Raw genomic sequence first — 83522 nt, 5'->3', positions numbered from 1 at the left:
CGGGAATGTCGCGGAAGATCGTGATCAGGGAAGGCATCCGAAAACTCCAAAATAGGAGCCATCCAAAGAATCCAGATCAAACCTCCACGCCAGTCCTATTTCTCAAATGCGATTCCCCTAGACCGCATTGCGGGGACCCTCGCGCCTTGCCCGGCGTGCGGGTTCGGGTAATGTCTGGCGCCGGGACCGTCGGCCGGCCTCCGCAGGCGGCCGTACGGACAGGAAGAAACCGGACGGGAAGAACCATGAAAAAGCTCGCCCTCGCCGCCATCCCGCTGCTGCTGCTGACGCTGGCCGCGCCGGCACAGGAGGGGATCAAGCGCACGCCGCTGCAGAAGACCGATTTTCCGGACGGATACACGACCGTGACCGGGCTGGCGGAAATCCAGCCGGGCGTCTCCGCCGGCCGTCACGTGCATCCGGGCATCGAGACCAGCTACGTGCTGGAAGGAGAGACGGTGCTCTCCGTCGACGGCCAGCCGGACCGGACGATGAAGGCCGGCGATTCCTTCACCATCCCGGCGGGGGTGCCGCATGATGCGCGGGTGGTCGGCGACAAGCCGGCCCGGGTGCTCGCCGTCTACGTCGTCGAGCGCGGCAAGCCGCTCGCGACGCCGGCGCCCTAGCCTCTGCCGGCGAAAATCGTCGGCGCGGGCGTGACAAACGGCGTGGAAGCGTGTATGTGCCCGCCCGAACCGGACCTTCATCGATCCGGACCCGTCAATAAAGTACGGTGAATTCGCCCCTGCCTTCTCCGGAGGGCATAGCCGAGCGGTCATGAACTGCAAGGCGAGCGTAGGGCGCTCTGGCTGTCGCAAGCAAGAAAAGGACAATGACGATGGACATCATCCGTCAGCTCGAGGCCGAACAGGCCGCCAAGATCGAAGAGAAGCGCAAGCTCCCCGCATTCCAGCCCGGCGACACGGTCCGCGTCCAGGTGCGCGTCACCGAAGGCACCCGCACCCGTCTGCAGGCCTACGAGGGCGTCTGCATCGCCCGCGCCGGCTCGGGCTTCCAGGAAAACTTCACCGTCCGCAAGATCTCCTACGGCGAAGGCGTCGAGCGCGTGTTCCCGGTCTATTCGCCGCTGGTCGAGGCCGTAGAGATCGTGCGCCGCGGCAAGGTCCGGCGCGCCAAGCTGTATTACCTGCGCGATCGCCGCGGCAAGTCGGCCCGCATCGTCGAGAACACCAGCGTGCGCGCCCGCAAGCTGAACGACGCCGAGCGCGAGGCCGCGCAGGCCGAGAAGGCCGCTGCCGAGGCCGAGAAGGTCGCTGCCGCCCAGGCGCTCGCCGCCGAGAAGGCTGCCGCGGAAGCAGCGAAGTAAGATTTTCCGCTCCTGGCGGAAGGTGAAAGGCGGCTTCGGCCGCCTTTTTTCGTGAACGAAGCCTGCGCGGTTTTCCCGCGGGCGCCGAAGGCATCCCGGCGGGATATTGGTCCAGGCGGAAAAAAGGCGCGCTTTCCGCGAAGTCATCGGCTAGAGAATGCGGCAGCGACAGGAGCCGCCGACGCTGCGCTCCGCGGCAACCGGCAGTCTCGACGCTCCCCATGATCCCATCCGACACGTCATCGACCATCGAGCGCTATGCGGCGTTCCGGCACGGGCCGTTCCTGCGCTACTGGCTGGCGCGGTTCCTGACGACCTTCACGACGCAGATCGTCTCCGTGGCGGTCGGCTGGCAGGTCTACGACCTGACGCGCGATCCCTTCGACCTCGGTCTCGTGGGCCTGATCCAGTTCACGCCGGCGCTGCTGCTGGTGCTGGTGACGGGCGCCATCGCCGACCGGTTCGGCCGGCGCCTGGTGATGGGTGTCTCGGTGCTGCTCGAAACCGGCTGCGCCGTCGCCCTGTTCGCCATGGCGCTCGGCGGCTTCGTGTCGACCGCCGGCATCTTCGCGACGCTCGCGGTGTTCGGCGTGGCACGCGCCTTCTTCGGTCCCGCCGCGGCCTCGCTGGTGGCGAACCTCGTCCCGGCCAAGGACTTCGCCAACGCCGTCGCGTGGAATTCCTCGGCCTGGCAGACCGCGACGATCGTCGGCCCGGTGGCGGGCGGCCTGATCTACGGCCTTTCGGCAGAGGCGGCCTACGGCACCGCTGCCGTGCTGATGTGCGTCGCGGCGGTGCTCATCTTCTCGATACCGAAGCCGGTGCAGAGGACCGAGACGGAAAAGCCCTCCCTGGAGACACTGTTCGCCGGCTTCCGCTACATCTGGAGCGAGAAGGTGGTGCTCGGCGCGATCTCGCTCGACCTGTTCGCGGTGCTGCTCTCGGGCGCGGTGGCGCTGCTGCCGGTCTATGCGCGCGACGTCCTCGATCTCGGCCCCTGGGGGCTGGGCCTGCTGCGCGCGGCGCCCGGCATCGGAGCCATCGGCGTCGCCGTCTGGCTGACCGGCCATCCGATCCGCGATCATGCCGGCATCGTGATGCTGTTCTTCGTCGCCATGTTCGGCGCGTTCACCATCGTGTTCGGCGTGTCGACCATCCCGTGGCTGTCGATCCTCGCGCTGGCGATGCTCGGCGCGACCGACATGGTCAGCGTCTACGTGCGCGAGACGCTGATCCAGCTGTGGACGCCGGACCGGGTGCGCGGGCGGGTCAACGCGGTCAACATGGTCTTCGTCGGGGCGTCGAACGAACTGGGCGAGTTCCGCGCCGGCACCATGGCCGCTTTCATCGGCGTCGTGCCGGCGGTGGTGTTCGGCGGCATCGGGGCGATCGGCATCGCCGGGCTGTGGGCCTGGCTGTTCCCGGCCCTGCGCAAGGCGCGGCACCTCGACGGGCGGACCTGACCGGCAGCTTCGGCCTTAGGCGCGGCCGGTCTCGTCCGGATGGCGTCTGGGCGTGTGGAAGACGAGGTCGAGGAAGTCGCCCAGCCAGCGCTTCAGGTGCATGTCCCAGATGAAGCGGCCGCCGAGATGATCTCGGCCCTGCTGGGCGCCCGGCAGGACGAAGCGGTGCGCGCCGCGCACGACCCAGCGCTGCATCATGGCGCGCGTCAGCTCGGCGTGGAACTGGATGCCCCAGGCATTGGCACCGTAGCGGAAGGCCTGGTTCGGATAGGCCTCCGCGCTGGCGAGGAGCGTGGCGCCGGAGGGCAGCGAAAAGCCCTCGCGGTGAAACTGGTAGACCATCTCCGGCCATTGGACGAGTTCGCGGCCGGCATCCGTCGGCTCGATCGGGTACCAGCCGATTTCGACCAGCCCGTCCTGGTGACCTTCCACCTTGCCGCCGAGGTGGTTCACCAGCATCTGGGCGCCGAGGCAGATGCCCAGAAACGGCTTGTCCTCCTTCAGCGGCACCGACAGCCAGTCGGTCTCGCGGCGGACGAATTCGTCGGTGTCGTTGGCGCTCATCGGACCGCCGAAGACGACCGCACCGGCATGCTGCGCCAGCGTTGAGGGCAGGGGATCGCCGAGGGGCGGGCGGCGGATGTCGAGATCGAAGCCGCCTTCGAGCAGGAGGTGACCGACGCGGCCGGGGCTCGAGAGCTCCTGGTGCAGGACGACGAGAATTTTCGGCTTGGCGGCCTTCGGCATGGAGTGTCGTTCAGAGCCCCGGTTCGTCGGTACGGTTGGGGTCGGCCTTCTGGCGCATGAGAACCCTGTCCCGGCGGTCGACGCCGATCAGTTCGGCGACGCGCCAGACGATATTGTCCTCAAGCTCGCTCACCTCGCCATCGGCGAATACGATTTCCCACATGATTCCGATGAACTCGATGCGGGCCTGCTCGTCGAGATGGCGCTTGAGCACGCTGGTGAAGGCATAGAGGTCGACGGACTGGTGAACCTCCTCCTCGGCCCGGGCGACGAAGGCGTCGAGTTCCCGCCCCGTCAGCCCGTAGGCGCGGGTCAGCGCTTCGCGCAGCGTCGCCCGCTCGGCATCCTCCTCGACGCCATCGGCTTCCATCACATGGACCATGAGCGCGGCGGCCGCCAGGCGGGGGTCGTCGCGGTCGTCCTGCGCACTGCCCGGGCCTGCCCCGGGCAGCTCCTTGAGAAAGGAGATGAATCTGTCGAACATCAGCGTCTCCGGCCGTCGGGGTTTCGCATGCGCCTCATCGTCCTCAGAACAGCCGGAAGCGCCTGGACTGCGTCTCGTCGCGGTCTGACGGATCGACACCCGGATCATCGGGCCTGGGCGCCACCGCGGCCTCCTCGTCCGAAACAGTGGCGCTGGAATCGTTGGCGGCGGTGGGCAGCACGGGTGCCGGGGCGGCGGCCGGAACCGCCGTTGCAGGCGCTTCCGGCTTCGTCTTCGGCTTGTCGGCAACCGGAGCCGAGGGGGTCTCTGCCTCCACCGGCGCCGAGACTTCTTCGGCGGGAGCCGCGCCCTTGTCGGCATCGACCAGCCGATCGACCGCAGGGCCGGCCATCGGCTCGACGATCACCGCCTCGTCGTCGGTCTCGGTGTCCAATACGGCCGTCGGCGCAGCCGGAGCCTGCGGAAGGAGGACCGGCCCCGCGCCCTGCAGAATGTCCCGATCGTGGTCGACGAGCTGCAGCGGCCGCTCGACCGGTGTCTTCCATTCGAAGGCGTCCAGCCTCCCCGTGACCGGGGATGTCGGCGCCCAGCGCTCGGAGACGATGCCGTCGGCGACCCAGACCGGATCACGCTGCGCGCGCACGGCGCGAGCCAGCCACTGGCGGATGCGACCCTGATCGCCGGTGTCTGCTTCCTCGATGTCGGCCATCATCAGGTAACCGGCTTCGCGGGGCTCGATGCGCAGCGCTTCTTCCGCCGAGGCCCTGGCCAGCGAGAGTTCGCCGGCCTCGAGCGCGACGCGCGCGACGGTGAGCGCCGATTCGGCATTGTTCTCGCGCTGCGACTTGAGCTTCTTCGCCCGCGCCAGCCGATCGAGGACGGAATCGCCGTGGCGGGCGTGGACATAGGCGTCGGCGATCTGGGGATGGGCGGTCTTGCGCCAGGCAGCCTCGAGAATCTTCGCGCCCTTGCGCAGGTCGCCCTGGCGGAAGAGCGCCTGGGCGGCGATGATGGCTGCGGGCACAAGGTCGGGCGCCAGCCGATTGGCCTCCGTCGCCGCGTTGCGGGCGGCAAGCGGGTCCCGCTCCAGGGTCTCCTTGGCCTTGGCCGTGAGTAGCACGGCGCGCAGCCGGTTGGCCTTGGCGGCGTCGACGAGCTTGGTCGCGCGCTGCGATTCCAGAAGGGCGAGTGCGCCGTCCCAGTTGCCTTCAGCGGTGCGGGCCTCCAGCGTCGCACCGGACGCCCAGCCGAGCTGCGGCGCGATCTCGGCGGCGCGCTCTGCGTAGTGCCGCGCCACGTCGCGGTCGCCGAGCCGCTGGGCCTCCAGATAGAGCCCGCGCAGGCCGAGCACGCGCATCTCCGGGTCTTCCAGCATGGCCTCGAATTTCTTGCGCGCGGCGGCGTGGTCGCCTTCCAGAAGCGATGCCTGCGCGTCGAGGAGATGGATCAGCGGCTCCTGGTCGGAACTGATCAGCTTCGAGGCCTGACGGTTCATCTGACGCGCCAGCGCGCCGTCACCCGCGCCTGCGGCGATCATGCCCGTCGACAGCGCCTGGTAGCCGCGGTCGCGGCGGCGCACGCGAAAGTAGCGCGAGACGGTGTAGGGGCTGTTCCAGATCGCCTTCAGCAGCCACCACGCGATCATGACCGCGGCGACGATGGCGGTGATCAGCACGGCCGCGACCATCAGCGTCAGCTCGTACTGGTAGCCGTTGAAGGTCAGGACGAGATCGCCGGGCCGCTCGGCGAGCCAGGAAAAGCCGATCCCGAGGGCGAAGACGAGGACGATGAACAGGAGGATGCGCAGCATGATCTTATCCCTCCTGCGGCCGCAGCGCGCCCGACAGCGCCCGTTCGACGAGTGCGTCGGCCGTCTGGCGCGCCTTCACGTCGGCTATGAAGTCGGCGCCCGCCTGTTGCGCGGGCTCGGGCAGGCTCTCGTATTCGCTGACTGCACGATCATAGTCGCCGGCGCGGACCGCTGCCTCCAAACGCGCGACGATGGCGCCGACGTCGTCGCCCTCGACGTCGCCGATCGGCCTGACCTTGACGACGGACTGCATGGAATCGAGCAGGCGGCCGAAGAAGCCCGTATCGTCCCCGGAGGGAGCGGCGGCCGCAATCATCCGGCTGGCGGCAGCGTTCACCTCCTGGGAGATCGCTGCGCGCGTGGGGACGCCGCTCGCGGCGAGGTCGCGCAGGTCGGCGATCTCCGGTGCGTCGGGCGCGATCGAGGCATAGGTCTCGAGTTCGGTCATGAACGGGTCGCCGCGGTCGATCGCCGCCTTCAGCCCGGCCGCGGCGATGGCAAGCGCGATGCGCGGGTTGGAAGCCTGTTCCTCCAGTTCCCCGGCCAGTTCGGTGACGCGGCCATCCAGCGCCGTCAGGCGTTCGTCGAGCGCGGCGATGCGATCGGGAAGGCCGGCACTCGCTTCGGATGCGGCCTCTGCCGCGCGGGAGACCTCGGCGATCCGGCTCTCGACGGCGCCGATCCGCTCGGTGAGCGGCGCGAGATCGACCGGATCGCCGCCGCCCTCGCCGGACGCCTGGCCAAGCGCGGCCACGGTGGATTCCAGCTCCGCCAAGCGCTGGTCAAGCGCCTGGAGACCGGCCGCATCGCCGCCTTCGCCCTGGGAGATGGCGGAGCGCAGATCGGCGATGTCGGCGCGCAACTGGTCGACGGTTCCGGCGACCTCGTCCAGCCGGGCGGCCTGCGCAGGGTCCGCCTGGCTGCCGGCGCCGCCGGCGGCGACCTGATCGCGCAGAGCGGCGAGTTCGGTCCGCAACTCGGCGAGGCCGGCCGGTTCGCCCGGTTCGGCGGAGGAATCGGGAGAAGGCAGGACGCCGGCATATTGCAGGGCACCGGCGCCGACGAGGACGACGAGGCCGCCGACGAGGCCGGCCGCAACCAGCGACAGGCTGCCGCGGCGAGGGGCCGGTGCGTCGGTCGCGCCCGAAGCGGCGGCCGGACCCGCGGCGGGGCGGGAGGGCGGCGGCGGCGTGGCGCCGGACGGACCGGTGGACGACGAGGCCGAACCGGAGGACGAGGAAGCCGAACCGGAGGACGAGCCTGCCGCGTCGCGGCCGAGAACCGGCTTCGTCCCGGACGTGGCGGTGCTCCGTGCCGGCGGCTCGGTGGGGCCGGAGGCCGCCGCGGAGGGCTTCGGCGCGTCGCTGCCGGGTTCGGCCGCAGGCTTTGCTGCCGTTGCAGAAGAGGCAGCCGCGCCGGCGTCCGGCGTCGCCTCGGAAGCACTCCGTGTCATCGCGGCCTCCTGCTGTGTCGGGGCAGGGTCGGGTGTCGCTGCAGTCGCGGCAGAACCAGCCTTCGTTTCGGTCTTCGAACCGGCCTGCCTCGTTCTGGCTCCGGCGCCGGCCGTCTCGGCCGCGTCCGCCCCGCGCTTCACGTCGGCGGGATCGAGATCGATCGTCACCGGATCGCGGCGGGCCTTCGAGTGGCGGATGTTGGGCGGTCTGACCATTCGCTGCTCCGATAAGGCTCCATCGAGGGGGCCGCTTCCTATCACGACATTCGCACGTGCAACACGCCGATGGGTAGCATTTTTGCGTCAGCCGGAGGGGAGGAGGGCGAGCAAGGCGTCTTCGGTGGGCTCCACAGCCACATAAGTCCGTGCACGGCCAACGGTTCCGAGCGCGGTGGCGACTTGCGCCGACAGGCAGAGAAACGACGCTCCGGCGAGGCGGGAGTCCGTGCCGGCCGCCGCCATGACGGTGGTCATCGCGCGGGCCGTCTCGGGCGAATAGAGGAGCACCGCGTCGATCGGCGGAAGCTCGGATCCGAGCGACATCGCCGCCCGTCCTGGCTCGATGAAGGCGGTGTCGTAGACCTCGACGGAATGGACGCCAAGGCCGGCCTGCGCCAGGGCGCGCTCGAATTCCGGACGACGGACGCGGCCGCACAGATAGAGAACCGTCGCGCCGTCGGGTTCGGCGGACGCGATCATCGCCGCCAGCGCAGCGCCGTCGCCGGCCGCCGCCCGGACATCGCCGAAGCCGGCGCGGCGGGCGGCGTCCGCCGTCCGGCTGCCGACGGCGTAGCAGGGCCTGGCCAGGAAGGGGCGGGGCACTGGCGGGAGAAGCCGCAGGGCGTTGGCGCTCGTCGCCGCCACGACGTCGACCGTGCCCGGCGGCGGCAGCGCGGGGGCAAGGGCGCGGACCTCGCTCAGCGGCAGGACGACGGGTTCGTGTCCTGCTGCGGCAAGCCGTCGCGCGGTCGCGGTCGCGCCGGGTTCCGGGCGGGTGACCAGGACCCGGGCCACGGCCTCAGGTCCAGTCGGAGAAGAAGTCGGGGCCTGCCTTCGCCCGGATGCGGGCGCCGGCGTCGCTGCCGATCGCCTCGGCCTCGGCCGCATCGCCCTCGCCGTCGATCTCGTGCGTCTCGCTGCCGTCGGGCTTCAGGATCATGCCGACGAAGCGCAGGCGTCCGCCCTCCACCACCGCGTGGGCGGCGATCGGCGTGCGGCAGGAGCCGTCCAGCGCGGCGAGGAAGGCGCGCTCGCAGGCGAGCGCCAACCCGGTGTCGCGGTGGTGAATCGGGGCGAGGATCGCCTCGATGCGCGCGTCGCCCTGACGGCACTCGATGCAGATCGCCCCCTGGCCGGGCGCAGGCAGGAAGTCGTCCGGCGGCAGCAGCGACGTGATGACGTGCTCGAGCCCGAGCCGGCGCAGGCCGGCATGGGCAAGGAGGGTGGCGTCGACCGCGCCTTCGGCGAGCTTCCGCAGCCGCGTCTGCACGTTGCCCCTATACATGACCACGTCGATGTCCGGGCGCAGCCTGCGGATCTGCGCCTGCCTGCGCAGCGAGGAGGAGCCGATGGTTGCGCCGTGCGGCAGGTCGGCGAGCGTCTTCGCCTCGCGGCCGATGAAGGCGTCGCGGACATCCTCGCGTTCGAGGAAGGTGGCGATGTGGAGGCCGGCAGGCAGCAGCGTCGGCATGTCCTTGGAGGAATGCACGGCGAGGTCGATGCGGCCGTCGAGCAGGGCCTCCTCGATCTCCTTGGTGAAAAGGCCCTTGCCGCCCGCTTCGGCCAGCGGACGGTCCTGGATGCGGTCGCCAGAGACCGAGATGACCTCGATGGCGAAAGCGTCTTCCGGCATGTCGTGCGCGGCCATCAGGCGCGCGCGGGTCTCGTGTGCCTGCGCCAGCGCCAGCGCGCTGCCGCGGGTTCCGATCCTGATCGGTCGTGTTTGCATCCTCACCGGTCCGTGTTAACCCGTCCCCATCCGGCGGGCCTCCCTCCGTCCTACCTACCGGCGAAAGGTGAAGCGGGCAATGATGCTCACCGCAAATGGCGAGATCAGGGTGCTCGGTATCGAGACGAGCTGCGACGAGACGGCCGCCTCGGTCGTTGCGTGGCAGGACGGAAGCCCGCCGCGCATCCTCTCCAACGTGGTGCTTTCCCAGCTGGAGGAGCACGCGGCCTTCGGCGGCGTGGTGCCGGAGATCGCCGCGCGCGCGCATGTCGAGGCGCTCGACGGGATCGTGGAAGCGGCTCTGGCCGAAGCAGGCACGGCGCTCGACGAAGTCGACGCGGTGGCGGCGACCGCCGGCCCCGGCCTGATCGGCGGGCTGCTGGTCGGGCTGATGACCGCCAAGGCGATCGCGGCGGCAACGGGCAAGCCGCTGATCGCCGTCAACCATCTCGAGGGCCATGCGCTGTCGGCCCGGCTGATCGGGGAGGTCGACTTCCCGTACCTGATCCTGCTCGTCTCGGGCGGACATACGCAGATCCTCTTGGTCGAAGGGCCGGGGCGCTACGAGCGCTGGGCCTCGACCATCGACGACGCCATCGGCGAGGCCTTCGACAAGACGGCCAAGCTGCTCGGCCTGCCTTATCCGGGCGGGCCGAACGTCGAGCGCGTCGCCAAGGGCGGCGATGCGCGGCGGTTCGACTTCCCGCACCCGCTGAAGGGCGAGGCGCGGCCGGACTTCTCCTTCTCCGGCCTGAAGACGGCCGTGCGCCAGGCGGCGACCGCGATCGCGCCCCTGTCGGACCGGGACGTCGCCGATATCGCGGCCTCCTTCCAGCGGGCGATCGTCGAGACGCTGGCCGACCGCGTCGCCCGCAGCCTGGAGCGGTTTCGCCTGGAGCATCCGAAATCGGACGCGCCGACGCTGGTGGTGGCCGGAGGCGTGGCCGCGAACGGACCGATCCGTGCGGCGCTGCTGGCGCTGTGCGAGCGGCACGGCTTCGCCTTCCTGGCACCGCCGGCGGCGCTCTGCACCGACAACGCGGCGATGATCGCCTGGGCCGGGATCGAGCGGCTGTGGGCCGGGCTTTCCGACGAAGGCGACCCGATGGAGATGGCGCCGCGTTCGCGCTGGCCGCTCGACGCAAAGGCCGCGCCGCTGGTCGGCGCCGGGAAGCGGGGGGCCAAGGCATGAGGCCCGCTCCGCAGATCGCGGTGCTGGGCGGCGGGGCCTGGGGCACCGCGCTGGCCCAGACGCTGACGGTGGCCGGCAACCGCGTCCGGCTCTGGGCACGTGACCTTGCGACGGTCGACGCCGTCAACGGCAACCATTCGAATCCGCGCTACCTGCCCGGGATGGCGCTGCATCCCGACCTCACCGCATGCGACGACCTTGCCGCGGCGATCGGCGGCGCCGAATGCGTGCTGTCGGTCGTGCCGGCGCAGACCACCGCCGCGGTGCTCCTGCAGGTGCGGAGCGTCATCGCTCCGGGGATACCGCTCGTGCTGTGCGCCAAGGGCATCGAGGCCGGCACAGGGCGCTTGATGTCGGAGATCGTGCAGGAGGTCCTGCCCGTGAACCCGCCGGCCGCCCTGTCGGGGCCGAGCTTCGCGTCCGACGTCGCGGCGGGGCTGCCGACGGCGGTGACGGTGGCCGCCTTCGACATCGAGACCGCGGCGAGGCTGGCCGTGTTCCTGTCGACGCCGACGCTGCGCTGCTATTCGAGCGACGATCTCGTCGGGGTCGAGGCCGGCGGCGCGCTGAAGAACGTGCTGGCGATCGCCGCCGGTGCGGTCGTCGGCGCCGGCCTCGGCGCCAGCGCGCAGGCGGCGCTGGTCACGCGCGGCTTCGTGGAACTGCGCCGCATCGGCGCCTCCTTCGGCGCGCGTCCCGAGACGCTGATGGGGCTGTCTGGCCTCGGCGACCTGATGCTGACCTGCGGCTCCGGCCAGTCGCGCAATTTCGCCTACGGGCGGGCGATCGGCCGCGGCGAACAGCTGGACGGGCTGCCGCTGGCCGAAGGCGTCGCCACGGCCGGCGTGGCCTGGCGGATCGCGCAGGAACGCGGGATCGACGCCCCGATCACCGAAAGCGTGGCGATGATCCTTGACCGGACGATCACGGTGCGCGAAGCCGTATCGAACCTCCTCGCACGGCCGCTGAAAAGCGAGAGCTGAGGCGGGCAGGCACGCTCAAGGGGGAATGACGACATGCTGTTCGCGGTGATCTGCAACGACAAGCCCGGCTGCCTCCAGCTGCGCATGGATACACGGCCGGAGCATCTGGTGTTCCTTGAAACGCTGAACGGAAAGGGTTCGCTGGCGCTGGCGGGGCCGTTCCTGGACAGCGAAGGCAAGCCGAACGGAAGCCTCGTGGTCATCGAGGCGCCGGACCAGAAGTCCGCCGAGCTGATCGCCGCAGAGGATCCCTATGCCAAGGCGGGCCTGTTCGCCTCCGTCGAGATCCGCCCGTGGAACTGGACCTTCAACAAACCGGAGACCGCGTGATGGCCTATTGGCTGTTCAAGTCGGAGCCCTTCAAGTGGTCCTGGGAGATGCAGAAGGCGAAGGGTGCGGCCGGACAGGAATGGGACGGGGTGCGCAACTACCTCGCCCGCAACAACATGCGCGCCATGCAGATCGGCGACAGGGGATTTTTCTACCACTCGAACGAGGGCAAGGAGATCGTCGGCATCGTCGAGGTCTGCGGGCTCGTGCATCCGGATTCGACGAGCGCGGATCCGCGCTGGGAATGCGTCGACGTCCGCGCCGTGCAGGACATGCCGAAACCGGTGTCGCTTGAGGCGGTGAAGGCCAATCCGAAGCTTGCCGAGATGGCGCTGGTGAAGTCGATGCGGCTTTCGGTCCAGCCCGTGCGGGACGAGGAATGGGACGAGGTCTGCCGCATGGGCGGGCTGTCCTGAGCCGGATGGCATCATGACCATCCTGACGCCCGACCGGGCGGACGGCTTCATCCGCGCCAACACGGCGCTGCGTGCGCCGCCGCACGTGCCGGAGATCCTGCTGCATCTCGCCGACGAGGCGCACGATCTGTGGCACCGGACGGAGGAGGAACTGCAGGAGATGGGGCTGCAGCCGCCCTACTGGGCCTTTGCCTGGGCGGGCGGACAGGGGCTCGCCCGCTATGTGCTCGACCATCCCGAAACCGTGGCAGGCAGGCGCGTGCTCGACTTCGCCACCGGATCGGGGCTGGTGGCGATCGCCGCGGCGAAGGCCGGCGCCGTCGGCGTGCTCGCCGCCGACATCGACCGGTTCTGCCGCGGCGCGGTTATGCTCAACGCGGCGGCGAACGGCGTGTCCGTCCCTTTCACCGATGCGGATCTGACGGGTGCCGAAGGTGACTGGGACGTCGTGCTGGCCGGCGACGTGTTCTACGACCGCGCGATGACCGCCTGTCTGCTGGGCTGGTTCGATGGGCTGGCAGCAGCCGGCGCGCTCGTGCTCGTCGGCGACCCGGGCCGCTCCTACCTGCCGCGCGACCGGCTGACGTTCCTGGCCGAATACCAGGTGCCGGTGACGCGGGCGCTCGAGGATGCCGAGGTCAAGCGCACGACGGTCTGGCGCTACGGTTGACGCGGGCGACGCCTACCGTTCCACCCGCACCACCGTTCCGGCCCCGATTCGCGGCAGAAGCCGGCGCATGGTGCCGGGCGAGACCGCGATGCAGCCTTCGGTCGGGGTGTATCCCGGCCGGGCGATGTGCAGGAAGATGGCGCTGCCGCGGCCGCGGATGGCCGGCCGCATGTTCCAGTCGAGCACCAGCACGACGTCGTAGAGCCGGTCAGCGCGCTGCATCGTTTCGCTGCTCGCCGGGTAGGGCAGGCGGACGGGGCGGTTGTAGTTGCGGTCGCCCGGCGCGTCGCACCAGCCGAGCGTCGGCGCGGCGGGCAGCATGGGCAGCCGGGTCGGCGGCGGAAACCCGCGGCCCGGACGGCGATAGCCCCACAGCGCCGTCATGGGGCCGAGCGGGGTGCCGCCGTCGCCTTCGCGCTTGAAGGCGGTGATGCCGCCGCGTCCGAGTGCGCAGGGAAACACCGTGCGATCGACTACCAGCAGGCCCTGGCTCGGCCGCCCCGGGCGCGGGCGGACCACGATCGGCCTGCGAATTCCACCGATTTCGCGGGAAGGCATCTTGTGTTCACGCTTTCTGGGGTAAGATACCATTTGAAAACAAATCACGGTGAACGGCTTCCACAGTTTCGGCGCGTTTTCTAGAAGAATGGTCTTCGGACGGGCTGTCGACATAAAAAACTGGATCCAACGATGACGTCACGCACAATCCTGATCGTCGATGACGACGACGACCTCCGGACCACGCTCGTCGAGCAGCTTTCGCTCTACGAGGAATTCCGCGTCATCCAGGAGGCGAACGCGACGAAGGGCGTGGCCACCGCGCGCGCCGGGCTGATCGATCTGCTGATCATGGATGTCGGGCTGCCGGACATGGATGGCCGCGAGGCGGTGAAGCTTTTGCGCAAGGGCGGCTTCAAGTCGCCGATCATCATGCTGACGGGGCAGGACACGGATTCGGACACGATCCTAGGACTCGAAGCGGGTGCCAACGACTATGTCACCAAGCCCTTCCGCTTCGCCGTTCTCCTGGCGCGCATCCGCGCCCAGCTTCGCCAGCACGAGCAGAGCGAGGACGCCACCTTCGTCGTCGGTCCCTATACCTTCAAGCCGAGCCAGAAGCTGCTTCTGGACCAGCGCGGCGGCAAGGTGCGGCTGACCGAGAAGGAGGCTTCGATCATCAAATATCTCTACCGGGCCGGACAGAAGGTGATCACCCGCGACGTTCTGCTGGAGGAGGTCTGGGGCTACAACTCGGGCGTGACGACGCATACGCTCGAAACGCACGTGTACCGGCTGAGGCAGAAGATCGAGCGCGATCCTTCCAATGCTGAAATTCTTGTGACAGAAAGCGGCGGATACAAGCTCGTTCCCTGAGTCGGCGATCCATCCCGCCGGTCAGGGGGCCGGGTGGGGGGAAGCCCGGGACAGCTTCATGACGCTAGAAGACGATATCGGCATTCTGGCCGGCGTGGAGATTTTCGAGGACTTCACGCCCGAACAGATGCGCCTGCTCGCTTTCGGCACGGAGCGGCAGCGCTATTCCATCGGCCGGGAACTCTACGGCGAAGGCGACACGGCCGACAGCGCCTACGTCATCGTCTCCGGCGTCGTGGCGCTGGTGCGTGATACCGAGGCCGGGCGCGTGGTCGTGGCGCAGTGCGGACCGGGCTCGCTGCTGGGTGAAATGGCGCTGATCGTCGAGACGAAGCGCCTTACCGGCGCGGTGGCTGCGGGCGATGTCGAGGTCGTGAGGCTCAACCGCGCCCTCTTCCGCCGCATGCTGGAAGAATATCCGCAGATCGCCGCCATGCTGCATCGCCGGCTGACGCTGAGCCTGACGACGATGATCGCCAGGATCGAGAGCCTGGCGCCGAAGTTCCAGTAGCGCCGCCGGTCCTAGTCCAGGCCGAACCGGGCGATGACCGGAACGTGGTCCGACGGACGTTCCCAGCCGCGCGCTTCCTTCAGCACCTCGATGCCGGACAGGCTGTCGACGAGGTTCGGCGACGACCAGACGTGGTCGAGGCGACGGCCGCGGTCGGCCGCCTCCCAGTCGCGGGCCCGGTAGCTCCACCAGGTGTAGATCTTGTCCGGCGGCGGCGTGTGGATGCGCATCAGGTCGGCCCAGCCGCCCTGCCGGCGCATCGATTCCAGCCCCTCCGTTTCCACCGGGGTGTGGCTGACCACCTTCAGCAGCTGCTTGTGCGACCAGACGTCGTCCTCCAGCGGGGCGATGTTCAGGTCTCCCACCAGCACGGCGGCATTTGCGCCATCCTGTTTCGCCGCGATGCTGCGCATCTCCTCGATGAAGTCGAGCTTGTGGCGGAATTTCGGGTTGATCTCGGGGTCCGGCTCGTCGCCGCCGGCGGGAACGTAGAAATTGTGCAGCAGGATCGACCTGCCGCCGGCGTCGAACCGGGTCGATAGGTGGCGGCAGTCGTTATTGTCGCAGAAGCGGCGCTTCTCCACGACCGCCAGCGGCCGGCGGGAGATCGTCGCCACGCCGTGGTAGCCCTTCTGCCCGCTGATCGCGACGTGCTCGTAGCCGAGCTGGCGGAAGCCGTCGGCGGGGAAGAGCTCGTCGGGGCACTTCGTCTCCTGCAGGCACAGGACGTCGGGCTGGTACTCGCTCAGGAACTTCTCCACCAGCGGGAAACGCAGGCGAACCGAGTTGATGTTCCAGGTGGCGATCGTCAGCGGCATGGCGTCTTCCGGATGGGAGCATGAACGGGAGAGGGCCGCCGCGCGGCCGCGGCGACCCTCCTCGAACCGTTCCCATTCCGGCGCGCCGAAATCAAGCGTCCGGGCGCCCTCTCCGGCCGAAGACCGTCGGGAGCCGCCTACTTGCCGCGATTGGCGCCCTGGCCCTGCGATGCCTCGGTGACGCGGGCGTAGTCGATGGTGAAGACGCTCGGGTCGAAGGTGACGCCCTGCTGGACGTTGAAGATCATCACGGTCGTGTCCTTGCCCTGGGCATCGGTGATGGTCCACTGGCGCAGCTCGTAGCTCTTGGGATCGAACATCATGGTGATGGTCGAGTTGCCGAAGATCGACTTGTCCTGGAGCTGGATGCTGGTCAGGTCGTCGTCCTGACGGACGGAACGGACCTTGTCTCCCGAAAGGTCGATGCGGTTGTCGAGCAGCAGTTTCAGAGGCGTCTTCGACAGCGGATACAGATCCCAGGTGTTGAGCTTGGCATTGTTGATGACGACCGACTCACCGTCGGCGATCACCTTGAACCCCGACGGCTCCTCGTAGTTGAAGCGGATCTTGCCCGGGCGCTGGATGAAGAACTTGCCGCCGGTCTGCTCGCCCTTCGGTCCGAACTGGACGAACTCGCCGGTCATGGTCTGGACCCCGGCGAAGTGATCGGCGATCTTCTGGGCGTCAGCCATGGCCGCGCCCTGCGCGACGGCCTGGGTCGAGGGCAGCGTCGTGATCGCAGCGGCGGCTGCGAAGGCGAGGGCGGCGGCAGTGCGGCGCAAGCGGCCGGGCCGCGCGGCGGTTGATGCGGTCATGGGTCCGAATCTCCTGTTCATGCCGCAGGGCTAGGAAGCGACTGCGGCTTTAATTTGGCCCGGGCGGGCCGGCCGGATCAGAACGGATCCTCTTCCTCCGTCGGCACGAGGATCTCGCGCTTGCCGGCGTGGTTGGCCGGACCGACGATGCCTTCCTTCTCCATCTTCTCGATGATGGAGGCGGCGCGGTTGTAGCCGATGCCCAGCCGTCTCTGGATATAGCTGGTGGACGCCTTGCCGTCGCGCAAGACCACGGACACGGCCTGATCGTAGGGATCCTCCGAATCGTCGAAGTTTCCGCCGCCGGAACCGCCCGAGGCGCCACCGCCCTTGCCGGACGGCTCGTCGTCCTCGTCCTCGTCGTCCTCAGTGATGGCGTCGAGATATTCGGGAACGCCCTGCAGCTTGAGATGGCCGACGACCTTCTCGACCTCGTCGTCGGAGACGAAGGGGCCGTGGACGCGCTGGATGCGGCCGCCGCCGGCCATGTAGAGCATGTCGCCCATGCCGAGCAGCTGCTCGGCGCCCATCTCGCCCAGGATGGTGCGGCTGTCGATCTTCGACGTCACCTGGAAGGAGATGCGGGTGGGGAAGTTGGCCTTGATGGTGCCGGTGATGACATCGACCGAGGGGCGCTGCGTGGCCATGATGACGTGGATGCCGGCGGCGCGCGCCATCTGCGCGAGGCGCTGGACGGCGCCTTCGATGTCCTTGCCGGCGACCATCATCAGGTCGGCCATCTCGTCGATGATGACGACGATGTAGGGCAGCGGCTTGAGGTCCAGGGCCTCGGTTTCGTAGACGGCCTCGCCGGTATCGCGATCGAAACCTGTCTGGACGGTGCGCGAGATGGCCTCGCCCTTCTTCTCGGCCTGAAGGACGCGCTGGTTGAAGCCGTCGATGTTGCGCACGCCGACCTTCGACATCTTGCGATAGCGGTCCTCCATCTCGCGGACCGTCCATTTCAGCGCGACGACGGCCTTCTTCGGGTCCGTCACCACCGGCGTCAGGAGGTGCGGGATACCGTCGTAGACCGACAGTTCGAGCATCTTCGGGTCGATCATGATCAGCCGGCAGTCCTGCGGCTTCATGCGGTAGAGGATCGAGAGGATGAAGGTGTTGATGGCCACCGACTTGCCCGAGCCGGTCGTGCCGGCCACGAGCAGATGAGGGAACTTGGCGATGTCGGCGATCACCGCCTCGCCGTTGATGGTCTTGCCGAGCGCCAGCGCGAGCTTGGCCTTCGACTGTTCGAAATCGCGACTGGCCAGGAGTTCGCGCAGATAGACCGTCTCGCGCTTGGCGTTGGGCAGTTCGATGCCGATGGCGTTGCGGCCGGGCACGACGGCGACGCGGCAGGCGATGGCGCTCATCGAACGGGCGATGTCGTCGGCCAGCCCGATGACACGGCTCGACTTGATGCCGGGCGCCGGCTCCAGTTCGTAGAGGGTGACGACCGGGCCCGGACGGACGTGGATGATCTCGCCCTTGACGCCGAAATCCTCCAATACGCCCTCCAGCAGGCGGGCGTTCTGCTCCAGCGCGTCCTTCGACAGGCTGGGATCGCGCACGACGTTCTTGGCTTCCGACAGGAAGTGCAGCGACGGCATCTCGAAGGTGTCGGTACCGATGAAGCTCGTCTGCGCCTCGCGATCGAGGCGGGCGCCGGGCAGCGGCCGGGGCGCCGGCGCCTCGACGCGGGCCTGGCCCGGAGCGGAGCGGAAGTTGCGCACTCTCGCGTCGGCGCCCTGCGCCGCCCGCGGCTGCGGCTGTGCCTGCGGCTCGGCCCTCCGCTGCGCGGGAGCGTGAACGGGCATCGGCACGTCGTCGTCCTCGTCGTCGTCATTGTCGAAGTTGCCGGCGGGCAGGTCGAAGTCGGGCTCGGCTGCAAAGGCGGGCTCGACGCGCGTCCGCCGCAGCGGCTCGCCGGCGGAGGGCGCCAGGCGCTCGTCGCGCGAGACGACGAAGTCCAGCAGCGGGTCGTCGTCTTCGGCCGTCCCGTCGTCCTTGCGGCGGGAGGGACGGCGTGCGGCGCCGAGTGCGCGGCGGGCAAAGGCACTCAGGAACAGCCACCAGTGCACGACCGCGCCGAGGGCGGCAAAGCCGCGATCGTCGTCCATCTCCTCGTCGAGGTCGTCCGCCCCGGCGGTTTCTTCGGCGTCGATGTCGATCGCTTCGCGTCCGATGAGGCCGGTGGCGAAGAGCATCAGCCAGGTCGCCGGAACGGCAGCGGCGACGCCGCAGGCGACGGCCAGCCAGCCGCCCGGATAGCCGCCGGAAAAGAGGGCGGGAAGCTTGAGGACCATGTCTCCCGCAACGCCGCCGAGGCCGGTCGGCAGCGGCCATGTGGCCGGTGCAGCGATGCATCCGGCGAGGGCGGCCGACAGGACGGCCGCCGCAAACCAGGCCAGACCGCGGCGCGGCAGGCGGTCGACGCCGCGCGCGGCGACGAAGAACAGGCCCCAGGCGAAGGCCGGCAGCAGGCCGGCGACCGAGGCGAGGCCGAAGAACTGCATGGCAAGGTCGGACAGCACCGCTCCCGGATAGCCCATCGCATTGGTGACGGCGTTCGAGGTCGCGTGGCTGAAGCTCGGATCGGCAACGTTCCAGGTGGCCAGGCTCGCCACCGCGAAACCGCAGAAGGCCAGCAGGGCGAGCCCGACGACGCGCATCAGCTGGCGGCGCAGGAAGGTCTGGATGCCATATCCCAATCCGGACAGGGCAAAGGCGGCTGACGGGCCTTGACGCATACGATCGATCCTCTGGTCGCGTGCCGGGACCGCCCTCAGAGCGGTTCCGGAACGGGTCCAGACTAGGGGCGGGCGGTTAAAGCGCCATTAACCATGGCCGGCCCTCCGGCCTTCGCGGACAAAAAAAGGGGCCCGGCGATACCGGGCCCCAGTCTGGGAGGATGCGATCAAGTCCGCGATGTCCGCGCCACGTGGCGGCGCGGACCGCCGGATCAGGAATGATAGGCGACTTCGCCGTGCGAGTTGAGGTCGAGGCCCTGACGCTCGGCTTCTGCGGTGGGGCGCAGGCCGACGAGCAGGTCGACGAGCTTGTAGAGGATCGCCGAGGCAATGCCGCACCAGACGATGGTGATGAGGACGGCCACGACCTGCGAGTAGACCTGGCCGCCCATGGTGACGCCATCGGCATAACCGATGCCGCCGAGCGAGCTCGAGGCGAAGACGCCCGTGCCGATGGCGCCGACGATGCCGCCGATGCCATGGATGCCGAACACGTCGAGCGAGTCGTCGTAGCCGGCCTTGATCTTCACCACGGCCACGAAATAGTAGCAGATGACGCTGGCGATGGCGCCCAGCACGATCGCGCCGACCGGGCCGATGAGGCCGGCCGCCGGGGTGACGGCCACCAGACCGGCGACGACGCCGGACGCAGCGCCCAGCATCGACGCCTTGCCGCGCGACATGCCCTCGATGACCACCCAGGCGAGGATCGCGCCGGCGGTGGCGGTGAAGGTGTTGATCATGGCCAGGGCGGCGCCGCCATTGGCCTCGAGGTTGGAGCCGGCGTTGAAGCCGAACCAGCCGACGAAGAGGATCGAGGCGCCGACCATGGTGAGGGTCATGGAGTGCGGAGCCATGTTGTCCTTGCCGTAGCCGGCGCGCTTGCCGACCATCATGGCGCCGACGAGACCGGCGATGCCCGCATTGATGTGGACGACGGTGCCGCCGGCGAAGTCGAGCGCCGCGATGCCGCCGGCATGGGCGCCGGTGAAGATCAGGCCGTTCGCGTCCCAGACCATGTGCGCGATCGGGAAGTAGACGAAGGTGACCCAGAGTGCCACGAAGAGCATGACCGCGCGGAACTTGATGCGCTCGGCGAAGGCACCGACGATCAGCGCCGGCGTGATGCAGGCGAAAGTCATCTGGAAGCAGATGAAGACGAATTCCGGAATGACGTATTCGGCGGAGAAGGTGGCCGCCATGCTGTCGGCGTTCACGCCGGACAGGAAGAGCTTGCCGAAGCCGCCCCAGAACGCGCTGGTGGAGCCGCCGAAGGCGAAGGAATAGCCCCACAGGACCCAGATCACGATGACCAGGGCGGTGATGCCCGTGCACTGCATGAGGACAGAGAGCATGTTCTTGGCGCGCACGAGGCCGCCGTAGAAGAGGGCCAGGCCCGGCAGGATCATGAAGAGGACCAGCACGGTCGACATCATCATCCAGGCGGTGTCGCCCTTGTCCATGACGGGAGCTGCCGCCTCGGCCGCTTCAGTAGCCGCAGGTGCTGCCTCCTGGGCGAAGGCGATGACCGGCCCGAGGGCGGCGGCGGCGAGACCGCCGAGCGACGCCGTGCGCATCGCGATCTTCAAGTGGTTGGAAAGGCTCATTGTTGTCTCCTTGAAATCGAAATGGCTGTCAAAGCGCGTCGACGTCGGTTTCGCCGGTGCGGATGCGCACGGCCTGATCGATCCCGTAGACGAAGATCTTGCCGTCGCCGATCTGGCCGGTCTTGGCGGCGCTGCTGATCGCGTCAACGGCCTTGTCGACCATGTCGGAGCTCACCGCGAGCTCGATCTTGATCTTGGGCAGGAAGCTGACGGCGTATTCGGCGCCGCGATAGATTTCCGTGTGCCCCTTCTGGCGTCCGTAGCCCTTCACCTCGGTGACGGTCAGCCCCTGGATGCCCACGGCGGTCAGCGCTTCGCGCACCTCGTCGAGCTTGAACGGCTTTATGATAGCCATCACGATCTTCATCAGGTTTCACCCTTCGATTGTGCGGGTTCCCGCGTTTACAGACACTCCGGACCACCCTGCAGGGACCGGTGCGTGAGCATACAGATTCAAGCTCCGTGCCAACTCGGGCAAGGAGGCTTCAACCTTTTGAAATGAATGAAAAAACGGTTCGCCGGCGAAGTCCGGCCTACCGCGCTGCACAATCAGCGGGCTGTAATGTGGGCAAAATTGCGTTATTGCTGCTTTTTTAGGCGTTTGAGCGCAGCCTGATCAGTCCTTCCTGCGCCACGGAAGCGATCAGGAGCCCCTTGCGGTTGTAGATCGCACCGCGGGACAGCCCGCGCGAGCCCGACGAGGAGGGGCTGTCCTGGGTGTAGAGCAGCCAGTCGTCGAGCGGATCGTCGCGGTGGAACCACATCGCATGGTCGAGGCTCGCGACCTGCAGGTCGGGGTCGAAGATGGCGCGGCCGTGCGGGAAGGTGGCGGTGTCGAGCAGGGTCATGTCCGACAGGTAGGCGAGGATGGCGCTCTGGATCGGCCATTCTCCGGGCACGGGCCCGGTCGCCCGGATCCAGATGTTCTGCTGCGGCGGCAGCTTGTCGCGGCTGACATAGTGCTCGATGCTGACGGGCTTGATTTCGAGCGGGCGGTCGCGGGCCCAGAAGCGGCGGATGACCTCCGGCACGCCCTCCATCGTCTCGAGCAGTTCGCGCTGCGTCTTGAGGTCCTCCGGGCCCGGCACGTCGAGCGGCATGGCGACATGGTGGTCGAGGCCCTCCTCGACCAGCTGGAAGGAAGCCTCGAGCGAGAAGATCGCGTGGCCGTGCTGGATCGCGACGACGCGTCGCGTGTTGAAGGAAAGGCCGTCGCGGATGCGGTCGACCTCGTAGACGATCGGGACCTTGGTGTCGCCCGGCCGCATGAAGTAGCCGTGCAGCGAATGGACCCGCCGGCTGGCATCGACGGTGCGCTGGGCAGCGACGAGCGCCTGACCGATGGTCTGGCCGCCGAACACCCGCTGCCAGGCGGTCTGCGGGCTGCGACCACGAAACAGGTTGTGCTCCAGCCGTTCGAGGTCGAGAATGGACAGGAGTTCCTGCATGGCTGAAGACATCGTCTCTGGCTCCTTGCGCCGTCTCGCCGGCCTTGCTCGCGAGCCGGTTTCGGCCAGTTGGGCAGGACAAGTCAAGCTGCGGCCGCATCGCCACAAGGGAGTTCGATGATGACACATGAGGGATCAGAGCGCGCCGACATCGTGGTGGCGGGCGCGGGCTATGTCGGGCTGGCTGCCGCGGTTGCGATCGCGCAGTCGCGTCCCGGCCTGAGCATCACCATGGTCGACGCGGCGCCGGCCGGCGTTTGGCAGCGCGATGGCCGCGCTTCCGCCGTGGCGGCGGCGGCCCGACGGATGCTCGAGCAGCTCGGCTGCTGGGACGAGATCCTGCCGCAGGCGCAGCCGATCACCGAAATGATCGTGACGGATTCGCGCACCAGCGATCCGGTGCGGCCGGTGTTCCTGACCTTCGACGGCGAGGTGGCCGAAGGCGAGACCTTCGCCCACATGATCCCCAACCGGGCGATGAACGCGGCGCTGCGCCGGCGCGCGGCGGAGCTGGGCATCGCGATCCGCGAAGGCGTGGCGGTGGCGGGATTCGAGGTCGGCAGCGCCGCCGCGACGGTCAGGCTCGCTGACGGGACGTCCATCGCCGCTCGGCTGCTGGTGGCGGCCGACGGCGTGAAGTCGCGGCTGCGCGACATGGCTGGGATCAAGACCGTACACTGGGATTACGGCCAGTCGGGCATCGTCTGCACGGTCGCGCACGAGCGGCCGCACAATGGCCGGGCCGAGGAGCATTTCCTGCCTGCCGGCCCCTTTGCGATCCTGCCGCTCAAGCCGGACGAGAACGGCACGAACCGCTCTTCGATCGTGTGGACAGAGCGAACGGCCGAGGCCGACCGGCTGGTGGCGGAAGACGATATCGTGTTCGAGACGGAGCTCGAACTCCGCTTCGGCCTGAAGCTCGGCGACATCCGCGTGGACGGGCCGCGCAAGGCCTGGCCGCTGGGGCTGACGCTGGCGCGTGAATTCGTCGCGCCGCGCTTCGCGCTCGCCGGCGACGCCGCGCACGGCATCCATCCGATCGCCGGCCAGGGGCTCAATCTCGGTTTCAAGGACGCCGCCGCGCTGGCGCAGGTGGTGGTGGAGGCCGACCGTCTGGGCGAGGACATCGGCGCGGTCGACGTGCTGGAGCGCTATGCCCGCTGGCGCCGCTTCGACACGGTGCAGATGGGCGTGACCACCGACGTGCTGAACCGGATGTTCTCGAACGATTTCGGTCCGTTGCGGACGATCCGCGACATCGGCCTTGGCATGGTGGACCGGATGCCGGCGCTGAAGGATTTCTTCATCCGCCAGGCGGCGGGGCTGGCGGGTCCCGCGCCCAACCTGCTGCGCGGCGAGCCGATCTGAGGCTGGTGTCCGCGGCTTTCTCCGACGAGCAAGCTGCGACCGCCCGGGAGCGTCGCGGTGGTGTCCGCCGACTGCGCGTTGGGGCGGAGCAAGATCGCCATCGGGCGCGTGACGTGAACGGTCGCAGCCGTCGCGCGTTGTGATCCGCCCGCCGGGTAGCGTCGGGCAGCAACACCAGGGAGATTCTCATGGATCGTCATGCCACAGCCGTCTGGACAGGAGCGCTGAAGCAAGGGACCGGAACGCTGGAGGCGCAGAGCGGGGCGCTGAAAGGGCTGCCCTATTCCTTCAAGTCCCGGTTCGAGGACGAGACCGGTCAGGCCGGGACGAACCCCGAGGAACTGATCGCCGCCGCGCATGCCGGCTGCTTTGCAATGCAGCTGTCGCACTTCCTGGCCGAGAACGGCACGCCGGCCGAGAAGGTCGATGCCAAGGCAGTCGTGACGCTGGTGCCGGGAACCGGTATTACCAAGAGCGCGCTGCACGTGACCGGGACCGTGCCAGGAATCGACGAGGCGACGTTCGTGTCGCTGGCCGAGAAGGCGAAGGGCGACTGCCCCGTGTCGAAAGCGCTGGGAGCGATCGAGATCACGCTCGATGCGCGATTGGCCTGAACCGGATCGGCCAGATCCGCGCAGGCGACGTCATGCCTGCGCGACGGCCGGCCTGAGGCGCACCCCGGCGACCAGTTCCGGCTCCTGGCTGAGCAGGTAGGCCGAGAAGTCGGCGGCCGCCATGGGCCGGGCTATGTGGTAGCCCTGGATCTGGGTGCAGCCGAGATTGCGCACCCAGGCCAGTTCGCCCGGGTTCTCCACGCCTTCAGCGGTGGTGATCATGTTGAGCGATCGGGCGATGCCGACGATGGCGGAGATGATGGCGTTGCGCTCCTTGATGGCGGCGCCGCCGGACACGAAGGAACGGTCGATCTTCAGCTTGCCGACCGGAAAACGCGTGATGTAGCCGAGCGAGGAGTAGCCGGTACCGAAATCGTCCAGCGCGATGCGGACCCCAAGGCTGTCCATGTCGCGCATGAACTCTTCCGCCTGGGTGCCGTGCCGAACGAAGACTGCCTCCGTGATCTCCAGCTCGAGGCGGTGGACGGCGAGCCCGCTGGATGCGAGCGCGGCGCGGACGTTGGTCCCGGTGCCGTTCGTCACCAGCTGGGCGGGCGAGACATTGACGGCCACTCCGACATGATCGGGCCAGGCGGCGGCATCGCGGCATGCCTGCGACAGCACCCAGTTGCCGATGCGACCGATCTGGCCGGTCGCCTCGGCGATGCCGATGAAGGCGTCCGGCGACAGCAGGCCGCGTCTCGGGTGACGCCAGCGCAGCAAGGCTTCGGCGGCCACGACGCGCAAGGTGTTCGCGTCGACGATCGGCTGATAGTGCAGTTCCAGCTGGCGCTCGTCGACGGCGAGCTTGAGGTCGTCCGCAAGACCGCGCCGTTCATCGGCAGCTTTCTGCATCGCGTCGGAGAACAGCACGACCGAGCCGCGCTGCTGTTCCTTGGCGGCATAGAGCGCGGTGTCGGCGTTGCTCATCAGGCGGTCGATGTCCTCGTCCGCCGACCGCGCCAGGGCAAGTCCCGCGGTTCCGCCGACGGAGACGGTACTGTCGCCGATGGCGATGGGCGCCGATATGGCGACCACGATCTTCTCCAGCAGGCCTATCATCCGATCGCAGCCGGTCCCGCACTCGATCAGCACGCCGAACTCGTCGCCGCCGAGCCGGCCGATGGTGACGCCGTCACCGGCAAAGTCGTGCAGGCGCAAGGCGATCCGTGCAAGGAGCTGGTCGCCGGCAGCGTGCCCCAGCGTGTCGTTGACCTGCTTGAACCCGTCGAGATCGAGGCTGGCGAGGCCGACCTGGCGGCCGGCGGCCCGGCAGCGGTCGATGGCGCGATCGGCGCATTCGTGGAAATGCAGGCGGTTCGGCAGGCCGGTGAGCTGGTCGGTCGTGGCCATCCAGACGATCCGGTCCTTGGCGAGCTTCGCCTCGGTGACGTCCGAGCCGACGCCGCGCCAGCCGCAGACGCCGCCTTTGGCGTCGAACAGGGGACCTGCCGTCACCGACCACCAGCGGGTTCCGCTTCGGCTACCGGCCTCCACCACCACGTCGCGGAAGGCGCGGCCGCCCGACAGGGCAGCGAAGAAGGACTTCTGTCCGGCCGGGGCGAGCAGGTCACCGAAGCGCCGTCCGCGGAGATCGTGCGTCTCCTCTGCCAGGACGTCGAGGAAGCGCGGCGAACAGGATACGATGCGCAGATGCTCGTCGAGTTCGAACAGCCAGTCCGATCCATTCTCCTCGAACTCGTTGAGGAGCAGCTGGATGACCTCGCCATTGTGCTTCAGGGCGGTCTCGGCCTCGAAGTGTTCGACGAACAGCTTGCCGGTGCCGAAGACGGCGTAGGTAACGGTGATCGAATAGGCGATCAGCAGGATCGCGATCACCTCGACGTGAGGAATCTCGGCGCGCAACAGCCCGACGAGGCTGCCGGCGATCAAGGCCAGGACGTAGGCGGTTCCGGCGGAGGGGACGGTGGCGAGGGCGAAGGCGCCGCAGCAGATCATGCCGGTGACGAGCGTACCGACGAGAACCTGGCCCCACTGGTCGAGCTCAGGATACCAGACCGCCGGGAGGATGCCCCAGAGCAGCCCGAGTATCGCGGCCTGGCGCGTGGTGCGCCAGAGGCCGCGCGCCGACACCTTCTCCCGTGGCGGCCGGTTGCGGCTCGCATACCAGATCGCCGTCGCCTGAACCGCGAAGGCGCAGACCGCCACGCCCCACAGGATGAGCAGGAAAGGACTCTCGACATGATGCAGGACGCCGAACAGCACGCACAGCGCGTTGACGACGTTGGCGGCCATCATGATCGGCGTGTAGCGCAGCATGGAACGCATCTGGGCGGCGCGCACGCTGGCCACTTCCGGCGAATTGTCGGGCGCTAGGCCGCTCAGTCGATACCAGCGCTCGACCGGCGACTGCGCGACGAGCCTGCGGAGGGCATCTGCGGCGATGGCTGGAAGGCGGTTCAGGGCGGACACGGGCTACCGGCGAGTTGTCTCGATCTCCCGGGTTCCGTAGCACTGGTTGGCGCGCCAATCCGTTAATAAGACGGCTGTCGGCAGCAATGATCTGCGCGGCGCGCCAAGAAATGGCAAACAGCATTGAGAAATGTTAAACGGCAAAGCGCGTCAAGGGGAGCCCGCGGCCGGCTTCGCCTTGAGCGCGGCCGACGCGAGGGCGGCCGGTCCGCAAGCTGTTGCCCGGCTGTCCGCCCGCGCGGGAGCGATCAGTGGGCCGGAATTCCCTCGTAGGCGGCATTGCCCCACAGGGCCTCGACCCGGTCGTTGCGGCCGCAGGCGCCGCGGTAGTAGCGGTAGCGGATCGGGTTCTTCTTGTAGTAGTCCTGATGATAGTCTTCCGCCGCCCAGAAGGTGCCCGCCATCTCGATCGGAGTGACAATCGGCTTGCCGAGTTCGGCCTGTGCGGCAGCCTTGGCCTTCTCCGCCGCCTGCTTCTGCGCGTCGTCCGCCACGTAGATCGCCGTGGTGTAGGCATGGCCGCGATCGCAGAACTGTCCGCCGGCATCGGTCGGGTCGACGGAGCGGAAGAAGATGTCGGCCAGTTGCGCGAAGGAAACCTTCGACGGGTCGTAATCGACCTTCAGCACCTCGCGGTGCCCCTCGTGGTTCGGATAGGTGGGGTTCTGCAGCGTTCCGCCGGAATAGCCCGAGGTGGTGGCGGTGACGCCCGGCACCTTGTCCATGTCGGATTCGATGCACCAGAAGCAGCCGCCGGCGAAAACGGCGCTTTCCGACTGCTGCGCGGCGACAGGCGAAGCCGAAGCGGCGAAGGTGGCGAGCGTGGCGGCGATCAGCATGCGCAGCATGACGTCAATCTCCCTGTTGGCCAGACAGATAGCGTCCTTCCGCGGCGGTTCAAAATCAAGCGCCAACACGCTTGCGTGAGGTCATCCCGCCGCCAGCGCGTCGTAGGCGTCAAGCGCCTCGGCGCCGTAGATCATCGAAGGGCCGCCGCCCATGTAGACGGCCACACCGATCGTCTCCAGCACCTCGTCCCGGGTGGCGCCCAGCCTGATCGCGGCCTTGACGTGGAAGGCGAGGCAGCCGTCGCAGCGCGCCGCGATGCCGATGGCCAGCGCGATCAGCTCCTTGGTCTTCGAATCGAGCGCGCCGGGTGCGATGGCGGCCTTGGCGAGCTGGGCGAAGCCTGCGGCCACATCCGGCACACCGGCGCGCACCGCCGCCATGCGGCCGTTGGTCTGGCTGATGAGGTCGTTCCAGTTCGTGGTCGCCATTCGAAGGCAAGCTCCCTTTTCGTTGTCGGGAAGCGTGATAGCCGGACGGCGAGGCAGGCGGCTTGACGCGGATCAAGCGGCGGCGGGCGGCGGAGAAAAAGCCGTCAGCCGTTCCCGGTCAGGCTCTCGAGGAGGGACCGCAGGTCGGCCACCTCCGTTTCCAGCGCGGCGACGCGCGCCTCGAGGTCCGACGTGTCGGCAGCGGCGTAGGCACGCGCCGGGGCCGCAGAGCGCGGTGCGGCGGCGACCGGGCCGCAGAGCAGATGGGCGTAGCGGTCCTCGCGCTGGCCCGGACCGCGCTCGACGAGCTGGACGAGCGGCGTCTTGCGGCCGATCAACAGGTCGATGTCGGCGAGCAATTCCTCGACATTGGCATAGCGCGCCATCCGCTCCGAGCGCGCCATCAGCTCGTGCGCGGTCTGCGGCCCGCGCAGCATCATCAGGCCGATCAGCGAGGTCTGGCCACGGGTGAGCGAGAAGCGCTGCGACAGCTGGTGTTCGAAACGCTCGACGCGCGAGCCCGACACCTGGCGTACCAGCCCCTTGTCCATCAGCGACTTGAAGGAGCGGTGGATGTCGGCCGGTTCCAGGCTCATCACCGGCTCGCGGGCCGTCTTCTGGTTGGTGGCCGACTGCGTCGCGTTGAGCGACAGCGGGTAGATGTCGGGCGTCAGCTCCTTCTTCTCGATCAGCGAGCCCAGCACGCGGGCTTCGATGGCGTTGAGGAGAAGCAGGTCGGAGGCGGGAGTGTCCATGGGTATCTCAGGTGCGTCCTTCGAGGCTCGCTCCGCGCGCACCTCAGGATGAAGAGCGCCGGAGCGAGCGCCCTTTTAACCCGATGTGGGTCTGCGGGTGCAACAGATTCCGTCTTCCGAACGGCACCCTCGGACGGTGCCAGCCGACGGGCCATGCCGGATGGCGGCCGGTGCATTTTCGAGATGCCGCCGAACTCGTCGACGCCCCTGGTGCAGGTCAGCGTGTTTTGCGCTTTCGATGGGCATCGCGCGGGAGCCGCAGATGCCTTCGCTGCGGGAGCATCCCTTACCTCGCCGGGACTGAGGCTTTCAGGACTTGGAGAAAAAGTCGAACAGGCTGCGCTTCTGCACCACGCTCGGCCGGTTCGGGTCCAGGATGTCGGTCACTCCATGCGAGAGGAGTTTTTCCAACAGCGCATCGGAGCCCTTGTTGAGCTTGTAGGTCATTTCATCGCCGTAGACCGGAACGACCGTATGGAAAGCGATTGCGCCGCTATCGTCTAGTTCCATGACCTGATTCTCGGACAATGAACCCATCCCGAGGTACAAGACGGATCCGTTAAACCGCGTTGATGGATGATATGGCTCCGGCGGATCGAAATTCGGGATCGAATGCCCATCCCACAGCCAAGTGTCGAATTCATGCGGAAACCGAGCAAGGTGCTTCAGGAGACCAATCGGCCAGAATTTCGAGTCGTCACCCATCTGACTATCGATCGGCAATCCATTGTCTCCCGCGTCGAACCAATCGCGGGGAAGCGAAATCAGCAACTCGGAACGGGAAAACAAGGCCCGATCTTCTCCCAGTATCTCGGGCACTTTCATGGGCAAGTCGCTCATGCCGCTGGTGACGAACGTCCAACAATCGCGGCTTTCGGTCGGCGCATAAATCAGGATATCGATATGCACCTTGTCTGAAATGATCTCATGGTAAACACCGGCCTGAGGCCCAAGTGCCGCTTGCAGAAAGGTTTCCAGCTTTTCGAGATGAACGCCGGCATCAACCGGACCTCGGAATTCGTACTGATGGCCATCGTAACGATGGATGCTCGATCCGCCTGCAGTCAGCGGTTCATCTTCATCGGACATCGCGGCCCCGTTGAGCATCACAAATGCAAGGACTGCGAACATAGCAGGTGTCGGGCACAATTTTAAGACGTACCCGCTTCGTCACAGAAACCAAGTTTCTGCCCGTTCCCGATACCCGTCAAGGCGTAGATCGCCGGCCCTTTTTGCGTACGGGCGGAGCGTCTGCCGATGACGCCCAACACGCGGCTCCGCCGTAGCGGGCGCAAGGCGCGCCCGCTTCTTCGGCGACACCTTTCCGAGGTCGATGCCGCCATGAGATGCGGAACGACAGGGTCCATGCCGGTCGATTTCGGCGGGCTGGCCCCGTAGAACGGGCGTCCCTGCCTACACCGCCCGTTCCACCATCATCTTCTTGATCTCGGCGATAGCCTTGGCCGGGTTCAGGCCCTTGGGGCAGGTCTGGGCGCAGTTCATGATGGTGTGGCAGCGGTAGAGCCGGAACGGATCTTCAAGATCGTTCAGGCGCTCGCCGGTCGCCTCGTCGCGTGAGTCGATCAGCCAGCGGTAGGCCTGCAGCAGCACGGCGGGGCCGAGATAGCGGTCGCCGTTCCACCAGTAGGAGGGGCACGAGGTCTGGCAGCAGAAGCACAGGATGCACTCGTAGAGGCCGTCGAGCTTCTGCCGGTCCTCGTGGCTCTGCAGCCATTCCTTGGCGGGCTCGGGGGAGACCGTCTTCAGGTAGGGCTGGATCGAGGTGAGCTGCGCGTAGGGCACGGTGAGGTCGGGCACGAGGTCCTTGACCACCGGCATGTGCGGCAGGGGGTAGATCTTCACCGCGCCGCCGATCTCGTCGATGCCCTTGGTGCAGGCCAGCGTGTTGGCGCCGTCGATGTTCATGGCGCAGGAGCCGCAGATGCCCTCGCGGCAGGAGCGGCGGAAGGTCAGCGTCGGGTCGATCCTGTTCTTGATGTAGAGCAGCGCGTCGAGCACCATCGGCCCGCAATCGTCCATGTCGACGAAATAGGTGTCGATGCGCGGGTTCTGGTCGTCGTCGGGCGACCAGCGATAGACCTTGTACTCGCGCAGATTGGTCGCGCCCTGCGGCTTCGGCCAGGTCTTGCCCGGATTGATCTTCGAGTTCTTGGGGAGGGTGAGTTCGACCATGGGTGTCTCCGATTCAGATCGGCAGGGATTCGACGAGCGTTGCGTAGCGGGACTGCGCGGTGCGTCGCTTGAAGCGGGCGTCAGCGGTCACGACCTTCGTGTTTTCTCGTTCGGCGCAGGCGATGTACATGCAGTCATACACCGGGTGTTCCAGTTCGGCGGCGATATCCAGGGCGCGCCCGACGAGTTCGCGATCCGGCACCAGGGACGTCATGGCGGAAGCAACGAACCGAAAACCCGTCTGGGCGTGTGGGAGCGATATCTGCCCCTTCGACAGCTTGTTGCGCAGGACGTTCGCAACCTCCACCAGCAACAGGTCAGGCGCGGACCGCATTTCCCCATGGGAAAGCAGCGAATCCGCTGCCTCCTCGCGTTCTTCCGCGATGATCCACTTCACGGCCACCGAAGCGTCAACCACCCAGCGCACGGTCGCGCTCTTCGCGCATCGCGCGGATGATCTCGACCGAATCCGTCTGCTTCACGCCTGTCGGTGTCATCGCGCGAATCTGCCGAGCTCTCTCGATCAGGTCGGTCCGGTGACGATGATCCTCGACCGCGCGCTCCAGAACCGAACGGGCTTCCTCCTCGACCGGCCTGCCGTGGATCGAAGCCATTTCCTCAAGCGCCTCGATCACCGTCGCGTCGCTCAGCCTGATCGTGATCTCACCCATCGTCCGGACCTCCTTCAGGCCCAATCCTAATACACCCGCTTCTTCGGCGCGATCCTGGCGATGTCGATGCCGCCCTGCGCCACCGGCAGCATGGTCTCGGTGTGGACCGGGCGATACTTCAGCGAGACGTTGCCCGCGTCGTCGACCCAGGCCAGCGAATGCTTGCGCCAGTTGGCGTCGTCACGCTCGGAGAAGTCCTCGCGGGCATGCGCCCCGCGGCTCTCCTTGCGCGCCTCGGCGCCGTAGACGGTGGTGATGGCGCAGGCCATGAGGTTGTCGAGTTCCAGCGTCTCGACGAGGTCCGAGTTCCAGATCATCGACCGGTCGGTCACCTTGACGTCCGGCAGCTCGTTCCAGATCGCCGAGATGCGCTTGCAGCCGTTCTCCAGCGAGTCCTGCGTGCGGAACACGGCGGCGTCCTCCTGCATGGCGCGCTGCATCTTCTCGCGCAGCACGGCCGTGGGCGTGCCGCCATCGGCGTTCCGCAGGCGGTCGAAGCGGTCCATGATCTTCTCGACGGCGGCCTCGTTGATGGCGGGGATCGCCGCGGCGCGGTCGACCACCTCGCCGGCGCGGATGGCGGCGGCGCGGCCGAAGACAACGAGGTCGATCAGCGAGTTGGAGCCGAGCCGGTTGGCGCCGTGGACGGAGGCGCAACCCGCCTCGCCGACGGCCATCAGGCCGGGCTGGACGCGGTCCGGCTCGCCTTCGGTCGGGTTCAGTACCTCGCCCCAGTAGTTGGTCGGGATGCCGCCCATGTTGTAGTGCACGGTCGGCAGAACCGGGATGGGCTCCCTGGTGACGTCGACGCCGGCGAAGATCTTGGCCGATTCCGAGATGCCGGGCAGGCGCTCGTGCAGCACCGCCGGATCGAGATGGTCGAGATGCAGGAAGATGTGGTCCTTGGCCTTGCCGACGCCGCGGCCCTCGCGGATCTCCATCGTCATGCAGCGCGAGACGACGTCGCGCGAGGCGAGGTCCTTGGCCGAGGGGGCATAGCGCTCCATGAAGCGCTCGCCCTCGGAGTTGACGAGATAGCCGCCCTCGCCGCGGGCACCCTCGGTGATCAGGCAGCCGGCGCCGTAGATGCCGGTCGGGTGGAACTGCACGAACTCCATGTCCTGGAGCGGCAGGCCGGCGCGCGCCACCATGCCGTTGCCGTCGCCGGTGCAGGTGTGGGCCGACGTCGCCGAGAAATAGGCGCGGCCGTAGCCGCCGGTGGCCAGCACCACCATCTTGGCGGCGAAGCGGTGGATGGTGCCGTCGTCGAGGTTCCAGGCCACGACGCCGGTGCAGACGCCGTCGGTCATGATCAGGTCGAGCGCGAAATACTCGATGAAGAACTGGGCGTTGTTCTTGATCGACTGGCCGTAGAGCGTGTGCAGGATGGCATGGCCGGTGCGGTCGGCCGCCGCGCAGGTGCGCTGCACGGGCGGGCCGTCACCGAAGTTCTGCATGTGGCCGCCGAACGGGCGCTGGTAGATCTTGCCCTCCTCGGTGCGCGAGAACGGCACGCCGTAGTGCTCGAGCTCGTAGACGGCGGCGGGCGCCTCGCGGGCGAGGTATTCCATGGCATCGACGTCGCCAAGCCAGTCGGAGCCCTTGACGGTGTCGTAGAGGTGCCACTGCCAGTGGTCGGGCCCCATGTTCTGCAGCGAGGCGGCGATGCCGCCCTGGGCGGCGACGGTGTGCGAGCGAGTGGGGAAGACCTTGGTGATGCAGGCCGTCTTCAGCCCCTGCTCGGCCATGCCGAGCGTGGCGCGCAGCCCGGCGCCGCCGGCCCCCACCACGACGACGTCGAACTTGTGGTCGACGAAGGTATAGGCCTTGCCGTTGACCGATGATGCCTTGGCCATGTGCGGGTCAGCCTCCGAACGCGATCTTGAGCAGGGCGAACACGCAGGCCCCGCCGACGAGGATGGTGAAGAAGATGTTGAGCATCAGGAGGACCAGCTTCTGACCTTCGCTGTGGATGTAGTCAGCGATGATCTCGACCATGCCGAGGCGCATGTGGTCGAGGCTGATGAGGATGAAGAGCGCGAGCAGGATGGCCACGACCGGGTGGGAGAGCGTGGCGCGGGTCTCGGCGAAGCTCGAGCCGAGGCCCGAGACGACAAGCCAGACGGCGAAGATGCTGAGCGGGATGAGCGCGACCGAGGTGACACGGTTGCGCCAGAACTCGGCGGTGCCATGGCCGGCTGCGCCGAGGCCGCGAACCTTGCGGAGGGGGGTCTGCATGTCGGCCATGATCTCAGGCTCCCGCAAACAGGATGACGATCCAGGTGAGGATCGTGAGCAAGATCGATCCCGCCAGCGTGGCCAGGGAATAGGTCGTGGCGGTGTGCTTCTCGAGGCCGCGGCCGGTGTCCCAGACAAGGTGGCGAAGGCCGCCGAGCATGTGGTGGAAGAGCGCCCAGGTGAAGCCGAAGAGCACAAGCAGGCCGAACCACGACCCCATCACCGCGGCGGCGGTGGCGAAGGCGCTCTGCGACGTCGCGGCGGCGATCAGCCACCACGCGACGAGAAGCGTGCCGCCGTAGAGCGCGACGCCGGTGATGCGGTGCACGATCGACATCGCCATGGTCGGCGTGAAACGGTAGATCTGCAGGTGCGGCGAGAGCGGGCGTGGCTTCATGCCGGGACGGGTGGCTGTCGAGTTGCTCATGGCTCCCCCAGGACTAAGGCCGGAGAGGCATGCGTTCACCTGCTGCCCCATGGCCCATTGATGGCGCTTTCTAGTGCGCTTTTTGCAGCGCGTCAAAGCCGCAAAAGACCTTTGTGTCCTGCTATTTAGTGCGGTGGGGAATCCGGCAAGTGGTTCAATCGATTGAACCTCGCTCCGCTTCCTCCTGACGCACCCCGGGACGCGTTGGGGGGGGGCGTCCGCTGCCGGATGCCGAGGCGCTACTTGCTGTCGAAGCGGATGACGAAGCTCGTCCAGTCGGCAGGCGCGGCGATCTGCTCGTAGAGCTTGCGGCCGTCTTCGGGCTGGCGCGGGGCGTTCAGGATCAGCTTGGTCCAGCCGCGTTCCTCGGCCTGGTCGGCCAGCACGTCGACCATCGCCTTGGCGATGCCCTTGTTGCGGTGCTCGTGGTGCACATAGATGTGATCGCACACGCCGCAGCGCATGCCCGACACCGGCTCGGGCTGGTCGGTGAAGATGGTGAAGCCGACGAGCTTTCCGTCGATGCGTGCGCCGATGACCTCGGCCGTGCGGTCCTGCAGCAGGGTCTCGGCGTAGTACTGGTCGGGGCGACGCGGCGCGCCGCGCTTCAGCGCCTGGGCATAGGCAGCCAGCAGCGGGGCGAAGTCGAGCGCATCCTTCAGGCGAAGCTGGGCGATGTCGATGGCGGGCTGTTTGGGGGTCTCGTCTGTCATACAGTTCCTTTGAGGATATTAACCATGTCTGTCAATTGGCCCGCGCGAGGTGGCACGTCCCGACGTGACATGGGTTAAGAAAGCGTTAAGTTCGACGGCGAGGGGGCTCGACGCGAACGGAAGGGACGAGCCAATGACGACGCAGAGCAGTCTTTCAGCCATCGCAAAGCGAGTGGTCCGAACCGCGCTGGTGCTGTCAGCCATGAGTCTCGCCGGCCCGGCCGCGGCGGGCGGCTACCATGACCGCGTGCATGCGGACAGCTTCGGCAACCTGATCATCTACAGCCCTTCGGGCTACAAACGCATCGTGGTCGGGCAGGGACACCTGGCGCAGGATCTCGCCGACTACACGCGTGGCGGCGCGCCGGACGTGGTCTACCTCGATCCGTCCGATGGCGACCGGGTGGTGCGTCGTTGCCGCTCGCAGGGCGTGCTGCTGCACGGCCGTTCCTACATGTACGGGTTGCCCGACAACGTGGTGCCCGTGCTCGAGCACCCCTGCGCCAGGCCCTGATTTGGTCACCTTTGTCGCGCCTTCTGCGGCCGCGAAGGTTAACGAAACGTGAATGGAAGCATCGCAGCGCGCATGAGCGAAGCCGTCACCGCCCGCCGCCTGAAGGACCACGCCGCCTCGCTGGAGACGATGACGCGGTTCGTGCTGGCGACGCTCGCGCTGGCGTCCGGCGTCTACACCTATCTCGGCGTGCGCAGCCTGCTCGACGGCTCGGCGGCGATCGTGTTCTTCGCCGCGATCGTCTATTCGGCGGCCGTCTCGGTCGGGATGTACGGCTTCTGGAGCTACCTGATGCGGTTCCTGCCGGAGATGCGCGACGGCGCCTCCCGGCTGGCGATGTTTGCGGTCATGGCCGTCGGGTCGGTCATGATCGTGGCGATGTCGTCGTGGCTGAACGCTGCCGCGCTGGCCGGCTCGGCTGCGGTCGAACAGCATCTCGCCGAGACGCTGGAAGGTTATACCGGCGATCTCGAACAGGCGCATGGCAACGCGCTCGGTGCGCTGTCGCTGCTGCCCGACATCCAGCGGGCGGGCGAGCGCTTCGCGCGGCTGGCCGACGAGGAACGCAGTTCGGGCGCGCTGACGGGCACCTCGGGCGCGGGCAGCGTCGTCCAGTTGCTGACCCAGATGAGCGCCCAGATGCGCGAGCTCGAGGCCAACATCCGCGCCTCGCAGGAACTGGTCGGGACGCTCTTTCGCGAGGGCCAGGAACATCTCGCCTCCATGCGCGGGCTGGTTTCGGAACCGGGCGCGATCGCGCCACGGTCGGACCGCTTCGCCGAACAGGCGGTTGCGCTGGCCGGTGTCGTCTCCTCGCTCCAGCAGACCTCGATCGCTCCCTCGGTGGCGCGTGCGGCGGCGGACCTGTCCGGCGGGTTTATCGCGCCTGTGGCGGACGGCATGTCGCCGGATCTCGCGGGGCGGCAGGACCAGGTGATGGCGACCATCCGCACGTCGGTGGATTCGCAGTCGAAGGCGCTGTCCGACGCAGCTGCCGAGATCCTCGCGCAGCCGAAGGTGGCCGAGCGGCGCTACGTGCCGCTGTCATCGGCCGAGGCCGTGCTGCGCTATGCCGGCGATTTCGTCCCGAGCTGGGCCGGCGCGATCTCGATCGACCTCCTGCCCGGCGTGCTGATCGCGATCATGAGCATCGTGCAGGGGGTCATCCGGCGCGGCGACGAGCAGATGGCCGATGCGGACCGGATCACCGCGGCCGACATGTTCCGCTCGATCGAGCTGCACGACGCCCTGCTGGCGCTCCGGCAGCGGCAGCCTGCCGCAGGCCAGTCCGCCGACGCACCGACACCGGCGGGGAATGCCGTTCCTCCGGTGCCTCCGCGACCGGCAGCAGCCGAGAACGTCACGCCCATCGCCCTGTCCGAACGAAAGAGGCACGATCCATGAGCGCCGTGGAAGACATGCAGGAAGACCGGCCGGCGGACGCGCGCATGACGCGCAAACGCTCGCTGCTGTCGCGCTATTTCGGTCGGTTCGACGAGGGCGAGGTGATCCGCTGGGCCTTCGGCGGCCTGCTCGTCGGCACCTTCGGCGTGCTCGGCTTTGACATGCACGACCTGATCCACGCGCGGTCGGCGCCCTCGGTCATGCCCGGCCAGCACCTCGCCGCGCCCGCGATCCTGCCGCCGGCGGTACACGACCGGGGCAGCGGCGCTTCCTCGGGCACCACGGATCCGCGCGACCATGTCACCGCCGACGAGGAGGTGCTGCGGTCTCCCATTCAGTTCACGCTCGAGCCGGGCGGGGTGCTCTCGGCACGGGGCTACATCGACATGGGTGCCCGGGCGCGGTTCGAGGAGGAAATCCTGGCGCGTGGTGAGTATGTGCGGGTCGTTGCGCTGGATTCGCCTGGCGGTTCGCTCGACGACGCCATCGGCATGGCCCGGTTGATCCGCGAGAAGGGCATCGCCACCACGGTCGAGGACGGCGCGCTCTGCGCGTCCTCCTGTCCGCTCGTGCTGGCCGGCGGCATGGACCGGTCGATCGGTGCCAAGGCCGCGGTAGGGGTGCACCAGTTCTATTCGGTGAGCGACGAGCCTGCCGAAGCGGCGCAGGCGATGTCGGACGCGCAGGCCACCACCGCCCGGATTTCCCGGCACCTGTCCGACATGGGGGTGGATCCCGCGCTGTGGCTGCACGCGCTGGATACGCCGCCGCGCTCGCTCTATTATCTTTCGGCGCAGGAGATCCAGGGCTACCGGCTGTCGACCGGCGACACGAAGGTCGCAGCCCGGCAATAGGCCTGCCTCAGCCGTTCCGGCTCATCCTGCGGCTCGCGCCATCGACAGGACCGTCCTCTGTGGCGCCACCCGGACGCAGTCGCGTCCGTCGCCCTTCGCTCGATAGAGCGCATGGTCGGCGCGCTTCAGCATGCTCGACATGGTGTCTTCGATGCGCAGTTCGGCGACGCCGAAACTCGCTGTCGGGCGGACGCCCGTCGGCAGTCCCTCGATGGCGGCATCGGCGAGTGCTGCGCGGATCGCCTCGGCGAAGAGCCGGGCTGCTGCGGCGTTGGCGCCGGGAAGGATCACCGCGAATTCCTCTCCGCCGATGCGCCCGGCGACATGGTTGTCGCCGAGTGCCGCCGAAAGATGGGCTGCGAAAGCGGCGATGACCCTGTCTCCGGCGGCATGGCCGAAGGTGTCGTTGATGGCCTTGAAGTGATCGAGATCGCAGATGACGATCGATGTGGGAACGCCGGACCGGCCGACGAGCGGACCGGCGAGCCGCGCCCGCGCCTCGAAACCGCGCCGGTTCAGCAGTCCCGTCAGCGGATCCGTCTCCGACTTGGTCGTCGCGTCGGCCAGGATGTCGCTCACCAGGACGGCGAACATCATCAGGCCGAAGCCCACCATGATCATCGCGCCCATCGACTGGGAGATCACGCCGTAGATGGTGTGGATGTAATCCTGCGGCGTCGCGCCGCTGCCGAAGGTCCAGGCCAGGGCGGGCTTGGACAGGAAGTGCGCCGACGAGGCGACGAGCAGCCAGCCGAGCAGCGTGTCGATGCGTCTGCGCTCGCCGACCAGGAACACCTGGCGGGCGACCAGCGCCAGGATCAGGGCGTATGGCGCCTGATACAGGATCATCCGCAGCACCGACTGGCGCGGCATGTCGAAGATCGCCAGGTTGAGCGCAAAGCAGCACAACAAGACGGTGCCGAAGAGGCGGACCGGCAGCCGGTGACCGTACTGGCGCGCGATGCCGAGGCCGAGCAGGGCCAGTCCCGCCAGCGAGGTGGCGAAAGCGCCGAAGACGAGGAAGCGCGGCCGGTCGAACGCCGGCACAAGCCATTCGACGACGAAGCTGACGGAGCCGAGCAGATAGGCCGCGGCGATCCAGCGCGCGGCGGCCTGCGCTTTTGCGTAGGTCGCAAGCCAGGCGAATGCGCCGGCGAAGAGGCCAGCCACCACCAGGTTGATTGCCAGGATGTATCCAGTCACGCCCGCTTGTCCGGCCTCTTCCGATTGTCGATGCGGCTTACAGCATCGATGCGAAAAAGAGGTTAAGCCGGCGTCGGGAATCGTCTCTTCGGTCGGACTTTCCAGCCGGCTTTCTGGGAGAGGGGCAAGGCGCGGCGTCGGGTGGTCCCGACGCTGCGCCTTTGCGCTACTTCCACTCGCGGATGTCGACGAAGCGGCCTTCGATCGCGGCTGCCGCGGCCATCGCGGGGGAGACCAGATGGGTGCGGCCCTTGAAGCCCTGGCGGCCCTCGAAATTGCGGTTCGAGGTGGATGCGCAGCGTTCGCCGGGCTTCAGGCGGTCGTCGTTCATGGCCAGGCACATCGAGCAGCCCGGCTCGCGCCAGTCGAAGCCGGCCTCCTTGAAGATGCGGTCGAGGCCTTCCGCCTCGGCCTGCGCCTTCACGAGGCCCGAGCCCGGAACGATCATGGCGTCGACGCGCGGATGCACCTTGCGGCCTTCCGCCACCTTGGCGGCGGCGCGCAGGTCCTCGATGCGGCCGTTGGTGCAGGAGCCGATGAAGACGCGGTCGATCTCGACGTCCATCATCTTGGTGCCGGGCGTCAGGCCCATGTATTCGAGCGCGCGGCGCTTGGAGTTGCGCTTGTTCTCGTCGGCGATGTCGTCCGGGTTCGGCACGACGCCGGTGATGGAAACCACGTCCTCGGGCGAGGAGCCCCAGGTGACGATGGGCGGCAGCTTGGCGGCGTCGAGCACGATGACCTTGTCGAAATGCGCGCCCTCGTCCGATTTCAGCGTCTCCCAGTAGGCCATCGCCATGTCCCAGGCCTGGCCGGTCGGGGCCTTCGGGCGGCCCTTGATGTAGGCATAGGTGGTCTCGTCGGGCGCGATCAGGCCGGCGCGGGCGCCGCCCTCGATCGACATGTTGCAGATCGTCATGCGGCCTTCCATCGACAGCGCGCGGATCGCCTCGCCGGCATATTCGATGACGTAGCCGGTGCCCCCGGCGGTGCCGATCTCGCCGATGATGGCCAGGATGATATCCTTGGCGGTGACGCCTTCGGGCAACTGCCCGTCGACGCGCACCAGCATGTTCTTGGCCTTCTTCTGGATCAGCGTCTGGGTGGCGAGCACGTGCTCGACCTCCGACGTGCCGATGCCGTGCGCCAGCGCGCCGAAGGCGCCGTGGGTGGAGGTGTGGCTGTCGCCGCAGACGATCGTCATGCCGGGGAGCGTGAAGCCCTGCTCCGGGCCGATGATGTGGACGATGCCCTGCCTGAGGTCGGCGGCGTCGTAGTATTCGATGCCGAAATCGGCGGCGTTCTGCGCCAGCGCCTCGACCTGGATGCGGCTTTCCTCGTTCTTGATGCCGAGCTTGCGATCCGGCGAGGTCGGCACGTTGTGGTCGACAACGGCGAGCGTCTTCTCCGGATGGCGCACCTTGCGGGCGGCCATGCGCAGGCCCTCGAAGGCCTGCGGGCTCGTCACCTCGTGGACGAGGTGACGGTCGATGTAGAGCAGGCAGGTGCCGTCGTCTTGGCGGTCGACGACGTGGTCGTCGAAGATCTTGTCGTAGAGAGTACGGGGTGCGGTCATGGGTGTGGCTTCCGTTTGATGCGTAAAGGCTGGCGGGCCGCTGGCCCGGTGGCGCATCAGGCGCCGAGCCGTCCGTTCAGGGATCCGGAAATGCGCGCGAAAAAGCGCGCCGGCAGGCGCTTGCGATCCTGCAGGACGAACCGTTTGTAGGCCGGGTCGCCGAAAAGTGCTTCCATGGCCGGCTCAATAGCAAGGTTTCGCGAACCCGGCAATCGGGCTGTTTCGACGTTCAGGGCCGCGCGGGGCCATCGGCCGGCCCGGTCTCTCCTGCCCCTGCCAGCGCCTCGCGTTCCCGCTTCGCCTTCAGCGACAGCTTGCGCTCGACGATGCGCAGCAAGGACAGCACGATGACCGCCAGCACCGTGGCGAAGGCGGCGATGCCCCAGAAGCCGAGGCCGCAGGACAGGCCGATGGCGCCCGCCAGCCACATGCCGGCGCCGGTGGTGAGGCCGTGCACCTCGCCCCTGGCGAAGACGATCAGCCCGGCGGCAAGGAAGGCGATGCCGGAGGTGACCGCCTCGATGGCGCGGAGCGGATCGAGACGCATCCGGTCGCCCTCGAAATAGGAGACGTGGGCGATCTCGATGGTGAGGATCGCGACGAGCGCGGCGGCGAGGCAGACGAGAATGTGCGTCCGCAGACCGGCCGGACGCTGACGCCACTCGCGCTCGAAGCCCACCACCGCACCGAGCGTGGTCGCCAGCGCCAGCCGTCCGGCAATCACCGAAAACGGGATGTGCGTGTGATGCCCGATGTCCTCAAGCAATTGTTCCATGCGTCTCCCCGGAAACCATCGCGAGGAACGCCGGGATGCATCGCGGGTTCCGGCGCGGTCAGGCGGGCGGGAACGTCTCGCGGCCGATCACCACCTCGACGCCGTCGAGCAGGCCGTCGGTGGCCGCGAAGAAGCCCTTCGAGCCTGTGCCGGCATTGTGCGCTTCCATCGCGGTGCGATCGGCGAAGCGCTCGTGAGTGACGAAGACGCAACCATCCTCGCCCTCGGTGACGTAGAAGGAGATGGTGCCAGGCTCGTTTGCCGCAGCGAAGTCGCCGACCGCGGCAAGCGCGGCGCGGACGCGGTCCTCCGTTCCCGGCCTGCAGCGGATGATGGCAGTCAAGGTGATCATGGGTTCTCCCGCGGTCTCCGTTCCCCGTTCATCATGCACGCCGGCGGCGCCGGGGAAATCCCTCGCGTCCGACCCGATGCGAAATGCCTCCGGCAGGCGTCCCCGGCATCCTCCCGCGAATGCCCGGATCGCCGGCTAAAGCACCTCGAAGACGAAGCTCTGCACCAGCACCTCGGGTTCGGCGATGGCGAAGGCGCGGAACGGTGGGCTCTCCTCCACCGAACGCCAGCGGCCGGCTGCACGCAGCGCATCGAACGTGGCGCGGAAACCGGCAGTGTCGAGCAGGACGTCACGCACCGTGAACACCGCAAAGCCGCCCGGACGCGTGATGCGCACGAGTTCGTGCAGGCCGGCTGCGGGCGCGTGGCCCGCGGTGAACACGCCGGCCGAGACGAAGCCGGCAAAATGGTCGTCGGGCCACGGCAGCGGCCCGCCGAGCGTGCCGCGCTCCAGCACGCGATAGGCGTCGCGGCTCTGCGCGATGGCCAGCATGTCGGGCGACATGTCGAGGCCCTCGACGTCGTCGTAGCCGAGCGCCTTCAGGCATGGGCCGGTGAGGCCGGTGCCGCAGCCGGCATCGAGCACCGGGCCTGCGCCCGGCTTCAGGTGCCGCGCCAGCCAGCCGGGGATCAGGAAGGGCAGGCAGTAGCCGAGTTCGGCGGTCTCGCGGTCGTAGCCCGCAGCCCAGGCCGCGTAGGCATCGGCGAGTTCCTCGGGCGTGGTGGCCGCGTAGACGCGTTCGAGGGGGGGTAGCTCCGGCATGCCGTTTCCTTCAGGTCCGTGAGTTCCGCCGCATCCGCTGTTCCAGCGCCCGCAGGGCCAGAGACAGGCCGACGGTGAGGATCAGGTAGATGTAGGCGACGATGGAATAGGTCTCGAAGAAGCGGAAGGAGCCGGAGGCGTAGATCTTGCCCATCTGGGTGATGTCGGCGACGCCGAGGACCGAAACGAGCGACGAGTCCTTCACCATCGCCACGAAGTCGTTGCCGTAGGGCGGCAGGATGGTGCGGAACGCCTGCGGGCCGACCACGTGGCGGAAACGCCGGTAGCGGCTCAGTCCGAGCGCCTTCGCCGCTTCGATCTGGCCGATGTCGACCGACTGGAGGCCGGCACGGAAGATCTCGGCGATGAAGGCGGAATAGGCGATGGTCAGCGCGATGACGGCCCGCCAGAGCAGCGACAGGTCGCGCACCATGAGCGGCTCGCCGATGCCCGCGGCATGCAGCGGGGCGGCGACCACGTTCCAGGCCGCCACCAGCGCCGGCGCCCCGGCGAAGGCGATCCAGAACAGCAGCACCAGGATCGGAACGCCGCGGATGATCTCGACGTAGAAGCGCGCCGCCTGCCGGAGCACCCGCGATCCCGACAGCGCCATCAGCGCGATGCCGAGGCCCAGTGCGGAGGCCAGCGCGAAGGCGACCACGGTGACGGCAATCGTGATGCCGATGCCCCTGGCGACGATGCGCAGCACCTGCAGGTAGAGATCGCTCGACGCGATGCCGATGGCGGCGGCGGCAGCGATCAGCCCCGCGGCGACGAGCCACCAGGGGAAGTCGCCGCCGGAATCGCGGGTCGGCGCAGCGCTCATGTCCGGTGTCGCCCGGCCGGTGCCTTTGCCGAACCGGGCCGCGTCGCGGCCGTCACTGCCCCATCTTGTAGTCGAGGAACCATTTCTTGTTCAGCGTGTCGAGCGTGCCGTCGGCCTTCAGCGCCGCGATGCCGGCATTGATCGGCGCCACGAGGTCGGACCCCTTCGGGAAGATGAAGCCGAAATCCTCGGTGCCGAGCGCCTGGCCGACGAGCTTCAGGGCGCCGCCGGAGGCCTCGACATAGCCCATGCCCGCCGTGCCGTCGGTCAGCACCAGGTCGACGTCGCCGGCCCGCAGCGCCTGCACGGTGGCGCCGAAGGTCTCGAACAGCTTGATCTGCTCGTTGGCCTCGTTGCCGTCGAGCACGTCGTAGACGGCGACGTAGAAGGGCGTCGTCCCCGGCTGGGCGCCGATGAGGCCGCCTTCGAGCGCCTTGAATCCGGCCGGATCGGTGAAACGCGTCTCGTCGCCGCGCACCAGCATGAACATCTCGGAGCGCATGTAGGCGTCGGAGAAATCGACCTTCTCCTTGCGGTCGTCGCGGATGGTGATGCCGGTCATGCCGATGTCGTACTGGCCATCGGAGACGGCCTGGATCATCGCGTCCCAGGAGGTGTTCTGGTAGACCGGCTTGAAGTTGAGCCGCGATCCCAGTTCGTTCATGGCGTCGTATTCCCAGCCGATCTGCTCGCCGGTCTTCGGGTCGACGAACTGCAGCGGCGGGTAGGCGTTCTCGGTGACGACGACGACTTCGCGTCCGCCGAGGTCGGGCAGGGTCTGGGCCTGTGCGGCGAAGGCGGCGGCGACGGCGCCGAGCGCGGCGCACAGGAAGGTCTTGAAGCCGGTCATATTGCGTCTCCTGTCGGGATCGATCGCGGCGCCACGCCGCTCGAAAGCCGACTGTAGCGGGCGCGGCGGGGCTTGCAAGACGGGAGCGCGGGCGTCAGGGCGAGCCGGCTCGCTGACAAGGAAAAGGGCCGCCCGATGAAGGCGGCCCCCGTGTTTCCGTCCGTGGCGCGGCTCGTGGCGATGACGTCCGTCACCGGCCGCGCGTCATGCGCTTCGTCAGGAAGGCTGCTTCCCGAAAAGGCAATCCGCCGGAGCCATGCTCTGGAAAACGAAACCACTCGACATTGGATCACCTCCTTTCAGTTGGTTGGACACGGGAAGGAGTGTGGGGTGCGAAAGCGGTGATGGCAAGGGGCGGGACAGGTCTTTCGCCGCCGGGTTTCAGGCGCGATACATCTTTGGTAGAATTAGGCTATGATTATACAATCTGAAATTGTTCGACGTTCGCGAATTGTCATCGCCGCTGCGCTTATCGTGCCGCTCTGGTCGACCTCGGCCCTGGCACTTCCCGCGGCGAGCGGAGTTGATGACATGCAGCCGCTCTCGACGCCCGTTGCCGCGCGCAGCTGCAAGCAGGTGTCGACCTGCGAGGAGGCGGTGCGGCTCTGGTGCGGCGGCTACAGCCGTGCCGACGGCGATGGCGACGGTATTCCGTGCGAGAATGTCTGCCGGACGAAGCAGCAGGTGGACGCGATCCGCGCCGAGATCGGCTGCTGAGCGGTCGCTGGCAAGCGATCGCCTGCTGCTTCGGTCGCAAGGCCTTCGCGCTCCGTCGCGCCTCCTCTGGCCGGCAGTCCAGAGGGGCGCGACGTAGAGTGCAGGCGCTCGCTACAATCCGCAGATCGATGACGTGGATCGCCTGGCCTAAGCCGCTCGTCCCACGCGCTATTCCGCGGACACCCTCACCCCTTCTTCTTGTTCTGCCGCTTCTCGATCAGGTCGTCGACGACGCCCGGATCGGCCAGCGTCGAGGTGTCGCCCAGCGCGCCGAAATCGTCCTCGGCGATCTTGCGCAGGATGCGGCGCATGATCTTGCCGGAGCGGGTCTTGGGCAGGCCGGGCGAGAACTGGATCTTGTCGGGCGAGGCGATCGGGCCGATCTCGCGGCGGACATGGGCGACGAGTTCCTTGCGCAGGTCGTCGGACGGCTCGACGCCCGCCATCAGCGTCACGTAGCAGTAGATGCCCTGGCCCTTGAGGTCGTGCGGATAGCCGACGACGGCCGCTTCCGAGACCTTGTCGTGGCTGACGAGAGCCGACTCCACCTCGGCGGTGCCCATGCGGTGGCCGGAGACGTTGATGACGTCGTCGACGCGGCCGGTGATCCAGTAGTAGCCGTCGGTGTCGCGGCGACAGCCGTCGCCGGTGAAGTACTTGCCCTTGTAGGTCGAGAAATAGGTCTGGATGAAGCGCTCGTGGTCGCCGTAGACCGTGCGCATCTGGCCGGGCCAGCTGTCGGTGATGCAGAGATTGCCGTCGGCTGCCCCTTCCAGCACGTTCCCCTCGTTGTCGACCAGCTGCGGCTGGATGCCGAAGAAGGGGCGGGTGGCGGAGCCGGGCTTCAGGTTCGTGGCACCCGGCAGCGGCGTGATCAGGATGCCGCCGGTCTCGGTCTGCCACCAGGTGTCGACGATCGGGCAGCGCTTCTCGCCGACGACGTTGTAGTACCATTCCCAGGCTTCGGGGTTGATCGGCTCGCCGACCGAACCCAGCACGCGCAGCGACTTGCGCGAGGTCTTCGTCACCGCGGCGTCGCCGGCGCCCATCAGCGAGCGGATGGCGGTGGGGGCGGTGTAGAAGATGTTGACCTGGTGCTTGTCGACGACCTCCCAGAAACGCGAGACGCTCGGGAAGTTCGGCACGCCCTCGAACATCAGCGTTGTGGCGCCGTTCGCCAGCGGTCCGTAGACGATGTAGGAGTGGCCGGTCACCCAGCCGACGTCGGCCGTGCACCAGTAGATGTCCCCCTCGCGGTAGTCGAAGACGTATTGATGCGTCATCGAGGCATAGACGAGGTAGCCGGCGGTGGTGTGCAGAACGCCCTTCGGCTTGCCGGTGGACCCCGAGGTGTAGAGGATGAACAGCGGGTCTTCCGCCTTCATCTTCTCGGCCTTGCAGTCCGGCTTCGCGGCGGCGGTCGCCTCGTGGTACCAGATGTCGCGGCCGTCGAACCAGCTGATCTTCCCGGCGGTGCGGCGTACCACGACCACCTTCTTCACCACGACGCCGTCGCGCCCGGCGATCTGGATCGCCTTGTCGGTGTTTTCCTTCAACGGAATGGTCTTTCCGCCGCGCAGACCCTCGTCGGCCGTGATCACGAAGGTCGACTGGCAGTCGACGATGCGGCCGGCCAGCGCGTCGGGCGAGAAGCCGCCGAAGACGATCGAGTGGATCGCACCGATGCGCGCGCAGGCGAGCATGGCATAGGCCGCCTCCGGGATCATCGGCATGTAGATGGTGACGCGGTCGCCCTTCCTGACGCCGTTCGCCTTCATCACGTTGGCCAGCCGGCAGACGTGCTCGTAGAGCTGGCGGTACGTGATCTTCCTGTCGTCGTAGGGATTGTCGCCTTCCCAGATGATCGCCACCTGGTCGCCGCGCTTCTTCAGGTGACGGTCGATGCAGTTGGTGGAGACGTTGGTCTGGCCGTCCTCGTACCACTTGATCGAGACCTTGCCGTCGAACTTCGTGTTCTTGACCTTGGTGTAGGGCTTGAACCAGTCGATGCGCTTGCCGTGCCTGTCCCAGAATTTCTCCGGGTTCTTCACGCTCTCCTTGTACCACTTCTGGTAGGTGGCGTCGTCGATGAGCGCGTTCTTCTCCCAGGCCGGCTGGACCTTGTGGACGATCTCGGACATGCGTTCTCCCCTCCCGGCTGCGGAATGCCGGCCGGACCCGATGGGTGGCCGGTGCCGCTTCGAAGGCGGCGTGTCGCGCGCATTATTATCAATTCGCCCCGCGCGACAACATTAGACCTTGGATTGGTTGCATGCGGCGACGTGCGGGGCGGACGGCTCGTTTCGAGCGAGGATTGTCAGCAGCCGCCGGCTTTGCTGCTAACATATTGAATCCGCAGGCTTATCTATCTGTCGATCACGGAAACTTCAATAGACGATTAAGCATTGCGGCGCACAATTTCCCCGGTGAGGAGAGTTCGACAACGGAAGGATTGCCATGCGTGACGCTTCTGAAATGGAACTGATGCTGTCGGGCTACGGCCTGACGACGGCCCAGATCCTCTACCACATGCCCGATCACCCGCATCTGCTGCAGACCTACATCTGGCAGGACTACGACCTGGCGCCGAAGTTCCCGGCGCTGATCGGCTTCATCGAGTTCTGGCGGGAGAAGCTCGAGGGTCCGCTGCACTCGATCAGCTACACCCACCGCCGCCTGGTCGCGCCGAACGAGTGGCGCAACGTGAACGGGGAGTTCGTGCTGCATTGAGGGGCTAGACGCTCCAGGGATTGACGACCGGAACACCCGTATCCGCGAAGTCGGCGACATTGCGCGTAACGACCACCTTTTGGTGCACGTGAGCGGTCGCGGCGATCAGCCCGTCCGCCATGCTTCTCGTGCGGATGGCGTCGATACGCCCCCACTCCTCTGCAATTCGCTCGTCTACGTCGAGGATACGACTGGCGTAGCCGTGCCGCAGCCTCGTCAGCCATGCCGACAGGTGCTGGGCCGCGGCAGGGTCGCGGCGTTCCTTCCTCACGATCCCACTGGTGATCTCGCCGATGGTCACCACGCTCAGCCACAGTGAATGCCGCGCCTGATGAGCAATCCAGCGAGCTACGATAGGATCGTGCTTGCGCGCAGCCGAAACGACGTTGGTATCGAGGAGGAACACGGATCAGAGATCGATATCGCGTCGAGGAAGCGTGCTGCGTCGATTGACGTCTTCGACGAACGCATCGTCCCATGTCGGCCCGCTGAGCAGGAACTCTCCCAAAGATGGCGTTCTCGCGGCCAGCATCTCGAACTCTTCGATCGACAGTACGACGGCAGCACTCTTGCCGTTCACGCTGACCGTCTGCGGTCCCTCGTGAATGGCTTTTTCTATGAGTTCGGGAAGTTTGTCTTTCGCGTCCTGAAGATGCCAATTCACGACCGCCTCCTGGCTGGCTCGTCACTCTGGAGATGTAGCGAGTGGCACGGCGGCCGACAATACCGAGTCGATCGGCGCAAGCCTCACCGCCCCCCGAAGATCGCGCTGCCAACGCGCACGCTCGTCGCGCCGAAGGCGATGGCGATCTCGAAATCGCCGGACATGCCCATCGAGAGCTTCTCAACCCCCGCCTCGCGCGCCAGCTTTTCAAGCAGCGCGAAGTGGGGACCGGGATTCTCGTCGGCGGGCGGGATCGCCATCAGACCTTCGATCGCCAGACCGTGGACGGTTCGGCAGCGTTCCACGAAGGCCACCGCCTCGCGCGGGTCAATGCCGGCCTTCTGCTCCTCCAGCCCGGTGTTGACCTGCACGTAGAGCCGAGGCGCCTTGCCCTGTCGCGCCATCTCCTTGGCCAGTTCGGCGGCGATCTTCTCGCGGTCGACGGTCTCGATCACGTCGAACAGCGCCACCGCCTCCTTCGCCTTGTTCGACTGGAGCGGTCCGATGAGGTGCAGTTCGAGGTCGGGCCATTCGGCCTTCAGCGCCGGCCACTTGCCCTGCGCCTCCTGGACCCGATTCTCACCGAAGACGCGCTGGCCGGCCTCGATGACGGGGCGGATCTCGTCGGCGTCGAAGGTCTTCGACACCGCGACGAGCGTGACGGCTCCGGTTTCCCGCCCGGCCTCCGCCTCGGCGGCGGCGATGCGGCGCAGGACGTTTTCAAGATTGATCAGGATATCGGTCATCGGTCCATCTCCCGCGACGCCGCCATTCGCGAGCTTGTCCCGCGAATCCGCTGCGAGTGACGGGTCTGGAGCCGTACCGTCGTGTCGCGCCGGCGATCGTTCCGCAACACCGGCAGACCCTCGGGACAAGCCCGAGGATGACGGCTCTGGTGCGTTCGTGACCTGGCTTCCAAAGCCGAATGCTCCGCTGACTGGCTGTCTCTTGTTGATTCTGTGGGCGATCCGTGGTGAAGGTCCGCCCGACATTTTGCGCACCTTATCGAGCGAATTCACGGCCATGGCAACCGAACGATACAATGCCCGCGTGGCGGAGCCGCGCTGGCGGAAGGCCTGGGACGAAGCGGGGCTGTTCCGGACCAGGAACGACGATCCGCGGCCGAAATACTACGTGCTCGAGATGTTCCCCTATCCGTCGGGCCGCATTCACATGGGCCACGTGCGCAACTACACGATGGGCGACGTGGTGGCGCGCTACAAGCGGGCCATGGGCTGCAACGTGCTGCACCCGATGGGCTGGGACGCCTTCGGCCTGCCGGCGGAAAACGCCGCGCGCGACAACAAGGTCAACCCGCGCGACTGGACCTATGCCAACATCGAGACGATGAAGGGCCAGCTCAAGACCATGGGCCTGTCGCTCGACTGGGACCGCGAATTCGCGACCTGCGACCAGTCCTACTATCGCCACCAGCAGAAGATGTTCCTCGACTTCTGGCAGTCGGGTCTCGTCGAGCGCAAGTCGGCCAAGGTCAACTGGGATCCGGTCGACATGACCGTGCTCGCCAACGAGCAGGTGATCGATGGGCGCGGCTGGCGCTCCGGCGCGCCGGTCGAGCAGCGCGACCTGACGCAGTGGTTCTTCAAGATCACCTCGATGAGCCAGGACCTGCTCGACGGTCTGGATACGCTCGAGCGCTGGCCCGACAAGGTCAAGCTGATGCAGGCCAACTGGATCGGCCGATCCGAGGGCCTCTTGATCCGCTGGCCGCTGGCCGAAGCCACCGCGCCGGAAGGCGAGACCGAGCTCGAGGTCTACACGACCCGTCCCGACACACTGTTCGGCGCCTCGTTCATGGCGATCGCCGCCGACCACCCGCTGGCGAGGAAGGCGGCGGAGAAGAACCCGGCGCTGGCCGCCTTCGTCGAGGAGGTGCGCCACCGCGGCACCTCGGCCGCCGAACTGGAGACCGCCGAGAAGCGGGGCATGGACACCGGCATCCGCGTCGTCCACCCGTTCGACGAGAGCTGGACGCTGCCGGTCTACGTCGCCAACTTCGTCCTGATGGACTACGGCACGGGCGCCATCTTCGGCTGCCCGTCGGGAGACCAGCGCGACCTCGACTTCGCCAACAAGTACGGCCTGCCGGTCGTGCCGGTGGTGATGCCGGAGGATGCCGACGCCGCGACCTTCCAGATCATCGACGAGGCCTATGTCGACGACGGCGTGATGATCAACTCGCGCTTCCTCGACGGACTGAAGCCGAAGGCCGCTTTCGAGGACGTCGCTTCGCGGCTGGAGGCGATCACCATCGGCAACCGGCCGATGGCCGAGCGCAAGGTGCAGTTCCGCCTGCGCGACTGGCTGATCTCGCGCCAGCGCTACTGGGGCTGCCCGATTCCGGTCATCCACTGCGACGCCTGCGGCGCGGTGCCGGTGCCGGCCGGCCAGCTGCCGGTGGTGCTGCCCTCCGACGTCACCTTCGACAAGCCGGGCAACCCGCTCGACCATCACCCGACGTGGAAGCACGTCAAGTGCCCGTCCTGCGGCGGCGATGCCCGCCGCGACACCGACACGATGGACACCTTCGTCGATTCGTCCTGGTACTACGCCCGCTTCACCGATCCCTGGAACGAGCAGGCGCCGACGACGCTCGCCCATGTCGACGGGCCGAACGGCTGGCTGCCGGTCAACCAGTATATCGGCGGCATCGAGCACGCGATCCTGCACCTGCTCTACTCGCGCTTCTTCGCCCGGGCGATGAAGGCGACCGGCCATCTCAACGCCGTCGAGGAGCCTTTCGAGGGCCTGTTCACGCAGGGCATGGTCGTGCACGAGACCTACCGCCTCGGCAGCGGCGGCAACGGCACCTACGTCACCCCCGCCGAGGTCCGGCTGGAGGAGGCGGAGGGCAAGCGCCGCGCGCTGCTCCTCACGTCCGGCGAGGAGGTCGAGATCGGCCCGATCGAGAAGATGTCGAAGTCGAAGAAGAACGTGGTCGACCCCGACGACATCATCGCCTCATACGGCGCCGATACCGCGCGCTGGTTCATGCTGTCGGACTCCCCGCCCGACCGCGACGTGATCTGGACGGAGGCCGGCGTCGAGGGCTCGCACCGCTTCGTCCAGCGCATCTGGCGCCTTGTCGGCGAGGCGGCTCCGGAGCTCGCGGGCGTGGCACCCGCGACCGCCACCGAGGGCGAGGCCGGGGCCGTGTCGCGCGCGGCGCACCGCACGGTCATGCAGGTGGGCGAGAACATCGGCCGGCTCGGCTTCAACAACGCCGTCGCCCGCGTGCACAAGCTGGTCAACGAATTGCAGGCGCCGCTGACCGCGGTGGCCGAGGGCAAGGCCGACGCGGCGCTGAAGGGCGCCGTGCGCGAGGCGCTGGAAATGTTCGTCACCATCATTTCGCCGATGATGCCGCATCTGGCCGAGGAATGCTGGGCTGCGCTCGGCGGGTCCGGCATGGTAGCCGAGCGGTCCTGGCCGGCCTACGATCCCGCGCTCACGGTCGACAACGAGATCGTGCTGCCGGTCCAGATCAACGGAAAGAAGCGAGCGGATTTGACAATTGCCCGCGACGCGGACCAATCTGCCGTCGAAGCCGCCGCGCTTGCTCTGGACGTCGTCCAGAAGGCGCTGGAGGGGAAGGCCCCGCGCAAGGTGATCGTCGTGCCGCAGAGGATCGTCAATGTCGTCATCTGATCCGGTCGTCTCGACCTCGAGCATGTTCCGCAGGGTGGCGGCCGCACTTGCCGTGGCTTCCGCGCTGGCGGTGTCGGCCTGCACGGTACAGCCGCTCTACGGCGGCGCCACCGCTTCCATCGCGCCGGGGGAACCCTCGGCCCGGGTTGCTTCGATCGCCGTCAAGGAAGCCGTGCCGCGCACGGCCGCCGGCCTGGAAGTGGCGTTGCGCCCGGCCCAGGAAGTGCGCAACCACCTGATCTTCGGCTTCAACGGCGGTGCCGGCCAGCCCGCTTCGCCGCGCTACCTGATGGAGCTGGAGGTGCTGCAGAGAACCACCGAGACCGCGACCGTGCAGCGCAGCAACGACGACAACGAGCCCTCCGCCGGGGCGGTGCGCCTCACCGGAACCTACAGGCTCGTCGATCCGGTCACCACCGAGATCGTCGCCACCGGCACGCGCAGCGCGACCGCCACCTTCGATCGCCCCGTGCAACTGTTCGCCGAAGCGCGGGCGGAGCGCGATGCAGAGAACCGCGCCGCGCGCGAACTCGCCGCCTTCCTGCAACTCGCCGTGATGCAGGACCTGGCCCGACTCTGAAAGGATGTCGCTGTAGCGGAACGCGTTCGCTTTCGCGGCGTTGAATCGGCCGTCGTCATTCTTGCGTCACAGATTTAGTCAAGACAGGACGCGACCGGAGGGGATGTCACATGACTCTGCAAACGTCGCCGTCTTCGATTGCCAGGCTGCTCGGCGGCCGCGCCCTTCATGACGCTGCACGAACCGCCGAACTGCATATCGTGGATCAGCTGATCCACGAGCGATCGCTCAAGCTTTCCCGGCATCCGCTCTGGCCGCTGATGCGGCCGTTCCTGTTTCGCATCTTCAACTACCATGAGGCGGTGCGGATGGCGGATGCGATCGCCGGACTTCCCGGCCTCGAGGCGATGCAGTATCTGAGCAGCCTGCTCTCGCTGGACATGACGCTCGCAGGCACGGAAAATCTTCCGGCGCAGGGGAGCTTCATCCTCGCGCCGAATCACCCCACCGGCATCGCCGACGGCATCGCGGTGTTCGACGCGCTGAAGCACCACCGGGCCGACATGGCGATCTTCGCCAACCGGGATGCCCTGCGCGTTGCCCCCGGCTTCCGCGATCTCATCATCCCCGTCGAATGGCGCGCGGGCGAGAAGTCGCATGCCAAGAGCCGCGACACGCTGGCCATGACCGCTCGGGCCTTCGGCGACGGCAAGGCGGTGGTGCTCTTCCCGTCCGGCCGCATCGCCTACTGGAACGAGGGCACGCTGACGGAGCGGCCATGGCAGAGTTCGGCCGTGGCGCTGGCGCGGCGCTACGAGGTGCCGATCGTTCCGGCGCATATCACCGCGCGCAATTCAGGACTGTTCTACTTCCTCGCCAAGCACTCCACCGAGCTTCGCGACATGACCGTGTTCCACGAACTCCTCAACAAGAAGAAGTTCGGCTTCACGATCACCTTCGGCAAGCCGATCCCGCATGCGCGTCTCGTCGGGGACCCGGCCGACGTCACCGCGGCGCTGCAGGACCATACGGTGCAGCGACTGCGCAGCGACCCGCTCGCCGTGTTCGAAGCGGTGTCACCGATCCAGAGCTAGCCCGGCTGCGGCGGCATTGGACGCCGCTCCGGACGATGCAGCATCCGCCCGCACGCCTTTAAGGCATCGCATCGGGAACCCCTCGCCGGGGCGGGCATTGCTACAGGCATGTCGTGGAGGGACGAGCGATGAAAATCCTGTTGGTCATCCTGGGCGCGGTCGTCGCGACGCTCGCCCTCTACGGCAGCGGCTTCGTGACGGCCATGGCGTTCCTGAGCGCGGAGCCGACGCCCGTCTGGAAGCCGAGCCGGGACGCGGGCGGGGTGTGGACGCTCCAGCCCGTGACGGTGAGCGAGGCGGACCAGGACTTCGAACGGTTGCCGGCGCGGCATGCGGCCGAAGGGTCCTTCGTCGCGACCGCCGCGGCAGCCTCCGAAACCGGCGAGCACGAGACCGGCCGCGTTTTCGAGGCGTCGGTCGACGAAACGCGAACCGCCGCGATCGACGATGGCGAGACTGTCGGCGCCGACGTCGAGACCGGGGCGCGGCGCGCGGGCGGCCAGGCCATGAGCGTGGCGCATGTCCAGTGGTGCCTGAACCGCTACCGGTCGTACCGGGTCGAGGACAACAGCTACACGCCCTACAGCGGCGGCAGCCGCGCCTGCGTGTCGCCCTATTTCAATGGAACCGCAGAGGCTTCCCCGAGAGGGCGCGCCTATGCGCAGGCGCAGCCTCCGCTGCAACGCGGCAGCCAGCTATCGTCGCGGCACGTCCAGGCCTGCTTCGACCGCTATCGCTCGTACAGGCCGTCCGACAATTCCTACCAGCCCTATGGCGGCGGCCCGCGCCGCCAGTGCCGGTAACCGGAGGGCCACGCCCCCCGGCGGTCCCGTCAGTCGAAGGCCTTCATCTCCGTCAGCACCTCGTTCGCCGCCTTGAAGGCGTCGAGACCGGCCGGGATGCCGCAATAGACCGTGGCATGCAGGAGAACCTCCTTGATCTCCTCGACGCTGACGCCGTTGTTCACGGCGCCGCGGACGTGGAGCTTGATCTCGGCCGCACGGTTCAGCGCCGTCAGCATCGCCAGGTTGAGCATGCTGCGGGTCTTGAGATCCAGCGTGTCGCGGCCCCAGGCGTAGCCCCAGCACCATTCCGTCGTGATGTGCTGGAACGCCATCATGAAATCATTGGCGGAACTGATCGACCGGTCGACATATTCGTGGCCGAGCACCTGCCGGCGCAGCGCCAGGCCTTCTTCGAACAGGTCGCCGATGGTCTTTGACGGGTTGGTCATGGTGTTCCTCTTGTTCTTTGACATACGAAAATACAATATGGCGAGGGTCGGATTCGTGCCGGGTCTACGGCAGGGACTGCTGCGGACCCGCTGGGGACGGATCGAAACCGCGAAGAGGAGCGCGTGAATGGCACTGACGACCACGGGCGACGATCTGTCGATGAAGGTGCAGACCCTGCCGGGCCTGCGCGAGCAGGTCGCGGAGCGGCTTCGGATGGCCATTGCGACGGGCCGGTTCCCGGCCGGCGCGCGTCTCATCGAGCGCGAACTCTGCGAGATGATGGGCGTGTCGCGGACGTCGCTGCGGGAGGCGTTGCGCGAGCTCCAGGCGGACGGGCTGATAACGCTCCAGCCCAACAAGGGGCTGAGCGTCAGCGTCGTTTCCGAGGAGACCGCGCGCTCGATCTACGAAGTCCGCGCCATGCTGGAGGGGTTGGCGGCGCGCCTGTTTGCGCGTCACGCGACGGAGGAGCAGATGCGCGAACTGCGGCAGAGCGTCGACCGGCTCGCCGACGTGTACGACAACTTCTCGTCCGAAGCCTTCATTGCGGCGAAGACCCATTTCTACGACGTCCTGCTTGCGGGCGCCGGCAATCCCGTCGCGGCAGACATGCTCCGGCGCATCCACACCCGCGTCTCGCAGCTTCGCGTCGTGTCGCTGTCGAGCGCCACCCGGGCGCAGCAGTCGATCCGCGAATTGCGCGAGTTCCTCGACGCGCTCGAGAAGAGGGACGAGGAGCGCGCCTGGCAGGTCTGCGTGGCGCATGTCGAGGCGGCCGCCACCGCGGCGCTCAGGACGATCGGCGCCAAGACGTCCTAGGGCGCGCGGCGGGCGCATCGTAGCCATCATCCTGCCTACATCGACTTGACGGTAATGCCGCCATCCGCATGAAGCACCTCGCCGGTGACGAAGCTGGCGTCGGGGCCGATCAGGAAGGCGATGGCTGCAGCAATCTCGTCCTCTTCGCCCAGTCGGCCGAGCGGCGTCTGAGCGCGGCGTTTGGCATAGCCGGCTTCGTCGACGATGGCGCGGGCGCCCGGCGTCGGTACGGCTCCCGGTGCGACGGCGTTCACACGCACCCCCTTCGGTCCGAGTTCCACCGCAAGCTGACGCGTGAGCGCGACGATGGCGCCCTTGACCGCGGTGTAGGACGCCGTGTTGGCGGTGCCGAGGTCGGCGACCGGCGACGCAAGATTGACCACCGAGGCCGGGTTGTCGCCGCGGTGGGCGAGCAGCGCCTGGACGCCCCAGAAGGCGCCCTTGATGCCGACCGCGAACATGCGGTCGAGGACGGCCTCCTCGATCTCCTCGACCGGGCCGTAGCGGATGAAGATGGCATCGTTGACGATGCCGGTCAGCGGGCCATACGCGGTCGCGAGCGCCGCTGCGGCATCGAACACCGCCTTGCGGTCGGATGCGTCCGCGACGAGCGCCAGCGCCTTGCCGCCGGCCGCGGTGATGGCATCGGCCGTGGCGCGGGCGAGTTCGGCGTCGATATCGAACGCGCCGACAGCCGCGCCGCGGGCGGCCAGCAGGCGTGCCGTGGCCGCGCCGATGCCGCGGCCGGCCCCGGTGACGAGCACGACCTGACGCTCAAGATTTTCCGACATGGCATTTCTCCTATGGGTCAGGTTCCGACCGGATCCGGCACGCCGCCGTAAAGGCTCCAAAGCTGCGTCGCCAGCGTGCCGGCATCGACGGGAAGTTCGATGCCGGTGATGGCGCCCGCCTCGTCGGACAGCAGGAAGGCGATCGCGTTCGCCACCTGCTCCGGCTTTACGAGGCGGCCCAGCGCCGTCTGGCGGATCATCGTGTCCGGGTTGCGTTCGCCGCGCGCATAGCTCGCCTCGACGGCGGGCGTGCGCGTCGGGCCGGGGCAGACGCAGTTGACGCGGATGCCGCGCCGGCCCCAGGCGACGGCGAAGTTGCGCGACATGTTGATGATCGCTGCCTTGGTCGGACCGTAGGCCTGCAGCGGGCTCGAATTGAAGGCGGTGATGGAGCCGACCGTGACGATCGAGCCTGCGCGCCGCTCCAGCATTCCGGCGCCAAAGGCCGTGAGCGTGCGGAACGTGCCCGTCAGGTTGACGCGCAGGATCGCGTCCCACTCGGCGTCGTCCTGATTCTCGGGCATATGCGGGTTCTCGAGATGGGCGGCGACCGCGGCCAGCGCCGAGCAGGGGCCGACCTCGCGCTCGACCCAGCGCGCCGCCTCGTCGATGCTCGACGTATCGGCCAGGTCGATCTCGCGGGCGACGGCGCCATGGCGGGCAGCGACCTCGCGGGCGAGGTCCATGTTGCGGTCGAGGACGACGACCTGCCAGCCCGTGGCGCGCAGCCGGGCGACGCAGGCTTCGCCGATTCCACCTGCGCCGCCCGTGACGGCCGCGACGCGTTCCTGGGAGGATGCGGCCATGATCAGAGTGCCTCGTAGAGAGCTTCGATGATGCGGCGGGCGCGGGGACCGTTGTCGCCCCGCGCATGCATCTTGTTGCAGCCGTAGGAAAACCCGATCTTCGCATCCGGATCGCCCATGCCGATCGAGCCGCCGAAGCCGTGATGTCCGAAGGCGCGGATGCTCGGTCCCATCCAGACGGAGACCGGCGTGTTGAGCAGGATGCCGCGACCCTGGTGGTAGGGGCGCTGCTGCATGCGCTCGAACTGGTTGTGCTGCTCGACGAGCATGTCCTCTAGGGTCTCCTTCGACATCAGCCGCACGCCGTCGAGTTCGCCGCCGCGGGCGACGGCGCCGTAAATGCGGGCGACCGCACGGGGCGTGCCGTGGCCGGAGGCGCTGGTGATCTCGGCGCGGCGCCACGCGGTGGAATTCAGCGTCACCGGCAGCGGCTCGTCGGGAAACTGGGTGAAGCCCTTCGCGACCAGCGTGTCCGGCTCGGAATCGCGCTTGGCCAGCAGCGTGCCTTCGACGGTCGGAACCAGCGTCGCGCAGCGGGCGAGATCGACATCGGAGAGGTTGCCGTACTGGTAGTCGGCACCGAGCGGCCCGGTCATCTCGTCGGCGATGAAACGCGGGAACCGCTTGCCGGTGACGCGGCGCGCGATCTCGCCGAGGAGGTTGCCCTGTGTGTGGATATGGTAGGCTGCGACGGTGCCCGGTTCCCACAGCGGCGCCTGCTTCTCCAGCGCGGCGACGATGGCGTCGCAGTCGAAGACGGCGCCCTTCCACAGGGGATGGAGCACGACCGGCAGCCCGGCTGTGTGGTCGAGCACATGCCGGACGAGCACGCCTTCCTTGCCGTTCTGCGCGAATTCGGGCCAGTAGCGCGCCACCGGCGCGTCGGGATCGACGAGGCCACGGTCGATCAGGATGTTGAACGCCATGCCGGCGATGCCCTTGGCCACCGACATCATGCAGAGGATCGTGTCCTGCTGCCAGGGTGCCGACGCGGCGGCATCGCGATAGCCGCCCCACAGGTCGACCACCTTGCGGCCATCGACATAGGCGGCGGTCGCTGCGCCGATCTCTTCCTCGACGGCGAAGTTCTCCGCGAAGGCCTCGGCGACCCGGGCGAAGGCCGGATCGCAGGTTCCTCGAAGGCGGAACTCTGATCCGCGCGCGCTTACCGACCGATCGAACTGCATGGGACCTCCCCGAAAAATCGCCCTAGCGGATATCAGTTTGTATGACAGTATGTCAACGCTACAGGCGTTTCAGCGCGGATCGAGGTCGAGTCGGACGATGTCGGGGAAACCGGGGATCAGTTCGGGCCAGCGTTCACGCACGTCCGGGTCGTGGCCCGCAACGAGCAGGTCCTCGCGTCCTTCCGCCAGTTCCTCGCAGCGGATGAAGCCGTCCAGCATTTCGCCGACGTGGTGGACGAGCGGGAAGGGCGCGCGGCGCCTGCGGTTTTCGGAGAAATGGAACGCGTCGGATGCAAGCACCAGCGGTCCGCGTCTGGTCGCCACCCGGACGACCTGGAGCCCGCCGGTATGGCCGCCGACCCGGTGCAGCGATATGCCGGGGAAGAGCTGCGTGTCGCCGTCGTGGAACTTCATCCGTCCGCCGTAGACCAGGCCGACGGCTTCGATCACGTCGCGCAGATTGAAGGGCGCCCGCAGGCAAGCGTGGCACATCGGCCTGCCGGTCGCGTAGCGCATCTCCTCGTCCTGCAGATGGAAGGTCGCGGCGGGAAAGTCCTGCAGCGATCCGGCGTGGTCGTAGTGGAGGTGGGTCAGCACCACGTCCTTCACGGTCGCGGCGTCGATGCCGGCCTTCGCCAGCAGCGCGGCGGGGGCGTGGATGAGCTCGCGGGCGCGTTCCTTCGCCGCCTCCTCGCCGAAGCCGGTGTCGACCGCGACGACGCGGCCGTGGCCCCGAATCACCCAGATGTAATAGTCCAGCGGCATGGGACCGTCGTGCAGGTCCATGCCCGGCATGAAGTTCTCGCGCCGCGGCCGGTCGGGCGCGGTGCGCGCGAACCTGAGCGCCAGCACCTCGTAGGTCGGTTCCAACGTTTCCTCCTCCTCGCCTGCTACCCTGCTTGCTTTATCATACCGTCATGTTGTATGACAGCCTGCCATTGCGGCAAGGACGCCGCAATCGTGATATCAGCCCTGCGCCACAGCGCAGTACGATCCGGGGAGGATTCCGATGAAAATTTCACGCCTTTTGGCGCCCGTCGTCGCTTTCTGCTCATTCGGCGCGGGTGCCGGATTTGCTCAGGACTATCCGGAGATGACGCTCCGCTACTCCTCCAACATCCCGGAGGTGGTGAACACGTCGAAGATCGACACCTACTTCTCCTCCGAGATCGAGAAGCGCAGCGGCGGCAAGATCAAGATCCGGCACTTCTGGGCCAATACGCTGGGCGGCGAGGCCGAAATGGTGGACCTGGTCGGGTCCGGCGCCGTCGACCTCGGCCTCATCGTCACCGGCAACCAGTTCTCGCGCATGCCGTTCACGGCCGTCACCAACGCCCTGCCGTTCACCTACACCGACGGACCGAAGCTGAACCGGCTGACCGCCGACATCTTCACCACGAACGCGACCATCAAGGCCGAGCTCGCCGCAGCGAACCTGCATCCGCTGCTCTATCGCTACCTGCCCGACTACCGCGTCTACTGCACCAAGCCGCTGAAGACGACGGCCGACCTGGAGAACACCAAGGTCCGGTCCTACGGCTCCTTCGTGCCGGTGATGTTCGATGCCATCGGCGCCGTCCCCGTGAACATCCCGCCGGTCGACATGATCCAGGCGATGCAGTCGGGCGCGATGGACTGCACCTACATGTTCAACTCGGCGGTCAAGGCATTCAAGATCGACCAGGTGGCGAAGTACGGCACCGACCTCTCCTTCGGCGTGATCAGCGCCCATACGCTGTTCATCTCCAAGACCAAGTGGGAGGGCTGGCCCGAGAACGTGCGCGCGCTGTTTACGGAGGTTGCGGCGGATGCCGAGACTTTCGGCAACGACCTGATCGCCTCCGACGAGGCGAAGGCCGTGGACGGGCTCAAGGAGGTCGGCATGGAGATCGTTCCCTTCGAGGAAGCGGACGCCCTGAAGGCCAAGGTTCCCGACATGCTCGACGTCTGGGCCAAGAAGATGGACGAGATGGGCAAGGGCGCCGAGGCGAAGGAGCTCGCCGACTACATCCGCGCCAACCGCTGATCCATACGTTCCGCGCCGGCCCTGCTGCGGCCGGCGCGGCCAACCTCCCGGTGATTTCATGGCCCTGTTCGCCTGGCTCGACCGTCTGCTGCGGCGGATATCCTATGTGGGCTTCCTCGCGGCCTCCGCGCTTCTGCTGATCGTCGGTCTGATGGGCGCGACCGACGTCGTGTCGACCAACATCTTCCTGAAGCCCATTCCCGGCATGGTCGAGCTCTCGGGCGCTCTGCTGGCGGTGATCGTCTTCCTGGGCCTGGCCGAGGCGCAGGCCCGCGGCTCCAACATCGTCATCGATGTCGCGACGCAGAACATGGGTCCGCGCATGAAGCGCCTCTCGGGCATCGTCTCGCTGGCGATCGCCGGCACCCTGATGGGGCTCGTGGCGTGGCAGACGACGAAGCTCGCGATCAATTCCTGGGCGATCAGGGAGGCCGCGCTCGGTGCGCTGGCCTTTCCGATGGCCCCCTTCAAGAGCCTGGCGGCCTTCGGCGCCTGGCTGGCTGCCGCCGAATTCCTGCGGCAGCTGCTGCGGCTGATCGCCGGACGCGAAGCCACCATCGAGACGAAGGTCGGCGACGATGCTTGATCCGTTGACCATCGGCTTCATCGCCATCGTCGCGATGCTGGCACTGTCGCTGATCGGCGTGCCGGTGGGCATCGCCATGGCCGGCGTCGCCGTCGTCGGCCTGTGGACGACCGGCGGATCGGCCTTCGCGCTCAACACGCTGATGAACCTGCCCTTCGCCATGGCGTCGGACTACAGTTTCGTGGTCATCCCGATGTTCATCCTGATGGGCGCGATCGCGTCGGCGTCGGGGATCACGCAGGAACTCTTCTCCTTCTCCAACCTGATCCTGCGCTCGACGCGCGGCGGCCTCTACCAGGCGACGATCCTCGCCTCGGCGGGCTTCGCGGCGATCTCCGGGTCGACGCTCGTCAATGCCGCGCTGTTTACCCGCATCGCGCTGACCGAGATGCTGCGGCTCGGCTACGATCGCGCCTTCTCGGCCGGATGCATCGCGGCGGCCGGCACGATCGCGGCGCTCATCCCGCCCTCGATCAGCTTCGTCATCTACGGCCTGCTGACCGGCGAATCGGTCGCCGAGCTTCTGATCGCGGGCGTCGTGCCCGGCGTGCTGACCGCCGCCGCCTACATGATCGGCACCGCCTTCCTGGTGCGGGCCAAGCCGGGCCTCGCGCCGCAGCCGCAGCCGCGGGCGAGTGCTGCCGAGATCGGCCGCAGCGCCATTGCGCTGTGGGCCACGTTCCTCCTGGCCGGTCTGGTCATCGGCGGCATCTATCTCGGCTTCACGACGCCGTCGGGCGCCGGCGCGATCGGCGCGATCGGCGCGCTGGTGATCGCGGTGGCGCGGCGGCGCCTGTCGACCGCCGACCTCGCGGACTGTCTCCGCTCGGCCGCCGGCGTGACGGCGGCGCTGTTCATCGTCATCATCGGCGGGCTGATGTTCACCCGCTTCTTCCTCGTCGCCGGGACGGTGACCTCGGCGACCGACCTGCTGCAGTCGCTCGACCTGTCGCCTATCGTCTTCATGTTGATCCTTGTGGCGGTCTTCATCGTGCTCGGCATGTTCATGGACCCGCTGGCCATGCAGGTGATGACGCTGCCCTTCGTCTATCCGATGGTCACCGCGCTCGGTTATGACGGCGTGTGGTTCGGGGTCATCATGGTCAAGCTGGTGGAACTGGCCGTGCTCAGTCCGCCGGTGGGCATGAACCTCTTTGCGGTGATCGGCGCGTCGGAAGGCAAGGTGAAGCTGCCCGACATCTATCGCGGCATTCTGCCCTTCATCGTGATCGAGGCGATCGTGCTGGCGCTGCTGCTCGCCTTCCCCGACCTGTCCCTCTGGCTGCCGCGCCAGATGTTCAACTGACCGACGAGGACCAGACATGAACGGCAATACCCGCATCGGCTTCATCGGCCTCGGCGCCATGGGCGAACCGATGGCCTCGCGTCTCGTGGCGGCCGGCTTCTCCGTCGTCGTCCACGATGCCGATTCCGGCCGCACCGACCGCATCGCGCAGGCGATCGGCGCCCGCGCGGCGGCGAGCCCGGCCGAAGCCGCGGCCGGCTGCGCCATCCTCGTCACGATGCTGCCGTCGAGCGCCGTCGTGGAGGCCGTGCTCGACGGCGACACCGGCGCGCGCGGGGGGCTTTCGCGCGGGGCTCTCGTCGTCGACATGACGAGCGGCGTGCCGGAGGCCACCCGTTCGATCGCCGCACGGCTGCAGGCCGACGGCATCGCCATGATCGACGCGCCCGTCTCCGGCGGGGTGTCGCGCGCGAAGACGGGCGAACTCGCCATCATGGCGGGCGGCGATGCGACCGACATTGACCGGGCGCAGCCGGTGCTCGAGGCCATGGGAAGCTCCGTCATCCGCACGGGCTCGATCGGCAGCGCCCATGCGATGAAGGCGCTCAACAACCTCGTCAGCGCCGGCGGCTTCCTGATCGGCATCGAGGCGCTGCTGATCGGCCAGCGCTTCGGCCTCGATCCGGCCCTGATGGTCGACGTGCTCAACGTCTCGACCGGCATGAACAACTCGACGCAGAAGAAATTCAAGCAGTTCGTGCTGTCGCGCCGGTTCGACGCCGGCTTCGGCCTCGACCTGATGGTCAAGGATCTCGGCATCGCACTCGGCGTCGCCAACGCCACCGCGACGCCCGCGCCCTTCTCGGGCCTGTGCAAGGACATCTGGGCCGGCGCGCAGAAGCATCTCGGGCCCGGCCAGGATCACACCGCGGTGGCGAAGTTCAGCGAACTCTTCGCCGGCTCGACGCTCGGCGGCGACGAGGACTGAACGTGGGCGCCCTTCCGCTCGCGGACCGGACGGTGGCGGTGTTCTGCGGGTCGTCGGGCATCGGCTTCGCCACGGCGCAGGCCGCCCATGCGCTCGGCGCGCGCGTGACCATCGTGTCGCGCAGCCGGGAGCGGCTGGCCGAGGCGGCCAGGGAGATCGGCAAGGTAGAAACGCAGGCCATCGACATCCGCGACGCGGCGGCGGTGGCGCGCTTCTTCGACGAATGCGCGCCATTCGACAACGTCGTCGTCTCCGCCGCCGACCTCTCGGTCGGCCCGCTGCGCCAGCGCAGCCTCGCCGACGAACGCGCCGCGATGGACAGCAAGTTCTGGGGCGCCGTCAACGTGGCACATGCCGCGCGGATCGTGGCCGGCGGCAGCCTGACGCTGGTCTCCGGCATGATCGGCACCCGCCCCAGCGGCGCGGCGACGATGCTGAGCGCGATCAATGCGGCGATCGACACGCTGGCGAAGGCGCTGGCGACCGAGATGGCGCCGGTGCGCGTCAACTGCGTCTCTCCGGGCCGCATCGAGACGCCGTGGTGGGACTACCTGCCGCAGGAGCAGCGGCTCGCCCTGTTCGAGAAAACGGCCGCGGCAACGCCGCTGAAGCGGGTCGGCAGGCCGGAGGAGGTCGCCGCGCAGATCGTCCACCTGATGCAGAACGGCTTCATGACCGGCAGCGTCGTGCTGGTCGACGGCGGCGGCAGCGTGGCCTAGCCGCGCCGCGCGATACGGGTTCGACCGAAGCGACGTCCATGGCGGCGGGCGCCATCGCCGGGCCGGCATCAATCGACAGGCCGGACGCCCGGACGCACCTCGGCCCTCCCGCCGCCCAGGGTCGGAATCGCTTGCCCTTGCATCGGCCAGTGGCTAGTTGAGGTCCAACGAAAGGGACCAACGTGACGATCGCGGTGCTCGGTGGTGGACTTCAGGGGTGCTGCATCGCCCTTGCGCTGGCCGATCGCGGGCAGCCCGTCGTCCTGTTCGATCGGCAGCCGGACGTTCTCACCCGGACCGCGGTCGCCAACGAAGGCAAGGTCCATCTCGGCTGGATGTATGCGGCTGATCCGTCGCTCGCCACCGCCCGCGTCATGATCGAAGGCGCGCTCGCCTTCGCCCCCTTTCTCGAACGTCATCTCGGTGTTTCGCCGGCGTCTCTCACGATCTCCGAGCCGGCCGCCTATGCCGTCCATCGCGAAAGCCAGCAGGACGTCGATCAGGTGAAAGCCTACTTCGCTGCGGTGCGGGGCCTGATCTCGGAGGCGTCGGCCGGGAGGCGGGACCATTATTTCGGCGCCGACCTCCTGCAGGCGCCGCGCCAGTGGAGCGACGCAGAGAGGCTCGCGGCATTCCACCCGTCCGACGTGCTGGCCGTCTTCGACACGCCGGAGGTGGCCATCGACCCGGTCGAGCTTGCAACCCGCCTGCGCGCCGCGGTTCTTGCCCATCCCCGCATCGAACTGCGGCTCGGGCACGAGGTCGAGGGTGCCTGCGAGGACCAGACCGGCGTGCGCGTGGCGACGCGGGTGGGCGCAACGATCGTGCGGGACCGGTTCGATCACGTCGTGAATGCCCTGTGGGACGGCCGGATCGCCCTCGACCGATCGATGGGGCTGGATCCCGGCCGCCCGTGGATCCACCGCCTGAAATACGGCGTGAGCTTCACCTGGCCGGCGAACCGGCCGAGACCGCCGAGCGTCACCTTCGTTTCGGGTCCTTTCGGCGAGGTGGTGAGCTACCCCGACATGACCACCTATCTGACGTGGTATCCGGCCTGCGTGCTCGACTATTCCCGCGCGGTCGTGCCACCGGCATGGGCGACCTATCCCGACGAGCCGCTTCGATCGAAGGTGATCGGCGATACGGTGCGCAGCCTCGGCGCCATCGTCAGGGCGCTGGGCACGATCACGCCCGACATGCTGCCCGATGTGCGCGTGAAGGGAGGCACCATCGTGGCATGGGGCAAGACCGACATCGACGACCCGCAGAGCGAGCTGCACAAGCGCTTCGAGATCGGCGTGCACAGCCGGAGACGCTACCACTCGGTCGATCCGGGCAAGCTGACCATGGCGCCCCATTTCGCGACGATCTGCGCCGATCGCATCGCGCCGGGCGGATAGGCGGAGGCGCGGCGACATGTCCAGGCACATCTCGGTCGGCGTTCCCGTCTACAAGGGCAAGGATCAGGTCGGCCGGGCGCTGCGGTCGTTGCAAGAGCAGACTTTCCGGGAGTTCGAGGCGATCATCTCGATCGACGGCGCCGACGCGGAAAGCGCGGATGCGTGCCTGCCTTTCCTGTCCGACAGCCGCTTCCGCATGGTGGTGCAGCCGCAGCGTCTGGACTGGTACGGAAATTTCAACTGGCTGCTCGGCCAGCCGATGGGGGACTTCTTCTGCTATCGCCAGCATGACGACTGGACGGAGCCGGATTTCTTCGAGCGGCTGCTGCTCCTGGCCGACCGGCATCCCGAGGCCGCCATCCTCTACACCGACTGCCGGTGGCACGGCGGACGCGACGATCTCGACGCGGCCCCTTCCATCGAGGGCGACACGCTGTCGCGCCTGCGCCGGTTCATCGAAGAGAAGCGGCCCGAGCCGGTGCGCGGCATCATCCGCGCGGCGGCGGTGGCCCAGGCGGGACCGGTCCGCGCCGACGAGTTCCGTGCGCTGTCGGAGGTGTTCGTCTGGCTGGCCAAGGTGCTGCGCTGGGGCAGCTTCGTGCGGCTGCCGGAACCGCTGTACCATCGGCTCGACCACAGCGACAATTATCACAAGCAGTGGTTCGACTGGCCGGTGGAGCGGAAGCGGGAATCCTGGTCCACGCTGTTCACCGGCCTGCTCGAGGCGGTGGAGCCTGCCTGCGGCACCATCGAGGAAAGGCTCTTCTTCCAGCACTTCATCCTCGACCGGATCGCCGTCCTGCGACCCGAACAGAGCTACCACCACCTGCCGCACAGCCCGCACGAGAGCGGAACGACGATCCGGACCTGTCTCGAGCGGCTGGCGAAGGAAGGGCATCCCGACCGATGGATCGAGCCCACCTCGCTCGCCACCCCCGCCCTCTCCGCCGCGCTGGCCGAGCGCGACCGGCTCCTCGAACGGGTCGATGCGCTCCAGTCGGCAAACAGGGCGCTCGCAGAGGAGAACCGCCACCGCCGCGCTTCGCGAGCGGGGAGGTTTTTCCGGCGATTGCTGGGACGCGGGGGCGGGTGAGGGGGGCGGGGATCTGCTGGAGGACGGGCGATGGCGCGTGTCGGCTGGTCGCGCGGTGGGGGGCGTCGGGTCTTGCTGCTGTGCCAAGAGACTCTGGAGTATGACGGCGTAGTGCGGACCGAAGCCGGAATCCGAGTTTACCGCGCCGCGCATCGGTGTCAGCGAGGGTGCCGCGGTAGGTATGGTGGCGTGGAACGGTCGGGCAATGGAGGGCACCGCCACGATGTCCAGTATGGCGCATTTGGGGGCGCGAAGCTGACTTCCGCGCCCGCGCGAGACACTATGCTTAGTTCGTGGTCCGCAAGTGCTGGCGGTGAACAGCTTGGACTGTTGTGGAGCACAAGGTGTGCTCCTCTTCAGAACGGGACTCGGATGCGGAACTGCCGGGCTTCGCCACGCGGCTGGAGGCAGGCACGGAACCGCGCGATGGACCAGCCGCCGTGCACCGCTGCATGTGCCGGCACCGGTTGGGCACGGCCGACATAAACGGTGATCTCACCGTTCACATGCGATCGAGAGCGGGAAAAAAATCCGTTGGTGGAGCTGAGGGGGATCGAACCCCTGACCTCGTCATTGCGAACGACGCGCTCTCCCAGCTGAGCTACAGCCCCGTCCAGCGGATGGCGGCTTTTACGGGCGCGGGGCGGGCGATGTCAAGCGAAACGCGCGGGGGTTTGGGCGGCACGGCGCGGGCGTCACGGAGCCGCGGGCAGGCTGTCGGAAGGGCGGGGTGGGGCGTGTGACTGCGAGGGTCGCCGAGGCGTGCATGGCGGACTTTCTGGCCGCCCCGGCGGAGGGGCGCACGCCGGGGCTTCAAGCGCGGGTGCGCGACGAGTGGGACCGCCAGCCGTGCCGGCCGACGGGGGGCTTCGCGCGCAGGTGCGCGACGAGCGGGAACGCGATCAGCGGGGGGCCGAGGTTCACGCGGGCAGTATCCGGCGAGAGGGCCGAAGGCGAGGGCCTTCCTCCAGGCCTGCCGGCGGAGCGCGCGCGAGGCTTTCCCTTGCCGCGGGGGCGGGCAATGGCTACATGTCGCGAAACGATCGGAGACCGGCATGGTTGCGCTTATCCAGACCCTTCTTCTGGCCTTGGACATCTTCTGGTGGCTCATCATAGCCTCGGCGATCTTCTCGTGGCTGTTCGCCTTCAACGTCATCAATTCGCGCAATCAGGTCGTGGCGACGATCGGCGACTTCCTCTACCGGGTGACCGAGCCGGCGCTGCGGCCGATCCGGCGCATCATGCCCGATCTCGGCGGCATCGACATCTCGCCGATCATCCTGCTGCTGATCCTGTTCTTCGTGCGTCAGCTGATCATCACCACCATCGCGCCCGCGCTGATCTGAGCCGGTGTTCTTCCGTCCGGCGAAGGACGGGCTCGACCTGTTCGTGCGGCTGACGCCGCGCGGCGGGGAGGATGCTATCGAGGGCGTGGAAGACACCGCCGACGGGCGCTCCCATCTCAAGGCGCGGGTGCGCGCGGCGCCGGAGAAGGGCGCGGCCAACGCAGCGCTGGAAAAGCTTCTCGCCGCGTCGCTCGGCCTGCCGCGACGGTCCGTCAGCGTCGTCGCGGGTGGTACGGCGCGGCTGAAGACGGTGCGGCTGTCAGGCGATGCGCAGGACCTGGCCGAACGGCTCGGCGCGCTGGCGATCCGGGGCTGACACCAGAGGCCCTTACTTTCGACCCCCGCGCTGCCCCTCATCTCCTGCCGGGACCTTCTCCCCGTGGAACGGGGAGAAGGAACGCCTTGATCGACGGCTTCGCCACTCTCGAAGGTGGGGGGATAGGGAGCTGCCTTCGCAACCGCGGCACCTTCTCCCGCTCGCGGGGAGAAAGTGCCGGCAGGCGGATGAAGGGGGAACGGCGCCATCGGTCGAGCGAAAGGACTGCCGGCAGGAGCCGGAGGTACCGGGCTGGAAGCCCGGCGCCGCGCACGGCTCCCTTTGATCCCGTGCCGGACCCGGCCGGGGCGCGGATCGCGCCGCTGCAGCGGGTGGTTCACAGGCGCGGGCAGGATGCGCTAGCATCGGGCCGGAAACGATGGCCGGAGGATGCGGGGATGTTCCAGGAAATCCAGTCGAAAGGCGCAACCGCGGCACTGGCGCTGGCGGCCGCGCTGCTTTCGACGCCGGCCGCGGCGCAGGAGGTGTCGAGCGCCTATACCGACCTCGTCGTCGAACAGCACTGCACGACCTATGCAGCGGCGGAGCCTGACGAGGGCGGCGACTGGGCGAACCTCGTCTGCAGCGGTTACCGCGGCTACCCGGTCTTCATCTTCTACGGCGATGCGCGCGAATCGCTGTTCTACGGCTTCCCGCACGCCGGCGACCTCGCCCCGGCGTGGGAGAGCTTCGATGCCTTCAACGCGACGGGTCCGAAGATCGAATGGCGGCTGGAGGCGCGCGGCGACGTGGCCGTTCCCTTCGCCACCATCCATCGCTGGTTCGTCAGCGATCCGGAGGACCCCGAGGAGCAGGTGCAGGTGCTGGTGGTCGAGAAGGTGGGCCAGCCGCACGAACGGGACGGCTGCGCGGTGGGCTATGTCGTGGCGCAGGGCAATGGCGACGCCAATGCGAAGGCACGTCGCATCGCCGACGCCGTGGCGCGCGATTTCGCCTGCGGGGCCGACCAGCCGACGATCGACCAGGGCGACGTGGCGCTGCCCTCCTTCACGCGCAACGAGAACTGAAAGCTGCGGCTCCGGGTCTTGCCTCGCCCTGCCTTTTCGGCTGGGGACCCATCGAGACGGCCCGGAATGACGACGGGGAGAGGGGGCGCCGTGCGAAAGCTAAGGCGATCCCGGCGCCGGTCGCCACACCTGCGTCATTCCGGACGCCTCCGCTGCGCTCGGCATCCGGTCCGGAATGACGCGGCACGGGTGGGGCGCGCTCGTATTGCGTTGCTTCCGGGCTGCTTCACCCTAGCGGCCTTTCACCTTCGTCATCCCGGGCGAAGCCGGAGCGCAGCGGAGGCGCAGACCCGGGATCCATGCCTCGGCAGTCGTCGAGAGGCTGGACGGCGCAGACCAGGCACCGGTCCTTCGCCATCGTTCCGACCGACGGGAACCGCGAGGCATGGATCCCGGATACGTCGTCCTTCGCTGCGCTCGGACGCCGTTCCGGGATGACGAAGGAGAGGGGGCGCCGTGCGAAAGCGTTGGCGGTTTCGGTGACGGCCGCCAGACCCGCGTCATTCCGGAAGACGAACCGCGCGGAGCGCGGAGCGTCTGTCCGGAATCCATTCCGCGACGCCGGGGGTGTGGTCGACCGTCCTGTGGACTTCGCGGAACGGATTCGGCGTGAGCGGCTGTTCGACGAACGTGGTGCGGGCTCGCGCCTCAGGATGAGGACCCCCGGTGGCCTGCGGGGAAGAACAGTCGCCGGAAGCGACCGGGCCCGGCCGATCAGCCTGCCTGCTTGCTCCGGGCGATCGCCTCGACGATCATCTGCTTGGCGTGGTCGGCGTCGCGCCAGGAGCCGATCTTGACCCACTTGCCGGATTCGAGATCCTTGTAGTGCTCGAAGAAGTGCTCGATCTGCATGAGCGAGATCTCCGGCAGGTCGGTGTAGTTGTGGACCTTCTCGTAGCGCCGGGTGAGGTGTGGGGAGGGAACCGCGATGACCTTCTCGTCCTGGCCGGCATTGTCTTCCATGATCAGGACGCCGATCGGGCGGACGTTGATCACGCAGCCGGGGATGAGCTGGCGGGTGTTGCACACCAGAACGTCGATGGGATCGCCGTCGCCCGACAGCGTGTGCGGCACGAAGCCGTAGTTTCCCGGATAGGTCATGGAGGTGTATAGGAAGCGGTCGACGACGAGGGTGCCGGCCTTCTTGTCCATCTCGTACTTGATCGGCTGGCCGCCGACCGGCACTTCGATGATCACGTTGACGTCGTCCGGCGGATTGTCGCCGATCTCGATCGCTTCGATGCGCATGGAATTCAACTCCTTCAGGGTCGAGCAGGCGCATAGCTTTTTGTGCAATGCAGCGCAAGCCTGCCGCACGGCAGCGCAAGGGCCTCCCGAAGGTGCGGCCGACGTCTCAGTCCCAGACGAAGGCGACCTTCTTCAACGCGCGCTGCTCGAACACTTCCACGCCCTCGGCGACGTCGCGGCCGCCGGCGCCGTGATAGAACGAAAGGGCGGTGGCATTGTCCTCGAGCGCCCAGACGACGAGACCCTTCAGTCCGTGCCGCGCAAGACGATCCCGCGCAGCGGAGAAGAGCCGGCTGCCCAGGCCGACGCCCTGGTATTCGGGTCGGATGTAGAGTTCGTAGATCTCGCCCTGATGCGGCAGTTCGCGGGCCCGGTTGCGGCCGAGGGTGGCGTAGCCGACGACGGCTTCGCCGACTTCGACGACCAGGATGGCCGAGGCGCGGCGAATCGCATTCTCCCACCAGGAGCGCCCGCGGCGGCCGATCATCTTGTTCAGTGCCTTGTGCGGAATGATGCCGGAATAGGCGCCGAGCCAGGATTCCATATGCACGTCCGCAATCGCCGAGGCGTCCTTCTCCTCGGCGCGGCGGATGTCTATGGTCAGGGCGGTCTTCATGATTTGTTAACCTTACCGCCGCCGACCGCAGGCTTGCAAGAGTCCGCGGATCAAATCCTCAGCTGCCGGCGCCTGGCGTTCCGCTGCCGGTTGCGGCGCGCTAAAGTGCTCCGCGACCTTTCCGTTTCGCTCCCCAGGCTCTAGCCTGTGGAAACGCATGTCTTCGATCCGAAACCGGTCCCCCCTTTCGGGACATGCCTTGGAAGCGACCGACGAAATGGAGACGCCGGATGAGCGGCAAGAAGCGGAACGAGGCCGAGGAATCGCGGCGGATCCTCGACCGGATCGCCAAGGAATCGGATCCCTCCGGCTCGCTGGCGGTGCGGACGGCGCGCCGCGTGGAGAAGCACATGCGCGCCGAGGACGCCGACCAGTCGGACCCGATCGAGGTCTGGGGCACGCGGATCGGGCGCGTCATCGGGATCGTCCTGCTCGTCGTGCTGGCGGGCTGGCTCCTGTCCTACCTTGCGGGCGCCTGAGGCCATGAGCCTTCAGGACATTCCGGCACCGCGCGCCGTGATCGTGATCTCGAGCCACGTCGCCCGCGGCTCGGTGGGCAACCGCGCCGCCGTCTTCGCGCTGGAGACGCTCGGACATCCGGTGTGGGCCGTGCCGACGGTCATCCTGCCATGGCATCCGGGGCACGGGCGGGCGACGCGCATCGTGCCCGACGACGCGGCGTTCTCGGCGCTGATCGACGATCTCGAGGGGGCGCCCTGGGCAGGCGAGGTGGGGGCCATCCTCTCGGGCTATCTCGGCTCTGCGGCGCAGGCCGAGAGCGTCGCGCGCCTCGTCTCGTCGCTGAAGGGCCGCAACCCCGCGCTCCGCTACGTCTGCGATCCGGTGATCGGCGACAGCGGCGGCCTCTACGTTCCCGCAGCCCTGGCGGCGGCCATCCGCGACCGGCTGCTGCCGCTTGCCGATATCGCCACGCCCAACCGGTTCGAACTGCAGTGGATCGTCCAGGCCCAGCTCGACACGCCGCGCGCGGTCATGGAGGCGGCGCTGATGGCGGGGCCGCCGATGATGCTGGTGACGTCTGCGCCGGCGATGATGGCGGGCGGCATCGGCAACCTCCTGGTGACGCCTTCGCATGCCTGGCTTGCCGAGCATCGCATGATCGAGCGGCCGCCGAACGGGCTCGGCGACCTGACGGCGGCGGTGTTCCTGGCGCGGCTCATGGCAGGCGAGAAGCCGGACAAGGCGCTGCAGACGACGACCGCCTCGGTTTTCGAGATCCTGGCGCGCACGGCCAAACGCGGCGGCGACGAGTTGCAGATCGAGACCGATGCCGGCAGCCTCTCCCACCCGATGGCGATGGTGCACATGCGCCACCTGACGCATCCGAGCCGGGACAGGCGCGCATGACGCCTCCGGCAGCGTCCGCGGCCACTGTCGCAGGGGTCGACGGGTGCAGGGCCGGGTGGATCGCCGTCATCCGCCGGCCCGGCGCCGCGCCGGAAGCGGCCATCTTCGCGCGCCTCGCGGATCTGGTCGATGCGCTGGATCCGCAGGCGGTGATCGCCGTGGACATGCCGATCGGCCTGCCGGAGCGCGTCGGCCACGGCGGGCGCGGGCCGGAAAGGCTGGTGCGGGAAAAGCTCGGTGCCCGGCAGTCGAGCGTCTTTTCCATTCCCTCGCGGGCGGCGGTGTTTGCCGAAGAGGCGGCGTTCACGACGGTCGAGGCGTGGTATGGCGCGCACCGCCGGGCGAGCGCTGTGGCGCGCGCCACCTCCGAGCCGCCGCGCGCCATCTCCATCCAGGCCTTCGGCATCTTCCCGAAGATCCGCGAACTGGATGGGCTGCTGCGCGAACGGCCGGGGCTCAGCGAGCGGGTGATCGAGTCGCATCCCGAAGCCGCCTTCTGGCGGCTGAACGGCGAGCGCGCCATGCAGACGCCGAAGAAGGTGAGGAGAAAGGTGAATCCAGAGGGCATGGAGGAGCGGAAGGCCCTGCTGGCCGGCTGCGGTCTTGCGCGCGCCTTTCTCGACGCCGTTCCGCCGCGCGGCGCGGGCGCGGACGACTATCTCGATGCGGCCGCGATGATGCTCGTCGCCGGGCGGCATGCGGCCGGCGAGGCGCTGCCCTTTCCCGATCCGCCGGGGCGGGATGGATGGGGACTGCCCGTCGCCATCTGGACCTGACGTCCCGGAAACCATTGACGCGCCTGTCCTTCTGCCGCAATGGGAAGACCATGGAGCACCTGCCGGACCACCTGCTTTCGGGCTATCGCAACTTCATGGGCGGTCGCTATTCGACCGAGACGCAGCGCTATCGGGACCTGGCCGCATCCGGCCAGAAGCCGATGACCATGGTGATCGCCTGCTGCGATTCCCGCGCCGCGCCCGAGACGATCTTCGATGCCGGGCCGGGCGAGCTGTTCGTCGTGCGCAACGTCGCCAACCTCGTGCCGCCCTACCAGCCCGACGGCGGACACCACTCCACCTCGGCCGCGCTGGAATTCGCGGTGCAGAGCCTGAAGGTCAAGCACATCGTCGTTCTCGGCCATGGCCGCTGCGGCGGCATCCGCGCCGCGCTCGATCCGGCCGCCGAGCCGCTGTCGCCGGGCGACTTCATCGGCAAGTGGATGAGCATGGTGGCGCCGGCGGCCGACGTCGTCAGCAACAACAGCATGATGACGCAAGGCGAGCGGCAGACCGCGCTGGAGCGGATCTCGATCCGCTTCTCCATCGCCAACCTGCGGACCTTTCCCTGCGTCAAGATCCTGGAGGACAAGGGCCGGTTGTCGCTGCACGGCGCCTGGTTCGACATCTCGACGGGGGAATTGTGGGCGATGAACCGTCAGTCCGGGGATTTCGAGCGGCCCGAACCCGCCTGAGGCTGGCGCGCCCGCGCGAAAATCAGCCCGCTCTCGCCAGCGCCGCCAGCCGCCCCACGGCGCTCTGCCGGTGATGGGCGTGGCAGATGGCGATCGCCAGTGCGTCGGCGGCGTCGTCGCTGTCGAAGGAGGCACGGGGCATCAGCACCTTCACCATCATGTGGATCTGCCGCTTGTCGCCGTGACCGACGCCGATGACGGTCTTCTTGACCGCGTTCGGCGCGTATTCGGAAACCGGCAGGCCGGCCAGCGCCGGCACCAGCATCGCCACGCCGCGGGCCTGGCCGAGTTTCAGCGTCGCGGTGGCGTCCTTGTTGACGAAGGTCTGCTCCACCGCGGCCTCGTCCGGCCTCTCGGCGTGGACGATGCCGGCGAGGCCGTCGTGCAACTGGCAGAGGCGCGAGGCGAGGTCGGCCTTGTCGTCGGAGCGGATCGTGCCGGCGCCGAGGAAGCGCAGGGAATTGCCGCAGGCCTCGACGATGCCCCAGCCGGTGCGCCTGAGGCCCGGATCGATGCCGATGATGCGAATCGTTTCTGCCATGGACCTACTCTATGCGGGTGGAGGACCATTGCCACGCCGAAGTGAACAAATGAGAAACATTTCCATCGTCGATGCCCGGGCGGCAGCCCGAAACCATCCAAGGACCGCGAAGCATCCACCGTGCCGACAGACCTGCCCGCTCCCGACGCGGCGCTTGCCGCGCTCCTGGCCACCGTGCTGCTCGCCGGCATCGCGCGCGGGCTCTCGGGCTTCGGCACGGGCATGATCGTCGCGCCCGTGGCCGGTGCGCTCTATGGTCCGCAGATGGCGATCGTCATCATCGTCATCATGGATTCGCTGCCGGTCCTGCCGGTGACGCTGCCGGCGCTCAGGCAGGCGCGGTGGCGCGATGTCCTTCCGGTGGCGGCGGGGCTGTTCGTGATGCTGCCGGTCGGTGTCATGCTGCTGACGTCGGGCGATCCGATGACGATGCGCTGGGCGATCTCGCTTGCCATCCTTGCCTGCGCGGCGGCGCTGTGGAGCGGCTGGACGTGGCGGGGGCCGCGCAATGGCGCGGTCGCTGCAGGGGTGGGCGGCGTGGCCGGCCTGCTCGGCGGCATGGCCTCGATTCCCGGGCCGCCGGTGATCCTCTACTGGCTCGCGTCGGGCCTGCCGGCCGCGCTGCTGCGGGCCAACCTGCTCACCCTGTTCTTCCTGGGCGAATTCCTGTCGATCGGCAATCTCTGGCTGGCCGGGCTGTTCGAACGCATGCCGGTGATGCTGGGGATCGCCGCCGCGCCCGCCTATTTCGCCGGGCTCTGGCTCGGCGCGCGGCTCTATGGCCTCGCAAGCGAGGAGACCTACCGGCGCGTGACCTTCGGGCTCATCGTCGCGGCTGCCGTGCTGGCGTTGCCGGCGACCGAATCGCTGGTGCGGTGGATGCTCGCGATGCCGCCCGCCTGACCGGCCCGCGCCGAATGGCGGGTCGGCCCGCGGGGGGGGGGCGCCGATCAGCCGCGGCCGAAGGCGGTGTTGAGCAGCGAGATCTGGTCGGAGACCGGGTTGGCGCGCGACGGCTGCGCCGGCATCGCACCGTTGCCGTAGATCTCGTCGTCCATGCGGCGGACCAGACCCTGCAGGCTCAGCGAGCGATCGACCAGCGCCTTGAAGGCCTGCGGCAGTTCATCCCAGCCGGCAACGTCGTTCTGGGCGGAAGCCGTGTCGAGCCGGACCTTGGCCTTCTCGGCCGCGACCTGATCGCGCGTCATCTCGCCGGAATTGGCGGCGCGCTGCAGGAGCAGCCAGGAAGCGATCTGCATCAGCCGCGTGGTCAGGCGCATGGATTCGGCGGCGTAGAGCGTGGCTGCGAGGCGCGACAGCGTCTTGGCGGCGGCGCGGCCTTCGCCGTCGAGATATTCGGCGGTCTGTTCCACGAGCCCCATGCCCTCGTTGTAGAGCGGCTTGAAGGAGGCGGAGAAGATGCGACGCTCGGCCAGCTTGATCGTCGTGGCATCGTGGCGGACAGGTTCACTCATGACATCACCCCTGAAAAAGCTCCCTGTCGCGGAACATCCCGAACGCCTCTACGCGCATGCCGTTCCGGCCTGAAGTCTGGTGCGCCGAAAATGCGCGTTCTCCCACGGCAAGGCAAGCCGATGTTTAACAGAAGGTTAACGGCGGCGCGTGGCGAAACGGCGGCGCGGGGCGCGGCGAAAAAAAAGAGCCGCGCGAGGCGGCTCTCAGGAGTTTTCAGGGAGGCGTCAAACCGGGCGACCCCAGCCGCTCGGTCAGAATCCAGAAGACTGGATATGCACAGTAAACGCCTATAAAGCTTAATGGTCGGTTAACGAACAGCAGAGAGCGACCTTCCTGCTGTCTCGCCGCAGTTCAATCCGAAGATCTACTTCGTCACGGCTGCTGCAGCGCCGAGGCTGGAATGCGGCGCTCGGGCTGGACCGCTCCGCGCCAGACCGCAGGCAGGGCGATCGCCGCGAAGAGCAGGACGCCGGCGAAGAAGCCGATCGACGCGATCGCGACCAGCGGCTCGACGCCGCCATTGCCGGCGAGCAGGAAGAAAAGCCCGACGATCAACGCCGAGCCCGAGGCACCCTGCAGCCAGAAGTGCACGGCGGCCAGCCGCGACCGGCCGGCTGCCGGGAACAGGTGATAGAAGAAGGCGAAGACCGCCGACATCAGCCAGCCCGCCACCATGGCATGGGCATGGACCGGCATCTGGCCGTGGTCATGGGTAATCGACATGTGGAGACCGAGCATCAACCCGCCGACCGCATAGAGGATGGCGAGGGTGAAGAAATTGCGTGCAGCGCCCTGCATTTCGTGTGCCTTTCGTCGTTTCAGCGTTTCGCCGCAAGTGCCTTTCGATTTTCCTCGAAGAGCATCCTTTCGGCGTCGACGTGCTGTCTGAATGAAAGGCGTGCCGGATACTGTTAGGTTTTTCGCTTAGCGCTAAAAAAGAAGAAGTGTCGGCGCGACTCTGTGCGCCGACAGGCTCGCTCGGGATATCGGGTCGGGTTCCGGAGCGGTGTGCTCAGGTGCCCTTCGCCATGTCGCGCAGCCGGAACTTCTGGATCTTGCCGGTGCTGGTCTTCGGGATCTCCGAGAAGACCACCTGCCTTGGAACCTTGAAGCGGGCGAGCAGCGTGCGGCAATGCACCAGGATTTCCTCTTCGGTGGCCGTCCTGCCGGGCTTCAGCTCGACATAGGCGATAGGCGTCTCGCCCCACTTCTCGTCGGGCTTGGCCACGACGGCGCAGGAGGCGACGGCCGGATGCTTGTAGAGCGCGTCCTCGACCTCGATGGAGGAGATGTTCTCGCCGCCGGAGATGATGATGTCCTTGGAGCGGTCCTTCAGCTGGATGTATCCGTCCGGGTGCATGACGCCGAGATCGCCCGAGTGGAACCAGCCGCCGGCAAGCGCCTCCTCGGTTGCCGGGCGGTTCTTCAGGTAGCCCTTCATGACGATGTTGCCGCGGAACATGACCTCGCCGATCGTCTCGCCGTCGGCGGGTGTCCTCGTCATCGTTTCGGGATCCATCACGGTCAGCCCGTCGAGGGCCGCGTAGCGGACGCCCTGGCGCGCCTTCTTCGCCGAGCGCGCGCCGCGGTCGAGCGCATCCCACTCGCCCTTCCACTCGTTCACCACCGCAGGCCCGTAGGTCTCGGTGAGGCCGTAGAGATGCGTGACCATGAAGCCCGCATCCGCCATGCCGGCCAGCACGGCCTCCGGCGGCGGGGCGGCCGCGGTGTTGAAGCAGACCGTCTGCGAGAAGGCGCGCTTGTCGGCCTCCGGCGCGTTGATCAGCGTCGACATGACGATCGGTGCGCCGCAGAGATGGGTCACGCCATGGTCGGCGATCGCGTCGTACATGGCCTTCGCCCGCACCCAGCGCAGGCAGACATGGGCGCCGGCCTGCACGGCGAGCGTCCAGGGGAAGCACCAGCCGTTGCAGTGGAACATCGGCAGGGTCCAGAGATAGACCGGGTGCCGTCCCATCCCGGCATGGATCGTGTTGGAATAGGCCATCAGCGCCGCGCCGCGGTGATGGTAGACGACGCCCTTCGGATTGCCGGTCGTGCCTGAGGTGTAGTTGAGCGAGATCGCGTCCCATTCGTCGTCGGGCATCGACCATTCGAAGGCCGGATCGCCCGAGGTCAGGAACGCCTCGTAGTCGAGCGTGCCGATGCGCTCGCCCTTGGGATAGGGCGCGTCGGCCGGATATTCGGGGTCGTCGTAGTCGATGACGAGCGGTCGCACTGTGGCGAGTTCCAGCGCCTGCCGCATGACGCCGGAAAATTCGCGGTCGACGATCAGCACCTTCGTCTCGGCATGGTCGAGCTGGAAGGCGATGATGGCCGCATCCAGGCGGGTGTTGAGCGAATGCAGCACCGCCTTCACCATCGGCACGCCGAAATGCGCCTCCAGCATGGCCGGCGTGTTGGAGAGCATCACCGTGACCGTGTCGCCCTTGCCGATACCCTTTCCGGCGAGTGCGGAGGCCAGCATGCGGCTGCGGTCGTAGAAGCTCCGGTAGGTGAGCTTGGCTTCGCCGTGGATGACCGCCACCTGGTCCGGAAACGTCCGCGCGGCGCGCTCCAGATAGGTCAGCGGCGTCAGCGGCTGGTGGTTGGCCGGGTTGCGGCCGAGCCCCTCATCGTAGATCCCTGCGGCGGCTCCCGCCGTTCCGGCGTGCGTGGCGTCCATGCGACCTCCCCTTCATTTCGTGGCGCCGATGGCCTATGGTGTGCGACGCGCCGGCGCAAGAGTGACCTGCTCCGAGCCCGGCCGCAAGCGCGGGGACTCGACGTGAAGCCGCAACGGTCAAAGAGCATGTTCGAAAGCCTGCCACGGGACACCAGCCGGCAGGCGGTGCTCAAGGCCCTGCTCGCCAGCAGGGATCCGATCCGGACGCGCGAGCTCGTCGGCCGGGCGCAGGCGATCGATCCCTCCGTGCAGCTCGACGCGAAGGCGGCGTCCGAGCTCGTCCAGAGCGCGATCCGCGAGGGACTGGTCGACATCGCCGGTCAGGGCGAGGATCTTCGAATCCAGCTCACGCCGTTCGGAAGCGACGTCGCGAAGAACATCGACTGAGGCGCTGGCACCTCGCGCGAACCGTCCCGTCAAGAGGACGTCGCGCTGCTCTCGGGTCTGGCCAGGGGCGAGGGGGAGTGGGGGACGATGGACTACCTCGCCGTTTTCGTGCTGGCCGCGCTGGTCGCGGTGTCCGAGCTCGTGGCGCGCTACAAGGACAATCCGTCGCGGGCGCTGACCTCGGGTCCCGGGATCGGCTACGTCGCGCTCAACGGCGCGATCGGGATCGCCGCGCTCTACCTGCTGAAGATCTTCGCGCCGGACATGTTCGGCCTGAGCGGCTGCGACGCCGACCCGCTGCCGGCCGGATGCGACAAGGCCTGGCTCGGCATGGTGCTCGCCGCCGCCTTCGGCTCGCTCGCGGTGATGCGCTCGGCTTTCGCGCGCGTCACCATCCAGGGCGAGGAGCTCGGCGTCGGACCCTCGGCGATCATCGAGATCCTGCAGCGGGCACTGGACAGGGAGGTCGACCGCCAGCGGGCGTTCCGGCGAATGGACGAACTGCCGTCCTCGCTGCGCGAGATGCCGCTCGACGTGATCAACACGGCGCTGCCGGCGCTCTGCGTCGAACTCATGCAGAACCTCTCGGCGGAAGAGAAGAAGGCCCTCGAGCAGCGCATCAAGCTCGTGCCTGAACTGAAGCTCCACGAGAAGATGCGGCCGCTGATCGTGGCGCTCATCCTTCAGGAATATGTCGGCCGGGACGTTTTGGCGCGGGCGGTCGAGAAGATCGCAACCGACTACAAGGATGTCCTCGACGAGATCGCGGCCGCACGGTCGAATGCGGCGGCACTGGCCGGGGAGGCGGCTTTCGGCTGAGATGGCGGCCAGGCCGGCAGCGGGGCCTGCTCCCGGCCGGCGACGGAGGGACGCGCCGCGGCCTGCTTCTCCAGCCGGCCGAGCCAATCCAGCCAGAAGGCCAGCGCGAACTGCAGGGCGATGCCGCCGACGATCAGGGCGGTGTCCAGGGCGAGGCTTTCGACATAGACCTGCTTGAGCACCTGGCTGGCCATCGCAAGCAGCGTCCCGGCGATGAAGACCGGCAATGCGTGCCGGCCGAGCATCGCCAGCGGGTTGCGCGGATCGGTGCGGGCGAGCGCGTTGAGCGGCGCGATGGCGACGATCAGGTAGGCGGCGGCCAGGACGTGCAGCAGGCGCGGCGCCGACAGGAATGTCTTGTCGAAGCCGGTCAGCACCGCCGGCAGGCCCATCGAGACGTCGATGCCCCAGAGCGGGATGCGGATCCAGGCGAAAGCGACGACGACATAGGCGAGTGCTGCGGCGGCCAGCCAGGGGACGAAGGGGATCGCGCCGCCGCGCCGGACGTGGACCGCACCGGCGAGACCGATGACGAAGAGGAACTGCCAGGACAGCGGGTTCAGGAACCACAGGCCTTCCTGCGGATAGCTGAGGGGGCCGACCCGCCACAGCCCCGCGCCGAGCCAGAGCGCAAAGGAGACGGCGAGGAGCGCTCCCAGGCCGAAGCGCATGAGCAGAAGAAATGCCGGCAGCATAAGCAGCACCACCGCGTACATCGACAGGATGTTGTTGTAGCCCAGCTGATGGCCGAGCGTGACCAGCCCGAGCAGGGCTTCCACCGGCGCCTCGACGATCGCCTGGATGTTGATGCTGTCCATCAGCGCGGGCTGCGCGAACCACAGGGTGCCCGCAGCGAAGATGCCGAGCGTGGCGATCGTCGTCATCATGTGCGCGACATACAGGACGCCCGCGCGCCGCCAGGCCCGCAGCGTCATCAGCAGCCGGCGGCCCGGCTGGAACTTGGTGCCGTAGGCGAAGCCTGCGGCTATGCCCGAGATCAGGACGAAGGCCTCGGCCGCATCGGAGAAGCCCACATTCTTGTGGGTGAGATTCTCGTAGATCGTGCCCGGCACATGGTTCACGTAGATCGTGACCAGCGCCAGCGCTCGAATGACGTCTAGGCGCGTGTCGCGCGTGGTGATGGGCATCTGGGACATGGCGTGGAGAAAGGCGGTGATTCGGGCGAAGTTCCGACGCGTCGAATCACAGTTCGTTACGCGGCTGCAGCATGAGAGGTCAGGTCATCCGAAAAGCGCCGAAACGCCGTCCCAGAGGAGCTTCAGCGCAACGACCATGACGGTCGCATAGGTGAGGCCGTAGAAGGCTTCCGCCTTCAGGCGGCGGACGATGAAGGCGCCGAGCAGGGTGGCGACCGGCGCGAGCGGCAGCAGGATCGCCGACGCCGTCAGATTGGTGGCGTCGAACTGACCGAGCGCGAAATAGGGAACGAGTTTCACCGCGTTGACGACGGCGAAATAGATCACGCTGGTCCCGACGTATAGCGCGGGCGCCAGCCGCTGCGGCAGGACGTAGACCTGGAAGGGCGGCCCGCCGGCATGCGCCACGAAGCTGGTGAAGCCGCTGACGAGACCCCAGAAGACGCCGAACAGAGGGCGCCGAGGCGCTGCGACGTCCGACCGGGCAAATTTCTGCCACAGCCAGCGCAGCACGAAGACGGTGGTGACGATGCCGAGGATCAGGCGCACGATGTCGGGCGTGACCACGGTCGCCGTGAGCCAGCCGAGCCCGATGCCGGCCATCGCGCCGGGCAGCAGCACGGCGAGCGTCGGGACGTGATAATTGCCGCGCCACGACCAGAGCGAAACCATGTCCATGACGACGAGGATCGGCAGCAGGATCGCCGCGGCCTGGATCGGCGAGATCGCCAGCGCCATCACCGGCACGCCGAGGAAGCCCATGGCACCGCCCAGCCCGCCCTTTGCGAGGCCGACGAGGATGACCGCAGGGATGGCGGCGGCATAGAAGAGGGGATCTGTGGGAAGGGCGTCCATGGCGGGATCATGTCGGAGGAGGCGCAGCGATAGACGCTCTCGCCGGCGATTGCGAGCCGAAACAGCCGCTGGACCGGCCAAACCGGAGCGCTGGCAATGCATCCTGCTCTCCTCTATGCCAAATTGAGACCACGATCCGGCTTCATAGCCCTGCCCGAGATGGACACCATGACCGACGACACCCCAATCCGCTGCCGCCTCGTGCTGATCGCGCCCGAGGGCGTCGACCCTGCCGCACTCGAGGCCGCTCTCTCGGGAGGAGACGTGGCGTCGGTGATCCTGCCGCAGTACGGCCTCGACGACGGGGCCTTCCAGAAGCTGGCGGAGAGCCTCGTGCCGGTGATCCAGGCCAGGGGCGCCGCGGCGATGATCGCGGGCGATACGCGCGTGGCGGCGCGGGTCAAGGCAGACGGCGTGCATGTCGAGGGTAAGCCGGACCTGCTGGCCGACGCGATCGATCGGCTGCAGGATAAGATGATGGTGGGCGCCGGCGGCGCCAAGACGCGCGACGATGCGCTCGCCCTCGGCGAGCACAGACCCGACTACGTCTTCTTCGGCCGTTTCGGCTACGACAACACGCCGGCACCGCACCATCGCAACCTGACGCTGGGTGCCTGGTGGGCGGAGATGATCGAGGTGCCCTGCATCGTCATGGGCGGCAGCGACATCGCGTCGGTCGGCGACGTCAGTCGGACGGGCGTCGAGTTCGTCGCCGTTTCGGCGGCCGTGTTCGGTGCCGAGGATCCGGCCGCGGCGGTGGCCGAGGCAAACCGCCTGCTCGATGAGGCGATCCCGACGCTCGAGGCCGAGACATGACATCCGGGCGTCTGGCCCTTGCCGCACTGTTCCTGACGGTGGCGTCAAGCCCGGCGCCGGCGCTGATCGACGAGGCCGCGCCGCCGGCGGTGGAAGTTCCCGGTAAAGAAGCGCCCGCCCTTGCTCCCGACGCGGTTCCGGTGACCCCGGCTCCCGCCGCTTCCGGCGAGGCGCCGTCCGCCCTGCTTTCGGCGCCCGCCATTCCCTCGCGGTTCGGCACGAAGGTGCCCGACGAGGCCTTCGGCGCATTCCAGCGCGGCCTCTACATCACGGCCTACAATCTGGCACTGCCGCGAGCCGAGAAGGGCGACGCGGCCGCGCAGACGCTGGTGGCGGAGATCCTGTCGAGGGGGCTCGGAGTGGCGCGCAAGCCCGTCGAAGCCGCCGAATGGTATCGCAAGGCGGCCGAAGCCGGCATTCCGGAAGCGAAGTTCCAGTATGCGTTGCTGATGATCGACGGGAAGTTCGCGGCGAAGGACGATGACCGCGCCTTCGATCTGATGAAGGAAGCCGCCGACTCCGGAAACCGGCTCGCCGCGTTCAACTACGCCCAGATGCTGGTGGATCGCGAACCCGGGCCGAAGGGGATGAACAAGGCCGTTCCCTATTACGAGAAGGCCGCCCGCGCGGGCCTGGCCGATGCGCAATATGCGATGGCGCAGATCTACACGACGGGCGTGCTCGGACCTCCCGACGACATCAAGGCGCGAAACTTCCTGGCGCTGGCGGCGATGCAGAACTTCGATTCCGCCCAACTGGACCTTGCGACGTGGCTGGTCGAGGGGCGGGGCGGCAGGATCGACTACGAGGCCGGCTTCGGCTGGATGCGGCGTGCCGCCGAGGCCGGAAACGTCGCCGCCCAGAACCGGCTCGCCAAGCTCTACGTCTACGCGCTCGGCACCGAGCCCGATCCGACCCTGGCGGCCGCCTGGTACATCAAGGCACGGCGCGCCGGCCTCCGCGACCTGGAGATGGAGGACTTCCTCCAGGGGCTGACGTCGGAGGAACAGAAGCAGGCGATCGAGCGCGCCAACCGGCTCTGACGAGCGGCGATGCAAGGCCCGGGGGTAGGGGAATCGCATTTGAGAAATAGGACTGGCGTGGAGGTTTGATCTGGATTCTTTGGATGGCTCCTATTTTGGAGTTTTCGGATGCCTTCCCTGATCACGATCTTCCGCGACATTCCC

90 protein-coding genes and 1 tRNA gene are annotated in these 83522 nt (G+C 67.7%); 41 read left to right on the top strand and 50 right to left on the bottom strand.

Going from position 1 to position 83522, the window contains the following annotated elements:
- The first annotated feature begins 245 nt into the window (after positions 1–245).
- From N1F91_RS21790 to N1F91_RS21780, 3 genes are all read left to right on the top strand, one after another.
- Positions 246–626, top strand: coding sequence for a cupin domain-containing protein (locus N1F91_RS21790; protein ID WP_289995397.1), 381 nt, complete (start codon positions 246–248; stop codon positions 624–626).
- 212 nt (positions 627–838) lie between these two features.
- Positions 839–1327, top strand: a complete 489-nt coding sequence (gene rplS / locus N1F91_RS21785; protein ID WP_289995402.1) for a 50S ribosomal protein L19 — start codon at positions 839–841, stop codon at positions 1325–1327.
- Positions 1328–1548: 221 nt separating this feature from the next.
- The gene (locus N1F91_RS21780) at positions 1549–2790 is read left to right on the top strand and encodes an MFS transporter (protein WP_289995396.1); all 1242 of its coding nucleotides are present in this window, start codon (positions 1549–1551) and stop codon (positions 2788–2790) included.
- A gap of 15 nt (positions 2791–2805) precedes the next feature.
- On the opposite strand, the gene N1F91_RS21775 is transcribed toward N1F91_RS21780, so the two are convergent.
- From N1F91_RS21775 to hemC, 6 genes are all read right to left on the bottom strand, one after another.
- A complete protein-coding gene (locus N1F91_RS21775) occupies positions 2806–3537 on the bottom strand; it encodes a glutamine amidotransferase (RefSeq protein ID WP_289995394.1) in 732 nt (243 codons plus the stop codon).
- A 10-nt stretch (positions 3538–3547) separates the two neighbouring features.
- The gene (locus N1F91_RS21770) at positions 3548–4021 is read right to left on the bottom strand and encodes a TerB family tellurite resistance protein (protein WP_289995393.1); all 474 of its coding nucleotides are present in this window, start codon (positions 4019–4021) and stop codon (positions 3548–3550) included.
- Between the two features lie 43 nt (positions 4022–4064).
- Positions 4065–5792: a heme biosynthesis protein HemY gene (locus tag N1F91_RS21765; RefSeq protein WP_289995391.1), complete on the bottom strand. Its 1728-nt coding sequence runs from the start codon at positions 5790–5792 to the stop codon at positions 4065–4067.
- 4 nt (positions 5793–5796) lie between these two features.
- On the bottom strand, positions 5797–7461 hold the full coding sequence (locus tag N1F91_RS21760) for a phage tail protein (RefSeq protein WP_289995389.1): 1665 nt from the start codon (positions 7459–7461) through the stop codon (positions 5797–5799).
- A gap of 87 nt (positions 7462–7548) precedes the next feature.
- Entirely contained in the window at positions 7549–8259 is a 711-nt protein-coding gene (locus N1F91_RS21755; RefSeq protein WP_289995387.1) for a uroporphyrinogen-III synthase, read from the bottom strand.
- 4 nt (positions 8260–8263) lie between these two features.
- Entirely contained in the window at positions 8264–9193 is a 930-nt protein-coding gene (gene hemC / locus N1F91_RS21750) for a hydroxymethylbilane synthase (protein WP_289995386.1), read from the bottom strand.
- Positions 9194–9275: 82 nt separating this feature from the next.
- On the opposite strand from hemC, the gene tsaD reads away from it, so the two are divergent.
- The 5 genes from tsaD to N1F91_RS21725 are packed head-to-tail and all read left to right on the top strand — an operon-like array spanning position 9276 to position 12784.
- Positions 9276–10385, top strand: coding sequence for a tRNA (adenosine(37)-N6)-threonylcarbamoyltransferase complex transferase subunit TsaD (gene tsaD, locus N1F91_RS21745; RefSeq protein WP_289995400.1), 1110 nt, complete (start codon positions 9276–9278; stop codon positions 10383–10385).
- Complete coding sequence (locus N1F91_RS21740; protein ID WP_289995384.1) at positions 10382–11368, top strand: NAD(P)H-dependent glycerol-3-phosphate dehydrogenase; 987 nt, start codon at positions 10382–10384, stop codon at positions 11366–11368. The genes tsaD and N1F91_RS21740 overlap by 4 nt, the downstream gene beginning before the upstream one ends.
- Positions 11369–11401: 33 nt before the next feature.
- Positions 11402–11698 (top strand): YciI-like protein, encoded by a 297-nt coding sequence (locus N1F91_RS21735; protein ID WP_289995383.1) that lies wholly within the window; start codon positions 11402–11404, stop codon positions 11696–11698.
- Positions 11698–12114: an EVE domain-containing protein gene (locus N1F91_RS21730; RefSeq protein WP_289995381.1), complete on the top strand. Its 417-nt coding sequence runs from the start codon at positions 11698–11700 to the stop codon at positions 12112–12114. Before N1F91_RS21735 ends, N1F91_RS21730 begins: the two co-directional genes overlap by 1 nt.
- Positions 12115–12127: 13 nt before the next feature.
- The gene (locus N1F91_RS21725) at positions 12128–12784 is read left to right on the top strand and encodes a methyltransferase (protein WP_289995378.1); all 657 of its coding nucleotides are present in this window, start codon (positions 12128–12130) and stop codon (positions 12782–12784) included.
- 12 nt (positions 12785–12796) lie between these two features.
- Here the strand turns inward: N1F91_RS21725 and N1F91_RS21720 are convergent, their stop codons facing one another.
- A complete protein-coding gene (locus tag N1F91_RS21720) occupies positions 12797–13342 on the bottom strand; it encodes a L,D-transpeptidase family protein (RefSeq protein ID WP_289995377.1) in 546 nt (181 codons plus the stop codon).
- A 132-nt stretch (positions 13343–13474) separates the two neighbouring features.
- Here N1F91_RS21720 and N1F91_RS21715 point away from each other — a divergent pair, with 132 nt between their 5' ends.
- Positions 13475–14158 carry a response regulator transcription factor gene (locus N1F91_RS21715; RefSeq protein ID WP_187968769.1) on the top strand — a complete coding sequence of 228 codons (684 nt, stop codon included), beginning with the start codon at positions 13475–13477 and terminating at the stop codon, positions 14156–14158.
- Positions 14159–14216: 58 nt separating this feature from the next.
- Positions 14217–14669 (top strand): cyclic nucleotide-binding domain-containing protein, encoded by a 453-nt coding sequence (locus tag N1F91_RS21710; protein WP_289995374.1) that lies wholly within the window; start codon positions 14217–14219, stop codon positions 14667–14669.
- An 11-nt stretch (positions 14670–14680) separates the two neighbouring features.
- Here N1F91_RS21710 and N1F91_RS21705 read toward each other — a convergent pair whose 3' ends face one another.
- The 6 genes from N1F91_RS21705 to N1F91_RS21680 form a co-directional block, all read right to left on the bottom strand.
- Entirely contained in the window at positions 14681–15487 is an 807-nt protein-coding gene (locus tag N1F91_RS21705) for an exodeoxyribonuclease III (protein WP_289995372.1), read from the bottom strand.
- A gap of 137 nt (positions 15488–15624) precedes the next feature.
- Positions 15625–16302 (bottom strand): outer membrane lipoprotein carrier protein LolA, encoded by a 678-nt coding sequence (locus N1F91_RS21700; protein WP_289995371.1) that lies wholly within the window; start codon positions 16300–16302, stop codon positions 15625–15627.
- A 77-nt stretch (positions 16303–16379) separates the two neighbouring features.
- Positions 16380–19052, bottom strand: coding sequence for a DNA translocase FtsK (locus tag N1F91_RS21695; RefSeq protein WP_289995370.1), 2673 nt, complete (start codon positions 19050–19052; stop codon positions 16380–16382).
- 212 nt (positions 19053–19264) lie between these two features.
- A complete protein-coding gene (locus tag N1F91_RS21690) occupies positions 19265–20659 on the bottom strand; it encodes an ammonium transporter (protein ID WP_289995368.1) in 1395 nt (464 codons plus the stop codon).
- Between the two features lie 28 nt (positions 20660–20687).
- Positions 20688–21026 carry a P-II family nitrogen regulator gene (locus N1F91_RS21685; RefSeq protein ID WP_289995367.1) on the bottom strand — a complete coding sequence of 113 codons (339 nt, stop codon included), beginning with the start codon at positions 21024–21026 and terminating at the stop codon, positions 20688–20690.
- 226 nt (positions 21027–21252) lie between these two features.
- A complete protein-coding gene (locus N1F91_RS21680) occupies positions 21253–22119 on the bottom strand; it encodes an acyl-CoA thioesterase II (protein ID WP_289995365.1) in 867 nt (288 codons plus the stop codon).
- Positions 22120–22227: 108 nt separating this feature from the next.
- On the opposite strand from N1F91_RS21680, the gene N1F91_RS21675 reads away from it, so the two are divergent.
- Together N1F91_RS21675 and N1F91_RS21670 are read left to right on the top strand one after the other, a co-directional pair.
- Positions 22228–23475 (top strand): ubiquinone biosynthesis hydroxylase, encoded by a 1248-nt coding sequence (locus N1F91_RS21675; protein WP_289995399.1) that lies wholly within the window; start codon positions 22228–22230, stop codon positions 23473–23475.
- Positions 23476–23663: 188 nt separating this feature from the next.
- Positions 23664–24089 carry an OsmC family protein gene (locus tag N1F91_RS21670; RefSeq protein WP_289995363.1) on the top strand — a complete coding sequence of 142 codons (426 nt, stop codon included), beginning with the start codon at positions 23664–23666 and terminating at the stop codon, positions 24087–24089.
- A gap of 30 nt (positions 24090–24119) precedes the next feature.
- Here N1F91_RS21670 and N1F91_RS21665 read toward each other — a convergent pair whose 3' ends face one another.
- The 12 genes from N1F91_RS21665 to N1F91_RS21610 all read right to left on the bottom strand — a co-directional run bounded on the left by N1F91_RS21665 (position 24120) and on the right by N1F91_RS21610 (position 34796).
- The gene (locus tag N1F91_RS21665; RefSeq protein ID WP_289995361.1) at positions 24120–26522 is read right to left on the bottom strand and encodes a GGDEF and EAL domain-containing protein; all 2403 of its coding nucleotides are present in this window, start codon (positions 26520–26522) and stop codon (positions 24120–24122) included.
- A gap of 248 nt (positions 26523–26770) precedes the next feature.
- Positions 26771–27361: a peptide-methionine (S)-S-oxide reductase MsrA gene (msrA, locus tag N1F91_RS21660; protein WP_289995398.1), complete on the bottom strand. Its 591-nt coding sequence runs from the start codon at positions 27359–27361 to the stop codon at positions 26771–26773.
- A gap of 90 nt (positions 27362–27451) precedes the next feature.
- Positions 27452–27799: a carboxymuconolactone decarboxylase family protein gene (locus N1F91_RS21655; RefSeq protein ID WP_289995359.1), complete on the bottom strand. Its 348-nt coding sequence runs from the start codon at positions 27797–27799 to the stop codon at positions 27452–27454.
- Between the two features lie 104 nt (positions 27800–27903).
- On the bottom strand, positions 27904–28554 hold the full coding sequence (locus N1F91_RS21650) for a DUF480 domain-containing protein (protein ID WP_289995357.1): 651 nt from the start codon (positions 28552–28554) through the stop codon (positions 27904–27906).
- Positions 28555–28863: 309 nt separating this feature from the next.
- A complete protein-coding gene (locus tag N1F91_RS21645) occupies positions 28864–29685 on the bottom strand; it encodes a suppressor of fused domain protein (RefSeq protein WP_289995356.1) in 822 nt (273 codons plus the stop codon).
- Positions 29686–29967: 282 nt separating this feature from the next.
- The gene (locus N1F91_RS21640; protein WP_289995355.1) at positions 29968–30747 is read right to left on the bottom strand and encodes a succinate dehydrogenase iron-sulfur subunit; all 780 of its coding nucleotides are present in this window, start codon (positions 30745–30747) and stop codon (positions 29968–29970) included.
- Between the two features lie 13 nt (positions 30748–30760).
- On the bottom strand, positions 30761–31174 hold the full coding sequence (locus N1F91_RS21635) for a type II toxin-antitoxin system VapC family toxin (protein WP_289995353.1): 414 nt from the start codon (positions 31172–31174) through the stop codon (positions 30761–30763).
- Complete coding sequence (locus N1F91_RS21630) at positions 31158–31418, bottom strand: hypothetical protein (RefSeq protein ID WP_289995351.1); 261 nt, start codon at positions 31416–31418, stop codon at positions 31158–31160. Before N1F91_RS21630 ends, N1F91_RS21635 begins: the two co-directional genes overlap by 17 nt.
- Before the next feature lie 26 nt (positions 31419–31444).
- The gene (gene sdhA / locus N1F91_RS21625; protein ID WP_289995350.1) at positions 31445–33274 is read right to left on the bottom strand and encodes a succinate dehydrogenase flavoprotein subunit; all 1830 of its coding nucleotides are present in this window, start codon (positions 33272–33274) and stop codon (positions 31445–31447) included.
- 7 nt (positions 33275–33281) lie between these two features.
- Positions 33282–33665: a succinate dehydrogenase, hydrophobic membrane anchor protein gene (sdhD, locus tag N1F91_RS21620; RefSeq protein WP_289995348.1), complete on the bottom strand. Its 384-nt coding sequence runs from the start codon at positions 33663–33665 to the stop codon at positions 33282–33284.
- A 4-nt stretch (positions 33666–33669) separates the two neighbouring features.
- A complete protein-coding gene (gene sdhC / locus N1F91_RS21615; protein ID WP_289995347.1) occupies positions 33670–34083 on the bottom strand; it encodes a succinate dehydrogenase, cytochrome b556 subunit in 414 nt (137 codons plus the stop codon).
- A 239-nt stretch (positions 34084–34322) separates the two neighbouring features.
- Positions 34323–34796 carry a GNAT family N-acetyltransferase gene (locus N1F91_RS21610; protein ID WP_289995346.1) on the bottom strand — a complete coding sequence of 158 codons (474 nt, stop codon included), beginning with the start codon at positions 34794–34796 and terminating at the stop codon, positions 34323–34325.
- Positions 34797–34929: 133 nt separating this feature from the next.
- On the opposite strand from N1F91_RS21610, the gene N1F91_RS21605 reads away from it, so the two are divergent.
- The 3 genes from N1F91_RS21605 (at position 34930) to N1F91_RS21595 (ending at position 37568) form a co-directional block, all read left to right on the top strand.
- Positions 34930–35310, top strand: coding sequence for a hypothetical protein (locus N1F91_RS21605; protein WP_289995345.1), 381 nt, complete (start codon positions 34930–34932; stop codon positions 35308–35310).
- A 72-nt stretch (positions 35311–35382) separates the two neighbouring features.
- The gene (locus N1F91_RS21600) at positions 35383–36714 is read left to right on the top strand and encodes a hypothetical protein (protein WP_289995344.1); all 1332 of its coding nucleotides are present in this window, start codon (positions 35383–35385) and stop codon (positions 36712–36714) included.
- Positions 36711–37568 carry a hypothetical protein gene (locus tag N1F91_RS21595; protein ID WP_289995343.1) on the top strand — a complete coding sequence of 286 codons (858 nt, stop codon included), beginning with the start codon at positions 36711–36713 and terminating at the stop codon, positions 37566–37568. The genes N1F91_RS21600 and N1F91_RS21595 overlap by 4 nt, the downstream gene beginning before the upstream one ends.
- A 21-nt stretch (positions 37569–37589) precedes the next feature.
- On the opposite strand, the gene N1F91_RS21590 is transcribed toward N1F91_RS21595, so the two are convergent.
- The 7 genes from N1F91_RS21590 to N1F91_RS21560 form a co-directional block, all read right to left on the bottom strand.
- Complete coding sequence (locus N1F91_RS21590) at positions 37590–38771, bottom strand: GGDEF domain-containing protein (RefSeq protein WP_289995342.1); 1182 nt, start codon at positions 38769–38771, stop codon at positions 37590–37592.
- A 166-nt stretch (positions 38772–38937) separates the two neighbouring features.
- Entirely contained in the window at positions 38938–40347 is a 1410-nt protein-coding gene (gene leuC / locus N1F91_RS21585; RefSeq protein WP_289995340.1) for a 3-isopropylmalate dehydratase large subunit, read from the bottom strand.
- Between the two features lie 229 nt (positions 40348–40576).
- Positions 40577–41122 carry an MgtC/SapB family protein gene (locus tag N1F91_RS21580; protein ID WP_289995339.1) on the bottom strand — a complete coding sequence of 182 codons (546 nt, stop codon included), beginning with the start codon at positions 41120–41122 and terminating at the stop codon, positions 40577–40579.
- A 58-nt stretch (positions 41123–41180) separates the two neighbouring features.
- A complete protein-coding gene (locus tag N1F91_RS21575) occupies positions 41181–41474 on the bottom strand; it encodes an antibiotic biosynthesis monooxygenase (protein ID WP_289995338.1) in 294 nt (97 codons plus the stop codon).
- Between the two features lie 135 nt (positions 41475–41609).
- A complete protein-coding gene (locus N1F91_RS21570) occupies positions 41610–42236 on the bottom strand; it encodes a class I SAM-dependent methyltransferase (RefSeq protein ID WP_289995337.1) in 627 nt (208 codons plus the stop codon).
- A gap of 10 nt (positions 42237–42246) precedes the next feature.
- Positions 42247–43062 (bottom strand): amino acid ABC transporter permease, encoded by an 816-nt coding sequence (locus N1F91_RS21565; protein WP_289995336.1) that lies wholly within the window; start codon positions 43060–43062, stop codon positions 42247–42249.
- A 52-nt stretch (positions 43063–43114) separates the two neighbouring features.
- Positions 43115–43912, bottom strand: coding sequence for a transporter substrate-binding domain-containing protein (locus tag N1F91_RS21560; RefSeq protein WP_289995335.1), 798 nt, complete (start codon positions 43910–43912; stop codon positions 43115–43117).
- Positions 43913–44443: 531 nt separating this feature from the next.
- On the opposite strand from N1F91_RS21560, the gene N1F91_RS21555 reads away from it, so the two are divergent.
- The gene (locus N1F91_RS21555) at positions 44444–44629 is read left to right on the top strand and encodes an excalibur calcium-binding domain-containing protein (RefSeq protein ID WP_289995334.1); all 186 of its coding nucleotides are present in this window, start codon (positions 44444–44446) and stop codon (positions 44627–44629) included.
- A 185-nt stretch (positions 44630–44814) separates the two neighbouring features.
- Here N1F91_RS21555 and acs read toward each other — a convergent pair whose 3' ends face one another.
- Positions 44815–46770 carry an acetate--CoA ligase gene (gene acs, locus N1F91_RS21550; protein WP_289995333.1) on the bottom strand — a complete coding sequence of 652 codons (1956 nt, stop codon included), beginning with the start codon at positions 46768–46770 and terminating at the stop codon, positions 44815–44817.
- A 316-nt stretch (positions 46771–47086) separates the two neighbouring features.
- On the opposite strand from acs, the gene N1F91_RS21545 reads away from it, so the two are divergent.
- Positions 47087–47359, top strand: a complete 273-nt coding sequence (locus N1F91_RS21545) for an usg protein (protein ID WP_289995331.1) — start codon at positions 47087–47089, stop codon at positions 47357–47359.
- Positions 47360–47363: 4 nt separating this feature from the next.
- Here the strand turns inward: N1F91_RS21545 and N1F91_RS21540 are convergent, their stop codons facing one another.
- From N1F91_RS21540 to N1F91_RS21530, 3 genes are all read right to left on the bottom strand, one after another.
- Positions 47364–47765 (bottom strand): type II toxin-antitoxin system VapC family toxin, encoded by a 402-nt coding sequence (locus N1F91_RS21540; RefSeq protein WP_289995329.1) that lies wholly within the window; start codon positions 47763–47765, stop codon positions 47364–47366.
- A 3-nt stretch (positions 47766–47768) separates the two neighbouring features.
- A complete protein-coding gene (locus N1F91_RS21535) occupies positions 47769–48023 on the bottom strand; it encodes a type II toxin-antitoxin system prevent-host-death family antitoxin (RefSeq protein WP_289995328.1) in 255 nt (84 codons plus the stop codon).
- A gap of 83 nt (positions 48024–48106) precedes the next feature.
- Positions 48107–48769: a YggS family pyridoxal phosphate-dependent enzyme gene (locus N1F91_RS21530; protein WP_289995327.1), complete on the bottom strand. Its 663-nt coding sequence runs from the start codon at positions 48767–48769 to the stop codon at positions 48107–48109.
- Between the two features lie 277 nt (positions 48770–49046).
- Between N1F91_RS21530 and leuS the strand changes: the two genes are divergently transcribed.
- The 4 genes from leuS to N1F91_RS21510 all read left to right on the top strand — a co-directional run bounded on the left by leuS (position 49047) and on the right by N1F91_RS21510 (position 54109).
- Positions 49047–51692, top strand: coding sequence for a leucine--tRNA ligase (gene leuS / locus N1F91_RS21525; protein WP_289995326.1), 2646 nt, complete (start codon positions 49047–49049; stop codon positions 51690–51692).
- Positions 51679–52272, top strand: a complete 594-nt coding sequence (lptE, locus tag N1F91_RS21520) for an LPS assembly lipoprotein LptE (protein WP_289995325.1) — start codon at positions 51679–51681, stop codon at positions 52270–52272. Before leuS ends, lptE begins: the two co-directional genes overlap by 14 nt.
- Before the next feature lie 110 nt (positions 52273–52382).
- Positions 52383–53306 (top strand): 1-acyl-sn-glycerol-3-phosphate acyltransferase, encoded by a 924-nt coding sequence (locus tag N1F91_RS21515; protein ID WP_289995324.1) that lies wholly within the window; start codon positions 52383–52385, stop codon positions 53304–53306.
- Positions 53307–53434: 128 nt separating this feature from the next.
- Positions 53435–54109, top strand: coding sequence for a BA14K family protein (locus N1F91_RS21510; RefSeq protein ID WP_289995323.1), 675 nt, complete (start codon positions 53435–53437; stop codon positions 54107–54109).
- Between the two features lie 29 nt (positions 54110–54138).
- Here N1F91_RS21510 and N1F91_RS21505 read toward each other — a convergent pair whose 3' ends face one another.
- Complete coding sequence (locus N1F91_RS21505) at positions 54139–54540, bottom strand: carboxymuconolactone decarboxylase family protein (protein WP_289995321.1); 402 nt, start codon at positions 54538–54540, stop codon at positions 54139–54141.
- 127 nt (positions 54541–54667) lie between these two features.
- Between N1F91_RS21505 and N1F91_RS21500 the strand changes: the two genes are divergently transcribed.
- Positions 54668–55360: a GntR family transcriptional regulator gene (locus tag N1F91_RS21500; RefSeq protein ID WP_289995320.1), complete on the top strand. Its 693-nt coding sequence runs from the start codon at positions 54668–54670 to the stop codon at positions 55358–55360.
- Positions 55361–55395: 35 nt separating this feature from the next.
- On the opposite strand, the gene N1F91_RS21495 is transcribed toward N1F91_RS21500, so the two are convergent.
- From N1F91_RS21495 to N1F91_RS21480, 4 genes are all read right to left on the bottom strand, one after another.
- On the bottom strand, positions 55396–56151 hold the full coding sequence (locus N1F91_RS21495) for an SDR family oxidoreductase (protein ID WP_289995318.1): 756 nt from the start codon (positions 56149–56151) through the stop codon (positions 55396–55398).
- A 17-nt stretch (positions 56152–56168) separates the two neighbouring features.
- Positions 56169–56957, bottom strand: a complete 789-nt coding sequence (locus tag N1F91_RS21490) for an SDR family oxidoreductase (protein WP_289995317.1) — start codon at positions 56955–56957, stop codon at positions 56169–56171.
- A gap of 2 nt (positions 56958–56959) precedes the next feature.
- The gene (locus N1F91_RS21485) at positions 56960–58144 is read right to left on the bottom strand and encodes a serine hydrolase domain-containing protein (RefSeq protein ID WP_289995314.1); all 1185 of its coding nucleotides are present in this window, start codon (positions 58142–58144) and stop codon (positions 56960–56962) included.
- A 69-nt stretch (positions 58145–58213) separates the two neighbouring features.
- The gene (locus tag N1F91_RS21480) at positions 58214–59014 is read right to left on the bottom strand and encodes an N-acyl homoserine lactonase family protein (RefSeq protein ID WP_289995313.1); all 801 of its coding nucleotides are present in this window, start codon (positions 59012–59014) and stop codon (positions 58214–58216) included.
- A gap of 139 nt (positions 59015–59153) precedes the next feature.
- Here N1F91_RS21480 and dctP point away from each other — a divergent pair, with 139 nt between their 5' ends.
- From dctP to N1F91_RS21445, 7 genes are all read left to right on the top strand, one after another.
- Entirely contained in the window at positions 59154–60170 is a 1017-nt protein-coding gene (gene dctP / locus N1F91_RS21475; RefSeq protein WP_289995312.1) for a TRAP transporter substrate-binding protein DctP, read from the top strand.
- A gap of 58 nt (positions 60171–60228) precedes the next feature.
- Complete coding sequence (locus N1F91_RS21470) at positions 60229–60756, top strand: TRAP transporter small permease (protein WP_289995310.1); 528 nt, start codon at positions 60229–60231, stop codon at positions 60754–60756.
- A complete protein-coding gene (locus N1F91_RS21465) occupies positions 60749–62062 on the top strand; it encodes a TRAP transporter large permease (RefSeq protein WP_289995309.1) in 1314 nt (437 codons plus the stop codon). The genes N1F91_RS21470 and N1F91_RS21465 overlap by 8 nt, the downstream gene beginning before the upstream one ends.
- A gap of 16 nt (positions 62063–62078) precedes the next feature.
- On the top strand, positions 62079–62990 hold the full coding sequence (locus tag N1F91_RS21460) for an NAD(P)-dependent oxidoreductase (protein WP_289995308.1): 912 nt from the start codon (positions 62079–62081) through the stop codon (positions 62988–62990).
- A 2-nt stretch (positions 62991–62992) separates the two neighbouring features.
- On the top strand, positions 62993–63709 hold the full coding sequence (locus N1F91_RS21455; protein WP_289995307.1) for an SDR family oxidoreductase: 717 nt from the start codon (positions 62993–62995) through the stop codon (positions 63707–63709).
- Positions 63710–63891: 182 nt separating this feature from the next.
- A complete protein-coding gene (locus N1F91_RS21450; RefSeq protein WP_289995306.1) occupies positions 63892–65112 on the top strand; it encodes an FAD-dependent oxidoreductase in 1221 nt (406 codons plus the stop codon).
- Between the two features lie 16 nt (positions 65113–65128).
- Positions 65129–66205 (top strand): glycosyltransferase family 2 protein, encoded by a 1077-nt coding sequence (locus N1F91_RS21445; RefSeq protein ID WP_289995305.1) that lies wholly within the window; start codon positions 65129–65131, stop codon positions 66203–66205.
- Positions 66206–66740: 535 nt separating this feature from the next.
- Here N1F91_RS21445 and N1F91_RS21440 read toward each other — a convergent pair.
- Positions 66741–66816, bottom strand: a tRNA-Ala gene (locus tag N1F91_RS21440).
- A 444-nt stretch (positions 66817–67260) separates the two neighbouring features.
- Here N1F91_RS21440 and N1F91_RS21435 point away from each other — a divergent pair.
- The 3 genes from N1F91_RS21435 (at position 67261) to N1F91_RS21425 (ending at position 68895) form a co-directional block, all read left to right on the top strand.
- Positions 67261–67551, top strand: a complete 291-nt coding sequence (locus tag N1F91_RS21435) for a YggT family protein (RefSeq protein ID WP_187968715.1) — start codon at positions 67261–67263, stop codon at positions 67549–67551.
- A gap of 4 nt (positions 67552–67555) precedes the next feature.
- Positions 67556–67867, top strand: coding sequence for a DUF167 family protein (locus N1F91_RS21430; RefSeq protein WP_289995304.1), 312 nt, complete (start codon positions 67556–67558; stop codon positions 67865–67867).
- A gap of 398 nt (positions 67868–68265) precedes the next feature.
- Positions 68266–68895: a hypothetical protein gene (locus N1F91_RS21425; RefSeq protein ID WP_289995303.1), complete on the top strand. Its 630-nt coding sequence runs from the start codon at positions 68266–68268 to the stop codon at positions 68893–68895.
- Between the two features lie 714 nt (positions 68896–69609).
- Here N1F91_RS21425 and ppa read toward each other — a convergent pair.
- Positions 69610–70143 (bottom strand): inorganic diphosphatase, encoded by a 534-nt coding sequence (gene ppa, locus N1F91_RS21420; protein WP_289995302.1) that lies wholly within the window; start codon positions 70141–70143, stop codon positions 69610–69612.
- A gap of 106 nt (positions 70144–70249) precedes the next feature.
- On the bottom strand, positions 70250–70759 hold the full coding sequence (locus tag N1F91_RS21415) for a GNAT family N-acetyltransferase (protein WP_289995301.1): 510 nt from the start codon (positions 70757–70759) through the stop codon (positions 70250–70252).
- A 230-nt stretch (positions 70760–70989) separates the two neighbouring features.
- Between N1F91_RS21415 and N1F91_RS21410 the strand changes: the two genes are divergently transcribed.
- The 4 genes from N1F91_RS21410 to N1F91_RS21395 are packed head-to-tail and all read left to right on the top strand — an operon-like array spanning position 70990 to position 73598.
- Complete coding sequence (locus N1F91_RS21410) at positions 70990–71238, top strand: hypothetical protein (RefSeq protein WP_289995300.1); 249 nt, start codon at positions 70990–70992, stop codon at positions 71236–71238.
- 4 nt (positions 71239–71242) lie between these two features.
- Entirely contained in the window at positions 71243–72127 is an 885-nt protein-coding gene (gene pdxY, locus N1F91_RS21405; RefSeq protein WP_289995299.1) for a pyridoxal kinase PdxY, read from the top strand.
- Positions 72124–72903: a DUF429 domain-containing protein gene (locus N1F91_RS21400; RefSeq protein ID WP_289995296.1), complete on the top strand. Its 780-nt coding sequence runs from the start codon at positions 72124–72126 to the stop codon at positions 72901–72903. The genes pdxY and N1F91_RS21400 overlap by 4 nt, the downstream gene beginning before the upstream one ends.
- 50 nt (positions 72904–72953) lie before the next feature.
- Positions 72954–73598 (top strand): carbonic anhydrase, encoded by a 645-nt coding sequence (locus tag N1F91_RS21395; protein WP_289995295.1) that lies wholly within the window; start codon positions 72954–72956, stop codon positions 73596–73598.
- Positions 73599–73620: 22 nt separating this feature from the next.
- Here N1F91_RS21395 and ruvC read toward each other — a convergent pair whose 3' ends face one another.
- On the bottom strand, positions 73621–74139 hold the full coding sequence (gene ruvC, locus N1F91_RS21390; RefSeq protein WP_289995293.1) for a crossover junction endodeoxyribonuclease RuvC: 519 nt from the start codon (positions 74137–74139) through the stop codon (positions 73621–73623).
- 120 nt (positions 74140–74259) lie between these two features.
- Here ruvC and N1F91_RS21385 point away from each other — a divergent pair, with 120 nt between their 5' ends.
- Complete coding sequence (locus N1F91_RS21385; RefSeq protein ID WP_289995292.1) at positions 74260–75042, top strand: sulfite exporter TauE/SafE family protein; 783 nt, start codon at positions 74260–74262, stop codon at positions 75040–75042.
- A 47-nt stretch (positions 75043–75089) separates the two neighbouring features.
- On the opposite strand, the gene N1F91_RS21380 is transcribed toward N1F91_RS21385, so the two are convergent.
- The 3 genes from N1F91_RS21380 to N1F91_RS21370 form a co-directional block, all read right to left on the bottom strand.
- Positions 75090–75614: a DUF1465 family protein gene (locus N1F91_RS21380; RefSeq protein ID WP_289995290.1), complete on the bottom strand. Its 525-nt coding sequence runs from the start codon at positions 75612–75614 to the stop codon at positions 75090–75092.
- Between the two features lie 373 nt (positions 75615–75987).
- Positions 75988–76413, bottom strand: a complete 426-nt coding sequence (locus N1F91_RS21375; RefSeq protein WP_289995288.1) for a hypothetical protein — start codon at positions 76411–76413, stop codon at positions 75988–75990.
- 214 nt (positions 76414–76627) lie between these two features.
- Positions 76628–78301, bottom strand: a complete 1674-nt coding sequence (locus N1F91_RS21370; protein WP_289995286.1) for an acyl-CoA synthetase — start codon at positions 78299–78301, stop codon at positions 76628–76630.
- A gap of 126 nt (positions 78302–78427) precedes the next feature.
- Between N1F91_RS21370 and N1F91_RS21365 the strand changes: the two genes are divergently transcribed.
- Together N1F91_RS21365 and N1F91_RS21360 are read left to right on the top strand one after the other, a co-directional pair.
- Positions 78428–78688, top strand: a complete 261-nt coding sequence (locus tag N1F91_RS21365) for a hypothetical protein (protein ID WP_289995283.1) — start codon at positions 78428–78430, stop codon at positions 78686–78688.
- Between the two features lie 87 nt (positions 78689–78775).
- Positions 78776–79507: a hypothetical protein gene (locus tag N1F91_RS21360; RefSeq protein ID WP_289995282.1), complete on the top strand. Its 732-nt coding sequence runs from the start codon at positions 78776–78778 to the stop codon at positions 79505–79507.
- Here N1F91_RS21360 and opgC read toward each other — a convergent pair.
- Both opgC and N1F91_RS21350 read right to left on the bottom strand, forming a co-directional pair.
- Complete coding sequence (gene opgC / locus N1F91_RS21355) at positions 79429–80655, bottom strand: OpgC domain-containing protein (protein ID WP_289995280.1); 1227 nt, start codon at positions 80653–80655, stop codon at positions 79429–79431. The genes N1F91_RS21360 and opgC overlap by 79 nt on opposite strands.
- A 93-nt stretch (positions 80656–80748) precedes the next feature.
- Positions 80749–81519: a sulfite exporter TauE/SafE family protein gene (locus N1F91_RS21350; protein WP_289995277.1), complete on the bottom strand. Its 771-nt coding sequence runs from the start codon at positions 81517–81519 to the stop codon at positions 80749–80751.
- A 168-nt stretch (positions 81520–81687) separates the two neighbouring features.
- Here N1F91_RS21350 and N1F91_RS21345 point away from each other — a divergent pair, with 168 nt between their 5' ends.
- Positions 81688–82335 (top strand): thiamine phosphate synthase, encoded by a 648-nt coding sequence (locus N1F91_RS21345; RefSeq protein ID WP_289995274.1) that lies wholly within the window; start codon positions 81688–81690, stop codon positions 82333–82335.
- A complete protein-coding gene (locus N1F91_RS21340; protein ID WP_289995272.1) occupies positions 82332–83378 on the top strand; it encodes a tetratricopeptide repeat protein in 1047 nt (348 codons plus the stop codon). The genes N1F91_RS21345 and N1F91_RS21340 overlap by 4 nt, the downstream gene beginning before the upstream one ends.
- Positions 83379–83522: the final 144 nt, after the last annotated feature.

It is taken from the genome of Aquibium sp. ELW1220, from assembly GCF_030398385.1.
Classification (GTDB): domain Bacteria; phylum Pseudomonadota; class Alphaproteobacteria; order Rhizobiales; family Rhizobiaceae; genus Aquibium.
Note: the sequence above shows the minus strand (reverse complement) of the source record. Positions and strands in the feature narration are given on the sequence as shown.

What these genes read in the sequence shown, in the direction of transcription:
- N1F91_RS21790 (WP_289995397.1), top strand. Translation starts at nt 246, where the DNA reads ATGAAAAAGCTCGCCCTCGCCGCCATCCCGCTGCTGCTGCTGACGCTG.
- rplS (WP_289995402.1), top strand. Translation starts at nt 839, where the DNA reads ATGGACATCATCCGTCAGCTCGAGGCCGAACAGGCCGCCAAGATCGAA.
- N1F91_RS21780 (WP_289995396.1), top strand. Translation starts at nt 1,549, where the DNA reads ATGATCCCATCCGACACGTCATCGACCATCGAGCGCTATGCGGCGTTC.
- N1F91_RS21775 (WP_289995394.1), bottom strand. Translation starts at nt 3,537, where the DNA reads ATGCCGAAGGCCGCCAAGCCGAAAATTCTCGTCGTCCTGCACCAGGAG.
- N1F91_RS21770 (WP_289995393.1), bottom strand. Translation starts at nt 4,021, where the DNA reads ATGTTCGACAGATTCATCTCCTTTCTCAAGGAGCTGCCCGGGGCAGGC.
- N1F91_RS21765 (WP_289995391.1), bottom strand. Translation starts at nt 5,792, where the DNA reads ATGCTGCGCATCCTCCTGTTCATCGTCCTCGTCTTCGCCCTCGGGATC.
- N1F91_RS21760 (WP_289995389.1), bottom strand. Translation starts at nt 7,461, where the DNA reads ATGGTCAGACCGCCCAACATCCGCCACTCGAAGGCCCGCCGCGATCCG.
- hemC (WP_289995386.1), bottom strand. Translation starts at nt 9,193, where the DNA reads ATGCAAACACGACCGATCAGGATCGGAACCCGCGGCAGCGCGCTGGCG.
- tsaD (WP_289995400.1), top strand. Translation starts at nt 9,276, where the DNA reads ATGCTCACCGCAAATGGCGAGATCAGGGTGCTCGGTATCGAGACGAGC.
- N1F91_RS21740 (WP_289995384.1), top strand. Translation starts at nt 10,382, where the DNA reads ATGAGGCCCGCTCCGCAGATCGCGGTGCTGGGCGGCGGGGCCTGGGGC.
- N1F91_RS21735 (WP_289995383.1), top strand. Translation starts at nt 11,402, where the DNA reads ATGCTGTTCGCGGTGATCTGCAACGACAAGCCCGGCTGCCTCCAGCTG.
- N1F91_RS21730 (WP_289995381.1), top strand. Translation starts at nt 11,698, where the DNA reads ATGGCCTATTGGCTGTTCAAGTCGGAGCCCTTCAAGTGGTCCTGGGAG.
- N1F91_RS21725 (WP_289995378.1), top strand. Translation starts at nt 12,128, where the DNA reads ATGACCATCCTGACGCCCGACCGGGCGGACGGCTTCATCCGCGCCAAC.
- N1F91_RS21720 (WP_289995377.1), bottom strand. Translation starts at nt 13,342, where the DNA reads ATGCCTTCCCGCGAAATCGGTGGAATTCGCAGGCCGATCGTGGTCCGC.
- N1F91_RS21715 (WP_187968769.1), top strand. Translation starts at nt 13,475, where the DNA reads ATGACGTCACGCACAATCCTGATCGTCGATGACGACGACGACCTCCGG.
- N1F91_RS21710 (WP_289995374.1), top strand. Translation starts at nt 14,217, where the DNA reads ATGACGCTAGAAGACGATATCGGCATTCTGGCCGGCGTGGAGATTTTC.
- N1F91_RS21705 (WP_289995372.1), bottom strand. Translation starts at nt 15,487, where the DNA reads ATGCCGCTGACGATCGCCACCTGGAACATCAACTCGGTTCGCCTGCGT.
- N1F91_RS21700 (WP_289995371.1), bottom strand. Translation starts at nt 16,302, where the DNA reads ATGACCGCATCAACCGCCGCGCGGCCCGGCCGCTTGCGCCGCACTGCC.
- N1F91_RS21695 (WP_289995370.1), bottom strand. Translation starts at nt 19,052, where the DNA reads ATGCGTCAAGGCCCGTCAGCCGCCTTTGCCCTGTCCGGATTGGGATAT.
- N1F91_RS21690 (WP_289995368.1), bottom strand. Translation starts at nt 20,659, where the DNA reads ATGAGCCTTTCCAACCACTTGAAGATCGCGATGCGCACGGCGTCGCTC.
- N1F91_RS21685 (WP_289995367.1), bottom strand. Translation starts at nt 21,026, where the DNA reads ATGAAGATCGTGATGGCTATCATAAAGCCGTTCAAGCTCGACGAGGTG.
- N1F91_RS21680 (WP_289995365.1), bottom strand. Translation starts at nt 22,119, where the DNA reads ATGTCTTCAGCCATGCAGGAACTCCTGTCCATTCTCGACCTCGAACGG.
- N1F91_RS21675 (WP_289995399.1), top strand. Translation starts at nt 22,228, where the DNA reads ATGACACATGAGGGATCAGAGCGCGCCGACATCGTGGTGGCGGGCGCG.
- N1F91_RS21670 (WP_289995363.1), top strand. Translation starts at nt 23,664, where the DNA reads ATGGATCGTCATGCCACAGCCGTCTGGACAGGAGCGCTGAAGCAAGGG.
- msrA (WP_289995398.1), bottom strand. Translation starts at nt 27,361, where the DNA reads ATGCTGATCGCCGCCACGCTCGCCACCTTCGCCGCTTCGGCTTCGCCT.
- N1F91_RS21655 (WP_289995359.1), bottom strand. Translation starts at nt 27,799, where the DNA reads ATGGCGACCACGAACTGGAACGACCTCATCAGCCAGACCAACGGCCGC.
- N1F91_RS21650 (WP_289995357.1), bottom strand. Translation starts at nt 28,554, where the DNA reads ATGGACACTCCCGCCTCCGACCTGCTTCTCCTCAACGCCATCGAAGCC.
- N1F91_RS21645 (WP_289995356.1), bottom strand. Translation starts at nt 29,685, where the DNA reads ATGTTCGCAGTCCTTGCATTTGTGATGCTCAACGGGGCCGCGATGTCC.
- N1F91_RS21640 (WP_289995355.1), bottom strand. Translation starts at nt 30,747, where the DNA reads ATGGTCGAACTCACCCTCCCCAAGAACTCGAAGATCAATCCGGGCAAG.
- N1F91_RS21630 (WP_289995351.1), bottom strand. Translation starts at nt 31,418, where the DNA reads ATGGGTGAGATCACGATCAGGCTGAGCGACGCGACGGTGATCGAGGCG.
- sdhA (WP_289995350.1), bottom strand. Translation starts at nt 33,274, where the DNA reads ATGGCCAAGGCATCATCGGTCAACGGCAAGGCCTATACCTTCGTCGAC.
- sdhD (WP_289995348.1), bottom strand. Translation starts at nt 33,665, where the DNA reads ATGGCCGACATGCAGACCCCCCTCCGCAAGGTTCGCGGCCTCGGCGCA.
- sdhC (WP_289995347.1), bottom strand. Translation starts at nt 34,083, where the DNA reads ATGAGCAACTCGACAGCCACCCGTCCCGGCATGAAGCCACGCCCGCTC.
- N1F91_RS21610 (WP_289995346.1), bottom strand. Translation starts at nt 34,796, where the DNA reads ATGACAGACGAGACCCCCAAACAGCCCGCCATCGACATCGCCCAGCTT.
- N1F91_RS21605 (WP_289995345.1), top strand. Translation starts at nt 34,930, where the DNA reads ATGACGACGCAGAGCAGTCTTTCAGCCATCGCAAAGCGAGTGGTCCGA.
- N1F91_RS21600 (WP_289995344.1), top strand. Translation starts at nt 35,383, where the DNA reads ATGAGCGAAGCCGTCACCGCCCGCCGCCTGAAGGACCACGCCGCCTCG.
- N1F91_RS21595 (WP_289995343.1), top strand. Translation starts at nt 36,711, where the DNA reads ATGAGCGCCGTGGAAGACATGCAGGAAGACCGGCCGGCGGACGCGCGC.
- leuC (WP_289995340.1), bottom strand. Translation starts at nt 40,347, where the DNA reads ATGACCGCACCCCGTACTCTCTACGACAAGATCTTCGACGACCACGTC.
- N1F91_RS21580 (WP_289995339.1), bottom strand. Translation starts at nt 41,122, where the DNA reads ATGGAACAATTGCTTGAGGACATCGGGCATCACACGCACATCCCGTTT.
- N1F91_RS21575 (WP_289995338.1), bottom strand. Translation starts at nt 41,474, where the DNA reads ATGATCACCTTGACTGCCATCATCCGCTGCAGGCCGGGAACGGAGGAC.
- N1F91_RS21570 (WP_289995337.1), bottom strand. Translation starts at nt 42,236, where the DNA reads ATGCCGGAGCTACCCCCCCTCGAACGCGTCTACGCGGCCACCACGCCC.
- N1F91_RS21565 (WP_289995336.1), bottom strand. Translation starts at nt 43,062, where the DNA reads ATGAGCGCTGCGCCGACCCGCGATTCCGGCGGCGACTTCCCCTGGTGG.
- N1F91_RS21560 (WP_289995335.1), bottom strand. Translation starts at nt 43,912, where the DNA reads ATGACCGGCTTCAAGACCTTCCTGTGCGCCGCGCTCGGCGCCGTCGCC.
- N1F91_RS21555 (WP_289995334.1), top strand. Translation starts at nt 44,444, where the DNA reads ATGCAGCCGCTCTCGACGCCCGTTGCCGCGCGCAGCTGCAAGCAGGTG.
- acs (WP_289995333.1), bottom strand. Translation starts at nt 46,770, where the DNA reads ATGTCCGAGATCGTCCACAAGGTCCAGCCGGCCTGGGAGAAGAACGCG.
- N1F91_RS21545 (WP_289995331.1), top strand. Translation starts at nt 47,087, where the DNA reads ATGCGTGACGCTTCTGAAATGGAACTGATGCTGTCGGGCTACGGCCTG.
- N1F91_RS21530 (WP_289995327.1), bottom strand. Translation starts at nt 48,769, where the DNA reads ATGACCGATATCCTGATCAATCTTGAAAACGTCCTGCGCCGCATCGCC.
- leuS (WP_289995326.1), top strand. Translation starts at nt 49,047, where the DNA reads ATGGCAACCGAACGATACAATGCCCGCGTGGCGGAGCCGCGCTGGCGG.
- lptE (WP_289995325.1), top strand. Translation starts at nt 51,679, where the DNA reads ATGTCGTCATCTGATCCGGTCGTCTCGACCTCGAGCATGTTCCGCAGG.
- N1F91_RS21515 (WP_289995324.1), top strand. Translation starts at nt 52,383, where the DNA reads ATGACTCTGCAAACGTCGCCGTCTTCGATTGCCAGGCTGCTCGGCGGC.
- N1F91_RS21510 (WP_289995323.1), top strand. Translation starts at nt 53,435, where the DNA reads ATGAAAATCCTGTTGGTCATCCTGGGCGCGGTCGTCGCGACGCTCGCC.
- N1F91_RS21505 (WP_289995321.1), bottom strand. Translation starts at nt 54,540, where the DNA reads ATGACCAACCCGTCAAAGACCATCGGCGACCTGTTCGAAGAAGGCCTG.
- N1F91_RS21500 (WP_289995320.1), top strand. Translation starts at nt 54,668, where the DNA reads ATGGCACTGACGACCACGGGCGACGATCTGTCGATGAAGGTGCAGACC.
- N1F91_RS21495 (WP_289995318.1), bottom strand. Translation starts at nt 56,151, where the DNA reads ATGTCGGAAAATCTTGAGCGTCAGGTCGTGCTCGTCACCGGGGCCGGC.
- N1F91_RS21490 (WP_289995317.1), bottom strand. Translation starts at nt 56,957, where the DNA reads ATGGCCGCATCCTCCCAGGAACGCGTCGCGGCCGTCACGGGCGGCGCA.
- N1F91_RS21485 (WP_289995314.1), bottom strand. Translation starts at nt 58,144, where the DNA reads ATGCAGTTCGATCGGTCGGTAAGCGCGCGCGGATCAGAGTTCCGCCTT.
- dctP (WP_289995312.1), top strand. Translation starts at nt 59,154, where the DNA reads ATGAAAATTTCACGCCTTTTGGCGCCCGTCGTCGCTTTCTGCTCATTC.
- N1F91_RS21470 (WP_289995310.1), top strand. Translation starts at nt 60,229, where the DNA reads ATGGCCCTGTTCGCCTGGCTCGACCGTCTGCTGCGGCGGATATCCTAT.
- N1F91_RS21465 (WP_289995309.1), top strand. Translation starts at nt 60,749, where the DNA reads ATGCTTGATCCGTTGACCATCGGCTTCATCGCCATCGTCGCGATGCTG.
- N1F91_RS21460 (WP_289995308.1), top strand. Translation starts at nt 62,079, where the DNA reads ATGAACGGCAATACCCGCATCGGCTTCATCGGCCTCGGCGCCATGGGC.
- N1F91_RS21445 (WP_289995305.1), top strand. Translation starts at nt 65,129, where the DNA reads ATGTCCAGGCACATCTCGGTCGGCGTTCCCGTCTACAAGGGCAAGGAT.
- N1F91_RS21435 (WP_187968715.1), top strand. Translation starts at nt 67,261, where the DNA reads ATGGTTGCGCTTATCCAGACCCTTCTTCTGGCCTTGGACATCTTCTGG.
- N1F91_RS21425 (WP_289995303.1), top strand. Translation starts at nt 68,266, where the DNA reads ATGTTCCAGGAAATCCAGTCGAAAGGCGCAACCGCGGCACTGGCGCTG.
- ppa (WP_289995302.1), bottom strand. Translation starts at nt 70,143, where the DNA reads ATGCGCATCGAAGCGATCGAGATCGGCGACAATCCGCCGGACGACGTC.
- N1F91_RS21415 (WP_289995301.1), bottom strand. Translation starts at nt 70,759, where the DNA reads ATGAAGACCGCCCTGACCATAGACATCCGCCGCGCCGAGGAGAAGGAC.
- N1F91_RS21410 (WP_289995300.1), top strand. Translation starts at nt 70,990, where the DNA reads ATGAGCGGCAAGAAGCGGAACGAGGCCGAGGAATCGCGGCGGATCCTC.
- pdxY (WP_289995299.1), top strand. Translation starts at nt 71,243, where the DNA reads ATGAGCCTTCAGGACATTCCGGCACCGCGCGCCGTGATCGTGATCTCG.
- N1F91_RS21400 (WP_289995296.1), top strand. Translation starts at nt 72,124, where the DNA reads ATGACGCCTCCGGCAGCGTCCGCGGCCACTGTCGCAGGGGTCGACGGG.
- N1F91_RS21395 (WP_289995295.1), top strand. Translation starts at nt 72,954, where the DNA reads ATGGAGCACCTGCCGGACCACCTGCTTTCGGGCTATCGCAACTTCATG.
- ruvC (WP_289995293.1), bottom strand. Translation starts at nt 74,139, where the DNA reads ATGGCAGAAACGATTCGCATCATCGGCATCGATCCGGGCCTCAGGCGC.
- N1F91_RS21380 (WP_289995290.1), bottom strand. Translation starts at nt 75,614, where the DNA reads ATGAGTGAACCTGTCCGCCACGATGCCACGACGATCAAGCTGGCCGAG.
- N1F91_RS21375 (WP_289995288.1), bottom strand. Translation starts at nt 76,413, where the DNA reads ATGCAGGGCGCTGCACGCAATTTCTTCACCCTCGCCATCCTCTATGCG.
- N1F91_RS21370 (WP_289995286.1), bottom strand. Translation starts at nt 78,301, where the DNA reads ATGGACGCCACGCACGCCGGAACGGCGGGAGCCGCCGCAGGGATCTAC.
- N1F91_RS21365 (WP_289995283.1), top strand. Translation starts at nt 78,428, where the DNA reads ATGTTCGAAAGCCTGCCACGGGACACCAGCCGGCAGGCGGTGCTCAAG.
- N1F91_RS21360 (WP_289995282.1), top strand. Translation starts at nt 78,776, where the DNA reads ATGGACTACCTCGCCGTTTTCGTGCTGGCCGCGCTGGTCGCGGTGTCC.
- opgC (WP_289995280.1), bottom strand. Translation starts at nt 80,655, where the DNA reads ATGCCCATCACCACGCGCGACACGCGCCTAGACGTCATTCGAGCGCTG.
- N1F91_RS21350 (WP_289995277.1), bottom strand. Translation starts at nt 81,519, where the DNA reads ATGGACGCCCTTCCCACAGATCCCCTCTTCTATGCCGCCGCCATCCCT.
- N1F91_RS21345 (WP_289995274.1), top strand. Translation starts at nt 81,688, where the DNA reads ATGACCGACGACACCCCAATCCGCTGCCGCCTCGTGCTGATCGCGCCC.
- N1F91_RS21340 (WP_289995272.1), top strand. Translation starts at nt 82,332, where the DNA reads ATGACATCCGGGCGTCTGGCCCTTGCCGCACTGTTCCTGACGGTGGCG.